Annotated in this window: 118 protein-coding genes, 2 tRNA genes and 4 pseudogenes (2 of these 124 only partly in view); 64 read left to right on the plus strand and 60 right to left on the minus strand. The window is 58.3% G+C overall.

Features of this window, described 5'->3' with window-relative positions; translation table 11 throughout:
• The 3 genes and pseudogenes from ACR3ES_RS13510 to ACR3ES_RS13520 all read right to left on the minus strand — a co-directional run.
• Positions 1–658: the 5' portion of an HD domain-containing protein gene (locus ACR3ES_RS13510; protein WP_170430611.1), read on the minus strand. Its footprint begins 506 nt before the window's first position; only the first 658 of its 1,164 coding nucleotides appear in the window; the start codon lies at positions 656–658; its stop codon lies off the left edge, out of view.
• A complete protein-coding gene (locus ACR3ES_RS13515; RefSeq protein ID WP_170430609.1) occupies positions 655–900 on the minus strand; it encodes a hypothetical protein in 246 nt (81 codons plus the stop codon). The genes ACR3ES_RS13510 and ACR3ES_RS13515 overlap by 4 nt, the downstream gene beginning before the upstream one ends.
• A pseudogene (locus tag ACR3ES_RS13520) lies at positions 900–1,552 on the minus strand (alpha/beta hydrolase). The gene ACR3ES_RS13515 and the pseudogene ACR3ES_RS13520 overlap by 1 nt, the downstream one beginning before the upstream one ends.
• Positions 1,553–1,732: 180 nt before the next feature.
• Between ACR3ES_RS13520 and iscR the strand changes: the two are divergent.
• The 10 genes from iscR to ACR3ES_RS13570 all read left to right on the plus strand — a co-directional run bounded on the left by iscR (position 1,733) and on the right by ACR3ES_RS13570 (position 9,560).
• On the plus strand, positions 1,733–2,191 hold the full coding sequence (gene iscR, locus ACR3ES_RS13525) for a Fe-S cluster assembly transcriptional regulator IscR (protein ID WP_170430605.1): 459 nt from the start codon (positions 1,733–1,735) through the stop codon (positions 2,189–2,191).
• Between the two features lie 51 nt (positions 2,192–2,242).
• A complete protein-coding gene (locus ACR3ES_RS13530) occupies positions 2,243–3,286 on the plus strand; it encodes a cysteine desulfurase family protein (RefSeq protein WP_170430602.1) in 1,044 nt (347 codons plus the stop codon).
• A 19-nt stretch (positions 3,287–3,305) separates the two neighbouring features.
• Positions 3,306–4,826, plus strand: coding sequence for a Fe-S cluster assembly protein SufB (gene sufB / locus ACR3ES_RS13535; protein ID WP_170430600.1), 1,521 nt, complete (start codon positions 3,306–3,308; stop codon positions 4,824–4,826).
• Positions 4,826–5,029 (plus strand): hypothetical protein, encoded by a 204-nt coding sequence (locus tag ACR3ES_RS13540; protein ID WP_170430598.1) that lies wholly within the window; start codon positions 4,826–4,828, stop codon positions 5,027–5,029. Before sufB ends, ACR3ES_RS13540 begins: the two co-directional genes overlap by 1 nt.
• Before the next feature lie 48 nt (positions 5,030–5,077).
• Positions 5,078–5,833 (plus strand): Fe-S cluster assembly ATPase SufC, encoded by a 756-nt coding sequence (gene sufC / locus ACR3ES_RS13545; RefSeq protein WP_170430596.1) that lies wholly within the window; start codon positions 5,078–5,080, stop codon positions 5,831–5,833.
• Entirely contained in the window at positions 5,833–7,113 is a 1,281-nt protein-coding gene (locus ACR3ES_RS13550; protein ID WP_480425483.1) for a SufB/SufD family protein, read from the plus strand. Before sufC ends, ACR3ES_RS13550 begins: the two co-directional genes overlap by 1 nt.
• Positions 7,113–7,598, plus strand: coding sequence for a YIP1 family protein (locus ACR3ES_RS13555; RefSeq protein ID WP_170430592.1), 486 nt, complete (start codon positions 7,113–7,115; stop codon positions 7,596–7,598). The genes ACR3ES_RS13550 and ACR3ES_RS13555 overlap by 1 nt, the downstream gene beginning before the upstream one ends.
• Positions 7,595–8,161 (plus strand): YIP1 family protein, encoded by a 567-nt coding sequence (locus tag ACR3ES_RS13560; RefSeq protein ID WP_170430590.1) that lies wholly within the window; start codon positions 7,595–7,597, stop codon positions 8,159–8,161. Before ACR3ES_RS13555 ends, ACR3ES_RS13560 begins: the two co-directional genes overlap by 4 nt.
• A 12-nt stretch (positions 8,162–8,173) precedes the next feature.
• Positions 8,174–9,394, plus strand: a complete 1,221-nt coding sequence (locus tag ACR3ES_RS13565; RefSeq protein ID WP_170430588.1) for a cysteine desulfurase — start codon at positions 8,174–8,176, stop codon at positions 9,392–9,394.
• Positions 9,395–9,483: 89 nt separating this feature from the next.
• Positions 9,484–9,560: transfer RNA gene (locus tag ACR3ES_RS13570), tRNA-Arg, on the plus strand.
• Between the two features lie 243 nt (positions 9,561–9,803).
• Here the strand turns inward: ACR3ES_RS13570 and mepK are convergent.
• Complete coding sequence (mepK, locus tag ACR3ES_RS13575; RefSeq protein ID WP_480425484.1) at positions 9,804–10,373, minus strand: peptidoglycan L,D-endopeptidase MepK; 570 nt, start codon at positions 10,371–10,373, stop codon at positions 9,804–9,806.
• Between the two features lie 354 nt (positions 10,374–10,727).
• On the opposite strand from mepK, the gene ACR3ES_RS13580 reads away from it, so the two are divergent.
• The 4 genes from ACR3ES_RS13580 to ACR3ES_RS13595 are packed head-to-tail and all read left to right on the plus strand — an operon-like array spanning position 10,728 to position 14,973.
• Positions 10,728–12,338: a L,D-transpeptidase scaffold domain-containing protein gene (locus ACR3ES_RS13580; protein ID WP_170430584.1), complete on the plus strand. Its 1,611-nt coding sequence runs from the start codon at positions 10,728–10,730 to the stop codon at positions 12,336–12,338.
• A 35-nt stretch (positions 12,339–12,373) separates the two neighbouring features.
• Entirely contained in the window at positions 12,374–13,465 is a 1,092-nt protein-coding gene (gene lpxD / locus ACR3ES_RS13585; RefSeq protein WP_170430582.1) for a UDP-3-O-(3-hydroxymyristoyl)glucosamine N-acyltransferase, read from the plus strand.
• Positions 13,466–13,497: 32 nt separating this feature from the next.
• On the plus strand, positions 13,498–13,755 hold the full coding sequence (locus tag ACR3ES_RS13590) for an acyl carrier protein (RefSeq protein ID WP_170430580.1): 258 nt from the start codon (positions 13,498–13,500) through the stop codon (positions 13,753–13,755).
• Positions 13,756–13,764: 9 nt separating this feature from the next.
• A complete protein-coding gene (locus ACR3ES_RS13595; protein ID WP_170430578.1) occupies positions 13,765–14,973 on the plus strand; it encodes a beta-ketoacyl-[acyl-carrier-protein] synthase family protein in 1,209 nt (402 codons plus the stop codon).
• 57 nt (positions 14,974–15,030) lie between these two features.
• On the opposite strand, the gene ACR3ES_RS13600 is transcribed toward ACR3ES_RS13595, so the two are convergent.
• Positions 15,031–15,609, minus strand: coding sequence for an invasion associated locus B family protein (locus ACR3ES_RS13600; protein WP_170430575.1), 579 nt, complete (start codon positions 15,607–15,609; stop codon positions 15,031–15,033).
• A gap of 446 nt (positions 15,610–16,055) precedes the next feature.
• On the opposite strand from ACR3ES_RS13600, the gene ACR3ES_RS13605 reads away from it, so the two are divergent.
• The gene (locus tag ACR3ES_RS13605) at positions 16,056–17,603 is read left to right on the plus strand and encodes a helicase HerA-like domain-containing protein (protein ID WP_170430573.1); all 1,548 of its coding nucleotides are present in this window, start codon (positions 16,056–16,058) and stop codon (positions 17,601–17,603) included.
• Between the two features lie 17 nt (positions 17,604–17,620).
• On the opposite strand, the gene ACR3ES_RS13610 is transcribed toward ACR3ES_RS13605, so the two are convergent.
• The 4 genes and pseudogenes from ACR3ES_RS13610 to ACR3ES_RS13625 form a co-directional block, all read right to left on the minus strand.
• Positions 17,621–17,872, minus strand: coding sequence for a hypothetical protein (locus tag ACR3ES_RS13610; RefSeq protein ID WP_170430571.1), 252 nt, complete (start codon positions 17,870–17,872; stop codon positions 17,621–17,623).
• 191 nt (positions 17,873–18,063) lie between these two features.
• A complete protein-coding gene (locus ACR3ES_RS13615; protein ID WP_170430569.1) occupies positions 18,064–19,377 on the minus strand; it encodes a branched-chain amino acid ABC transporter permease in 1,314 nt (437 codons plus the stop codon).
• Positions 19,374–20,383, minus strand: a pseudogene (locus ACR3ES_RS13620) (branched-chain amino acid ABC transporter permease). The gene ACR3ES_RS13615 and the pseudogene ACR3ES_RS13620 overlap by 4 nt, the downstream one beginning before the upstream one ends.
• A gap of 186 nt (positions 20,384–20,569) precedes the next feature.
• Positions 20,570–20,899, minus strand: a complete 330-nt coding sequence (locus ACR3ES_RS13625; protein WP_170430565.1) for a hypothetical protein — start codon at positions 20,897–20,899, stop codon at positions 20,570–20,572.
• Positions 20,900–21,225: 326 nt separating this feature from the next.
• Between ACR3ES_RS13625 and ACR3ES_RS13630 the strand changes: the two genes are divergently transcribed.
• Positions 21,226–21,348, plus strand: coding sequence for a hypothetical protein (locus ACR3ES_RS13630; protein ID WP_480425486.1), 123 nt, complete (start codon positions 21,226–21,228; stop codon positions 21,346–21,348).
• Positions 21,349–21,449: 101 nt separating this feature from the next.
• Positions 21,450–22,237 (plus strand): IS5 family transposase gene (locus tag ACR3ES_RS13635; protein ID WP_480425487.1). Its coding sequence is split into 2 segments (ribosomal slippage): positions 21,450–21,789 and positions 21,789–22,237, totalling 789 coding nucleotides; the frame shifts between segments, so codons are not numbered across the junction.
• A gap of 250 nt (positions 22,238–22,487) precedes the next feature.
• On the opposite strand, the gene ACR3ES_RS13640 is transcribed toward ACR3ES_RS13635, so the two are convergent.
• The 3 genes from ACR3ES_RS13640 to ACR3ES_RS13650 all read right to left on the minus strand — a co-directional run bounded on the left by ACR3ES_RS13640 (position 22,488) and on the right by ACR3ES_RS13650 (position 25,390).
• Positions 22,488–23,318, minus strand: a complete 831-nt coding sequence (locus ACR3ES_RS13640) for an ABC transporter ATP-binding protein (protein WP_170430563.1) — start codon at positions 23,316–23,318, stop codon at positions 22,488–22,490.
• Positions 23,315–24,103 carry an ABC transporter ATP-binding protein gene (locus ACR3ES_RS13645; RefSeq protein WP_170430561.1) on the minus strand — a complete coding sequence of 263 codons (789 nt, stop codon included), beginning with the start codon at positions 24,101–24,103 and terminating at the stop codon, positions 23,315–23,317. The genes ACR3ES_RS13640 and ACR3ES_RS13645 overlap by 4 nt, the downstream gene beginning before the upstream one ends.
• 105 nt (positions 24,104–24,208) lie before the next feature.
• Complete coding sequence (locus tag ACR3ES_RS13650) at positions 24,209–25,390, minus strand: ABC transporter substrate-binding protein (RefSeq protein WP_170430559.1); 1,182 nt, start codon at positions 25,388–25,390, stop codon at positions 24,209–24,211.
• Positions 25,391–25,555: 165 nt separating this feature from the next.
• On the opposite strand from ACR3ES_RS13650, the gene ACR3ES_RS13655 reads away from it, so the two are divergent.
• Entirely contained in the window at positions 25,556–26,650 is a 1,095-nt protein-coding gene (locus ACR3ES_RS13655; RefSeq protein ID WP_170430557.1) for a PQQ-dependent sugar dehydrogenase, read from the plus strand.
• A 7-nt stretch (positions 26,651–26,657) separates the two neighbouring features.
• Here the strand turns inward: ACR3ES_RS13655 and ACR3ES_RS13660 are convergent, their stop codons facing one another.
• Positions 26,658–27,662 (minus strand): GlxA family transcriptional regulator, encoded by a 1,005-nt coding sequence (locus tag ACR3ES_RS13660; RefSeq protein ID WP_170430555.1) that lies wholly within the window; start codon positions 27,660–27,662, stop codon positions 26,658–26,660.
• A gap of 168 nt (positions 27,663–27,830) precedes the next feature.
• On the opposite strand from ACR3ES_RS13660, the gene ACR3ES_RS13665 reads away from it, so the two are divergent.
• Positions 27,831–29,201, plus strand: coding sequence for a class II 3-deoxy-7-phosphoheptulonate synthase (locus ACR3ES_RS13665; RefSeq protein ID WP_170430553.1), 1,371 nt, complete (start codon positions 27,831–27,833; stop codon positions 29,199–29,201).
• Positions 29,202–29,255: 54 nt separating this feature from the next.
• On the opposite strand, the gene ACR3ES_RS13670 is transcribed toward ACR3ES_RS13665, so the two are convergent.
• Entirely contained in the window at positions 29,256–29,876 is a 621-nt protein-coding gene (locus ACR3ES_RS13670; RefSeq protein WP_480493352.1) for a PAS domain-containing protein, read from the minus strand.
• Positions 29,877–30,174: 298 nt separating this feature from the next.
• Between ACR3ES_RS13670 and ACR3ES_RS13675 the strand changes: the two genes are divergently transcribed.
• From ACR3ES_RS13675 to ACR3ES_RS13730, 12 genes are all read left to right on the plus strand, one after another.
• Positions 30,175–31,065 carry a YicC/YloC family endoribonuclease gene (locus tag ACR3ES_RS13675; RefSeq protein WP_170430549.1) on the plus strand — a complete coding sequence of 297 codons (891 nt, stop codon included), beginning with the start codon at positions 30,175–30,177 and terminating at the stop codon, positions 31,063–31,065.
• Positions 31,066–31,082: 17 nt separating this feature from the next.
• Positions 31,083–31,724 (plus strand): guanylate kinase, encoded by a 642-nt coding sequence (gene gmk, locus ACR3ES_RS13680; protein WP_170430547.1) that lies wholly within the window; start codon positions 31,083–31,085, stop codon positions 31,722–31,724.
• Positions 31,721–32,245, plus strand: a complete 525-nt coding sequence (locus tag ACR3ES_RS13685; protein WP_170430545.1) for a gamma carbonic anhydrase family protein — start codon at positions 31,721–31,723, stop codon at positions 32,243–32,245. Before gmk ends, ACR3ES_RS13685 begins: the two co-directional genes overlap by 4 nt.
• A 28-nt stretch (positions 32,246–32,273) precedes the next feature.
• Positions 32,274–33,320 (plus strand): ATP-binding protein, encoded by a 1,047-nt coding sequence (locus tag ACR3ES_RS13690; protein WP_170430543.1) that lies wholly within the window; start codon positions 32,274–32,276, stop codon positions 33,318–33,320.
• 194 nt (positions 33,321–33,514) lie between these two features.
• Positions 33,515–34,555: a substrate-binding domain-containing protein gene (locus ACR3ES_RS13695; RefSeq protein ID WP_170430541.1), complete on the plus strand. Its 1,041-nt coding sequence runs from the start codon at positions 33,515–33,517 to the stop codon at positions 34,553–34,555.
• Positions 34,556–34,647: 92 nt separating this feature from the next.
• Positions 34,648–36,120, plus strand: a complete 1,473-nt coding sequence (gene pstC / locus ACR3ES_RS13700; RefSeq protein ID WP_170430539.1) for a phosphate ABC transporter permease subunit PstC — start codon at positions 34,648–34,650, stop codon at positions 36,118–36,120.
• On the plus strand, positions 36,117–37,448 hold the full coding sequence (gene pstA, locus ACR3ES_RS13705) for a phosphate ABC transporter permease PstA (protein ID WP_480425489.1): 1,332 nt from the start codon (positions 36,117–36,119) through the stop codon (positions 37,446–37,448). The genes pstC and pstA overlap by 4 nt, the downstream gene beginning before the upstream one ends.
• A gap of 15 nt (positions 37,449–37,463) precedes the next feature.
• On the plus strand, positions 37,464–38,261 hold the full coding sequence (gene pstB / locus ACR3ES_RS13710) for a phosphate ABC transporter ATP-binding protein PstB (protein WP_170430536.1): 798 nt from the start codon (positions 37,464–37,466) through the stop codon (positions 38,259–38,261).
• A gap of 25 nt (positions 38,262–38,286) precedes the next feature.
• Complete coding sequence (phoU, locus tag ACR3ES_RS13715) at positions 38,287–38,988, plus strand: phosphate signaling complex protein PhoU (protein WP_170430635.1); 702 nt, start codon at positions 38,287–38,289, stop codon at positions 38,986–38,988.
• A gap of 12 nt (positions 38,989–39,000) precedes the next feature.
• Positions 39,001–39,690 (plus strand): phosphate regulon transcriptional regulator PhoB, encoded by a 690-nt coding sequence (gene phoB, locus ACR3ES_RS13720; RefSeq protein WP_170430534.1) that lies wholly within the window; start codon positions 39,001–39,003, stop codon positions 39,688–39,690.
• A gap of 134 nt (positions 39,691–39,824) precedes the next feature.
• Positions 39,825–41,054: an acyl-CoA dehydrogenase gene (locus ACR3ES_RS13725; RefSeq protein ID WP_170430532.1), complete on the plus strand. Its 1,230-nt coding sequence runs from the start codon at positions 39,825–39,827 to the stop codon at positions 41,052–41,054.
• 105 nt (positions 41,055–41,159) lie between these two features.
• Positions 41,160–41,927, plus strand: coding sequence for an SDR family oxidoreductase (locus tag ACR3ES_RS13730; RefSeq protein ID WP_170430530.1), 768 nt, complete (start codon positions 41,160–41,162; stop codon positions 41,925–41,927).
• Here the strand turns inward: ACR3ES_RS13730 and ACR3ES_RS13735 are convergent.
• Together ACR3ES_RS13735 and ACR3ES_RS13740 are read right to left on the minus strand one after the other, a co-directional pair.
• Positions 41,924–42,793 (minus strand): acyl-CoA thioesterase, encoded by an 870-nt coding sequence (locus tag ACR3ES_RS13735; RefSeq protein WP_170430528.1) that lies wholly within the window; start codon positions 42,791–42,793, stop codon positions 41,924–41,926. The two genes, ACR3ES_RS13730 and ACR3ES_RS13735, sit on opposite strands and share 4 nt — an antisense overlap.
• Before the next feature lie 49 nt (positions 42,794–42,842).
• Positions 42,843–44,075 (minus strand): serine hydrolase domain-containing protein, encoded by a 1,233-nt coding sequence (locus ACR3ES_RS13740; protein WP_170430526.1) that lies wholly within the window; start codon positions 44,073–44,075, stop codon positions 42,843–42,845.
• A 203-nt stretch (positions 44,076–44,278) separates the two neighbouring features.
• On the opposite strand from ACR3ES_RS13740, the gene ACR3ES_RS13745 reads away from it, so the two are divergent.
• Entirely contained in the window at positions 44,279–44,884 is a 606-nt protein-coding gene (locus ACR3ES_RS13745) for a 2-hydroxychromene-2-carboxylate isomerase (RefSeq protein WP_170430524.1), read from the plus strand.
• A 45-nt stretch (positions 44,885–44,929) separates the two neighbouring features.
• Here the strand turns inward: ACR3ES_RS13745 and ACR3ES_RS13750 are convergent, their stop codons facing one another.
• Together ACR3ES_RS13750 and ACR3ES_RS13755 are read right to left on the minus strand one after the other, a co-directional pair.
• Positions 44,930–45,955 (minus strand): phosphotransferase family protein, encoded by a 1,026-nt coding sequence (locus tag ACR3ES_RS13750; protein ID WP_170430523.1) that lies wholly within the window; start codon positions 45,953–45,955, stop codon positions 44,930–44,932.
• A 14-nt stretch (positions 45,956–45,969) separates the two neighbouring features.
• Complete coding sequence (locus tag ACR3ES_RS13755; RefSeq protein WP_170430521.1) at positions 45,970–46,788, minus strand: SDR family oxidoreductase; 819 nt, start codon at positions 46,786–46,788, stop codon at positions 45,970–45,972.
• Positions 46,789–46,955: 167 nt separating this feature from the next.
• On the opposite strand from ACR3ES_RS13755, the gene ACR3ES_RS13760 reads away from it, so the two are divergent.
• The 3 genes from ACR3ES_RS13760 (at position 46,956) to ACR3ES_RS13770 (ending at position 49,283) form a co-directional block, all read left to right on the plus strand.
• Complete coding sequence (locus tag ACR3ES_RS13760) at positions 46,956–47,957, plus strand: NADPH:quinone oxidoreductase family protein (RefSeq protein ID WP_170430519.1); 1,002 nt, start codon at positions 46,956–46,958, stop codon at positions 47,955–47,957.
• A 127-nt stretch (positions 47,958–48,084) separates the two neighbouring features.
• Entirely contained in the window at positions 48,085–48,534 is a 450-nt protein-coding gene (aroQ, locus tag ACR3ES_RS13765; RefSeq protein WP_170430517.1) for a type II 3-dehydroquinate dehydratase, read from the plus strand.
• Positions 48,531–49,283, plus strand: a complete 753-nt coding sequence (locus ACR3ES_RS13770) for a LuxR family transcriptional regulator (RefSeq protein ID WP_170430515.1) — start codon at positions 48,531–48,533, stop codon at positions 49,281–49,283. Before aroQ ends, ACR3ES_RS13770 begins: the two co-directional genes overlap by 4 nt.
• 348 nt (positions 49,284–49,631) lie before the next feature.
• On the opposite strand, the gene tsf is transcribed toward ACR3ES_RS13770, so the two are convergent.
• Both tsf and rpsB read right to left on the minus strand, forming a co-directional pair.
• Complete coding sequence (gene tsf, locus ACR3ES_RS13775) at positions 49,632–50,507, minus strand: translation elongation factor Ts (protein WP_170430513.1); 876 nt, start codon at positions 50,505–50,507, stop codon at positions 49,632–49,634.
• Positions 50,508–50,582: 75 nt separating this feature from the next.
• Positions 50,583–51,401: a 30S ribosomal protein S2 gene (gene rpsB, locus ACR3ES_RS13780; protein ID WP_170430511.1), complete on the minus strand. Its 819-nt coding sequence runs from the start codon at positions 51,399–51,401 to the stop codon at positions 50,583–50,585.
• Here rpsB and ACR3ES_RS13785 point away from each other — a divergent pair.
• Entirely contained in the window at positions 51,400–51,549 is a 150-nt protein-coding gene (locus ACR3ES_RS13785; protein WP_170430509.1) for a hypothetical protein, read from the plus strand. The genes rpsB and ACR3ES_RS13785 overlap by 2 nt on opposite strands.
• Positions 51,550–51,594: 45 nt before the next feature.
• On the opposite strand, the gene olsA is transcribed toward ACR3ES_RS13785, so the two are convergent.
• The 3 genes from olsA to ACR3ES_RS13800 all read right to left on the minus strand — a co-directional run bounded on the left by olsA (position 51,595) and on the right by ACR3ES_RS13800 (position 53,480).
• Positions 51,595–52,428 (minus strand): lyso-ornithine lipid O-acyltransferase, encoded by an 834-nt coding sequence (gene olsA, locus ACR3ES_RS13790; RefSeq protein ID WP_170430508.1) that lies wholly within the window; start codon positions 52,426–52,428, stop codon positions 51,595–51,597.
• A 4-nt stretch (positions 52,429–52,432) separates the two neighbouring features.
• Positions 52,433–53,188: an L-ornithine N(alpha)-acyltransferase gene (olsB, locus tag ACR3ES_RS13795; RefSeq protein WP_170430506.1), complete on the minus strand. Its 756-nt coding sequence runs from the start codon at positions 53,186–53,188 to the stop codon at positions 52,433–52,435.
• Positions 53,189–53,297: 109 nt separating this feature from the next.
• A complete protein-coding gene (locus ACR3ES_RS13800; protein WP_170430504.1) occupies positions 53,298–53,480 on the minus strand; it encodes a DUF3553 domain-containing protein in 183 nt (60 codons plus the stop codon).
• A 47-nt stretch (positions 53,481–53,527) separates the two neighbouring features.
• Here ACR3ES_RS13800 and ACR3ES_RS13805 point away from each other — a divergent pair, with 47 nt between their 5' ends.
• On the plus strand, positions 53,528–54,124 hold the full coding sequence (locus ACR3ES_RS13805; RefSeq protein WP_480425492.1) for a histidine phosphotransferase family protein: 597 nt from the start codon (positions 53,528–53,530) through the stop codon (positions 54,122–54,124).
• Here the strand turns inward: ACR3ES_RS13805 and ACR3ES_RS13810 are convergent.
• The 9 genes from ACR3ES_RS13810 to ACR3ES_RS13850 form a co-directional block, all read right to left on the minus strand.
• Positions 54,121–55,383, minus strand: a complete 1,263-nt coding sequence (locus tag ACR3ES_RS13810) for a glutamate-5-semialdehyde dehydrogenase (RefSeq protein ID WP_170430500.1) — start codon at positions 55,381–55,383, stop codon at positions 54,121–54,123. The genes ACR3ES_RS13805 and ACR3ES_RS13810 overlap by 4 nt on opposite strands.
• A gap of 21 nt (positions 55,384–55,404) precedes the next feature.
• The gene (gene proB, locus ACR3ES_RS13815) at positions 55,405–56,511 is read right to left on the minus strand and encodes a glutamate 5-kinase (protein ID WP_170430498.1); all 1,107 of its coding nucleotides are present in this window, start codon (positions 56,509–56,511) and stop codon (positions 55,405–55,407) included.
• A complete protein-coding gene (obgE, locus tag ACR3ES_RS13820; protein WP_170430496.1) occupies positions 56,499–57,533 on the minus strand; it encodes a GTPase ObgE in 1,035 nt (344 codons plus the stop codon). The genes proB and obgE overlap by 13 nt, the downstream gene beginning before the upstream one ends.
• Before the next feature lie 37 nt (positions 57,534–57,570).
• Entirely contained in the window at positions 57,571–58,107 is a 537-nt protein-coding gene (locus ACR3ES_RS13825) for a GNAT family N-acetyltransferase (RefSeq protein WP_170430495.1), read from the minus strand.
• Positions 58,104–58,712, minus strand: a complete 609-nt coding sequence (locus tag ACR3ES_RS13830; RefSeq protein WP_170430493.1) for a LysE family translocator — start codon at positions 58,710–58,712, stop codon at positions 58,104–58,106. Before ACR3ES_RS13830 ends, ACR3ES_RS13825 begins: the two co-directional genes overlap by 4 nt.
• Positions 58,713–58,808: 96 nt before the next feature.
• On the minus strand, positions 58,809–59,078 hold the full coding sequence (gene rpmA / locus ACR3ES_RS13835; protein WP_039535512.1) for a 50S ribosomal protein L27: 270 nt from the start codon (positions 59,076–59,078) through the stop codon (positions 58,809–58,811).
• Between the two features lie 11 nt (positions 59,079–59,089).
• A complete protein-coding gene (locus ACR3ES_RS13840) occupies positions 59,090–59,725 on the minus strand; it encodes a 50S ribosomal protein L21 (RefSeq protein ID WP_170430491.1) in 636 nt (211 codons plus the stop codon).
• Positions 59,726–59,945: 220 nt separating this feature from the next.
• Complete coding sequence (locus ACR3ES_RS13845; RefSeq protein WP_170430489.1) at positions 59,946–60,746, minus strand: DUF2059 domain-containing protein; 801 nt, start codon at positions 60,744–60,746, stop codon at positions 59,946–59,948.
• Positions 60,746–61,588, minus strand: a complete 843-nt coding sequence (locus ACR3ES_RS13850; RefSeq protein WP_170430487.1) for a DUF2059 domain-containing protein — start codon at positions 61,586–61,588, stop codon at positions 60,746–60,748. Before ACR3ES_RS13850 ends, ACR3ES_RS13845 begins: the two co-directional genes overlap by 1 nt.
• 123 nt (positions 61,589–61,711) lie before the next feature.
• Between ACR3ES_RS13850 and ACR3ES_RS13855 the strand changes: the two genes are divergently transcribed.
• The 13 genes from ACR3ES_RS13855 (at position 61,712) to ACR3ES_RS13915 (ending at position 74,829) form a co-directional block, all read left to right on the plus strand.
• A tRNA-Ser gene (locus ACR3ES_RS13855) sits at positions 61,712–61,801 on the plus strand.
• A gap of 299 nt (positions 61,802–62,100) precedes the next feature.
• Positions 62,101–62,625, plus strand: coding sequence for a hypothetical protein (locus ACR3ES_RS13860; RefSeq protein WP_170430485.1), 525 nt, complete (start codon positions 62,101–62,103; stop codon positions 62,623–62,625).
• Positions 62,626–62,838: 213 nt separating this feature from the next.
• The gene (locus ACR3ES_RS13865; protein WP_170430483.1) at positions 62,839–63,867 is read left to right on the plus strand and encodes an alcohol dehydrogenase catalytic domain-containing protein; all 1,029 of its coding nucleotides are present in this window, start codon (positions 62,839–62,841) and stop codon (positions 63,865–63,867) included.
• A 75-nt stretch (positions 63,868–63,942) separates the two neighbouring features.
• Positions 63,943–64,818, plus strand: coding sequence for a branched-chain amino acid ABC transporter permease (locus tag ACR3ES_RS13870; protein ID WP_170430481.1), 876 nt, complete (start codon positions 63,943–63,945; stop codon positions 64,816–64,818).
• Positions 64,819–64,821: 3 nt separating this feature from the next.
• A complete protein-coding gene (locus ACR3ES_RS13875; protein ID WP_170430479.1) occupies positions 64,822–65,919 on the plus strand; it encodes a branched-chain amino acid ABC transporter permease in 1,098 nt (365 codons plus the stop codon).
• Complete coding sequence (locus ACR3ES_RS13880) at positions 65,916–66,680, plus strand: ABC transporter ATP-binding protein (protein WP_480425496.1); 765 nt, start codon at positions 65,916–65,918, stop codon at positions 66,678–66,680. Before ACR3ES_RS13875 ends, ACR3ES_RS13880 begins: the two co-directional genes overlap by 4 nt.
• Positions 66,677–67,450 carry an ABC transporter ATP-binding protein gene (locus ACR3ES_RS13885; protein WP_170430475.1) on the plus strand — a complete coding sequence of 258 codons (774 nt, stop codon included), beginning with the start codon at positions 66,677–66,679 and terminating at the stop codon, positions 67,448–67,450. The genes ACR3ES_RS13880 and ACR3ES_RS13885 overlap by 4 nt, the downstream gene beginning before the upstream one ends.
• A 5-nt stretch (positions 67,451–67,455) precedes the next feature.
• Complete coding sequence (locus tag ACR3ES_RS13890; protein ID WP_170430473.1) at positions 67,456–69,342, plus strand: AMP-dependent synthetase/ligase; 1,887 nt, start codon at positions 67,456–67,458, stop codon at positions 69,340–69,342.
• 25 nt (positions 69,343–69,367) lie between these two features.
• A complete protein-coding gene (locus tag ACR3ES_RS13895) occupies positions 69,368–70,528 on the plus strand; it encodes an ABC transporter substrate-binding protein (RefSeq protein ID WP_170430471.1) in 1,161 nt (386 codons plus the stop codon).
• 272 nt (positions 70,529–70,800) lie between these two features.
• Positions 70,801–71,736 carry a metal ABC transporter solute-binding protein, Zn/Mn family gene (locus ACR3ES_RS13900; RefSeq protein WP_170430633.1) on the plus strand — a complete coding sequence of 312 codons (936 nt, stop codon included), beginning with the start codon at positions 70,801–70,803 and terminating at the stop codon, positions 71,734–71,736.
• On the plus strand, positions 71,729–72,565 hold the full coding sequence (locus ACR3ES_RS13905; protein ID WP_170430469.1) for a metal ABC transporter ATP-binding protein: 837 nt from the start codon (positions 71,729–71,731) through the stop codon (positions 72,563–72,565). Before ACR3ES_RS13900 ends, ACR3ES_RS13905 begins: the two co-directional genes overlap by 8 nt.
• Positions 72,562–73,767: a metal ABC transporter permease gene (locus ACR3ES_RS13910; protein ID WP_170430467.1), complete on the plus strand. Its 1,206-nt coding sequence runs from the start codon at positions 72,562–72,564 to the stop codon at positions 73,765–73,767. The genes ACR3ES_RS13905 and ACR3ES_RS13910 overlap by 4 nt, the downstream gene beginning before the upstream one ends.
• A gap of 129 nt (positions 73,768–73,896) precedes the next feature.
• The gene (locus ACR3ES_RS13915) at positions 73,897–74,829 is read left to right on the plus strand and encodes a metal ABC transporter permease (protein WP_170430464.1); all 933 of its coding nucleotides are present in this window, start codon (positions 73,897–73,899) and stop codon (positions 74,827–74,829) included.
• A gap of 114 nt (positions 74,830–74,943) precedes the next feature.
• On the opposite strand, the gene rpsI is transcribed toward ACR3ES_RS13915, so the two are convergent.
• The gene (rpsI, locus tag ACR3ES_RS13920; RefSeq protein WP_170430462.1) at positions 74,944–75,429 is read right to left on the minus strand and encodes a 30S ribosomal protein S9; all 486 of its coding nucleotides are present in this window, start codon (positions 75,427–75,429) and stop codon (positions 74,944–74,946) included.
• 3 nt (positions 75,430–75,432) lie between these two features.
• Positions 75,433–75,894, minus strand: a complete 462-nt coding sequence (gene rplM, locus ACR3ES_RS13925; RefSeq protein ID WP_170430460.1) for a 50S ribosomal protein L13 — start codon at positions 75,892–75,894, stop codon at positions 75,433–75,435.
• 242 nt (positions 75,895–76,136) lie between these two features.
• On the opposite strand from rplM, the gene ACR3ES_RS13930 reads away from it, so the two are divergent.
• Positions 76,137–76,502: a nuclear transport factor 2 family protein gene (locus ACR3ES_RS13930; RefSeq protein ID WP_170430458.1), complete on the plus strand. Its 366-nt coding sequence runs from the start codon at positions 76,137–76,139 to the stop codon at positions 76,500–76,502.
• A gap of 4 nt (positions 76,503–76,506) precedes the next feature.
• Here ACR3ES_RS13930 and ACR3ES_RS13935 read toward each other — a convergent pair whose 3' ends face one another.
• Entirely contained in the window at positions 76,507–77,910 is a 1,404-nt protein-coding gene (locus ACR3ES_RS13935; RefSeq protein ID WP_170430456.1) for an aminotransferase-like domain-containing protein, read from the minus strand.
• Positions 77,911–78,009: 99 nt separating this feature from the next.
• On the opposite strand from ACR3ES_RS13935, the gene ACR3ES_RS13940 reads away from it, so the two are divergent.
• Positions 78,010–78,237, plus strand: a complete 228-nt coding sequence (locus ACR3ES_RS13940) for a YjiS-like domain-containing protein (protein ID WP_170430454.1) — start codon at positions 78,010–78,012, stop codon at positions 78,235–78,237.
• Positions 78,238–78,296: 59 nt separating this feature from the next.
• Here ACR3ES_RS13940 and ACR3ES_RS13945 read toward each other — a convergent pair whose 3' ends face one another.
• Positions 78,297–78,740, minus strand: coding sequence for a PaaI family thioesterase (locus ACR3ES_RS13945; RefSeq protein WP_170430452.1), 444 nt, complete (start codon positions 78,738–78,740; stop codon positions 78,297–78,299).
• A 49-nt stretch (positions 78,741–78,789) separates the two neighbouring features.
• Between ACR3ES_RS13945 and ACR3ES_RS13950 the strand changes: the two are divergent.
• The 4 genes and pseudogenes from ACR3ES_RS13950 to gluQRS all read left to right on the plus strand — a co-directional run.
• Positions 78,790–79,584: pseudogene (locus ACR3ES_RS13950) on the plus strand (enoyl-CoA hydratase); the annotation flags it as partial.
• Between the two features lie 262 nt (positions 79,585–79,846).
• The gene (gene trmFO, locus ACR3ES_RS13955; RefSeq protein WP_170430448.1) at positions 79,847–81,187 is read left to right on the plus strand and encodes a methylenetetrahydrofolate--tRNA-(uracil(54)-C(5))-methyltransferase (FADH(2)-oxidizing) TrmFO; all 1,341 of its coding nucleotides are present in this window, start codon (positions 79,847–79,849) and stop codon (positions 81,185–81,187) included.
• A 36-nt stretch (positions 81,188–81,223) separates the two neighbouring features.
• Entirely contained in the window at positions 81,224–81,838 is a 615-nt protein-coding gene (locus ACR3ES_RS13960; RefSeq protein WP_170430446.1) for a methyltransferase domain-containing protein, read from the plus strand.
• Positions 81,835–82,722 carry a tRNA glutamyl-Q(34) synthetase GluQRS gene (gene gluQRS, locus ACR3ES_RS13965; RefSeq protein ID WP_170430444.1) on the plus strand — a complete coding sequence of 296 codons (888 nt, stop codon included), beginning with the start codon at positions 81,835–81,837 and terminating at the stop codon, positions 82,720–82,722. Before ACR3ES_RS13960 ends, gluQRS begins: the two co-directional genes overlap by 4 nt.
• A gap of 9 nt (positions 82,723–82,731) precedes the next feature.
• On the opposite strand, the gene hisI is transcribed toward gluQRS, so the two are convergent.
• Complete coding sequence (gene hisI, locus ACR3ES_RS13970) at positions 82,732–83,121, minus strand: phosphoribosyl-AMP cyclohydrolase (protein ID WP_170430442.1); 390 nt, start codon at positions 83,119–83,121, stop codon at positions 82,732–82,734.
• A gap of 48 nt (positions 83,122–83,169) precedes the next feature.
• On the opposite strand from hisI, the gene ACR3ES_RS13975 reads away from it, so the two are divergent.
• Both ACR3ES_RS13975 and ACR3ES_RS13980 read left to right on the plus strand, forming a co-directional pair.
• Positions 83,170–83,622: an iron-sulfur cluster assembly scaffold protein gene (locus tag ACR3ES_RS13975; protein WP_170430439.1), complete on the plus strand. Its 453-nt coding sequence runs from the start codon at positions 83,170–83,172 to the stop codon at positions 83,620–83,622.
• Positions 83,623–83,680: 58 nt separating this feature from the next.
• The gene (locus tag ACR3ES_RS13980; protein WP_170430437.1) at positions 83,681–84,319 is read left to right on the plus strand and encodes a MarC family protein; all 639 of its coding nucleotides are present in this window, start codon (positions 83,681–83,683) and stop codon (positions 84,317–84,319) included.
• A gap of 188 nt (positions 84,320–84,507) precedes the next feature.
• On the opposite strand, the gene ACR3ES_RS13985 is transcribed toward ACR3ES_RS13980, so the two are convergent.
• From ACR3ES_RS13985 to sciP, 5 genes are all read right to left on the minus strand, one after another.
• Entirely contained in the window at positions 84,508–84,630 is a 123-nt protein-coding gene (locus tag ACR3ES_RS13985; RefSeq protein WP_480423755.1) for a hypothetical protein, read from the minus strand.
• A gap of 110 nt (positions 84,631–84,740) precedes the next feature.
• Positions 84,741–86,831, minus strand: a complete 2,091-nt coding sequence (gene recG, locus ACR3ES_RS13990; protein ID WP_480423757.1) for an ATP-dependent DNA helicase RecG — start codon at positions 86,829–86,831, stop codon at positions 84,741–84,743.
• Entirely contained in the window at positions 86,828–88,954 is a 2,127-nt protein-coding gene (gene ligA, locus ACR3ES_RS13995) for an NAD-dependent DNA ligase LigA (RefSeq protein ID WP_170430433.1), read from the minus strand. Before ligA ends, recG begins: the two co-directional genes overlap by 4 nt.
• 118 nt (positions 88,955–89,072) lie before the next feature.
• Positions 89,073–89,789, minus strand: coding sequence for a response regulator transcription factor CtrA (gene ctrA, locus ACR3ES_RS14000; protein WP_170430431.1), 717 nt, complete (start codon positions 89,787–89,789; stop codon positions 89,073–89,075).
• Between the two features lie 84 nt (positions 89,790–89,873).
• A complete protein-coding gene (sciP, locus tag ACR3ES_RS14005) occupies positions 89,874–90,167 on the minus strand; it encodes a CtrA inhibitor SciP (protein ID WP_170430429.1) in 294 nt (97 codons plus the stop codon).
• 130 nt (positions 90,168–90,297) lie between these two features.
• Here sciP and mnmA point away from each other — a divergent pair, with 130 nt between their 5' ends.
• The gene (mnmA, locus tag ACR3ES_RS14010) at positions 90,298–91,443 is read left to right on the plus strand and encodes a tRNA 2-thiouridine(34) synthase MnmA (RefSeq protein ID WP_170430427.1); all 1,146 of its coding nucleotides are present in this window, start codon (positions 90,298–90,300) and stop codon (positions 91,441–91,443) included.
• Here mnmA and ACR3ES_RS14015 read toward each other — a convergent pair.
• From ACR3ES_RS14015 to ACR3ES_RS14100, 18 genes and pseudogenes are all read right to left on the minus strand, one after another.
• Positions 91,440–92,021, minus strand: a complete 582-nt coding sequence (locus ACR3ES_RS14015) for a hypothetical protein (protein ID WP_170430425.1) — start codon at positions 92,019–92,021, stop codon at positions 91,440–91,442. The genes mnmA and ACR3ES_RS14015 overlap by 4 nt on opposite strands.
• On the minus strand, positions 92,021–93,178 hold the full coding sequence (lpxB, locus tag ACR3ES_RS14020; RefSeq protein WP_170430424.1) for a lipid-A-disaccharide synthase: 1,158 nt from the start codon (positions 93,176–93,178) through the stop codon (positions 92,021–92,023). Before lpxB ends, ACR3ES_RS14015 begins: the two co-directional genes overlap by 1 nt.
• The gene (locus ACR3ES_RS14025; RefSeq protein ID WP_170430422.1) at positions 93,178–93,972 is read right to left on the minus strand and encodes a UDP-2,3-diacylglucosamine diphosphatase LpxI domain-containing protein; all 795 of its coding nucleotides are present in this window, start codon (positions 93,970–93,972) and stop codon (positions 93,178–93,180) included. Before ACR3ES_RS14025 ends, lpxB begins: the two co-directional genes overlap by 1 nt.
• 4 nt (positions 93,973–93,976) lie before the next feature.
• A complete protein-coding gene (gene lpxA, locus ACR3ES_RS14030) occupies positions 93,977–94,765 on the minus strand; it encodes an acyl-ACP--UDP-N-acetylglucosamine O-acyltransferase (RefSeq protein ID WP_170430420.1) in 789 nt (262 codons plus the stop codon).
• Positions 94,762–95,235 (minus strand): 3-hydroxyacyl-ACP dehydratase FabZ, encoded by a 474-nt coding sequence (fabZ, locus tag ACR3ES_RS14035; RefSeq protein WP_170430417.1) that lies wholly within the window; start codon positions 95,233–95,235, stop codon positions 94,762–94,764. Before fabZ ends, lpxA begins: the two co-directional genes overlap by 4 nt.
• A gap of 73 nt (positions 95,236–95,308) precedes the next feature.
• Positions 95,309–95,812 (minus strand): OmpH/Skp family outer membrane protein, encoded by a 504-nt coding sequence (locus tag ACR3ES_RS14040; protein WP_480423760.1) that lies wholly within the window; start codon positions 95,810–95,812, stop codon positions 95,309–95,311.
• 87 nt (positions 95,813–95,899) lie between these two features.
• Positions 95,900–98,260, minus strand: a complete 2,361-nt coding sequence (gene bamA, locus ACR3ES_RS14045) for an outer membrane protein assembly factor BamA (RefSeq protein ID WP_170430413.1) — start codon at positions 98,258–98,260, stop codon at positions 95,900–95,902.
• Between the two features lie 127 nt (positions 98,261–98,387).
• Positions 98,388–98,516, minus strand: a complete 129-nt coding sequence (locus ACR3ES_RS14050) for a hypothetical protein (RefSeq protein ID WP_480423763.1) — start codon at positions 98,514–98,516, stop codon at positions 98,388–98,390.
• A gap of 82 nt (positions 98,517–98,598) precedes the next feature.
• Positions 98,599–99,950: pseudogene (rseP, locus tag ACR3ES_RS14055) on the minus strand (RIP metalloprotease RseP).
• Between the two features lie 4 nt (positions 99,951–99,954).
• A complete protein-coding gene (dxr, locus tag ACR3ES_RS14060) occupies positions 99,955–101,127 on the minus strand; it encodes a 1-deoxy-D-xylulose-5-phosphate reductoisomerase (RefSeq protein ID WP_170430409.1) in 1,173 nt (390 codons plus the stop codon).
• A complete protein-coding gene (locus ACR3ES_RS14065) occupies positions 101,127–101,909 on the minus strand; it encodes a phosphatidate cytidylyltransferase (RefSeq protein ID WP_170430407.1) in 783 nt (260 codons plus the stop codon). The genes dxr and ACR3ES_RS14065 overlap by 1 nt, the downstream gene beginning before the upstream one ends.
• A complete protein-coding gene (locus ACR3ES_RS14070) occupies positions 101,906–102,637 on the minus strand; it encodes an isoprenyl transferase (protein WP_170430405.1) in 732 nt (243 codons plus the stop codon). The genes ACR3ES_RS14065 and ACR3ES_RS14070 overlap by 4 nt, the downstream gene beginning before the upstream one ends.
• A gap of 9 nt (positions 102,638–102,646) precedes the next feature.
• A complete protein-coding gene (frr, locus tag ACR3ES_RS14075; protein ID WP_170430403.1) occupies positions 102,647–103,210 on the minus strand; it encodes a ribosome recycling factor in 564 nt (187 codons plus the stop codon).
• 188 nt (positions 103,211–103,398) lie between these two features.
• On the minus strand, positions 103,399–104,394 hold the full coding sequence (gene acuI / locus ACR3ES_RS14080; RefSeq protein ID WP_170430401.1) for an acryloyl-CoA reductase: 996 nt from the start codon (positions 104,392–104,394) through the stop codon (positions 103,399–103,401).
• Positions 104,395–104,478: 84 nt separating this feature from the next.
• Entirely contained in the window at positions 104,479–105,582 is a 1,104-nt protein-coding gene (locus ACR3ES_RS14085) for a dimethylsulfoniopropionate demethylase (RefSeq protein ID WP_170430399.1), read from the minus strand.
• Positions 105,583–106,107 carry a DinB family protein gene (locus tag ACR3ES_RS14090; RefSeq protein WP_170430397.1) on the minus strand — a complete coding sequence of 175 codons (525 nt, stop codon included), beginning with the start codon at positions 106,105–106,107 and terminating at the stop codon, positions 105,583–105,585.
• Complete coding sequence (locus tag ACR3ES_RS14095; RefSeq protein WP_170430395.1) at positions 106,107–106,811, minus strand: DUF1326 domain-containing protein; 705 nt, start codon at positions 106,809–106,811, stop codon at positions 106,107–106,109. The genes ACR3ES_RS14090 and ACR3ES_RS14095 overlap by 1 nt, the downstream gene beginning before the upstream one ends.
• 4 nt (positions 106,812–106,815) lie before the next feature.
• A complete protein-coding gene (locus tag ACR3ES_RS14100; protein ID WP_480423767.1) occupies positions 106,816–107,607 on the minus strand; it encodes a DUF2182 domain-containing protein in 792 nt (263 codons plus the stop codon).
• An 87-nt stretch (positions 107,608–107,694) separates the two neighbouring features.
• Here ACR3ES_RS14100 and ACR3ES_RS14105 point away from each other — a divergent pair, with 87 nt between their 5' ends.
• From ACR3ES_RS14105 to ACR3ES_RS14125, 5 genes are all read left to right on the plus strand, one after another.
• Positions 107,695–108,426 carry a FadR/GntR family transcriptional regulator gene (locus tag ACR3ES_RS14105; RefSeq protein WP_170430391.1) on the plus strand — a complete coding sequence of 244 codons (732 nt, stop codon included), beginning with the start codon at positions 107,695–107,697 and terminating at the stop codon, positions 108,424–108,426.
• Between the two features lie 128 nt (positions 108,427–108,554).
• On the plus strand, positions 108,555–109,955 hold the full coding sequence (locus tag ACR3ES_RS14110) for a selenium-binding protein SBP56-related protein (protein ID WP_170430389.1): 1,401 nt from the start codon (positions 108,555–108,557) through the stop codon (positions 109,953–109,955).
• A gap of 13 nt (positions 109,956–109,968) precedes the next feature.
• The gene (locus tag ACR3ES_RS14115; RefSeq protein WP_170430387.1) at positions 109,969–110,622 is read left to right on the plus strand and encodes a hypothetical protein; all 654 of its coding nucleotides are present in this window, start codon (positions 109,969–109,971) and stop codon (positions 110,620–110,622) included.
• A gap of 59 nt (positions 110,623–110,681) precedes the next feature.
• Entirely contained in the window at positions 110,682–111,332 is a 651-nt protein-coding gene (locus tag ACR3ES_RS14120) for a TenA family protein (protein WP_170430384.1), read from the plus strand.
• Between the two features lie 18 nt (positions 111,333–111,350).
• On the plus strand, positions 111,351–111,425 hold the start of the coding sequence (locus ACR3ES_RS14125) for a DUF4345 family protein (RefSeq protein WP_170430382.1). Its footprint extends 288 nt past the window's final position; the window shows 75 of its 363 coding nt (coding positions 1–75); its start codon is at positions 111,351–111,353; its stop codon lies beyond the right edge, outside the window.

The raw sequence follows: 111,425 nt of genomic DNA on the forward strand, positions 1-111,425 counted from the left end.
CGCCAATCAATCGCGACGCGCGCATGACCGATTTCAGCTGATCCGCCTCGGTCAGGAACGGCAGCCGATCCGTGAACGAGTTCTTGTCTGTCTTGCCGCCACTTTGCAGGGCGCGCGCATGGTCATAGGCTTGCGGAAAGGCTTGAGCCAGATAGGCGGCGCGCCCGTCTTGCAGATTGTCCCGCACAACAGCCAAATGATCCGGGCGGGGCTGATCTGCACACAGAACCTGAAACAAGGGCTGGCATCGATCCAGGATCTTGGCAAACCGGGCATCCGGTGTCTCGTCAGCCTCAAACTCGTGCCACAGCACCAGAAACTGGTCGTACTGATCCTTGGGCAAGAGCCCAAACAGCTCCCGCGCGGCCAATTGCTCGGCCTGCGCAACGGCGGCCCAATCGGTTTTCAGATGGATAGGGTGATCGCCGACGATGATCTCGACCAGATCATGCAACAACAGCATGCGGATCACCCGGTCGATGGACACCTCTGAATCGGCTAGCGGGGCCATCACCAGCGCCCACAACGCCAGGTGCCAGCTGTGTTCGGCTGCATTCTCGGCGCGGCTCTGGTCGAGCAGGACATTGGCGCGCTCAACCGTTTTCAACCTGTCTGCCTGTTTCAGGAATGCGATCTGTGCCGCCAGGCGGTCGGTCATTGCTTTTCGATGGCCTTGAGTTTCGACCTGTGTTCCGAGAGCCGTTTGATCACGAATTGGCGGGCCTTGCGCTCGGCCAGACGAACCCGGATCTCGGTCAGATAGGCTTCTTCCAGTGACTGCGAGGCCGCGCCCAGAACCTCGCCGACCTCGACAAAAAAGCGATCCTCTCCCGTCTCATCCATAACCTTCATCGTGTCTTCGGCCAGTTTGGCCGCAAGAGTGGTGATGGTGTCGGACATCAGCGCGTGGTCTCGGTCAGGCGGCGTTTCACATAGTCGCTGACATTGGTGATCAGCGTGTCCATGTGGCGGTCCTGAAAAAATGATCCGCGCTCTCGACTTCGGTATGGGTAATGGTAATGCCTTTTTGCTCGTGCAGTTTGCTGACCAGCGCGGTTGTGTCGGTCGGTGGCGCAACGCGGTCTGCGGAACCGTTTATGATCAGACCCGAAGACGGGCAGGGCGCCAGGAACGAAAAGTCGTACATATTCGCGGGCGGCGACACGCTGATAAAGCCGGTGATTTCGGGACGGCGCATCAACAGTTGCATGCCAATCCACGCCCCGAACGAGAATCCGGCAACCCAGCAGTGTTTCGAATTGTTGTTCATCGACTGCAGGTAATCGAGCGCCGAGGCCGCATCGCTCAGCTCACCCACGCCCTGATCGTATTCGCCCTGACTGCGCCCCACACCACGGAAATTGAACCGCAACACAGTAAAGCCCATGTTGTAGAACGCGTAGTGCAGGTTGTAGACGACCTTATTGTTCATGGTCCCGCCGAATTGCGGGTGCGGGTGCAGCACGATGGCGATCGGTGCGTCTTTTTCCTTTTGCGGGTGGTAGCGGCCTTCCAGGCGGCCTTCGGGTCCGGGAAAAATCACCTCGGGCATGTGTGCTTTGGTCCTGTCTTTTTTCTCTGCTGGCCCAGGGGGTATACTTGACGATATCCGCTTGGCACCTTAGAATGGTTCTAATTATTTCACATCGCGCAATGACGTTGCTCGTCGGAGATACGCACTGGCTGCGGCGGCGTCAATGTTTTCGCGCGGGCTTGTCGCGAGGGACAGATTATGAAGCTGTCGACCAAGGGTCGTTACGCCATGGTGGCCTTGGCCGACATCGCGCTGCAATCCCCCGATGCACTTGTTACTCTTGGCGAGATTTCCGAACGTCAGGACATCTCTCTTCCCTACCTTGAGCAGCTGTTTGTCAAGTTGAGACGGGCAGAGCTGGTCGCCTCGGTTCGGGGTCCCGGTGGGGGATATCGCCTGGCCCGACCTGCGTCAGAGATTCGCGTGGTCGAGGTGCTTTCTGCGGTGGATGAAACCGTGGATGCGATGCATAAGGGGGCGGGTGCGTCTGGCGGCTCTTCGGGCAGTCGGGCGCAATCCATGACCAACCGTCTGTGGGAAGGGCTGAGCGCGCATGTCTACGTGTTCCTGCACCAGACTCGCTTGTCCGATGTCATCCAGAATGGTCTCGCGCCCTGTCCGGCCGTCCCCAACCTGTTTGCTGTTGTGGATGACTGAGTCATTGAACCTCGACCAGCAGACAAGCTGTGAGCGGGGAAAGACGTGTCCATGAAACGCGTATACCTGGATCACAATGCCACCACGCCCCTGCGGCCCGAAGCGCGCGAGGCGATGACCGCGGCCATGGATGTCTGCGGGAATCCCTCGTCGGTCCATGCAGAGGGCCGCGCGGCCAAGGCCGTCATCGAGCGGGCGCGCGCACAGATCGCGACGGCGTTTGGTGCGGATGGGGCGGATATCGTGTTCACCTCGGGTTCGACCGAAGGCGCGGCCCTGACATTGGCTGGGCGCGATCTGCATGGCGCTGCCATTGAACATGACGCGGTACGGGCCTGGTCGGTTGAGGATCTGAACGTGTCCGGCAAGGGGGGGGTCGCTGTTCAGGATCCTGCGCGGTCCACTCTGCAATTGGCCAATTCGGAAACCGGGCTGGTCCAGGACCTGCCGGACGGCTTGGCTGTTACGGATGCGACCCAGGCGTTTGGCAAGCTTCCGATTGCGTTCAACTGGCTGGGGGCGCAAGTGGCGCTGGCCTCCGCGCATAAACTGGGCGGGCCCAAGGGTGTCGGGGCCGTTATCATGAAACGCGGGACCGATCTGGCGGCGCAGATCCGGGGCGGTGGGCAAGAGATGGGGCGGCGCTCGGGGACGGAAAATGTCATTGGAATAGCGGGCTTCGGGGCCGCCGCCGAAGCCGCGGCGCGCGATCTGAGCGACGGTGTTTGGGATCGAATCGCAGAACTTAGAAATATTCTAGAAAGTGCTCTTGAGGCTGGAACTAAATCACCTATTTTTGTCGGGAAAGGCCAGACGCGCCTTTCAAATACCTCGTGTTTTGCAAGTCCCGGTTGGAAGGGTGAGACGCAGGTGATGCAGATGGACTTGTCGGGTTTTGCGATCAGCGCCGGCTCGGCCTGTTCCAGCGGCAAGGTACGCGCAAGTGCGGTGCTGACCGCGATGGGATACGATGAGGTGACAGCAGCCAGCGCGATCCGCGTGTCGCTGGGTCCCCAGACAACGGAAGAAGACGTGCTGCGTTTCGCCGAGACGTGGATTGAAAAAGAGAAAAAGCATCGCGCGCGAGCAGCGTGATCTGACGGAGGGTTAAGATATGGCCGCTTTGGACCAGACCCAGGTGAAAGAGGGTGTCGATCAGGAAACCGTGGATGCGGTGCGTGAGGTCGGGACCTACAAGTACGGCTGGGATACAGATATCGAAATGGAATATGCGCCAAAAGGCGTGAATCCGGATATCGTGCGGCTGATTTCAGAAAAGAACGAAGAGCCGGAGTGGATGACCGAGTGGCGCCTGTCGGCCTTTGAGCGTTGGACAAAGATGGACGAACCCAAATGGGCCATGGTTCATTATCCGCCCATCGATTTTCAGGACCAGTATTACTATGCGCGTCCGAAATCGATGGAGGAAAAGCCCAAGTCTCTGGACGAGGTTGATCCGAAACTGCTGGCCACTTACGAAAAGCTCGGTATCCCTTTGAAAGAACAGATGATTCTTGCAGGTGTCGAGGGCGCTGAGGCGGCGCCGGCCGAAGGCCGCAAGGTTGCGGTGGATGCTGTGTTCGATTCGGTTTCCGTTGGGACAACCTTTCAGGATGAATTAAAGAAACATGGGGTGATCTTCTGCTCGATCTCCGAAGCGATCCGTGAACATCCCGAACTGGTGAAAAAGTATCTTGGGACGGTTGTGCCGGTCTCGGACAATTTTTATGCGACACTGAATTCGGCGGTCTTTTCAGACGGATCTTTTGTCTACATTCCACCCGGCGTGCGCTGCCCGATGGAGTTGAGCACCTATTTCCGCATCAACGCCGAAAACACCGGCCAGTTTGAACGCACGCTGATCATCGCCGACAAAGGCTCGTATGTGTCCTATCTGGAAGGGTGCACCGCACCGCAGCGCGATACGGCCCAGTTGCACGCCGCGATCGTCGAAATCATCGTCGAAGAAGACGCCGAAGTGAAATATGCCACCGTTCAGAACTGGTTCCCCGGGGACGAAGAAGGCAAGGGTGGCATCTACAACTTTGTGACCAAGCGTGCCGATTGCCGGGGCGACCGCTCCAAAGTCATGTGGACGCAGGTCGAAACCGGCTCGGCCGTGACGTGGAAATACCCGTCCTGCATCCTGCGGGGCGACGAAAGTCAGGGTGAATTCTACTCGATCGCGATTACCAACAACTATCAGCAGGCCGATACCGGCACCAAGATGGTGCATCTTGGGAAGAACACCAAATCCCGGATTGTGTCCAAGGGGATCAGCGCGGGTAAGGCGCAGAACACCTATCGTGGTCTGGTCTCGATGCACCCAAAGGCAAAAGACAGCCGCAACTATACGCAGTGCGACAGCCTGCTGATCGGCGACAAATGCGGGGCGCATACGGTTCCGTATATCGAGGTCAAGAACAACTCGTCTCGCGTGGAACACGAAGCGACGACGTCCAAGGTGGACGATGATCAGCTGTTCTACTGCCGCCAGCGCGGCATGGACGAGGAAGAGGCCGTGGCATTGGTGGTTAACGGGTTCTGCAAGGATGTGTTGCAGGCCCTGCCGATGGAGTTTGCGATGGAAGCGCAGCAGCTTGTCGCGATTTCGCTGGAAGGCTCGGTCGGTTGATGACCCGCTCACCCCGGAACGGCAACCGTAAGGACGATGTGTTGACCGTGCTTGGATATGCTCTTCCGGTTCTGGGCGGGTTGCTGGGCATGGTCTATGTCAACACCAACTATATGGACTTTATCAACCCGGTATGGGCCGTGGGCGGCGGGGCGATCCTAGGTTGGATCGCGGCCCGGCTGATCCGCCGGCTGCTGGGGTAGGAAACGATTGGGGCCACACAGCCCTTGCGATACGCAAAAGGACGAAAAATGCTGGAAATTAAGAACCTGCACGTGAAACTTGAGGAAGAAGACAAGCAAATCCTCAGCGGTGTCGACCTGACGGTTGAGGCTGGCAAGGTGCATGCAATCATGGGCCCGAACGGGTCAGGCAAGTCGACCCTAAGCTACGTGCTGTCGGGCCGCGACGGGTACGAAGTGACCGAAGGATCCGCCACGCTTGAAGGCGAAGATCTGCTGGAGATGGAACCCGAAGAACGCGCAGCCGCCGGTGTGTTTCTGGCGTTCCAGTATCCGGTGGAAATTCCGGGTGTCGGCAATATGACTTTCCTGCGCACTGCCGTGAATGCGCAGCGCAAGGCGCGCGGAGAAGAGGAATTGTCGGCCGCAGACTTTCTGAAAGAGATTCGCGCTAAAGCCAAAGCGCTGAAGATCGATGCGGATATGCTGAAACGGTCGGTCAATGTCGGCTTTTCGGGCGGTGAGAAAAAACGCAACGAAATTCTGCAGATGGCCATGCTAGAGCCAAAAATGTGCATTCTGGACGAAACCGATTCCGGTCTGGATGTCGATGCCATGAAACTGGTGGCCGAAGGTGTGAACGCGCTACGCGACGCAGGACGCGGCTTTTTGGTGATCACGCATTACCAACGCCTGCTGGATCACATCAAACCGGATGTCGTGCACATCATGGCCGACGGGCGCATCGTGAAATCCGGTGGCCCTGAGCTGGCGCTTGAGGTCGAACACAACGGCTATGCCGATATTCTGGCCGAGGTGAACTGATGGCGTTACCGGAATTCAAACAGACAGAGACCGAGGCGCGGCTGGCCGCGCTGACCATGCCGGATGCCGGCTGCACCCGCGCTGCACGCGAGGATGCTCTGGCCCGTGTTTTAGAGACCGGCTTGCCGGGGCGTCGTGACGAATACTGGAAATACACCAGACCCGACACGCTGGTGGCGCCGGTTGCACCGCAAGCGGCCGTGATTCAGGATCCCGAGGCTCTGGTCTTCGACGATATGGATTGCCTGAAAATCGTGTTTGTCGATGGTGTCTTCAGTGCCGCGGACTCGGACGAATTGGCCCTCGAAGGTGTTAGCATTGATCGCCTGGAAGACATCTGTTGCAAAGACATTCACTGGGCCCGGGACCTTTATGGTGTGCTCGAAACGCGGGGGCAGACCCCTGTTCAACGTCCTCTGGCGGCCTTGAACACCGCGTTCGCCTCGGATGGTGTGGCGATCCACGTCAGCGGCAAGCCGTCCAAGCCCATCAACTTTGTCTATCGGCATGCCTCGGAAACCTCGGATGCGATCTTGCATCACGTCATCCGTGTCGAAAGCCACGCTCAGGTGACGATTCTGGAAACCGGCCCGGCGGCCTCGCGGTTCAACAAATGTATGGAGATCGATATCGTCGACAGCGGCACGCTTCATCACGTGCGGGCCCAGGGTCCGGATCACGAGCGCCGCGCAGCGACGCATATGTTTACGCGTTTGGGAACAGAGTCCGTCTACAAATCCTTCACTCTGACCGTGAACGGTGTCCTGACACGGAACGAACAGGTGATCGAGTTGACCGGTGACGACGCTGTTGCGCATGTGGCGGGGGCTTGCGTCGGGGATGGCGATTTCCATCACGACGATACTGTTTTCGTGACGCATGATGCGGTGAACTGCGAAAGCCGCCAGGTGTTCAAAAAAGTTCTGCGCAACGGGGCAACCGGCGTTTTCCAGGGCAAAATCCTTGTCAAGGAAGGGGCACAGAAAACGGACGGCTATCAGATCAGTCAGTCCTTGCTTTTGGACGGGGACAGTCAGTTTCTCGCCAAGCCGGAACTTGAGATTTATGCGGATGACGTGGCCTGTTCGCACGGCTCCACATCCGGAGCAATCGACGAAGAGGCTCTTTTCTATCTCCGGTCCCGCGGTGTGCCGACCAAGGATGCCACCAATATGCTGACCCTGGCCTTTCTGGCCGAAGCGGTTGACGAAATCGAAGATGCCGATCTGGCCGAAGCCATTGTAGACCGTCTGGAGGGGTGGTTGGCACGGCGCAGCTGATGTCCGTTTCGACAGACATTGTGGCGACGTACCGGGGGCCGGGGCGTGTTGTGCGCCGTTTGCTGGACATGGGCCCGCGCGAAGACCGCGCGCTGGCCTTTTTGATGGCGTTTTGTGTGGTCGCTTTCATTTCGCAAATGCCCGGTCTTGCCCGGCGTGCCCATTTGGAAAGTCTGGAACTGAACATGCTGCTTGGTGGGGCGTTGATGGGCTCGGTGTTCATCTTGCCGCTGTTCTTTTACGCGCTGGCCCTGGTTTCGTATTGGGCAGCCCGTCTGGCAGGAGGGCGCGGAACGGCCTACGGTGCCCGACTGGCCCTGTTCTGGGCTTTGTTGTCTTCGGCTCCACTGGTGTTACTTAATGGTCTTGTGGCCGGGTTTATCGGTCCGGGACCAACTTTGACTTTTGTAGGTATTGTTTGGGTTGCTGTTTTCGTCTGGTTCTGGTTATCCGGTCTGAGACAAGTGCAAAGGTCTGAGGCATGAACACGGTTTTCCTGAGCAATCTGGCGGTCTTGACGCTGACCAAACCGGCCGAGGCTGCCCGCCGTCTGATGGACATGAAACCCGGGCGCGAAGTCTTGTGGCTCGCGTTCTTTCTGGCGGTTGTGCTCAATTGCATGGTCCAGTTGGGCATCGACACTCTTGTTCAGGTTTCCGACGCGGATGGGTTGACGGAACCCGACCCGGTTCCATTGATATTGTTGAAATCCGCAGGCGCCATGATGCTGAGCATCCTGGCTTTTTTGTATGTTGGGCGTCTGTTTGGCGGCACCGCCAGCTTCGACGATATGATGGTGCTGACAATCTGGCTGCAGTTCCTGCAGGTTGCGGCCTTGTTGGTCTCGCTGCTGGTTGGCCTTGCGCTGCCGTTCTTCGTGCTGCCACTGACGCTGGCCATTGCGTTGTTGAGCCTCTACATCACGCTACATTTCCTGAATGAGGCGCACCAGCTTGGGTCGCTCGGCAAATCATTTGTGGTGATCCTTCTGTCCGGCCTCATCGCGGTTCCTTTTGTCCTCATGTTGACCCCATCCGGGCCCGCCTAGGAAGACACGACTATGTATGATGTGCAGAAAATTCGTTCAGACTTTCCGATCCTGTCGCGTCAGGTGAATGGCAAACCGCTGACCTATCTGGACAATGGCGCATCGGCGCAAAAGCCGCAGGTGGTGATCGACACGGTGACCCGTGCCTATGCCGAAGAATACGCAAACGTGCATCGCGGCCTGCATTACCTGTCCAATCTGGCCACCGAGAAATACGAGGCTGTGCGCGGAACGATTGCGCGGTTTCTAGGTGTCTCGAACGAGGATGAGATCGTTCTGAACTCCGGCACGACCGAGGGGATCAACCTCGTCGCCTATGGCTGGGCCATGCCACGTCTGGAGGCCGGGGATGAGATTTTGCTCAGTGTCATGGAGCATCACGCCAACATCGTGCCCTGGCACTTTCTGCGCGAACGTCAGGGCGTTGTGTTGAAATGGATCGATGTGGACGCGGATGGCGGGCTCGACCCGCAGGCGGTGATTGATGCCATCGGACCAAAAACCAAACTGGTTGCATTGACGCATTGTTCGAACGTTCTGGGCACAGTTGTTGACATCAAGGCCATCACCGAAGGCGCCCACGCCAAGGGCGTTCCCGTTCTGGTGGATGGAAGTCAGAGCGCCGTGCACATGCCGGTCAATGTTGACGATATCGGATGTGATTTCTACGCCATCACAGGGCACAAGCTCTACGGCCCCTCAAGCTCGGGCGCGATTTTTATCAAGTCCGAACGCATGGCCGAGATGCGCCCCTTTATCGGCGGCGGTGATATGATCAAAGAGGTCAGCAAGGACCAGGTCATCTACAACGACCCGCCGATGAAATTCGAAGCCGGAACGCCCGGTATCGTGCAGATCATCGGATTGGGGGCTGCCCTCGACTACATGATGGATCTGGGGATGGAGAATATCGCAGCCCATGAGTCCGGGTTGCGAGATTACGCGATGCAGCGCCTGACTGGCCTGAACTGGCTGCAGGTGCAGGGCACCCGGCCGGACAAGGCCGCGATTTTCAGTTTCACGCTGGACGGGGCCGGGCACGCGCATGACGTATCCACCATTCTCGACAAGAAAGGTGTCGCTGTGCGCGCAGGTCATCATTGCGCGGGACCGTTAATGGATCATCTGGGCGTGACGGCAACATGTCGTGCGAGCTTTGGCCTCTATAACACCACGGATGAGGTCGACACCCTGATCGACGCCCTGGAACTGGCCCATGATTTGTTTGCCTGAGGCGGCCTGTTTGGGATGACCTCACCCTGCGGCGTGCTCGCGGATTTGCAGTTGCACACGGATCGGAACGAGGTTAGCTAACGGCCTAGGCACCTGTAGCTCAGCTGGATAGAGCGCTGCCCTCCGAAGGCAGAGGCCAGAGGTTCGAATCCTCTCAGGTGCGCCACGCCTTTTCCGTGAATCTTGTCCCCCGCTTCGTGCTGCAGGCAGTTACTTGGTGTTACCTAAGCCTGTGAGTAAAGGACTTTGAGCTGCGACTGGAGAGCGAAATCAGGGAGAGCCTGAAGCACGGGATTTTGGGGCTGTCTGTGTTAAATTAGAACGCTCAAGAGACCAAGCGCAAATCAAATACGGTCCCAAGCAATTTCAGGACCTAAAGGCAAGGGCAGTTCGGGTTAACGAGCGCTACTCAGCCGCGCCAGGTGCGGATGACACCGCAATCCATGTGGACAAAGTTCGAGCGGTAATATTGACCGACGCCGCCCGCGCGGCAGGCCATGGCCGCCTTGGCCACCTGAGACACTGATCGGGAAGACAGACGCAGGTCCGCTGCCTGACCCTGCATGTGCAGCGAGTTCCGCGCCACCCGGCGGGACTTTGACCGCAGCATGGCATTTGTCTGCGGCGACCGATAGCCCGACAACAGCATGTAAGGCTCGGTTACATCCAGCATGTTGTGTGCCGCTGCCATGATGTCCACAGCGCGCAGGTCCATCGACTTGACCTGATCCGTGCGCCAGTCCCGCATGAAGTGGTTCACTTCCTTGACGGCGTCCTTGATGTACTTGCCATCGACCCAGTAGATCATATCAATCCGCTCGCCGGTACGACCGGAATACATCCGAATACGACGGATGTCGCCGCCGCCGCGAAGAAAACCTGCTGCCTTGGAATAGGTGGGTGCCGCTGTAACCACTGTTGCCGCAAATGCGCCCAATAGGGCACGCCGGGTCAACCCCGAAGTACTGCTCTTGGTCATTTTGTGTTTCGTCCCGTACTGTTCCTGCCTGCACACGATGTTACGTGCACTGTCTTAATTTTTTCCCATCCCAGATGGCGAATTTATGGCACAAACGGATTCGGCGGCCAAGAAGTCTTTCATATTCATGTTTTCAAGGGGGAATTTTCGGCAGTTTTTTGCGCAACTGATGCAGCATTGCATGTTTTTCCGAAATTGCGGTTTTTGTGTCACCGCGTCGATGCAATCGCGCATCAGGCAGAGAATTTAGCTTTCAGGTAAGGAATTTGTGAATAGACAAGGGCATAGCGTCAAACCCATAGTTGTCGGACGCAATCCCATCTGCGCAAGTCATTGATTAACCAAGGTCATCGCATGCTATCTGTTTTTCGGACCAGCACATCCATTTTGCTTGCGGCGTGTTTCGCTGCAACCGCAGCCCTCGCGAACACAACGTCGGAGCCGTCCCCCAGCACAGCCTTTCAGATGGCTGTTGCGGAAACCATTCCGGCCTCGTCTGAAATCGCTGACTTCTACCGAACAAACGGATTTTCGCCGATCTGGGTGGGCTCGTCGCCCGAGCACGCGCACCGTCGCGCCGCTCTGATCTCGGCGCTGTCCAACGCGCACCGTCACGGTCTGCCGGAGACGCGCTATGATGTGCAGGCGCTTGTCGATCAGATGCAGCAGGCGCGCTCTGTTCGGGATTTGGGTGCGGTTGAGGCCGAGTTGAGCCGCGTTTTTGTGGACTACGCCGGTGATCTGTATTCGGGGACACTAAAACCGTCGAGCATCGACAAGGGGCTGGTGCGGTCGGTGGAGCGTCGCAGTGACGCTGAACACTTACGCGCGCTGATGACGTCCGAAGGGGCCACGTATCTCGATCAGATTGCCCCTCAGACCCGACAGTATCGTGCGTTGATGAAGCAAAAGCTGGCGCTGGAAGCTTTGGTTGCGCAAGGCGGGTGGGGCCAAACGGTGCCTGTGGCCAAGCTGGAATACGGAGATTCCGGGCCAACTGTTATCAAACTGCGCGACAGACTTGTTGCCATGGGGTACCTGAGGCCAACGGCCAGCCCCGATTTTGACGCGACTTTGCTGGCGGCGGTGCAGGAGTTCCAAACAGATCATGGTCTGGAGCCAGACGGCGTAGCCGGGCAGGGGACTATTACTGAGCTCAATCGACCGGCCTCCGATCGGCTCAAGGCCGTCTATGTCGCGCTCGAGCGCGAAAGGTGGCTGCCACGCGAGCGTGGCACGCGTCATGTTCTGGTCAATCAGGCCGATTTTTCGGCCAAGATAGTCGATGACGGTCTGGTAACCTTTGAAACGCGTGCGGTGATCGGGAAAAACACGCATGATCGCCGCAGTCCGGAGTTTTCGGACGAGATGGAGCATATGGTGATCAACCCCAGCTGGTATGTTCCACGCTCGATCATCACCAAAGAGTATCTGCCCAAGCTGCAGTCAAATCCAAATGCCGTTGGGCATATCCACATCACGGATCGCAGTGGTCGCCAGGTCAACCGCGGGGCCGTGGATTTCACCCAGTTCACTGCGCGCAACTTCCCGTTTTCGATGCGGCAGCCTCCTAGCAAAAGCAATGCGCTGGGGCTGGTGAAGTTCATGTTCCCTAACAAGTACAATATCTATCTACATGATACGCCTCAGAAATCTCTGTTCGCGCGTGAGGTGCGGGCGTTCTCGCATGGCTGTATCCGGCTTGCGGATCCGTTCGATTTTGCCTATGCGTTGCTGTCGAAACAGGAAGAAGACCCCAAGGCGTTTTTTCACCGCGTTCTCAAGACCGGCAAGGAAACCAAGGTGGATCTGGATCAGCCGGTTCCGGTGCACCTGATCTACCGGACGGCGTATGTCGGACCCAAAGGCGATGTGCAGTATCGCCGCGACGTTTATGACCGGGACCGCAAGATTTGGGAGGCCCTGCAAAAGGCAGGGGTGGTCCTGCCCGACGTTCAGGGGTAATCACGGGGGCAAATCCTGCCAAAAGGAAGCCCGCCATGCAGTATACCGTTCAGCAGATCGCCGATGCTCTGGGCGCTGATTGTCAGGGCGAGACCGACCTGACAATTGTACGGGCGGCCGAACCCGGCACTGCTGGGCCTACGGATTTGGCTATGGCGATGTCTCCGAAATACGCGGATGCCTTGTCGGCGGGTGACGCCCGTTCAGCCGTCGTGTGGGATGGGGCGGACTGGCAGGCACTGGGCCTGCGTGCTGCCATTTTTGTTCAGCGTCCGCGCATGGCTATGGCCGGCATAACCGCGATGCTGGATCGCGGGCAGGGCGTTGAACCCGGCATCCATCCGTCCGCCATCATCGATCCAACCGCTGAGATTGGGGCTGATGTCTCAGTCGGTCCGTTAACTGTCATTGGAGCGCGGGTCCGCGTCGGGGCCGGGTCCATAATCGGCGCGCATTGCGTGATCGGCATGGATGCGGTTCTGGGAGACCAAGCTCTCCTGCGCGAGATGGTGAGTATCGGCGCGCGCGCCTTGATCGGAGATCGTTTTATCGCGCAGCCGGGCGCGCGGATCGGCGGAGACGGATTCAGCTATGTCACACCCGAGGTGTCCGGAGCGGAAAACGCCCGCAAGACGTTGGGCGACCAAGGAGACGCCAAGGCGCAAAGCTGGCTGCGTATTCACTCTCTGGGCGCCGTCGAAATCGGCGACGATGTCGAGGTCGGTTCGAATTGCACGGTCGACAACGGCACCATCCGCAATACCTATATCGGTGACGGGTCCAAGTTGGACAACCTTGTCCATGTTGGGCACAATACCCGTGTTGGGCGGGATTGCTTGCTGTGCGGGCAGACCGGCGTGTCGGGATCTGTCGAAATTGGCAACAACGTCGTGCTGGGTGGCCAGACCGGGGTGGTGGACAATATCTTTATCGGTGATGGTGTGATTTCAGGTGGCGGAACCAAGATTCTGTCCAATGTGCCTGCTGGTCGCGTCATCATGGGCTATCCTGGCATCAAGATGGAAAGCCACACGGACATCTATAAGGCACAACGCCGTCTGCCGCGGTTGGCGCGTGACGTCGAGGCGTTGAAAAAGGCTGTTTTCAAACAGCCCCCGAGCGATTAAATCATCCTCAAACTGTCAATCAGGGGACCAAAATGAGCATCAGCGACCGTGTCATCGCAATTATTGCAGAGCAGGCCGTGCTGGAGCCATCGGATGTGACGCCGGAAAGCACTCTGGAGGAGCTGGGCATTGACAGTCTGGGTCTGGTCGAGAGCATTTTTGCAATCGAAGAAGAGTTCGATATCACAATCCCTTTTAATGCAAACGAACCCCAGGCCAGTGATTTCGACATTAGCAATGTGGCGGCGATCATCGCCGGGATTGAAAAGCTTGTTTCGGAAAAGGTCTGACAGACGCTCATGAAACGTGTTGTCATTACCGGGGCCGGCACCATCAATGCGCTGGGGCATTCCGTCCCTGACACGCTTGAGGCGATGCGCGAAGGGCGTTGCGGGATATCTGAACTGGAGTTTCGCGATGTCGACCGTTTGACGATCAAAATCGGTGGGCAGGTTCGCGGGTTCGAGGCGGAGGGCCGGTTCAACCGCCAGCAGATGACGCTCTATGATCGGTTTACACAGTTTACCCTGACCGCCGCGAAAGAAGCGATCGAACAATCCGGCATTGAGTTTCACGGTGATCTGGCCGCGCGCTCAGGCGTTGTTTTAGGCACAGCGGGCGGCGGTGTGTCCACTTGGGACGACAATTACCGTTCGGTTTATGAGGACGGCAAGAACCGGGTGCATCCTTTTGTCGTTCCAAAGCTGATGAACAATGCCGCGGCCAGCCACGTGTCGATGGAGCACAATCTCAAGGGCCCCAGTTTCACGGTGTCCACCGCATGCGCGTCGTCAAACCACGCCATGGCGCTGGCTTTTCAGATGGTGCGCAGCGGCGCAGCGCCGGCCATGATCACCGGTGGGTCGGAGTCCATGCTGTGTTTCGGCGGCGTCAAAGCCTGGGAAGGCCTGCGGGTGATGTCCAAGGATGCGTGCCGGCCGTTCAGCGCCAACCGCAACGGGATGGTGCAGGGCGAAGGTGCAGGAATCTTTGTCTTTGAAGAATATGAACATGCCCGGGCCCGTGGCGCCGAGATTCTCTGTGAGATGGTTGGGTTTGCCATGTCATCGGATGCGGCGGATATCGTTATGCCCAGCAAACAAGGGGCCGCGCGGGCGATGGCCGGGGCGCTGGCCGATGCCCGATTGGATGCAAGCGACGTGTGTTACATCAACGCCCACGGCACCGGTACAACGGCCAATGACAAGACCGAATGTGCTGCGGTCGCGGATGTCTTTGGGCCGCATGCGGATGATCTGATGATTTCCTCGACCAAATCCATGCACGGTCACCTGATCGGCGGCACAGGAGCGGTCGAACTGCTGGCCTGCCTCATGGCCCTGAAAGACGGGGTCATAGCACCGACTATTGGCTATGAAGAACCCGATCCCGAATGTGCGCTGGATGTTGTCCCGAACGAAGCCCGCGAAGCCAAGGTAGACGTTGCCATCAGCAATGCGTTTGCTTTTGGCGGCTTGAATGCCGTTGTGGCGCTGAGGAAGGTCTAGACCCAAAAGCATACGCCGCCGAGAGGTCACGGCGGCGTTCAAGCACTTTGGGATCGGTCAGTTCACGTTGACGTCCAGCGAGTCAAATCCGTTGGTGAATCCCGAAAGCGACATCTCCATCTCCAGAACCTGATCGGGAAACCTGGCGGGCACCAGCGAGAAGGTTGCCTTGGTGCCGCCTTTCATCGCGTCGATGTCGCCCTGGCTCAAACCGAGTTGAGCAACGCAGCCGACCTGTACGCAGTGATGATAGTTGTACAGTTTGCGCGGTGCGCCATCGATAGACAGGGCAAGTTGCGCCTGCAAGAGCGTTTCCAACGGCACGATAACGTTTGCCCAAGCGACGGCTACGCCGCCGGCCGGTAGTTTGCCAATCGAGACTTCGGCAATCGGTTCGCCTTGCTGTCCGTTTAAGATCTGAACAATCGCGCAAGGGTCGGCGCCCTCTTCGGCCTTGATGCAGGACACTTCCCAATCGCCGGATGTCTCTTTTACGAATTGCTCTCCGACCCGGGGGCCGGTTTCTCCCAGGTCCAGCCCGCTGTCGGCGTCGGGTGTCTGAGTTTCTTGGGCGCTGACGGCGCCGCATATCAGTACAGCCGCCAGCGTGTGTAACGAGAGAAGTTTCTTGATCATGTATGCCTCGGTATGTGAGTGATCTTTTTGCTTCCTCTACCACCCTTCTGATCTGGTGTCAGGTGATAAGAGGCAGGCCGCGTCGAAAGTGAGCGGTTTTTGTCGTCGGCGCACAATTCACCGGGCTAGAGATAAGAAAAAGGGAGCTGGTGGAGCAGCTCCCTTTCCCAAATTTTTCTCCCCGTCGGACCGGCCGACTTATTTGTGCGCAAACGTTACGAGAGGGGCGCGCAGGGGTCAACTGCTAACCTGCATAATTAATGTTCCCGTTAGGTGGTTTTTATACGCAGAAGTCGCAAAAAAGCCGTGCCCGAAGGCACGGCCAGTCGACAGGGAGGAAGTCAGCTCCTTCACGGCCCGAGCCGCGACGAAGCGAATAGACTATCGCAATCAAAGGTTAACTTTGTATGCTTGCTGCGGATCGGTGAAAAAAGGGCAGGTCACAGATGAGTAACGGTGTTTTCCTGGGCGGCGGCGGTGAGGATTACGGTCAGCCCCAGTCTTTGAGCCTGAAATATGCAAACCGCCACGGTCTTATTGCCGGTGCCACGGGAACGGGAAAAACCGTGACGTTACAGATTCTTGCGGAGGGATTTTCCAAGGCCGGCGTTCCGGTGTTTTTGTCGGATGTCAAAGGGGATCTGTCTGGCTTGGCGCTGCCGGGCAGCGAAACGCACAAACTGCACAGTGCGTTTTTGGACAGGGCAAACCGCATCGGGTTTTCCGATTTCGCCTACGCGGCCGCGCCGGTCACCTTCTGGGATCTGTTCGGCGAGCAAGGGCATCCGGTGCGCACCACCGTGACCGAGATGGGCCCCTTGCTGCTATCGCGGTTGATGGAGCTGAGCGAAGCGCAGGAGGGCATTCTGAACATCGCCTTCCGGGTCGCCGATGAAGAGGGGATGCCGCTACTGGATCTCAAGGATCTTCAAGCGCTGCTGGTCTGGATCGGCGAGAACCGGGCACAGCTGTCCCTGCGATACGGCAACGTGTCCACGGCATCGATCGGCGCCATTCAGAGGCGGTTGCTGGTTCTGGAAAATCAGGGCGGCACCAAACTGTTCGGAGAACCGGCGCTGGATCTGGGCGATCTGATGCGAACCGACGCGGCCGGGCAGGGCATGGTCAACATACTTGCATCGGACCGGCTGATGGGGTCGCCGCGTCTCTACGCCACGTTTCTGTTGTGGTTGCTCAGCGAGCTGTTCGAAGAACTGCCCGAGGTTGGTGATCCGGAAAAGCCCAAGCTCGTGTTCTTTTTTGACGAGGCGCACCTGCTGTTCGAAGACGCGCCCAAGGTGCTGATCGATAAGGTCGAGCAGGTTGCCCGGTTGATCCGGTCAAAAGGTGTCGGAGTTTACTTCATCACCCAGAACCCGGCGGATATTCCCGAGGATATTCTCGGCCAGTTGGGCAATCGTGTTCAGCATGCCCTGCGCGCCTTCACCGCTCGGGACCGCAAGAACCTGCGTCTGGCGGCAGAAACCTATCGCGAAAACCCTGCCTTCGACACCGAGGTCGCGATCCGTGAGGTTGGCGTCGGCGAGGCCGTCACCTCGATGCTTCAGAAAAAGGGGGTGCCGGGCATCGTCGAACGGACGTTGATCAGGCCACCGGGGTCTCAGTTGGGGCCAATCACCGACCAAGAACGGCAGGCGGTTCTGAGCGCGTCGGCGATGGCTGCGAAATACGACACATTGACGGACCGGAAATCAGCCTTCGAGATCCTGCAGTCTCGTGCCGCGGCTGCCGCCAAGGAGGCCGAAGCCGCCGAGGCGGAAGACGTGGTGGAACAACAAACGCCGATAGAGCGCGAGTATGCGTCTGCCCGCAGGTATTCCGGCGGTCGGGTCGGGCGGTCTTCCTCTCGCGTGACGCGCAAAAAGGACACGTTTGCCACCGCGATGAGCGAGGCCGTCATCAAAGAGCTGAAAGGAACCACGGGGCGTCGTATCGTACGCGGTATTCTCGGCGGACTGTTCCGCGCCCGCTAGACAAGCACCCCATCCGGTTACTTGAGACGGCGTCGGCCTTCTTCCTGACAATACCGGTCGGCCTGCGGCACTGACATCTTGGTGGCCGGGAAATCGATGGCGCGGTCCCAGCTGACGCGATCCTGTCGGTAGAGCTGGCACGTGACGATCCCTTGGGGTGTCTGAACCTTGACGGGTGTGGTTTCCAGCTCTTCCGGTGTCGGAATACACGCTGATAATGCGGCAAACGCTGGCAGCATGATGATGGCTTTGGCGAGTGGTGTTTTCATGGTTTTTACAGGTACTCTCACTGGTGAGTGCAAAAAATCGTTACGGATCGGTCGTGGGATTGGTGAAACACGGCCGACAACAGACCGCCCGACACAAAAGGGCGGTGAATCCGTGTATTCAGAATGCACCTTTTAATCAAGAAACCACGCCACGCCACGGCCGTGGTTCCGGGATTTGAGAAGATTTCTGCCTATTTCTCCGGGATTAGCCCTCTTGGGCTGAATCTGAGGACAATCAACAGGATCAGACCCATCGTGAACAAGCGCATATGCGCAGCGCTGTCGATCAGATGCGCCTTGAGCGCGCTGCCGTCCGGCATTCCTATGGTAATCAGGTTCATCAGCCACAGGCCGATGGGCTCGACTTGGACCCACAAGAACCAGATTACAAAGGCACCCAGAACCGCCCCAAAGTTGTTACCGGACCCGCCAACAATCACCATGACCCAGACAAGGAAGGTAAAGCGCAGAGGCTGATAGGCGCTGGGGGTCAGTTGCCCGTCCAGCGTGGTCATCATCGCGCCCGCAATGCCGCAGATGGCGGAGCCCAGCACGAAAATTTGCAGATGCCGGCGGGTGACGTCCTTGCCCATGGCTTCAGCGGCCACCTCGTTGTCGCGAATAGCGCGCATCATGCGGCCCCATGGGCTTTTCAGCGCTTTTTGCGCCATCCACAGCAGGATCAGCAGAACGGCAAGGAAAAGCACCGAATAGCCCAGTTTGACCGATAGCGTCGAGGCGGTGATCGGATCAAGGCCCAGCCAGTCCGCGCGGGCGATAAAGCCCGGATCGTTCTGCAACTCGATCTCATACCCAACCACCGGGGCAGGGCGCGGAATGCCATAGACATTCTTGACGCCGCGGGCAAGCCAGTCCTCGTTCTTGAGCACGGCGATAATGATCTCTGCAATGCCTAGTGTGGCAATGGCCAGATAGTCTGAACGCAGACCCAAAGCGGTCTTGCCGATCAGCCAGGCCGCACCTGCCGCCAGCAAGCCGCCTGCTGGCCACGCCACCAAGACAGGCAGGTTCAGGCCGCCAAGGTTGCCCTCGACCGCAGGGTTGATCGCCTCGACCGCGGCCACGCTGGGATCGAAAACCGCGCGGTAGACGAAGAACCCGGCGATCAGGACTCCAATCGTGGAAAAGGTACGAAGGCGTCCTTTGGGCATCTTTTGCGTGACCAGCACTGCCGCTACCACGGTTGCCGCGCCCAGCAACAGCGCCAGGACAACACCATATCCGCCGGCGGCCCAGGCACCCTGCGTCGGCGGTGTGGACACCAGAACAACTGCAAGGCCGCCCAGCGCGACAAATCCCATCACACCAACGTTAAACAGACCCGCAAAGCCCCATTGCAGGTTGACGCCAATGGCCATGATGGCTGAAATCAGCCCCATGTTGAGGATCAGGATGGCGGCGTTCCAGCTTTGCGTGAAACCTGTCAGAAGGATCAGGCAAGCAACAACGACAAAGAGCAGTGTGTTCTTGACGGGCTCGCTCATATCACTTTCCCTTTGAACAATCCCGTGGGCTTAAACAGAAGCACAATCAGCAGAATGACAAAGCTGACGGCAAATTTGTAATCGGTCGACAGGAGCTGAACCAGCCCCGAGGGCGCCAGGCTTTCGGGCGCGATATAGGTCAGAACTTTCTTCCACGCATAGGTGATCGTGACTTCGGAAAAGGCGATGATGAAGCCGCCCGCAATCGCGCCTATCGGGTTCCCAAGCCCCCCACAATGGCCGAGGCAAAAATGGGCAGCAAAAGCTGGAAATAGACAAAGGGTTTAAAGCTCTTATCCAACCCGTAGAGCATACCCGCGGTGGTCGCCAGGGCCGCAACGATGATCCAGGTGATCATCACCACGCGTTCCGGGTTGATCCCGGAGAGCAGCGCAAGATCCTCATTGTCGGAATAGGCCCGCATGGATTTTCCCGTGCGGGTCTTGTTCAGAAACCAGAACAACAGCGCGACCGCGACGACCGCAACAACCACGGTGATGACCTGCGATGTCCGAATGGCGAGCCCTTCGCTCAAACCCGTCAAGGTCCTGAAATCACGCGCAGAGATTAGAAACCGCGCGCCATCCGAAAACCTCTGATCGTCCGGCCCGATGATAAAACGCACCAGCCCGTTCATGATGAACATCACGCCCATCGACACGATCACCAGAATGACCGGTTTTGCCTTTTGCTCGCGGTAGAACCGATAGACGAACCGGTCGGTGATCAGAACCAGGATGATGCACCCCAGGATCGCAAAAGGCAGGGCCAGCAGGGCGGTGGGCAATGGGCCAAATCCGATCCCGGCGGCTTGCAGCGCCCAGGTGACCAGCACCGCGATCATCGCTCCAAAGGCCATCGTGTCGCCATGGGCAAAGTTGGAAAACCGCAGGATGCCGTAGATCAGCGTGACACCCAGCGCCCCCAGGGCCAACTGACTGCCATAGGCCACCGCAGGCACGATCACAAAGTTCGCAAGCGCAACAAGCGCGTTCAGTAGGTCCATCAATTCTTCTCACTGTCCGGGTGCGGCTTTATGGCATAGCGGCGTGAGAAGACACAACATTTTGCGCTGTCTTTTTTGGGTCATTTAGGCAGAAAAACAGGGGTTTTGCGGTCCGGTCCGTTTGTCGTGCTATTCAACGAGAGGTGAATGGTGTCCGGCGGGCAAATCCGCCGGACAGGCGGTCGATCAAGCGTCAACTTCTGTGCATTTTCCGCGATCCGTTCCGGCATGCGGGCCCTTGATCGACAGGTTGTAGGTCATGTCTTCGATATGAACGACAAAAGTCATGACATCCTGATCTTCGATATGCACAAAGGTCATGTTCCCCAGGCCGTTGAGAACAATCGCGTCGCCCGAGACATCCTTTGTTTCGATGCTTCCGGTGTCGCCGACCGGCGCACTATTGAGGCGCACCTCGCTGCCGTCCAGATCCGAGATGCAGACGAAGTGGCGTTCTTCTGCAACTGCTGCCGAAGCGCATAGGGTGGCAACCGCCACGCACATCCATTTTTTCATTGGTTATGTCCTGAATAGAGGTTTGTATTCAGAAGGTTCGCTGATTTCGTGGACCTAGACTTGCTTGTCCCGGAATCGTTTCCTTCACAGCGCACGGCGGTAAATGCACATTGTGACCGGATTGCAGCCGACGCGTGAAAATCTTGGGATGGTTGTCGCGGTTCAAGGTCTTCCAGACGCCCAGTTCAATGAGAGTGTCCTTCTGAACAGGTCGGGTCAGTTGATTGCGGGAACAAGGACGAAGTTGGAGAACGCGAAAAGGGCGTTGCGGACGTGTACTAGTTTTCTTCTCCGCAAAAGCCGTACGCCACCTCAACGAAATGAGAATGCGGAAGCCGCTGTATGGTCAAAGCGATCCCTATTGGCGCACCGTCGGTCCACAACTCGACGACTGCATTGGTCAGGGTGCTCTCAACGACACTGTTCGCGACAATTGCGCGATCATTTGAGAGTCTATTATCAACCTGAAAATCTCCGAAATGAATTCTAGGCCGTGTTGACAAAAGGGCTTCCCATGGCGCGATGGGCGTGATTCAAGCTGGTATCTGCGATGGAGACCAGCTTGGCACGAGACCTGATGTCGGACGGGGAATGGGCGTTCTTTGAGCGGTTCATCCTGACAGTCCGCGCTCCGAACGGGCGCAAACCTACCAACCACCGCCTTGTTCTTGATGGGATTTTCTGGATCGCCCGCACAGGCGCACCATGGCGCGATCTGCCGGAAGAGTTTGGCAAGTGGTCGAGTGTGTACCGTCAGTTTCGGCGCTGGACGCTGGCGGGGCTCTGGGAGGAGATCATGGATGCCCTGAACCAGAGTGGGGCCGTGCCAGACGCCCTGCAAATGATTGACAGCACAATCGTTCGTGCGCACCATCAGGCAGCGGGCGCTAAAGGGGGACTCCGCGACAGGGTTTTGGCCGTTCGCGCGGTGGTTTCACGACCAAGATCCACCTTCTCGTCAACGCGCACGGGCTGCCCATGAGGACGGAGATCACGCCAGGTCAGACATCGGACTACCTCGGCTTTGATCTCGTGATGGCTGAAAATCTGCCCGAACCAAGCGTTCTGCTGGCTGACAGAGGCTATGACGCTGACAGCATTCGCAAAGCAATGGACAAGCGTGACGTCCTGCCAGTCATCCCGATGCGTAAATCCCGCAAAATGCGCGTCGGTGTGGATCGGTCGCTGTATCGCATGCGAAACCTCGTCGAGCGCTGTTTCAACAAGCTCAAGAACGCAAGGCGCGTCGCAACTCGCTACGACAAGACCGCCGAAAGCTTTCTCGGCTTCATCGACATCACGTCCATCCGCCTATGGATGCGCCATTTGTCAACATGACCTAGAGTCCCTAGTCGAACCAACCGCGTAAGATGTTAGTTTTCCATGGTCCATCGAGATTTCCAGCAAAAAGCTTCCTTCTGGACAGTCCGCGGCAGGGCAATCTGCTCCCATACACATCGCTCTAACTTCGCACATTCTTATTTCGCAGCTGACCTTAGAAAAGGAGGCGGCTTGCGCAGGGCTTTGCAACATCAGATTCAGCAAAAATACGAACGTGAGGATTGATCCCAAAAAGGTCGCTTTCAAGTTATCCCCCCAAGAAACTCTTGCGCACTTCGGGATCGGCCAGCAATTCCTTACCCGTCCCACTATACGCGTTCCGTCCCTGAACCAGCACATACCCCTTGTCCGCAATCTCCAGCGCCTGACGGGCGTTCTGTTCGACCATCAGGATCGGCAGGCCGGTGCGGGACACCTCGATGATCCGGTCGAACAGCTCGTCCATCACAATGGGTGAGACCCCCGCGGTTGGTTCATCCAGCATCAGCACCTTAGGCTGGGTCATCAGCGCACGGCCCACGGCAACCTGTTGGCGCTGACCGCCCGATAATTCTCCCGCCGCCTGGCTGCGTTTGTCGCGCAGGATCGGGAACAGCTCAAAGACCTGCTCCATCGTCTCCGAGATGTCATCGCGACGGATAAAGGCGCCCATCTCGAGGTTCTCCTCGACGGTCATTGAGGTAAAGATGTTCTGATTCTGCGGCACAAACCCCATGCCTTTGATGACCCGGTCCTGCGGGCTGAGGTTGGTGATGTCCTCACCATCCAGCCGCACCGACCCGGCGCGGACGTCCAGCATGCCGAACACGGCCTTCATCGCAGTGGACTTTCCTGCACCGTTGGGGCCGACGATGACTGCGATCTCGCCCTTATCCACGGCGATGGTGCAATCATGCAGGATGTCCGGCCCCTTGCCGTAGCCGCCTGTCATCGTGTCGCCAATCAGAAAGGGGCCACCGTCCACTTTGTGAGTTTCACCGCTCACCCGGTGAGCCGGGGTCATGGTGCCGACACCATGCGTGTTGGTGATCGAGGCGTCCTTGTTGCCCTTGTCGTCCTGATAAGGATTGTCACTCATGCCCCGGCCTCCAGCTTGTCCTTGTTCTTCAAGCCGGTGCCCAGATAGGCCTCGATCACGTGTTCATTAGCCTTGATCTCGTCCAGTGTGCCTTGGGCCAGCACCTTGCCTTCGGCCATACAGATAACCGGATCGCAAATCTTGCCGATGAAATCCATGTCGTGTTCGATGACGACGAAAGTATAGCCACGCTCCTTGTTCAGACGCAGGATGGTTTCTGCAATCGTCATCAGCAGGGTGCGGTTCACGCCTGCGCCCACCTCGTCCAGAAACACGATCTTGGCGTCGACCATCATGGTGCGACCGAGCTCCAGCAGTTTCTTTTGTCCGCCCGACACCTGTCCGGCCTTGTGGTCGGCCAGATGTTCGATGGTCAGGAACTCCAGAACCTCATCGGCCTTGGCCTTGAGCGCACGTTCCTCATCCGCAATGCGTTTGCGCCCGAACCACGTGTTCCACAGAGACTCGCCGGATTGCGCGCCAGGCACCATCATCAGGTTCTCGCGGCAGGTCATCGAGGAAAACTCATGCGCAATTTGAAAGGTGCGCAACAGGCCTTTGTGGAACAAATCATGTGGAGGCAGACCGGTGATATCCTCGCCGTCCATGAAGACGCGCCCGGATGTGGGCGGAAGAACCCCGGCGATCACATTGAACAGAGTGGTTTTTCCGGCCCCGTTGGGTCCGATCAGGCCCGTGATCGACCCTTGTTCGATTTCCAGCGACGCCCCATCCACCGCGTGAAAACCGCCGAAATGCTTGTGCACGTCTTCGACGACGATCATGTTTTCCCCTTGCCTTACCCCCGAAAACGAGGTGCAGCCTTTTGTCATTGAAACAGCCCGGACACAAGGCCCGGGCTGTTCGGTATCGTAGTCTGTGACGTCAGATCAGCGGAAGTTGACGGTCTTGTTTTCGCCGTCTGTCACTTCGATCTCGCGGTAGGATCCGGCGCTTTCGCCCGGACCGATCAGTTCAACGCCCGACGCGCCGACATAGTCGATGTCCTGACCTGCGGCCAGCAGTTCCAGACCCTTGGCCAACTCACCCGGGTAGATTTTTTCACCCGGTGCATTTGCCACATCCATGACCTTGGAACTGTAGTCTGCAGGGTTGCTGGACCCAGCAGCCTGCATCGCAAACATCAGCAGCGCGGCGGCGTCATAGGATTCAGGCGAGTAGGGGGATGACCCGTCGAAGCCAGCGGCTTCGGCCATGGCAAAGTACTTTTCAGCACCTTCGCCACCGGACCCTGCGATCTGGCCGAAAGATCCGTTCAGGTCGGGACCGACATTCGCGGGCAGAGAGTCACCGATCATGCCACCGGGCAGACCGAACGTGTCGAACGCGCCGCTGTCCAGCGAAGACTGGATGATGCCCAGACCACCCTGATCCAGATAGCCTGCTACAACCAGAATGTCGCCACCGGCCGACGCCAGCGCGCCGACTTCGGCCGAGTAGTCGCCCTTGCCGTCTTCGTGCGCGGTGACGATGGTTACTTCACCCCCTGCGGCTTCGAAGGAGGACTGGATCGCATCTGCCAGACCCTTGCCGTAGTCGTTGTTGGTGTAGGTCAGCGCAATCGAGTTGATACCACGATCTTTCAGGATATCGGCCATCACCTGACCTTCGCGCGCATCCGAGGGTGCAGTGCGGAAGAACAGGCCATTATCTTCCATGGTCGACAGGCCGGGTGACGTTGCCGAAGGCGAGATCATGACCATACCGTTCGGGATCGCAACGTTTTGCAGAATGGCGCCAGTCACGCCCGAGCAGTCGCCGCCAATGATTCCGTTGACGCCGTCCGCGATCATGCGCTCGCCATTCGACGTGGCCAGACCATTGTCGATACATCCGGTATCTGCGCGCATGCCGGAGACTGTTGCTCCGTCCAGCAGTTTGCCGGATTCCGTGACTTCGGCAATTGCCATCTCGGCGCCGGATCCCATGGCGGGGGCCAGCGATTCAATCGGGCCGGTAAAGCCGAACAGGATGCCAAGTTTGACGTCTTCTGCCATGGCAGTGCCGGCCAGCAGAGCGGTTGCTGCAGTAGCAGTAAGCAGCTTTTTCATATGGTTACTCCCTTATTGGAACGTATTCGTTCTGCGCACGACCCTAGGCAAGCTGTTCAGAAAAGAAAAGTCCAATCGGAAAAGTGCCTTTGCCGTCCGCAATCCTATTTGTTCTGATAGATTTACAGGGTTGCGGTGACACCGTGCCGATGGATGGAGGACTGGATGATCCGGGTTTTTATGATTCTCATATTGTCTTGGGCAGGTACGGCTGTTTCAGCGGATACATTGCAAACCGCTGACGGTCCGGTGCGCGTCACGCAGATGCTGGGGGGGCTCGACACGCCTTGGGCGGTTGGTCTTCTGCCGGATGGTAGCTTTTTGGTCACCGAACGAGACGGCGACGTGGTCTATGTCAAGGATGGCGCCGCGCAACGCATTTCCGGTGCGCCAAAGGTTGCCGCAAACGGGCAGGGCGGATTGCTGGATATCACAGTCGCCCGCGACTTTGATCGCTCGCGCGAAGTGTTCTTGACCTTTTCCAAACCTCAACAGGGTGGTGCAGGCACGGCGGTGGCGGTCGCGCGTCTTTCAGAAGCCGGGGACCAGTTGACCGATCTGCGGGTGATCTTTGAAGCCGTACCCGGAGGATCGGGAGGGCGGCACTTTGGGTCGCGTGTCGTCGAGGCAGAGGATGGGACGCTGTTCATAACCATCGGTGATCGGGGCGACAGGCCGTCCGCGCAGGACAGATCAAACCACATGGGATCGGTGATCCGGATTGCGCGGGACGGCTCTGTTCCGTCAGACAACCCGTTTGTCGGTTACTCAGAGGTGCGCCCGGAAATCTGGTCCTACGGTCACAGAAACCCGCAGGGCGCTGGGTTTGACTCGCGCGGCAGGCTGTGGGTGTCGGAACATGGCGCCAGAGGAGGGGATGAGGTCAACCTTGCGCGCGCAGGGTTAAACTACGGCTGGCCCGTGATCTCTTATGGAACCCACTATTCGGGCCAGAAGATCGGTGAAGGGACTTCGAGGCCCGGGATGGAACAGCCCGAATTCTACTGGGATCCGTCCATCGCCCCGTCAGGATTGCTGGTGTATTCTGGTAAGCTCTGGCCGCAATGGCGGGGTGATATCTTTGTCGGATCGCTGAAGTTCAATTACATTGCCCGGCTGGCCGGATCACCGCTGCGCGAGGTTGAACAGATCAAGGGACCGGAAACAGAGCGGGTTCACGACATCGTCGAAGCCCCAGACGGATCGATCTGGTTCATTTCGGTCGGGCAGGGCGCGGTCTACAGGATGACGCCCGGCTAGCGCAGGGTCAGATTGACAGCCGTCCGCCTTGGGCGCCACGCTCCCGGTATGGTGTGGTGTTGTAGTGCGCGCGATAGCATTTCGAGAAATGCGAGGGGCTGGCAAAACCGCAGGCCAGCGCCACGTTGATGACGCTCATATCCGTCTGCATCAGCAGATTGCGCGCTTTGTGCAGGCGCAACTCCATATAATACCGCTTGGGCGATCGGCTGAGGTACCGGCGGAACAGGCGTTCCAGCTGCCGGGTGGACATGCCAACATCTTTGGCAAGGATCGAGGGGGAAATCGGCTCTTCGATGTTCTTTTCCATCATCAGGATCACCTGACTCAGCTTGGGATGACGCACGCCGATCCGTGTCGGCGTCGACAGGCGTTGCGTGTCCTGATCCGTTCTGATGGAGGAATAGATCATCTGATCGGCAACCGCATTGGCGAGGTCTTCGTCAAAATCGTCGGCAATCAGTTTCAGCATCAGGTCGATAGAGGACGTGCCGCCTGCTGTCGTCATCCGGTTTCCGTCGATCAGAAACACCGATTTGGTCAGCTCGACACTGTCAAACTCCTCGGCAAAACTATCGGAGTTTTCCCAATGAATCGTAGCGCGCTTGCCATCCAGCAGACCGGCCTTGGCCAGTGTATAAGCTGCAGTGCACAACCCGCCGATCCGCAACCCCTTGCGTGCCTCGCGGCGCAACCAGTTCAGGACCCTTTTGGTGGTGGCCGTCTGCACGTCAACGCCGCCGCACACCATGATGACCTCGTCGCGTTGTAGCTCGCGCAGGTCGCAATCCAGCTTGAACGTGGTGCCGGACGAACAGGACACAACCTCGCCGCCTTCGCCCGCCAGCGTCCAGGAATAAATCGGTCGGCCGGCCATGCGATTGGCAATGCGCAGACTGTCCAGCGCCGACGCAAAAGACAGCAAAGAGAACTTGTCCAGCAGGACAAAAACGAAGTTAACCGGCTTGGTCGTGCCGCCGTCCACTGTGACAACTTTGCGTTGCTCTTGCATGGCTGTTTGTCCTTGATTCGGCGACGGCTGCACATACGTCGCGGCTGATTTGGCCGACACCATGCTCAAAGCTTGTTTGTGGCGTCAAGAGGCGCAAATCGGATATGGTCCTTCATCCACGCATTTTGTATAGAGACCACCTGAAATACATCAGCGGAGATCAAGGCTATGACCGAATGGCAGAAAACGAACTGGCGCAGCAAGCCCCGGGTTCAGATGCCAGACTATACCGACGCGGCCGCGCTGGCCAAAGTCGAGGCGCAGCTTTCGCAGTATCCTCCGCTGGTCTTTGCCGGTGAGGCGCGGCGTCTCAAGCAACATCTGGGTGCCGCCGGTCGCGGCGAGGCCTTCTTGTTGCAGGGCGGGGATTGTGCTGAAAGCTTTGAACAATTCAGCGCGGATGCAATTCGAGACACCTTCAAGGTAATGTTGCAGATGGCGATGGTGCTGACCTATGGCGCCAAGGTGCCCGTGGTCAAAGTGGGCCGTATGGCGGGCCAGTTTGCCAAACCGCGCAGCGCCCCGACCGAGGTGATCGATGGCGTGGAACTGCCCAGCTATCGCGGGGATATCATCAACGAGCTGGATTTCACCCCCGAGGCGCGTATTCCGAATCCCGACAAGATGTTGCAGGCCTATACGCAGGCGGCGGCCACGCTGAACCTGCTACGGGCGTTTTCGACAGGTGGTTTTGCAGATATGAGCCATGTTCATTCCTGGACCTTGGGCTTTGCCGACGGTCAGGATGTTCAGAAATATTCAGAAATTGCCGACCGTATTCAGGATTCGATTGATTTCATGGGTGCGGCAGGCATCACTGCAGATACAACCCATGAATTCTCGTCGGTTGAATTCTACACCAGCCATGAAGGTTTGCTGCTGGAATACGAAGAGGCGTTGACCCGTCTGGATTCGACCTCCGGCAACTGGCTTGCCGGGTCGGGCCATATGGTCTGGATTGGCGACCGGACGCGTCAGCCTGATGGCGCGCATGTCGAGTTCTGCCGAGGGGTGCTGAATCCGATCGGTCTGAAATGCGGTCCGACAACGACGGCAGAAGACCTCAAGGTGCTGATGTCCAAGCTGAACCCGGACAACGAAGAAGGTCGTTTGACGTTGATTGCCCGTTTTGGCGCCGGAAAAGCCGGTGAACACCTGCCGCGTCTGGTCAAGGCGGTGAAAGACGAAGGCGCGATAGTGACCTGGGTCTGCGATCCGATGCACGGCAACACCATCAAATCGGCGACCGGGTACAAGACACGCCCCTTCGAGTCTGTCCTGCGTGAAGTGCGCGACTTCTTTGGCGTGCATCAGGCCGAGGGAACCATCCCCGGCGGCGTGCATTTCGAGATGACCGGTCTGGACGTGACCGAATGCACCGGCGGTGTGCGGGCCGTGACCGAAGAGGATTTGTCCGATCGCTACCACACCGCCTGCGATCCCCGTCTGAATGCCTCGCAGGCACTGGAACTGGCGTTTTTGGTTGCCGAAGAACTGACCAATCTGCGCCGCGACCGGACCAAGCGCGTCGCAAGCTGAAGCCTTTCAAGAGAATCATGAACGGCGGGTCATTGGCCCGCCGTTTTTGCTTGGTCATTCGTCTCGGGACACAACAAGGCGCAAATGACGGGCAGGTCGCGTGAACTCGCTTTGGTCCTCGGCAAATCCCGCGTTTTCCTGCGGGGCGGATCGCGCTGGGGCCTGAATATCAGACACAGCTCGCACACGCTGATCGGCCAGCGCAAACCGGCGTGGCGTTGCGCCTATGGCGCCATCACTGACCATCACCCCCAGAATCCGGCTCACATCCCCCAGGTCGCTTTTCAGCGGCAGCAGGATCATCCGGGCCTGTAGACGCGCGCGGCTCAGATTACCTCCGGAGATCAAACCCAATTCGGCGATGGCCGGTGTGGCAAAAACCTGTTCCAGAACGTCCTTGAGACCCGAGCGCGAACTTGGATCGAAAAAGGCGGTCACCGGCATGCCCCGAACTTCCATCCCCGCCAGTTTGTTCAGATGACTACCGGCCAGCCGAAACCGGGCAAGGCCGGGGGCGATGCGTTCCAGAATAAACGTGTATTCCAGAACATTCTCCAGACCGCGCGGGTCGACCTGCGACCGTGACGGGACCCCGTCACCTTTCAACAAAGCGGTCCAATACGCCTCAGCCTGACGGATCGGAGTGAGGCTGCGCCCACTGTCAAAGCGATCCATTGCAACGATCTTTCCAAATCCTGACCCGGAACCAGTCCCGAAAAAGGTCTTCATCTCCATCACCCTACCGTCAATCAATCGCGATTTTCCTAAAATGCGATCTATCAAGACCACCCACGGCCCGATCCCCTTTACTGGCGCCAGATTGACACGGGTTAACACAATTTTGGAGTAATTCTTTAACGAATGGTTAACTTCTGCGGAACAATCGCGGTGTCAGCTAAGTCTTGCCCTGCACTGGTCAATGGCATTAGGTGCGGCAGGCGGGCAGCAAAAAGGCAAGGAAGAGAGGGCAGTCATGATCAGATCCATGACCGGGTTCGCCTCGGGGAAGGGGGCGTTTGGGCCGCACAGCTGGGCATGGGAATTGCGCAGCGTGAACGGCAAGGGCCTCGACATGCGTCTGCGGGTTCCGGAATGGCTGACCGGGTTGGAGGCCGCCCTCAGGGGCACGCTGTCAAAGTCTCTGAGCCGGGGCAACGTGACCCTGTCGCTGCGCCTGAGTCGCGAGGAAACAGCCCCCGCGTTGGACCTGAACGAACCTGCGATGGCCGCTGCCCTGGACGCCTTGGTCCGGACGCAGGATATGGCTGCAGCGCGCGGTGTGACCCTTGCGCCGTCTCGCGCAACCGATCTGCTGGCCATGAAGGGCATGATGGATGCAGGTACCGACGCGGATGATCCGGCGCCGCTGGTTGCGCATCTGACGACCGAATTCGATGGGCTGTTGAGCGCGTTTATAGACATGCGCCAATCCGAAGGCGCGGCTCTGGCCGGGGTGCTGGAGGCCCAACTGGATCAGGTTGCAGGGCTGACCGCGCAAGCCGCCGATCTGGCGGAACAGCGCAAGGACAACATGGCCGAGGCGTTGCGCGTCAACCTTGCGCGCGTTCTGGACAATGCGCAAGGCGCCGATCCGGACAGGGTGGCGCAGGAACTGGCACTGATCGCTGTCAAGGCTGACATCACCGAAGAGATCGATCGTCTGATCGCCCATGTTGCAGCTGCGCGCGAATTGCTGACACAGGACGGGGCGGTGGGCCGCAAGCTTGATTTTCTGATGCAGGAGTTCAATCGCGAAACCAACACCTTGTGTTCAAAGGCGCAAAGCCCGGATCTGACCTCAATCGGGCTGGAGCTGAAAGCGGTGATCGATCAGATGCGCGAGCAGGTGCAAAACGTTGAATAGATATGGGAACAACTGAAATGGCGGATCGCCGGGGCCTACTTATCATCCTGTCATCGCCGTCCGGGGCGGGCAAATCCACGCTGGCCCGACGGCTGATGGACTGGGATACCGATCTGGAGTTTTCGGTGTCGGCCACGACCCGCGCGCCGCGACCGGGCGAGGAAGAGGGGCGCGAATACTACTTTTTGACGGAAGATGCGTTCAAACAGCAGGTGACTGACGGGCAGATGCTGGAACATGCCCATGTTTTCGGTAACTTCTACGGGTCGCCCATCGCGCCAGTGCGCGAGTCGATCAACGACGGTCGGGATGTTCTGTTCGATGTAGACTGGCAGGGTGATCTGCAAATCCGTAACTCGGACCTTGGCAAACATGCTTTGTCGATCTTTATTCTGCCGCCCTCGATCCCGGAACTGCGCCGCCGGTTGGAAACTCGTGGTCAGGACAGCGAAGATGTGATCGCCAAGCGCATGCTCAAAAGCTGGGACGAGATCAGTCACTGGGGATACTATGATTATGTTCTGGTCAACGATGATCTGGATGCGACCGAGGAAAAGCTGAAAACAATCGTCAGCGCCGAGCGGATGCGCCGGATTCAGCAGCCAACGCTGCAGGATCATGTCCGAAAGCTGCAGAATGAATTTGAGGGATTGTCATGACGATTTACGCCCTGGGTAACCATACGCCCCAGATCCACGAAGACACCTGGGTTGCGCCGGATGCCAATCTGATCGGTCAGGTCGTGCTGGAGAAGGGGGCCTCGGTCTGGTTCGGCTGCACAATCCGGGCCGATCACGAAGAAATTCGCGTGGGCGCGGGTAGCAACGTGCAGGAAAACTGCGTAATGCATATCGATCTGGGCTTTCCGCTCACCATTGGCGCCAATTGCACCATCGGTCACAAGGTCATGCTGCACGGCTGCACGATTGGCGAAAACTCTCTGATTGGGATGGGCGCCATTGTCCTGAACGGCGCAAAGATCGGGAAAAACTGTCTGATCGGGGCAGGGGCGCTGATCACAGAAGGCAAGGAAATCCCTGACAATTCGCTGGTCATGGGGGCGCCGGGCAAGACTGTCCGGCAACTGGACGCGGCGGCGGCGCAAAAAATCACCTTCAGCGCGTTGCACTACCAAGAGAACATGCGCAAGTTTCGCGAGACTTTGACGCCGGTTTCCTGACACACCCGGGCCAACAGGGTACAAGACCATGTCTGAAGATCTGCTCGCTGAATTTGTTTCAGCCGTTCCCATGCCCGCGCTGATGGTGGATCAGACCGAGCGGATCATTTCCGCCAACACCGACGCGAAAACGCTGTTGGGTCAAAACATCCAGGGCCGTCATTTCGCAACCATATTGCGGCAACCGCAGGTGATTGAGGCGCTGGAACAAAGTCTGCGCACCAAAGGACCGGCAAAAACCCGGCACTTGTCGAATGACGGCGCGCAGGACACGACCTTTGAAGTGCATTGCCGCTATATGACCGGGGTCGGTGCCGTGTCCGGCGGTGCTGTGATCGTGATCTTTCAGGACGTGACGCAACTGGAACAGGCCGGTCAAATGCGCCGGGACTTCGTGGCCAATGTCAGCCACGAATTGCGCACGCCCCTGACCGCCTTGATGGGCTTCATTGAAACCTTGCGCGGCCCGGCGCGCGATGACGCCCCCGCGCGGGAACGGTTTCTGCAGATCATGACCGAAGAGGCCAACCGGATGAATCGTCTGGTCGGCGATCTTCTGTCTCTGAACCGGGTCGAAAGTGAAGAGCGTGTGCGCCCCAAGGAACAGCTGGAGTTGACGGGGCTGTTGCAATCCACCCTGACCTCGCTGCGCCCATTGGCCGAAGACGCACATGTGACCCTGTCTATGGATGCGCCTCAAGGGCCTGTGTCGTTGACAGGTGACAGTGATCAATTGCGTCAGGTCTTTACCAATCTGATAGAAAACGCGATCAAATACGGCGGCAGCGGCGGCAGCGTCGAGGTGCGCGTAACCTCGTCCGAGCGCGATACCGCGATGCGCGGCCCTGCTGTTCGCGTTCAGATCATCGACAAGGGTCCGGGCATTGATGCGGTTCATCTGCCACGCCTGACAGAGCGATTCTATCGGGCCGACAGTCATCGCTCGCACGAGTTGGGTGGGACCGGGCTGGGTCTGGCCATTGTCAAACACATCGTCAACCGACACCGCGGGCGGCTGCGCGTCGAAAGCGACCTGGGCAAAGGGTCAGTTTTCACTGTGATTTTGCCCCGATAACCGCGCGGGACGCGACAGAAGAAACGCACACGCCAGTCCGACGGGTCGAGGCTGACGGCTGGTCAGCCAACCTAATTCTTCGGTTGTCATAATACTGTTACACAGGTGTCACAAAAGACTTACGCGCAATCCATAGGGGTGCGCGCAGGATCATCATGGGGGTGATCAGAGTGTACTTCTTCAGGGAGACTGAAATGTCCTTTGTAAAACTGTCGGCTTCGGCTCTTGCCATCGCTGCCGTTTCGGCCACAACCGCTGCTGCGCGTGATCAGGTTCAAGTTGCCGGTTCTTCGACTGTGCTGCCTTATGCTTCGATCGTTGCGGAACTGTTTGGTGAAAACACCGACTTCCCGACACCTGTTGTTGAATCCGGTGGATCGTCTGCCGGTCTGAAGCGTTTCTGCGAAGGCGTTGGCGAAAACACCATCGACGTCGCAAACGCGTCGCGCGCCATTCGTGAAAAAGAAATCAAGGCCTGTGCCGACAACGGCGTGACAGACATTATGGAAGTCCGCATCGGCTATGACGGCATTGTCTTTGCCAGCCAGCAGACCGGCCCGGCGTTCACCGCATTCGAGCCGGCAGACATCTACAATGCAATCGGCGCCAAGGTCATGAAAGACGGTGCTTTGGCCGACAACAGCTACAACACCTGGGCCGAGTTCAACGGCGACCTGCCGGATGTTGAAATCGCGATGTTCATCCCGGGCACCAAGCACGGTACCCGCGAAGTCTTCGAAGACAAGGTTCTGTTGGCCGGTTGCGAAACCACTGGTGCCATGGAAGCCATGATCGCCGGCGGCATGAGCGAAGATGACGCCGAAGATGCCTGCCTCGACGTTCGTACAGACGGCAAGTCGGTCGACATCGACGGTGACTACACCGAAACTCTGGCCCGTATCGACACCAACCCGAACGGTATCGGCGTGTTTGGTCTGGCATTCTACGAGAACAACACCGACAAGCTGAAAGTGGCGACAATGGGTGGCATCGCGCCTTCGACCGAGACCATCGCGTCCGGTGAGTACCCTGTGTCGCGCCCGCTGTTCTTCTACGTCAAGAAAGCGCATATCGGCGTGATCCCCGGCCTGAAAGAGTACGCTCAGTTCTTCGTCGCTGACGAAATCGCTGGCGGTTCGGGCCCGCTGGCCAACTATGGCCTGGTTGCCGACCCCGAGCTGGCGTCGACCCAAGACGCGATTGCCAACGAAAAAACCATGGGCTCGGGCAGCTAAACCCGACCTTGGTTTGAAATGCCGGGGGCGGCCTGAATTGTCGCCCCCACGCCCGCCTTCTTGAATTCCCATATCAGACCAGTGAGGGCGACATGCCGACACTTTGGCTAGTCTTGATCGTCATTGCGATCGCAGCAATCGGTTATGTGCTGGGCCGGTCTCGCGCACTTCAAAGCGCCGGAGGCGAAAGCCGGGACCTGCATTCCTTGCCGAATTTCTACGGTGCAAACGTGGCACTTAAGACGGTGGTGCCCGCGATTGGTCTGCTGATCCTGTGGCTCCTGGTGCAGCCGCTTTACGTAAATTCTCAGATTTCGGACATGATCCCAGAGTCTTCGGTCCAAGAAGGCTCGTCCCTCAGCCTTGTCATGGCGGAAGTGCGTCGTACCGCATCGGGGTTGGACAATGCCGTGGCACAGGGAAGTATTCCTGAGGAGCTTGCGCGGAGCGCCCGCGCCGACGTGACCGACATGACCCAGCGCCTCAAGGATGCGGGGCAGGTCGTCACCTCAAGTATTACCCAGCCGGTGCTGCGCGCTGCGCAGAGCTATCGGATCATGACCGCGACCGGTTATTCGTTCATGACGATTGCCGTGATTGTGGTGGCTCTGGCCGGTGTCGCGTTCAGTTGGTTCCAAACGCATGCGGATTACCGGGCGCGAAACGTCGTTGAACAGGGGGTGCGCATCATTCTTCTGGGTGCCGCGTCAATTGCCATCCTCACAACTGTTGGAATTATTCTGTCCCTGGTCTTCAACACGTGGGAATTCTTCAAGCTTTATCCCGCGGCGGATTTCTTCTTTGGTCTGACATGGTCACCCAGTTTCTCGGGTCGCGGCGGCTCGTCCGCTCTTGGCATCATCCCGTTGCTGTGGGGGACGCTTTACATCTCCATTGTCGCCCTTTTGGTGGCCGTACCTATCGGTCTGTTCGCCGCGATCTATCTCAGCGAATATGCGTCTCCGCGCGTGCGGTCCTTCGCCAAGCCGTTGCTGGAGGTTTTGGCTGGTATCCCAACCATCGTTTACGGTCTGTTTGCCTTGCTGACCGTCGGGCCGCTGTTGCTGGACGTGTTTGGCGATGACGGGCTGGGCTGGATGAAAGCCGGCACTGCCGTGATGACGGCGGGGCTGGTCATGGGTATCATGCTTATTCCCTTCGTGTCCTCGTTGTCGGACGACATCATCAATGCAGTTCCACAGGCGATGCGCGACGGCTCTTATGGCCTTGGCGCGACGCAATCGGAGACCATTCGACAGGTCGTCTTGCCTGCGGCTTTGCCGGGGATCGTTGGTGCAGTCCTGCTGGCGGCCTCGCGAGCCATCGGGGAAACCATGATCGTGGTTCTGGGGGCGGGCGCCGCGGCGCGCCTCAGCCTCAACCCGTTCGAAGCCATGACAACCGTCACCGCAAAGATTGTCAGCCAGCTGACAGGTGACGCGGACTTTGCCTCGCCCGAGGCGTTGGTCGCCTTCGCGCTCGGCATGACCTTGTTCATCGTCACGCTGGGCCTCAACATCTTCGCCCTCTACATTGTGCGCAAATACCGGGAGCAGTACGAATGACCGACGCAAGTATGCAAGGCCCGGAATCGGGACGGCAAACTGTCTCTCTCACGGCAGCGGACGCCCGCACACGCAAACGCGCCAATGCCGAAAAACGGTTTCGTGCCTATGGTGTTGTCGCGATTGCGACCGGGCTGTTCTTTCTGATCGTTCTCTTTGCGTCGATCCTGTCCGAAGGCATTCCCGCCTTTACCCGAACAGTGGTCAGCGTTGAATTCACCCTGACGGAACAGCAACAGGAAGAAGCCGAAGGTCAATTGTTCAAGACGCAGGCATACTCGGATATGTTTGTCACCCAGCTCAAGCAGGAGCTGGGCGAACGGGGGCTGAGTGTTGAGTTTGATGAGGCCGCGATCGAGCGCCTGTTGGGCAAGGTCGGCGGCACTATCCGGACCTTTTATAGTCAGAACCCGGACATGCTGGGGCAGCCTGTGGAGTTTGATCTGGCGGCCTCCAGCCGGGTCGATGGTTACTTCAAAGGCCGCGTCTCGCGGGAAACTATTCAGGACAGCAGATTTCTGCAAAAAAGCGATCTGGACATTGTAGACGCGCTTAAAGAATCCGGCGTGATCAAGCAGGAGTTCAACTGGCCCTTTATCACCGGAGCGGATTCGGGCGTTGATAATCCTGGCGGTGCAGGCATCGGTGCCTCGGTCGTCGGCTCGTTTTTTATGATGCTGGTTGTCCTCGGCCTGTCACTGCCAATCGGCGTGGCGGCCTCGATCTACCTTGAGGAGTTTGCACCGCAGAACCGGTTTACCGACCTGATTGAGGTGAACATTTCGAACCTGGCGGCCGTGCCGTCCATCGTGTTTGGTATCCTTGGCCTGGCGGTTTTCATCCAGTTCATGCACCTGCCGCAATCGGCACCGCTGGTCGGGGGCTTGGTACTTACACTGATGACACTACCGACAATCATTATCTCGACCCGTGCCTCGCTCAAGGCGGTTCCGCCGTCGATCCGTGACGCCGCGTTGGGGGTAGGGGCCTCGAAAATGCAGGCGGTGTTCCATCATGTCCTGCCACTGGCTGCGCCCGGCATTCTGACCGGCACGATCATCGGTCTGGCCCAGGCATTGGGCGAAACAGCACCGCTGCTGCTGATCGGCATGGTGGGTTTTGTTGCCCGAGGCTACCCGGACGGGTTCGTGGCGGGCTTTACAGAGCCCAACTCGGCGATGCCGGCTCAGATTTACACATGGGCGTCGCGTGCCGATGTCGGGTTTTATGAGAAAGCCTGGGGCGGGATCATCATTCTTTTGATCTTCCTGCTGACCATGAACATTATCGCAATCATCCTACGCCGCCGCTTTGAGCGCCGCTGGTAACAGGAGGGCATACCAATGAACGTCATGTCGCGAGTGGAGAAAGAAGTGGACACCAAAGAAATCAAGCTGGAGTGCCGTGACTGCCAAGTCTACTACGGCGACACTCACGCCATCAAAGATGTGAATGTCGACATCGAAGATAAGACCGTCACCGCATTTATCGGTCCGTCCGGTTGCGGCAAGTCCACATTTTTGCGCTGCCTGAACCGCATGAACGACACGATTGACGTCGCTCGTGTGGAGGGCTCGTTCAAACTGGATGGTGAAAACATCTACGATAAACGGGTCGACCCTGTACAGTTGCGCGCCAAGGTCGGCATGGTGTTTCAGAAACCCAACCCGTTCCCGAAATCGATCTATGACAACGTAGCCTATGGTCCGCGCATTCACGGTCTGGCACGGAACAAGGCAGAGCTGGATGAAATCGTCGAAAGATCCCTGCGGCGCGGGGCCATCTGGGATGAGGTCAAAGACCGTTTGGACGCGCCGGGCACCGGTCTTTCCGGCGGACAACAGCAGCGTCTGTGCATCGCGCGCGCGGTTGCAACCGAGCCTGAGGTTCTGTTGATGGATGAACCCTGTTCGGCCTTGGATCCAATTGCAACGGCACAGGTCGAAGAACTGATTGACGAACTGCGCGCTCAGTATTCCGTCGTGATTGTCACGCACTCAATGCAGCAGGCTGCGCGTGTCAGCCAGAAAACCGCGTTCTTTCACCTCGGCAATCTTGTCGAGTTTGGTGAGACCGGTCAGATTTTTACCAACCCCGTAGACCCCCGCACGGAAAGCTACATCACTGGCCGGATCGGCTGAGCACAGGTATTCAGATATGACCGATATAAGCGAACAGCATATTGCATCCGTTTTCGACCGCGACCTGGAAGCGATTCAGGCCCATATCATGAAGATGGGCGGCCTGGTCGAGGCGGCAATCATGTCTGCGGCGCGTTCGCTGGAAACACGCGACGAAGAATTGGCCAAAGAAGTGCGGGAAGGCGACAAGGCCATCGATGCGCTGGAAGACGTCATCAACGAGGACACGGCGCGGCTGATCGCGCTGCGCGCGCCTACGGCAAGCGACCTGCGCCTGGTTTTGTCTGTTCTCAAGGTTTCGGCCAATTTGGAACGCATCGGCGATTACTCCAAAAACATCGCCAAACGGACGACCGTTCTCGTTGAATCCGGCGAAATCAACGGTAGCGCCGCCGCCCTGCGTCGTATGGCGCGTGAGGTTGAGGTCATGCTGCGCGACGCTCTGGACGCGTATATCCAGCGCGATGCAGAATTGGCCGCTGATGTGATCCAACGCGACGAAGACGTCGATCAGATGTACAACGGTTTGTTCCGCGAGTTCCTGACCTACATGGCAGAGGATCCGCGCAATATCACATCCTGTATGCATCTGCATTTCATCGCCAAGAATATCGAACGCATGGGCGACCACGTGACGGCCATCGCCGAACAGGTGGTATACCTGGTGACAGGCGAACGGCCGACTGAGCCCAGGCCCAAAGCCGACAGCACGTCACAAACCGTCTAGGAGACCAAGACCATGTCCGCAGATCAACCGACTGTTCTGGTTGTCGAGGATGAACTGGCCCAACGCGAAGTGCTGGCCTACAATCTCGAGGCAGAAGGGTTTCGCGTCTCCAAGGCTGGCAGCGGCGACGAAGCCATGTTGCTGGTGGACGAAGACAGCCCCGACATCATCGTTCTGGACTGGATGATGCCCAATCTCAGCGGTATCGAGGTGTGCCGGCGGCTCAAGACCCGTCCCGACACCCGGTCGATTCCGATCATCATGTTGTCTGCCCGCTCCGAAGAGGTCGACAAGGTGCGCGGGCTGGAAACCGGGGCGGATGACTATGTGGTCAAGCCGTATTCGGTCGTTGAGTTGATGGCGCGGGTGCGGACACAGCTGCGCCGCGTGCGCCCGGCAACGGTGGGTCTGCGTCTGGAGTTCGATGACATCATCCTGGATTCTGAAACACACAAGGTCAGCCGCGACAGCAAACCCTTGAAACTGGGACCAACCGAGTTTCGCCTGCTGAGTACATTTATGGAAAAGCCCGGTCGGGTCTGGAGCCGCGAGCAATTGCTGGATCGCGTCTGGGGCCGCGATATCTATGTCGACACGCGCACCGTTGACGTGCATATCGGGCGTCTGCGCAAGGCTTTGACACAGCATGGCGGCGAAGACCCGGTGCGCACCGTTCGCGGCGCAGGCTACGCGCTGGGATAACAGCCAAGGGGCAGGGGGCTTGGTGGCAGGTCTCAAACTATGAGCTTTACTCATAGCCCGCTGCCAAACTCTTGCTGTTCATCGCGGGCGGCCCACATTAGGTTGCAGCAACGCTGACAGCCCGGAGAAGCCCCATGAATGCCCCCGAAACCAAGCCGACCTTGCGCGCCAAGGATGCCCCTGATCTGGGCAAGTTCGCATGGGAAGATCCGTTCCGTCTGTCCGACCAGTTGAGCGAAGACGAACGCATGATCGCCGACAGCGCGCGCGCCTATGCTCAGGAAAAACTGCAGCCGCGCGTCACCGAGGCGTTTGAGAACGAGGAAACCGACCCGAACATCTTTCGTGAGATGGGAGACATGGGGCTGCTGGGTACGACCATCCCAGAGGCCTACGGAGGTATCGGCGCGGGCTATGTCGCTTATGGTCTCGTCGCCCGCGAGGTTGAGCGCGTGGATTCCGGCTATCGGTCGATGATGTCGGTTCAAAGCTCTCTGGTCATGTATCCGATCTATGCCTATGGCAGCGAAGAGCAGCGCCGAAAGTACCTGCCGAAACTGGCCGGCGGCGAATGGATCGGATGTTTTGGCCTGACCGAACCGGATGCGGGCTCGGACCCGGCTGGTATGAAAACCCGGGCCGAAAAGATCGACGGTGGGTATCGCCTGACCGGCAGCAAAATGTGGATCTCGAATGCACCGATTGCCGATGTCTTTGTGGTTTGGGCAAAATCCGATGCCCATGACGGCAAAATTCGCGGCTTTGTCCTCGATAAAGGCCTGAAGGGTCTGAGCGCTCCGAAAATCGAGAACAAGCTGAGCCTGCGCGCTTCGATCACGGGTGAGATCGTGCTGGATGGAGTCGAGGTGGGTGAGGGCGCATTGCTGCCCCATGTACAGGGCCTAAAGGGGCCGTTCGGGTGTCTGAACCGTGCACGGTACGGGATCAGCTGGGGTGTTATGGGCGCAGCGGAATGCTGCTGGCATGCGTCACGCCAGTATGGGCTGGACCGCAAGCAGTTTGATCGACCGCTGGCGCAAACACAGCTGTTTCAACGCAAACTGGCAGATATGCAGACCGAGATCGCTCTGGGTCTGCAAGCCAGCCTAAGGGTTGGTCGGCTGATGGATCAGGCAGAGGCCGCGCCGGAAATGGTCTCCATCGTCAAGCGCAACAATTGTGGCAAGGCGCTGGATATTGCGCGCCTGGCCCGTGACATGCATGGCGGCAATGGTATCTCGCTCGAATTTCAGGTGATCCGTCATATGGTTAATCTGGAGACCGTCAACACCTATGAAGGCACACATGACGTACACGCATTGATCCTGGGGCGGGCGCAAACGGGACTGCAGGCGTTCTACTAGAGTGCGCGTAATTTGTATTATGGTAAATAAATTATGCTACCGGGCATTTTAAATTTAAAGTTAAGGACTTACCATGCGTTGCTGGGATTCCGAATTGGAACTTAGATGAACCTGAAAGACAAGACTGTCGTCGTCACCGGTGCTGCCCAAGGTATTGGCCAGGGATTGGCGGAACGTTTTGCGCGTGAAGGTGCATGTGTCGTATGTGCGGATATTGATGACGCCCGCGCGTCCGCAGTGGCCAATGCGATTGGCGGACACGCCATGCATTGTGATGTGTCCAGTGAAGATGACATCAAGGCCCTGATTGATCACATCGAAGACTCTGTCGGCCCTATTGACCTGTTTTGCGCAAATGCCGGAATTCTCACGCTGGGTGGCCTGGATGTGCCAGACTCGGACTGGGATCGTATCTGGAAAATCAACGTGATGTCGCATGTCTGGACTGCGCGGCACCTTGTGCCCCGCATGATTGCACGCGGCGGTGGCTATATCCTGACAACTGCGTCGGCTGCCGGTTTGCTGAACCAACCAGGCGCAGCACCTTATGGCGTGACCAAGCATGCCGCCGTTGGATTTGCCGAGTGGCTGTCCCTGACATACGGGCATCACGGGCTGCGCGTTTCGGTTTTGTGCCCGCAAGCGGTGCGCTCGGAAATGACCCGCGGGCATGAGGATTCCGTTGCCGCAATTGACGGAATGCTGGAGCCCGAAGACGTGGCACAAGCCTGTGTGGATGCGATCCGCGAGGAACGATTCCTTGTATTGCCGCATCCTCAGGTCTTGGACTACATGCGGTTGAAATCCGATGATTATGATCGCTGGCTGGGCGGAATGCGCAAGCTAAATCAAATGTTTATCGAAGAAAACTAAGATCGTTTCTGCACCTTTCGCATCAGACCTTCCTGCGCAACCGAGGCAACCAGAACGCCGTCTTGGGTATAGATCGATCCGCGATTGAAATTGCGTCCCTGCCCCGTCCACGGTGAATCCATCGCATAGAGATGCCAGTTCTCGAAATGGACCGGCGCATGAAACCAGATTGTGTGGTCCAAACTGGCACCGTTGACCTGACCGGTAAACCAGCTCAGTCCATGCGGACGCATCCCGGAACTCATGAGATTCATATCCGAGGCATAGGCCAGCAGTAAGTGCTGGGTTTTTGCGTCGGCGGACTTAGCGGCCCCCATCCGAAACCAGATTTGGTTGCGATCATCAGAAATAGCCGGGTTGAACGGGTCGAGGTGATCGACCTCGCGCACTTCGATGGGGCGTTCGCGGATCAGTTCGGGGCGTAATTTTTCGGGAACACGTTCCAGATATTTCTTTCTCAGCTCCGCACGTGCCGGATAGTGTTCCGGTGCTTTCAATTCCGGCATCGGATGCTGGTGGTCCCAACCTTCGTCCTGAATGTGAAAAGACGCGGACATGTTCAGGATCTGCTTGCCGTGCTGGATGGCAACCACGCGGCGGGTTGTGAATGAACCTCCATCCCGCGCTCTATCAACCTGATAAATAACAGGAATAGTTGGATCTCCCGGGCGAATGAAATAAGCGTGCAGAGAATGGCACAGCCTGTCGTCCACGGTTCTGTAGGCGGCAGCCAGCGCCTGTGCAATGACCTGCCCGCCAAAGATACGCGTGGGCGTTTCGCCCCCCGATCCTGTGCCTCGAAACAAGTCGACCTCAAGCCGTTCAATGTTCAGAAGATCAAGAAGAATGCGTTCAGCGTCAGTCATAGGTCGCTCTCCGGATGGGCTCACATACGGGGTATCAGCGGCGCCGGGATCATTCAATCAGTGCTCCAAGGACAAGCGCCTTGAGTTCGGCCCGCGACGGATAGGAACTGGACGGCGACAACTGGGTAAAGAACACGGCGCTCAGGTCGTTTTCGCGGTCGATCCAGAAAAAGGTCGAGGCCATTCCGCCCCAACTAAAGTCTCCGATCGATCCGGGAACGCGCACCCTGCCCGGGTTCAACACGACCGAGCCGCCCAGTCCAAAACCCACACCTTCCATCGGTTGTTCCGCAAAGCTTTGCGGTCCCATTGATGCAATGTCGCCCGGTAAGTGATTGATCATCATGAAGTCTACGGTTTTGGTACCCAGCAAACGCTGGCCATTTCCAATGCCGCGATTGCGCAGCATCTCGGCGAATCCAGCGTAATCGTCGATTGTGCTGATCAGGCCTCCACCACCCGAAAACGTCGTGGTGGTTTCAAACGGAGAGTCACCGGCATGATCCACAAGGCGCAATGTGTCGGATCCCAATTGCGCTGAATTCAAATCCATCGCGTCGCCGGCAAGTGGCGTATACAGAGAGGCAAACCGATCCCCTGCCCCGGCTGGAACCCTGAACCCGGTTTCCTGCAAGCCCAGCGGCGCAAAGATTTCGTGCTGAAAAAACTGGTCCAGTGTTTGCCCGGACACAACTTCGATCACGCGCCCTAAAACATCAGTGCTGACCGAGTATTCCCAGCGGGTTCCCGGCTGGAAGGCCAGAGGCAGTTGAGCCAAATCCGCGACACGATCCGCAAGAACCCCCTGATTGGGCTTGAATAATAGGTCTCGCCCGTCCATCGCCTCGGGCAGAAGGCCCGGGTTGAATGGGTAGCTGAAGCCGCTGGTATGGGTCAGCAGCTGGTGCAACGTCGGCGACGGGGCGTTTTCGGTCTGCTCCAGATGTTCGGCATCCGGGATCAGGGCCTGCATATTCTGAAACGCAGGCAGAAACTCTGACAGAGGCGCATCGAGATGAAACAGGCCGCGTTCGGCCAGCATCATCAGGGCAACAGATGTGACTGGTTTCGTCATCGAATAGATCCGCACAAGCGTATCCCGCTCGAACGGCAGGTTGTTTTCGACGCTGCGCTGGCCGCAGGCGTAGAAAAAGGGTTCTTTGCCTTTGTGTTTCACCAACAGGGCGCTGCCCGCATACTTCCGTTGGTTCACATACCCGTCCATCCAGGGGCGGATACGATCCAGCCGTGCGCGTTCAAGTGTCAGCTCACTTTGAAACATTGCCTCTCAGACCTCCTGTGATCTTTATCAATTCTGATGTCCTGATCCCTGAAACAAAAGAGAAAACTGTGTCTTTTGGCGCGTATTTTTCGCACCATGATTACCGTCAGCACGGACGTCTTCAGGCTGTTAGACTGTGTGTGGTACAGATTCGCTGAGTGCCAGTTACTGCACACCCAATCGCATCCCGCCCGGAGGACCCCATGGCGCAAAGCATCGATTTCGTTTACGACTTTTGCAGCCCGAATGCCTTTCTGGCCTACAAGGTTTTGCCCGACCTGGCCGCGCGTCACAAGGCGACGATCAATTTTGTGCCGGTCCTTCTGTCAGTGGTGTTCAAAGCCACCAACAACCAAAGCCCGTTTCAGGCGTTTTCCGAAAACCGGCAGAAGACGGCGTATCTGACCCATGATCTACACCGTTTTGCACGCAGGCGCGGCGTGAGCTTTCACATGAGCCCGCATTTCCCGATCAATACGAAATTTGCCATGCGGGGGGCCTTATTTGCGTCAGGAAAACCGTGGGAAAGCAAATATATAAATGCCGTATTTGATGCGATTTGGGTGCATGGTCAAAAGGTGGACGAGCTGAGTGTTCTGTCCGATATCTTGCAGGAAAACGAGTTGCCGGTGCGAAAAATACGCGAAGCGATTGGCAGCGCGGACACAAAACAAAAGCTCAAAGAACAAACCAAGGCCGCTGTGCGACGTGGTGTTTTTGGCGTTCCGAGCCTGTTTCTGGGCAACGAAATGTTCTTTGGCAAGAACAGCATGGCGAACCTGGAGCTTGAACTGGCAAGCGCGACATGATCGCAAAAAGTATTCTAATACAATGACCTACAGCCAGTATCTGAACTATCCTTTCAACGCTGCCAACCCGTATTGCGCGAAGATGGGAACATAGGCGCCGAAGGCCTGTGCCCGTTTGGGGTCGGATGCATTGCCGTCCAGAGCGCGCTTGTAAACGCCTTGCAAAATCCCGGCCATCCGAAAGAAGTTGAACGCCAGATAGAACCCGAAATTGTCGATCCCTGACAGACCGCGACGATCACAATACTGATTGATGAAGCTCTGATCGCTCGGCAGGCCAAGGCTTTGTCGATCCACTCCCGCCAGTCCCCGGCCCTCTTTTCCCGGGGGCATTTGCCATTGCATGATCACGGCAGCTAAATCTGCATAAGGATGCCCGATGGTGGACAATTCCCAGTCCAACACTCCGATGCAGTTGGTTCCGTTCAGCTCGAACATCAGGTTGTCGATACGGTAATCGCCATGCACCAGCGTTCTCTGCCCGTCATCTGCGGGAACCGAGGTCTCGAGCTCTGCGATCAACGCATCCATATCCGCGATTTTCGCGGTTTCGGATGCCCTGTATTGCTTGGTCCAGCGTGATATCTGGCGTTCAAAATAGTTTCCCGTCGGCCCGTAATCCGACAGGCCAACTGCGTCGATGTCCACCATGTGCAGTTCGGCCAATACCCGGCTCATCTCGTCCAGAATGGCAGTGCGGACCGCGTTGCTCTCGCCTTTCATGGTGGGTTCCATAAAGACCCGACCACTCAGGTGCTCCATCACATAAAAGGCGGAGCCGATGACCGCGTCATCCTCGCACAGCAACAGCATCTCCGGAACCGGGACACTACTGCCCGCAAGCGCGCGCTGCACGCGAAACTCACGGTCGACCGCATGGGCTGATTTTAACAGCACGCCGGCGGGTTTGCGGCGCAGGACGTATGACTTGTTTGGCGTGCGCAACTCGAATGTCGGGTTGGATTGGCCGATTGCGAACTTGGTCGCCTCCAGCGGGCCCTGATAGCCGCTGAGATGTGTGCTGAGATAAGCATCCACGGCTGCCACATCCAAAGAGGTCGTGTCGGTCATCTGCGCGGCTCCGTTCAAAAGGCCTCGGCAAAGATATTGCCCGCTGTCACCACATTGATACCGCCGGAAACCGGGATCACAGCTCCGGTCACATAGGCCCCGCCCTGCCCGCACAAAAACAGCATGCACCCGGCGATATCCTCGTCTCGCCCGACACGGCCCAATGGCACCGATTTCCCGACCTTCTCGCGTGTCTCCTCATCTGCTGTGGCAAACGCCGTCATCCGCGAGACAAACGGCCCCGGGGCCAGCGCATTGACCGTGACATGGTAGGGCGCCATCTCTTTGGCCATGATCTTGGTCAGGTGCAGAACCGCCGCTTTGGAGGCGGAATAGCTGTAGGCTCCGTCGCCCATTGGAACCTCGCCCATGACCGAGCCGACATTGACCACGCGCGCGGGGTCTTCCAGCGTGCCGGATTTCATCAGCAATGGCAGCAGTCGCTGCGTCAGCTCGAAAATCCCGGCAACGTTAACGGACATCACTTTTTCCCAGGCTTCATATGGAAACTGTCCCATCGGTGCGCCCCAGGTAACGCCCGAGTTGTTCATGAGAATATCCAGCCGCTCGGTCCGTGCGTTGATCTCGGCGACCAGCTCGTAGATGCCGTCTTTGTTGCCGATATCGCCCGCAAACCCGTCGGCGCGCCCCGGTGCGTCCAGAGCGTTCAGGTCAGCAGCAACAGCGGCGCAGGCGTCCCCTTTGCGCGACGCGATCAGAACATGCGCTCCGGCCCGGACCAAAGCCTCAGCCGCCATCCGGCCGATCCCTGTGGCGCCACCCGTCACCAGTGCGGTTTTTCCCTTAAGCGAAAAGAGAGTTTCGGGTGTCATGATCTGCTCCTAATATGTTTTCCGGGCTCCGGTGCGACTGATCGGTCAGGATCGCCTGTACGATCTGTAAGCTGCCGTTGCGGGACTTGCCGGTCCCTGCCGTTGACATCCCACGATCCTGCACCAAGAGTTCCTCCTTACCGAATAACAGGGACAACAGGCTCAACATGCAAGCATTACTCAGCGTCGCCCCGGGCGGACCTGAAACACTGGAACTGACCACCCTGCCCGATCCCGAACCGGGCAAGGGTGAACTGCTAATTGGCGTTAAGGCGGCGGGCGTCAATTTCCCTGACACGTTGATCATCCGGGACCTGTATCAGATGAAACCGCCCCGACCCTTTGCGCCCGGCGGCGAAATCGCCGGAGAAGTCCTGGCCCTGGGCGAAGTTGTCAGTGGCTTTGACATCGGCGATCGCGTTTTGGCTCTGACAGGCTCCGGCGGGTTCGCAACCCATCTCAAGATCCCCGCCGCGACAGCGATCAAGTTTCCTGACACGATGCCGTTCGAGGACGCGGCGTGTTTCCTGTTCACCTATGGGACATCCTACCACGCGCTCAAAGACCGCGCGGCCCTTCAACCGGGCGAGACCCTGCTGGTTTTGGGCGCAGCCGGTGGTGTGGGGTCTGCTGCCATCGAATTGGGCAAAGCCATGGGCGCACGTGTGATTGCCGCAGTCTCTTCGACCGAAAAGGCCGAGTTTTGCCGCCAGATCGGTGCGGATGACAGCATCATCTATCCACGGGAGTTGGACAAGGATGCGCAAAAGGCTTTTGCCAGCGAAATCAAGGGCATCGCAGGCCCAAATGGTGTAGACGTGGTCTATGATGCCGTTGGTGGTCCCTGCGCGGAACCCGCCCTGCGCAGTATGGCATGGCAGGGTCGGTATCTGGTCGTCGGGTTTCCGGCGGGCATTCCCGATATCCCGCTCAACCTGCCTCTCCTCAAAGGCTGTCAGATTGTTGGCGTTTTCTGGGGCGCCTCGGTCTTCAAAAATCCGAATGGCCATGCCGAAAACGTCAGCGAATTGTTCGGGTTGTACGGAAAGGAGCAGATCAAATCGCGTATTTCCGCGCGCTTTCCGTTGGAGCGGGCACCCGAGGCGCTTGAGCTTTTATCCCAACGCTCTGCTCTCGGTAAGGTTGTATTGATCGTGGAAGAGCAATAAACAGCCTGTCGAGGCGCCGGGCGAGGTTCAGAATTGCACGGGAAACGCCCCCAACGTTTAGTGGCAATGTTCGGTGGACAGAGCAACCGAATCGCGTCTATGAACCTGTAGTGGGGATAGTGAAGATATGCGCAACGTTCTGGTATTGAATGGACCGAACCTGAATCTGCTGGGTACGCGTCAGCCTGAGGTTTACGGCGCCACCACGTTGCAGATGATCGAATCCATGTGCGTTGACCATGGCGCATCAATCGGGCTGCAGGTTTCACATCTCCAGTCCAATCACGAGGGTGTGTTGGTGGATGCGATACACGCGGCGCGCGGCGCACAGGATGGCCTGATTTTGAATGCGGGTGCCTTCACCCATACTTCCGTGGCGTTGATGGACGCCATCGCCTCGGTGGAACTGCCGGTGGTCGAGGTTCACTTGTCCAACATCCATGCACGAGAGGAATTCCGCCACAAATCCTTTGTCGCTCCGGTTGCGCTTGGCCAGATTTGTGGGTTCGGCGCGCAGGGCTATGTTCTGGCGCTGGATGCTTTGGCCGCTCACTTCTCGGCAGGAGCTGCGGTATGAAGCTGAAGGAATATCTGGACTTTGTGAGTTACGCGAAATCTCTGGAAGAGCTTTGGGATGCGCATTGCCGCCAGATGGCAACATTCGGCTTTGACCGGTTACTCTATGGCTACACACGGTACCGGACCGCCACCTCGCTGGGTGATCCCGAGGATTTCGTGATTCTGACCAATCATTGCCGCGCTTACATGGACGGGTTTCTTGGGGATGGTCTGTATTTTCACGCGCCGATGCTGAAATGGGCGCTGGAACATGACGGCGCCGCCAGTTGGAGCATGATACGGGACATGAGGGCGAGCGGCACGCTGACCGCTCAGGAGCAAAGGGTTTGCGATTTCAACGAATCCAAGGGCGTTGTGGCGGGCTACACGGTCAGCTTTAACTCCGTTTCCATGCGGTCCAAGGGCGCGATCTCTCTTTCGGCCAAGAATAAGCGTCAGGTTGACGTCGACGCCATCTGGGACAGGCACGGCGACGACATCCTGCTGATGAACAATGTCGCGCATCTCAAAATTCTGACCCTGCCCTACCATCCGCCCAACCGTGCCCTGACGAAACGGCAGCGCGAGGCGCTGGAATGGGTCGGAGACGGTAAGACCACGCAGGATATCGCGTTGCTGATGGGGCTGACCTCTGCGACTGTTGAAAAGCATCTCAGGCTGGCGCGTGAGGCCTTGTCGGTTGAGACGACGGCGCAGGCCGTTCTGAAGGCATCCTTACAAAACCAGATGTTCGTCATGGAGGCCTGAGGTTGGCTCTTTCAAGCCAATCTGTGTCTCTTTACCTAGGGTAAGGAATACATGACTTTCCGAATCCGGGCGCAAAATTGCAGAGTGGTAACGTTCCGTGAGTGGTGGCTTTAGCCAGGGAACATTCGGTTGGATCTTTGCAATACCAAAGCTCTCCAATCAGTCTGACACAGGGGCGCCTATTCGTCCGCGTCTCTTGGTCAGAAATTTGGGGGGCCTCGACCATCCCCATCATGCGGGGCCCTCCATTCAACTCATTTTTTGAGTTTGAGATAAAAAAACCGGTCACGCGGGGCGTAACCGGCTTGTCTTGCTTTGGAAGGGTCCGTGCCCGATCCGATCAGGGGTTCAGCCCTGAGCAGCTTTGGCAACTTCGGCTGCGAAGTCTTCTTTTTCGACCACGATGCCTTCGCCCACTTCAAGGCGAACAAAACCAGTGATGGTTGCGCCCGCTTCTTTGGCAGCTACTTCCACGGTCAGGTCTGGGTTCACGACAAAAGGCTGGTTCAGAAGGGTCGATTCGGCGACGAATTTCTTCATACGGCCTTCGATCATCTTCTCGATCACCTGCTCGGGCTTGCCGGATTCGCGGGCGATGTCCATCTGAACCTGCTTTTCCTTTTCGACAACCGACGGGTCCATGTCCGCCTCGGACAGGGCCGCCGGGTTCACAGCTGCGATATGCATCGCAACCTGCTTGCCGATGGCTTCGTCACCGCCCGACAGAGCAACCAAAACGCCGATTTTACCCATGCCGTTGGTGGCGGCGTTGTGGACGTAGGATACAACGGTATCGCCCGAGATTTTCGACATGCGGCGCACCGACATGTTCTCGCCAATCGTGGCGATCTTGTCGGTCAACGTATCTGCAACGTTTTTGCCGCCCAGATCAGCAGCCAGCAACGCATCGACGTCGTCCACGCCCTCGGCTGCATACGCGATCTTGCCGACCATTTCCTGGAACTCGGCGTTTTTCGCAACAAAGTCGGTTTCCGAGTTCACTTCGACAGCAACACCATTGCCGCCGTCGACGTGGACTGCAACCAGCCCTTCGGCTGCGGTACGGCCCGATTTCTTGGCCGCTTTGGCCAGACCTTTGGTGCGCAGCCAGTCAACGGCTTCGTCCATATTGCCGCCGGTTTCGGTCAGCGCTTTTTTTGCGTCCATCATGCCTGCGCCGGTTGTGTCGCGCAGTTCTTTCACCATTGCTGCTGTGATTGCCATTTTTGGCTCTCCTCAATTCAAACGGATTTGGGGCAGGTCTACCCTGCCCCATATGTCAGTAACGTGACGGGCAGCTTACGCTTCGGCTTTGGCTTCCGGCGCAGCTTCGGCTTCTGGCGCGGCGTCTTCTGCGGGCGCTTCTTCGGCAACGGCTTCTTCAACCGGAGCTTCTTCGAACGCACCCAGGTCTACGCCTGCAGCACCCATCTGAGCGGTCATACCGTCCAGAGCGGCACGTGCGGCCAGATCGCAGTACAGAGCGATGGCGCGCGCTGCGTCGTCGTTGCCAGGGATGATGTAATCCACACCATCGGGCGAGCAGTTGGTGTCGACAACGGCCACAACCGGGATACCCAGCTTGTTGGCTTCGGCGATGGCCAGTGCTTCTTTCTTGACGTCGATGACGAACAGCAGATCAGGAACGCCGCCCATTTCGCGGATACCGCCCAGCGAAGCTTGCAGCTTGGCCTGGTCACGTTCCATGCCCAGACGCTCTTTCTTGGTCAGGCCTTCGGCGCCCGATTCCATGGCTTCGTCGATCTGGTTCAGACGGTTGATCGACTGCGAAACGGTTTTCCAGTTGGTCAGCGTGCCACCCAGCCAGCGGTGGTTCATGTAATACTGCGCCGACTTTTCAGCCGCTTCAGCGATCGGCTGAGCGGCTTGACGCTTGGTGCCAACGAACAGAACGCGGCCGCCTTTTGCAACGGTGTCACGCACAGCCTGCAGCGCCTGATCCAGCATCGGAACGGTCTGGGTCAGGTCCATGATGTGGATGCCATTGCGCGAGCCGTAGATGAACGGGCCCATGCGGGGATTCCAACGCTGTGTCTGGTGACCAAAGTGAACGCCAGCTTCCAGCAGCTGACGCATGGAGAACTCGGGAAGAGCCATGCTAAGTTTTCCTTTTCCGGTTTACGCCTCGGCGGGGGTGAAAGAAGCGGATGCTCCAACCGGTGGGCCTGATAAGGATGTCTCCCCCAAAAAGCCCAAACCCCGCCTGCGGGTTTTAATGGCGCGCGGATACTACAGCGTTGATTGAGCTACAAGGGAAAAATCGTAAAAGTTTATGATCTTCCGCATATCTTTATGACAAATGTGCCAAGTTGTGTGCATGGCGCACAGCCTGCTCACAATGCTCTGCCAGCGCCTTGCGGCTGTCAAAATCGCTGACCTTGGCGGGTTCGTGATAAATCAGTTCAACCGACCCTTGCCGGGTCGCACCGAGTGTCTTGAGCAAATGCGGCCCAAAGTCCATGTCGCCCCACCAGCCGTAGAACCTGTCCGGCTGCCCTTTTGGAGCGTGAAAGACCACCGAGACGGGCTGGACGTACATAAATTCGCGCAGCTCATCCGCGAAGAATGCGGCAAAGAGTGTTGTTTTAAAAGGCAAAACACGCAGGCCGTCGGTCGAGGTGCCCTCGGGAAAGAACAGTAGCTTATGGCCCGCCTTCAGGCGTTCTTCAAAGACCAGTGTCTGTTCCTTGGCCTTTTTCCGATCACGCTCGATGAACACGGTTCCGGTAGCCCGCGCCAGCCAGCCGATACCAGGCCAGCCTGCGACCTCGGCTTTGGAGACAAAATAGATCCGTTTGCGGGCATTCAGCGCAAAGATATCCAACCAGGAGGAGTGATTGGCAACAACAGCGCCACGTTCGCGCATCAATGTGCCCGAGGTGCGATACCCCATTCCCAGTATTCTGAATGCATTGCGGCAGACAAATTGCGTGATGAAGGGCGTGACCGGCCTGCGCACACCAAAAATCGGTAGTTCAATCAACCGAACTGCCAGCAACACTATCAGACCGCCAAAAACCAGAAGGGCCAGTGGCAGGCCGCGCAGAGCAGCCAGGGCCCAGCCCCAAACGCCCAACTCAAGCGGGTCGGGCGCATCCTCGCTGTTCCAAAGCGGCTCACTCACGGGATCAGGCCCCACTGTAAATTCGTTTCTGCCGCTCGGTCATGCGCGCCGTGTCCAGGATCAGGCAGACATCCGTTGTGTTAAAGGCATGATCGATAAAGGCCCCCTCGCCCACGAAACCGCCCAAACGCAGATACGCCTTGATCAATGCAGGCACCTGCACCATTGCCGCGCGGCGATCCAACGCGTCCGGGGCAACGAGGTTCATCGACTGAAACACGTCGGGTTGTGCCGTGACCCTTAGGTCCGGCGGCGCCAGATGATTGTGGTGCAGCATCGACAAGGGCTGCGCCAGCGCCTGCACATCTGTGCCGTGAAAACTGGCGACACCGAACAGCACTTCGATGTCGCGTTCTGCAACGTAAGCCGCCAGACCATTCCAGAGATGGTACATCGCCATGCCGCCGCGATAGTCGCGGTGCAGACAGGACCGCCCAAGTTCCAATAGCTTGCGACCGCTGGTTTTGAGAACGGTCAGATCGTACTCGTCCTCGGAATAAAACTGGCCGAGTTCAGCAGCACGATCACCGGGCAACAATCTGTAAACACCCACAGCTTCGCCAGTTGTATCATCGTAGGCCAGCATGTGATCGAAATACGGATCAAACTTGTCCCGTTCCAGACCGGCTTCATGATCCACCATATCGCCGCCGCCGCCCAACTCTTTAACGAACACCTCATACCGCAGCCGCTGGGCGGCGCGCAGGTCATCCTCGGTTTCGGCGAGTCGGATTGTGAACGAGGGGCCAGCGTCAGCCATGTCCGGAATGTCGTTCCTTTTGTGTTGTGAGGGGCAGATATCGCAGTTCTGCGGGCATTGGCAACATGATCTCCCGAGGCCGGATCCGTTAACCTTTCCTAAACCAGTTTCACGGATCAAAGACCGGCATCAGGGCGATGCGCGTTCCGTCGATCACCACTTTTCCCTGTTCGCGAAAGTTCACGGTGATTTTGCCTGCGATGTTGGACTGAACCTGTCCGACGCCCCAATCGGGGAAATCCGGGTGGCGGACAAACATCCCCGGTGCAAGAATGGCATTCAGGTCTGTCATGCTGTGGCTCCGGTCCCTACATTTGGCAGATACATCAGGAGGTACGCATGGGCGCATCGGACGTCAACCTGGCCGAGTTGATCGGTTCCCGGATCTGCCATGATCTGATCAGCCCGATCGGCGCCATTACCAACGGGCTGGAGCTGCTGGACATGGTTGGTGCCGTTCAGGGCCCCGAGATGGAACTGATCTCGGGCAGCGTCGGCAGCGCCGGGGCGCGCATACGCTTTTTCCGCGTCGCATTCGGGTCCTCTAGCGACCAGCCTTTGGGGCGGTCCGAGGTGGCGGATTTGCTCAAGGATATCGAGCGTGCGGGCCGTGTGCGTGTCCACTGGAAGGTGGCCGAGCCCATACCGCGCAGCCAGGTCAAGCTGGCCTTTCTAGCGCTGATGTGCTGCGAAAGTGCGATGCCTCTGGGTGGTGATGTCGAGATTGCGCAACTGAATGGCAAATGGGTGGTCACAGGCACGGCCGACAAGATGAATTTGGACAGTGATCTTTGGAAGCACGTCGCCACGGGACGTTTTCCCAACAAGATTTCGCCAGCACAGGTACAATTTGCACTCTTGCCTGCAACCGCCACTGCACTGGGGCGGCGGGTTGTGGTGGAGACCAACTCAACCCGCGTCACCCTTCGGTTCTAGGCGCGGATCGTACCGTTCCCGCGGACGAGATACTTGAAACTGGTCAATTGTGCTGCACCCACCGGGCCGCGGGCATGCATTTTACCCGTCGCGATCCCGATTTCGGCGCCCATGCCAAATTCTCCGCCATCCGCGAACTGGGTTGAGGCGTTGTGCATCAGAATGGCGCTGTCCAACCGTTCAAAGAACCGGGCTGCGGCTGTCGCGTCTTCGGTCATGATGCAATCGGTATGGTTCGATCCGTAGCGCTGAATATGTGCAATGGCCGCATCGATATCGGCGACCGGTTTTGCCGCTATGATGCTGTCGAGGAATTCCTTCCCCCAGTCATCACCGCCGGCAGCAACCGTGCCGTCGATCGCCAGGGCGCCGTCGGCATGCACCTCGACACCAGCCGCCAGCAAGGCTGAGATCACGTCTCGCCCGAGCGTGTCTACCACATCCTGATGAACCAAAAGGCACTCGGCGGCGCCGCAGATGCCGGTGCGACGGGTCTTGGCGTTTAGTACGACGTCCAGCGTTTTCTGCGGATCGGCCGCTTTGTCGATGTAGATGTGAACGATGCCTTCGAGATGGGCAAAGACCGGCACGCGCGCCTCGCGCTGTACCAGACCCACCAACCCTTTGCCGCCGCGCGGAACGATCACGTCGACCGAATCCGTCATGGTCAGCAACTCCTGTACAGCGGCCCGATCACGGGTCGGCACAAGCTGAATGGCGTCTTCGGGCAGGTTTGCTGCTTTCAGGCCATCGACCAGGCAGGCGTGAATGGCAATTGAAGAGTGAAACCCTTCGGACCCGCCCCGTAGGATCACGGCGTTGCCGGATTTCAGGCATAACGCACCTGCATCGGCTGTCACGTTGGGGCGACTTTCATAGATCACCCCGATCACGCCCAAGGGTGTGCGGACCCGCTGGATACTCAGGCCAGAGGGCATGTCCCATTCGCTGATCACTTCACCAACGGGATCGGATTGCTCGGCGACAGTGCGCAGCCCGTCGACCATACCCTGAATGCGCGCCTCGTCCAGCATCAGACGGTCCATCATCGCGGGGCTCAGGCCCTTGTTGTGCCCGAACTCCAGATCCTTTTTGTTGGCCTCAATGATCTGGGCGCGATTTGCCCAAACGGCATCAGCGGCGGCGATCAGGGCCGCATGTTTGCGTTCGGCACTGGCAAAGGCCAACTCGCGCGCAGCCTCTTTGGCGCGTTTACCAAGATCGGCCATCAGGGCGGGTATGTTGTCAAAGTGCTTCATATCATATGCCTTTCTGCACCGTCACAGCGCCAAGTCGTCCCTGTGGATCAACACGGCGCGGCCAGGATACCCCAGCGTTGCCTCGATTTCCGAGGATTTGCGCCCTTTGATCGCATCCGCCTCCTGTGCCGTATAGCGGCTGATCCCCTGCGCCAGTCGGCGGGCCTGAGGATCCAGGACCGCAACAGGATCGCCACGCCCAAAATCACCGGTCACCTCCACGATACCCGCAGGCAACAGGCTTTTACCATTGTGCAAAGCGTGGGCCGCACCATCATCAATAGTAATCTCGCCCCGGGGTTTCATCGCCGAGATCCAACGTTTGCGCGCCGCATGAGGGTCGAGCGTTGCGGTGAACCACGTGCAGTTCGCGCCATTTTCCAGCGATTGCAGCGGGTTAAGCGTCGAACCTTCTGTGATCGCCATATCACACCCGGCCGCTGTGGCCATCTTGGCGGCCAGAAGTTTGGTCTTCATTCCACCTTTGGACAAACCAGAGCCGGCATCACCCGCCATCGCCTCGATCTCGGGAGTGATGCGGTCAATGGCGTCATACCGCGTGGCCGACGGGTTGTCATTTGGATTGCCGGAATAAAAGCCATCTACATCCGACAAAAGGACCAACTGATCAGCCCCAACCGTGACGGCGATCTGGGCGGCCAGCCTGTCATTGTCTCCGTAGCGGATTTCATCGGTGGCAACGGTATCGTTTTCATTGACGATGGGCACAACACCCAAGCCCAGCAACGTTTCCAGCGTTGCGCGCGAGTTCAGATAGCGTCGGCGATCTTCGCTGTCTTCCAGCGTGACAAGAACCTGAGCGGTTGTGATGGTATGCGGCGTCAACGCTTCTTCATAGGCACGCGCCAGTCGGATTTGCCCCACAGCCGCAGCGGCCTGAGACTGCTCTAACGGCAAGGTCGCAACGGGCAGACCCAGAACGCCCCGACCCAGCGCGATGGAACCGGAGGACACGAGAATCACATCTGTGCCCTGGCCTTTCAACCAGGCCACATCTTTCGCCAGCGACTTTAACCACTCCGACCGCAACAACCCCGAATGACGGTCCACCAGCAAGGCAGACCCGATCTTGACAACCAGACGGCGCGCTGTGGTCAGGGTTGCCACAGCTGAGCCTCCTCGGCAGGTTTCTGGCGCAAACGGTTTTCGTCAATCTGAGCCCTCAGCGCCCGAAGCACCTCCGTCACGCCCAGACGCGCGACACCTGACATGGTCATGACCGGGCCACCAACAGCCTGTTCCAATTCGGATTTAATGAGGTCACGCTCGTCATCGTCCAGTGCATCGATCTTGTTCAGAACAGTGATGCGGGGCTTGTCCGCCAGTTCCCCGCCATAAGCTTCGAGTTCGGTTATGATCGTGCGATAATCCTCGACCACAGTTTCCAAGGTGCCATCAACCAGATGCAGCAGAACCGCGCAGCGTTCCACATGGCCCAGAAACCGGTCGCCGATCCCCCGGCCTTCGTGGGCGCCCTCGATCAGGCCGGGGATGTCGGCCACGACGAATTCGACACTGTCGACCCCGACAACACCCAGATTGGGATGTAGGGTGGTAAACGGATAGTCCGCAATCTTGGGGCGTGCATTTGATGTGGCTGCCAGAAAGGTGGACTTGCCCGCATTAGGCATGCCCAGCAGACCGACATCCGCAATCAGCTTGAGCCGCAGCCAGATGGTTCGGTCAATCCCCGCCTGCCCCGGATTGGCCCGGCGCGGGGCCTGATTGGTAGCCGATTTGAAGTGCAGGTTGCCGAATCCACCATTTCCACCCTTGGCCAGCAGCACGCGCTCACCGACCTGCGTCAGGTCGGCAATCACCGTCTCTTCGTCTTCGTCCAGGATTTCCGTGCCCACCGGTACGCGCAGGATGATATCATCCCCATCCTTGCCGGTCCGTTGCTGTCCGCGCCCGGGCTGGCCGTTTTTGGCAAAGAAATGCTGCTGATAGCGAAAGTCGATCAGGGTGTTCAGCCCGTCCACAACCTCGGCCCAGACCGACCCGCCCTTGCCGCCATCGCCACCGTCGGGGCCGCCATACTCAATGTATTTTTCGCGCCGAAAACTGACGCAGCCACTGCCTCCGGCCCCGGACCGGATGTAGACCTTTGCAAGATCGAGAAATTTCATGTCTGTCCCCTACTGCAAAGGTCCCACCGGCCACAAGTCAGAGTTTTTTGCTGTATGTCCAGGTGGGCACATTCGCATCGCGCGCCACCGAATAGCTTTCGGCGTCCCCCAGATATTCAAACCCGCAATGGGTCAGCACCCGGGCCGAGGCCGGGTTGTCCTGAAACACACTTGCAAACATGGTCGCGTTTTCCAGCGGGTTCGCCTTGACCAGTATTTCCACAGCCAACGACGCGATCCCGGTATTCCAGTAAATCGGAGCGACCCAATAGCCGACCTCGGACTGGTTGCGATCCAGCCGTTTGAGAGAGATCAGGCCAATCAGTTCCGGGCCACCGTCCTTGGTGGCGTCCATGACCCAGACGTCCTCATCCCGCTCGTCCGCCATCGACCGGGTGACAAACGCCTCGGTCGAACCCGGTGGCAGGGGGTGCGCGATACTGGTTGTCATACGCGCAACGCGCTCATCACCTGCATAATGTTCGATGAGACCCAAATCCGACCGGCGCAACGGGCGCAGGTCGAACCGCTCGGTTTCAATGACCGGCTGGTTTATTATTGTCTCAAGTTTCATGAATGCGTTCCTCCTCCGAACAACACAAAAAGTACGGATGCAACAGTGAGACTCGCTAACGTCCACATCAGATATTTTTCCACCGGTCGTCCTTCAACCGCGTGGGCTATTCTGTCCCCTGCAAATGTCCAGATGGGGTGCAAGACGATCTGGCAAAGTAGTAGGCACAGAGCAATCGTTAACGTCGCCTGAACACTGGGCGTTCCTGCCGCGACAAACCCGGTAAATCCGGCAATGATCATCGCCCAAGCCTTGGGATTCAACGGGTGCACAATCAGCCCCGACCAAAACCCGGGCACGTCTGCATCGCCCTGACTGCGCGACAGGCGCAGGTTGGCGATTTTCCAGGCAAGCCAGCAAATATAAGCAGCCGAAGCATATTTCAGCACCGAAAACACCATCGGCGCCTGTTCGGCCATCTGCATCAAGCCAAAACCGACGGGCCAGATGATCAATTGCTTGCCCAGGATCACACCCGCGACAAACGGCAACGCCGCCCGAAAGCCGTAACGCGCGCCGGTTCCAAGCAGGACCATGTTGGCCGGTCCCGGCGTGCCGACCTGAGAGGCGGCAAAAATGAGGAAACTGGTCGTTGCGACTGCCATCTGAACGTTCGATCAAAACTGCGTTAAAACGAGAAAGGGGACCGGCACTTTCTGCCGGTCCCCCATGAATTTTTCTTAAACCTTCTGGGTTTCGGCTTACTCTGCGGCCTCCGCCACTGGCAGGACCGAAATAAAGGTGCGGTTTTTAAGTCCCTTGTGGAACTTCACGGCGCCATCGGTGGTTGCAAAGATGGTATGATCTTTGCCCATGCCTACGCCTTCGCCCGGCCAGAACTTGGTGCCGCGCTGACGCACGATGATGTTGCCTGCGATGGCGGCCTGGCCACCATAGAGTTTCACGCCAAGGCGGCGACCAGCTGAGTCGCGACCGTTACGGGAGGAACCGCCAGCTTTTTTATGTGCCATTCTCTCTCTCCTTAGCCTTTGGCCAGATCTTTGGCCTGCTCAACCCATTCGGGTTTCACTTTGATGGTGTCGATAGCAGCAATCTGCTCGTCCGACAAGGCGGCCAGAGCGGCAAAGCTCTCGATACCGGCCGCGACCAGCTTTTTGGCGGCGGCGGGGCCGACACCGGTCAGCGCGGTCAGATCGTCCGCAGCAGCCGCAGCGGCAGGCGCTTCTGCTTTGACTTCGGCTTTTGCTTTGGGCTCAGCTTTCTTGGCGGGCTTTTTCGCCGCCGGAGCAGCTTCGCCAGCCGGAGCAGACCCGGTAGCCGCTTTGATGCCCGACTTGTCAGCGCCCGACGACAGGATGTCGGTTATCTTGACCAATGTCAGTTTCTGACGGTGGCCAACGGTGCGTTTCGAGCTGTGCTTACGACGGCGCTTGACGAACTTGATGACCTTGTCACCTTTGATCTGTTCGATCACTTCGGCCTGAACGCCGGCGCCTTCGACGAACGGTGCGCCAATAACCGGAGCGTCACCGCCCAGCATCAGAACATCGTTGAATTGAACTTTTTCACCTGCGTCGGCAGCCAGTTTTTCAACGCGGAGCATATCGCCCGCCTGAACCTTGTACTGCTTGCCGCCAGTCTTGAGGACCGCAAACATGCGTCTTTCCTTTTCTAACCCGCGTTCTGTGGTCCCCTTACGGGTGTTTTGGCCCCAATAGAAACTGAAGCCACCTCGAACAGCGCGCCCTTTTCGGGCTGTGTGATTGACCCTTTGACGATGTCGCATGGGTCAAATAATAACGAGACCCGGCGCGGTAAACCGGCCGGGATGGGCGCTTATCCATAGATTGCGTCGGAAAGTCAACAGCAAAGCCGCGCTAAAGTTCAGACCCGTTCAGAACCATTGCAACAGCTTCGCCCAGCCGGAACGAAATGCCATCAAGCATCCGGTCAAACCCGTCAAACAGGGCCTCGTTCAGCGCCCTGCCCGTCTCGGTGCGCGAAAACGCGATGTTCTCGCGTATCTGCGCCTCATCCAGAGGGCGATAAGCCATCAACAGAAAGGCATACAGCCATGAGGTTGTCTCGGCGGTCATGTCATCCTTGCGCGACAACAGATCGGCCAGCAGCGCGGCCTCATCGGTCATCGCCTCGTGATCCAAGCCTCGAAAGAAGTTGTAATCCGCGCTCAGCGCACCCTGCACATTCTGTTCGATCAGGTTGTTGACCTGAATGTACTCGTCCACCAGTTCATAAAAAACGGAATCGCGCGCGACCTCATTGTAGGCGTCCCGCGCCATCGCTTCGATGGCCTCATCCGAAATGGCCTGACGTGCCGAATTCTCCAACTCGATAATCGTCTGGCCCAAATCACTCTCAAAAAACAGGATCGCCTGGTCCAGCTGCGTGTCCGTCAGCCCCTGTTCGAATGCGTCCGTGACCCGTTCGCGCATCCAGACTGTGTCATAGATATCCCCCACCTGCGCCTCAAAGAAGGCACCGCCGGTGTTGCCCAACATGGTTTCATCCAGTTCGCGGCGCTGATCGTCGCCCTCATTTGCCAGAATATCCATGACTTCGGAGAGGCGCATCGCCTGCGCCAATTTCTCCACCTTGTCATTGGCAAAAAGCGGCGTACCACAAACCAGAAACGCAGACAAAAACGCGATCAGACGCATCAGATATCCTGCGCCGGGTGCAGTTCGGCCATTCGGGCCGCCAGAACCTCGAACCGCATCGCCATGATCTCGTACTGAATGGCGTTCAGCAATTCGTACACTTCCTGCATCAGCGGTTGTTCAAGGGCGACGACATAGGCATCCACATCTGCATCCGAAAAGTCCTGATAGGTATAAGCGGCGCCAGCAAGCGCCGACAGTTGCAGCGACTGGCGCATTGCGGCTTCGTTGCGCTTCATCATCATGCGTATCTCGTCCGCCCCGAGTTGCAGATCGATCACCCCCGACGCGCTGGCGGCCAGCAGAAAGCGCAGCTGGATTTCCTGTAGCGCGCGCAGCGTCGTGCCGCTGGAATCGATGGCACGGTTCATCCGTTTAAAACTTTCGACCCGCTGCGATCCGTCTTGTATCAGGTCGGCGATGATCTCCTTACCTTCCCGCTGCTTGGCTTCATCGTCTTCGATCATGTGAGAGGCGTTTTCCGCCACGACCAGCCGCTGACCCAGATCCGAGGCATAAAAATCCACCGCGTGGGCCAGCGCTTCATCACTCAGCGTCTGCTCCAGAATGGAAACGGCGGTTTCATGCATGCCTTCAGTATCGAACACCTCCGCGGTCAGGCGCGTCCAGTCGGACCCGAACCCGTCCGGATCAATACCCAGCATCTGCGGGGCCGAGCCGGAGGCAAGCGCGATGCTTTCCAGGGCAACGTCAAAACCGGTGGTTGTCAAAAACGCCTCGATCCGGTCGCGGTTGGCCGCGGCAGACTGTGACGGGATAAGGACAAGCGCCAAAAGCGGCACCAGGCATGAAAGAGCGATACGCTGAGCGAAATGGGTCATACCTATCAGCCTAGGTGTTTTATCCCCGCAGGCAATGGAAAATCCTGGCTTTGCGCCATTCCGGTATTTTCTGCTTGCGCCCCTGCTCGTTCCTCACTAAATCCCGCCTGCACAGACCCCCGCGGAGAGGTGCCGGAGTGGTCGAACGGGGCGGTCTCGAAAACCGTTGTGGGTGCAAGCCCACCCAGGGTTCGAATCCCTGTCTCTCCGCCACTTGCCTGAAATGACTGCTTCGCCGGCCCGCCGGATACATCTGTTGCGACCTGGTTCTGCGCATGAACGCTGCGCCGCGCCCCGCCAGCCCGTTGTTTTGCCAATGTGACGTATGCAAGTGACCTGCGTCAAAAAACCTGTTCTGTGCCGTTACGTTGGCGTGTTCCCGCCATAGGGCACCTACGGGATCAGCATACCATGGCTCATGGGCCGAAACTGAAAAGATTTTCTGCGAATTCCCCTTTGGGAACAGATAGTTTTGAACCATCTCGGCGGCACATTTTTCAAAGGAGTCTCTCATGTCGCGCACACTTATTCTTGCCATCGTCATCGTCGTCATTGGCGTTGGCGGCTATTTTTATCTCAACCAACCCGAAGCCACGTCATCCGAACAACTGGACACCGCAGCACAAGACGCCACGGACGCTGTTGACGAAGCGGCATCGGCTGCGGAAGAGGCGACCTCGGATGCGGTAGACCAAGCAACTGAACAGGCCAGCGAAGCGGCCTCGTCGGTAGCGGATCAGGCCTCTGACGCCGTTGAACAGGCGGGCGAAACAGCTGCTGATCTGGCCAATCAGGCGGGTGATCAGGTGGCCGCACTGGCAAACCAAGGCCAGGACCTTTTCAACTCGTGGGTTCAGGACGGCATGCTGACGGCACAGCAGTTTAACTATGACGCCATGGTGGCGTCTGTTCAGGACAGTGAGTTGACGCAAGAGCTGAAGACACAGGCGATCCAGATCATCGATGAGATTCAGGCGGCGCCCGATACGATTGTCGAAAAGGTTCAGGAACTGCGCACCCTGCTGACACAGCAATAAAGGCGTCTGGGGTTGATCCAAAAGATTGGCCCCGGCCTCCGATAACGACCGGGCTGTCGTTACGTTAGAGCCGAGTTCAATTGACGACCTGTGTGACATTTGCTTGGCTGGGGTCACTACCACAGCCCGCTCCGCCACAGACCTCGCCTGACCTTGGTAGATGTGTTTCTGTCGCGGTTCGCGCTCCTTCAGAATTGAACCAAGGATGCCAATATGACCGCCCTGCCCCAAACGATGTTTGCCACGATCCTGAAACATGACGGGTATTCCGGTACCATGACTGGTCCGGTGATTGAGGATGCGGGCGAGTGGCTGGCCGAAGCGGAATTGCCGGTCCCCGAACCTGGTCCGGGGCAGGTTCTGATCCGCTTACGCACCGCGTCGGTCAACCCGTCCGATCTGCATTTCATCAAGGGAGAATACGGGCAGCCACGCACCAAGGGCGCGCCCGCCGGATTTGAGGGTTGCGGCGATGTCGTGGCAACCGGCAAGGGTGCCGAAGCCTTGCAGGATCAGCGCGTTGCTTTTGTCGCCGCAGGCTCTGGTGCCTGGGCGGAATATGTGGTGACGCAGATGCAGATGTGCATCCCTTTGCGCCCCGATATCTCGGACGACGACGGGGCGGCCCAGATCGTCAATCCGCTGACGGCCGTGGCCATGGTCGACGTGGCCAAAGCGGATGGCGAGGCCTTTGTGATCTCTGCCGCGACCAGCCAGTTGGGCAAGCTGATGTGCAGCCTCGGGCGGGATCTGGGGTTGAAACCCATCGCTCTGGTCCGCAGGGCCGAGACGGCAGGCACACTAAAGGATCTGGGCGCCGCCGAAGTGCTGGTCACCACGGATGAAGATGTTGTCACGCAATTCGCCGAATTGAGCACAACGATGAAACCGCGCGTGTTTCTGGATGCCGTGATGGACCAACTCTCCGAGCAGATCTTCTGTGCGATGCCCAATCGGGCGCGGTGGGTCTGTTATGGGAAGTTGGGCAGTGACTCGCCCACTCTGACACAGACCGGACAACTGATCTTTATGGGCAAGCGGATCGAAGGCTTCTGGCTGACGCAGTGGATGATGTCCACGCCTCCGGCCGACCAGATGCGGGTCGTGGCCGAAGTTCAGGCACGGTTTGCGGATGGCCGATGGAAAACCGATGTGTCAGAGCGGCTTACGCTCAGAAATCTGATCCCGGATCTGGCAGGTGCGCTGAAAAAGAGTGACGGAAAGGTGATTATCGCGCCATAGTAGAACCAACCCCGCGCACCGGATGAAAGCCGCGGGTCATTCAAAACGCCGGACAACCGGCATGGGGAGGTGAGTTTGGATAACGCGCAGCTGCTGATCAGCGGGCTGGCGAACGGGTGTGTCTATGGCCTGATCGCACTGGGTTTTGTACTGATCTACAAGGCGACCGAGGCGGTGAATTTCGCACAGGGCGATTTCATGATGCTGGGCGCTTTTGTGACCATCGGTCTGACCAATACCGAATACATGGGATTGCCCTTTTGGCTGGCGCTGCCGATCTCGCTGGGGATCATGGGGGCGCTGGGGTATCTGCTGGACCGTCTGATCATCCGCCGCATGTTCGGTCAAAGCCAGACTGCCGTTGTCATCCTTACGATTGCTTTGGGGTTCGTCATCCGGTTCGTCGCTGGACTGATCTGGGGGCACGAGCCGCAGACGCTGCAAAACCCGCTGGCGGGGAAAGAGGTACGGTTCGGCGGTCTCGTTCTGGGGATGGAGGATGTGGCGGTCATTGTCGTCACCGTGCTGCTGACCTGGGGTCTCTATGTGTTTTTCAGCCGAACTAAACTGGGACTGGCCATGCAGGGCGCATCGCAAAACCAGCTGGCCGCGTATTACATGGGAGTCCCGGTCAAGCGCGTGCAGGGCTTTATCTGGGCGCTGGCCGGCGTCGTTGCAGGCATCGCCGGAATTCTGTTCGCGGCCAAAGGGTCGGTGGATCCCGCCACCGGGCTGTTGGGGATCAAGGCGTTTGCCGCCGCCGTCATCGGTGGTTTTGGCAGCCTGCCCGGTGCGTTGGCGGGTGGTTTGATCGTCGGTGTCATTGAACCTTTTGCCAGCCGCTACATCGCTGCCGGGTACAGCCAGATCGCCCCATATGCTCTGTTGCTGGCAGTGCTGATCTTCCGGCCAAACGGGCTGTTCAGTCAGGTCCGGGTCAAGAAGGTCTGACGCATGCGGATCGTATTCAAAACTGACTACATGCAAGACATCCGCCCGTGGAAAGATCGGTATCAGTTGAGCCTGTATCTGATCCTGTTGGGGGTTGCCGCCGCCGCCCCTTGGTGGCTGGACGCGTTCTATCTGGGCGAGTTGACCAATGTGCTGATCTGGGCGATCGCCGGTATGGGCCTGATGATCCTGACCGGGCACACGGGTCAGGTTAGTCTGGGCCACGCTGCCTTTCTTGCCTTTGGCTGCTATGCCAATGTGATCCTGATCGAGGCCGGGGTGCCGTTTCTGATTGCGTTTCCACTGGCCGGTATCTTGACCGGGATCGCGGGTGTAACGGTGGCCATCCCTGCCCTGCGCCTGCACGGCATTTACCTCGCAATCTTCACCATGGCCCTGTCCATTCTGATGGACGACGTCATCGTGTTGGCCGAGCCGCTGACCGGTGGCGTGTCCGGCAAATATCTTGGCGGTGTCGAAATCTTCGGCCACCTGGTTGACCGTTGGGCAACACCGGTTGAGTTCTTCTGGCTGGTACTGGCTGTCGCGGTCCTGGTGACGTTTGGCTACATCAACCTGCTGCGCGCGCCGCTGGGCCGCAGTTTCATCGCCGTGCGCGATTCCGAGGTCTCAGCGCAGGCCATGGGCGTCGATATCGCCAAAGCCAAGACAGTCTCCTTCGCACTGTCCTGCGCCGTGACCGGCTGGGCCGGTGCCCTGATGGGTATGTATGCCGGGGCTTTCAACAACGAAACGTTCAGTGTTCTGATTTCGATCCAGTTGCTGATGATGATCGTGATCGGTGGGCTGGGGTCGATCCATGGCGCGTTCCTTGGCGCCATCGTGATCGGATTTCTGCCGCAGTTCCTGTCGATCTCCAAGGAGTATGTCGGTGCCATTTTCGGTGGGAACACGGTCGCCATTCCCGGCCTCGAGTTCGGTATCTTCGGCATGATCCTGATCGGCTTTATCCTGTTCGAACCGATGGGCATGTATGGCCGCTGGCTGAAAATTCGCACCTGGTTCGAACTGTTCCCGTTCTACCGCAAAGACATGTTCAAACGGCAGAAATCCTATCTCAAGACGGAGCGCCTGAGATGAGCCTGCTGGAGTTCGAGAACGTCACGCTCAAATTCGGCGGCCTGATGGCGGTGGATGATCTGTCCTTTGAGGTCGAGAAAGGCGAAGTCTTTGCCATCGTTGGTCCCAATGGCGCCGGAAAATCGACGGTCTTCAACCTGATCTCGCGATTCTACGACCCACACGCGGGATCGATCCGGTTTGACGGGCACGACCTTCTGCAGGTGAAACCGTCGGGCGTTGCGGCCTATGGCGTGGCGCGGACGTTCCAGAATATCGAGCTGTTCGAACATGCCACCGTCCTGCAAAATCTGCTGGTCGGGCGGCATCGGCACCGAAAAACCAATCTTGTGTCGGAAATCCTGTTCACCCCGTCCGCGCGAAAGCAGGAGTTGCAGCACCGCGAAAAAGTTGAAGAAATCATCGACTTTCTCGATCTGCAGGCGTTTCGTGACAAGATGATCTCGGGTCTGCCCTATGGTGTGCGCAAGGTGGTCGAGGTCGCCCGGGCGCTGGCCACAGACCCGCAGCTGTTGCTGCTGGACGAGCCCGCGTCTGGCTTGTCTGTCGAAGAAACCACGGATATGCGGTGGTGGATCGACGATATCCGGCGGCAGATGGGGATCACGGTTCTGATGGTCGAACATGATATGGGGCTTGTCTCCGGCGTATCCGACCGGGTTCTGGCCATGGCCGATGGGGCCAAGCTGGCATTGGGCACCCCGGCCGAGGTTCAATCTCACCCCGCCGTTGTCGAGGCGTATTTGGGGAAAGCCTCATGAGCGCGCCGATCCTGACCATCCGCAATGTCGAGAGCTTTTATGGACCGATCATGGCCATTCGGGGTGTCTCGCTGGATGTGTATCCCGGTCAGATTGTTTCGATCCTGGGTGCCAATGGGGCGGGCAAGACGACGCTGATGAAAACGGTGTCGGGCGTGATGGACCCGGAAAAGGGCAAGATCACCTTTGAGGGGCAGGAGATTCAGGGCTCGGAACCTCATAAAGTTGTGCAAAAAGGGATCGTGCATGTCCCTGAAGGGCGCGAGGTCTTTCCCCTGCTGACGGTGAACGAAAACCTGAGCCTTGGGGCCTACACGTTGACAGACAAGGCGCAGATTGAACGCGACCGCGATCTCGTTTTTTCCTATTTCCCGGTTCTCAAGGAGCGGCGGTCGCAAGAGGCCGGGACGTTATCCGGAGGGCAGCAACAGATGCTTGCCATCGGGCGCGGGCTTATGGCGAACCCCAAGATCATGTTGCTCGACGAACCGTCGCTTGGGCTGTCGCCGCTGCTGGTGCAGGAGATTTTTGGCATCCTCAAGCGTCTGAACGATGAACAGAACATGACAATGATGCTGGTCGAACAAAACGCGCATGCAGCCCTGGAATTGGCCCATCATGGCTATGTGATGGAGGTCGGGCGTATCGTCATGGACGGGGCCGCTGATGTCTTGCTGCAATCCGAGGACATCCAGAACTTCTATCTTGGCGTTCAGGAAGAAGGTGCCCGCGAAAACCGCCGCTGGAAGCGGAAAAAGACGTGGAGGTGAGCCGGATGGATAGCAGCCCCCTGCCCCCGCAGATCACCCTGAACGGTGTCCGGTTTAACGCGACGCCTGGACAGCGCCCGTTGCGCGTGGACGGATGTCTGACGATCTGCGAACTGTTCCAGAGCCGCTGCGCGGAACTGGGGAACCGCACAGCGCATCGCGAAAAAGACCTGGGTATTTGGAAATCCTATTCCTGGACGGATTACTGGCAGCATGCCAAATGGATCGGTCTGGCCCTGCGCAAACTGGGGATGGAGCGGGGCGATGTGGTATCGATTCTGTCTGAGGACCGCAAGGAATGGGCTTGGTTCGACATGGGTATTCAGGGCGCGGGCGGGATCGCTTCGGGGGTCTACACCACCGACTCGGCCAGCCAGTTGCAATATCTGATCGACAACAGCGGCAGCCGGTTTCTGGTGGTTGAGGACGAAGAGCATCTGGACAAGTTTCTCGAAATCGAGAGCGAGGTTCCCAACCTGCTCAAGGTCATTATTCTCGAAGACGAAGGCCTGCACGATCTGAATCATCCCAGATGCATGATGATCGACGAACTCTATGCATTGGGCAAACAGGCCGAGGCGGAAAACCCGGGTTGGTTCGAAGAGGAGATTGCCCTTGCGAAACCGCAGGATACCGCGCTTCTGGTCTATACATCCGGAACAACCGGGCAGCCCAAAGGCGCAATGCTGAGTCATGAAAACATCCTTGCGGCCATGGAATCCGGCGCGCGCTCGCTGCCGGTTTTCGCCAGTGACGAGCAACTGTGCTTCCTGCCGCTCTGTCATATTCTAGAACGCGATGTGTCGGTCTATTTCCCGCTTGCGGCCAGATGTACCGTGAACTTTGCGGAAAGCCCCGAAACCGTGTTTGCGAACCTGCAAGAGGTCTCTCCTACCACCTTTACCGCCGTGCCCCGTGTTTGGGAAAAGATCTACGCGCAGGTGCAAATCCTGTCGCAGGATGCGACGCCGCTGGGGCGTCTGGCCTTTGGCCTGGCACTCAAAGCCGGGTTTGCCCGCGCGGGTTACCTGAATGCGGGAAAACCGGTCCCGGTGGGTGTTGCCGCCTGGTATTGGGTCTGGGACCACTTGGTTCTGAAAAACCTGCGGCGCATGCTGGGGATGGACAGAATGCGTCGGGGTGGCACCGGCGCGGCGCCGATTTCGACGGACCTGCTGCGGTGGTACTGGGCCATCGGGGTGCCTCTGGTCGAAGGGTTCGGTATGACCGAAACCGCAGGTCTGGCCTGTCTCAACACAACCGACGACAACCGGATCGGGACAATTGGCCGGGCCGTCGCCGGAAATGATATCCGCATATCCGAAGACGGCGAAATCCAGCTGAAGGGTATGAACATCTTTCAGGGCTACTGGCGCAACAATGCCAAAACGGCGGACACCTTTACCTCGGATGGCTGGCTGCGCACCGGGGATATGGGTTTTATTGATGACGAGGGCTATGTCACCATCACCGGTCGCCTGAAGGACATCATTATAACTGCGGGCGGCAAGAATATCACCCCGATTGAAATCGAAAGCCGTTTGAAATTCAGCCACTACATCTCGGACGCGGTGGTTATAGGTGATCGGCGCAAGTACCTGACGGCCCTGATCATGATCGATCAGGAGAATGTCGAGAAACTGGCGCAGGACAGAAAGATACCGTTTTCAGATTTTGCCTCACTCTGCGCGGCATCGGATGTCAAGGATCTGATCGCGGCCGAGGTCGACGCAGTGAATGCCGAGTTTGCGCGGGTCGAACAGATCAAGGATTTCCGGCTGATCGACGTGCTGCTGACCGCCGAAGATGACGAGTTGACCGCGACGATGAAACTGAAACGCGGTCTGGTGGAAAAGAAACACGGTCATCTTATTGAAGACATGTACACTTAGATTCGGGATTAATGGGAGGAAAATGATGAACAACGCATTCAAACGGATGGCCGTGGCCACCGCTTTGACCGCAACGGCAACACTGGGCTGGGCTGAAACCCAAGGCGTCACCGAGGATGAGATCGTCATCGGTTCGGTCAATGACCTCAGCGGGATTTTTGCCGCGGTCGGCGTTCCAGCCACCAAGGGCGCCAACGTGGTGTTTGACCGCGTAAATGCTGCTGGTGGTGTGCATGGGCGCACCATCCGTTTTGTTGTCGAAGACAATGGCTATCAGATGCCGCGCGCGATGCAGGGCTACAACAAGCTTCTGAACCGCGACAAGGTCTTTGCCATGATGCAGTCTCTGGGCACGCCGATGAACCTGGCCGGGTTCAAGCTGCTGGACCCCAAGGGCATTCCGAATGTCGCGCCTCTGACCGCAGCCCGTCAGATGCTGCAGGAGCCGATGAAAAACAAGTTCACCTCTTTTTCGACCTACTACGACCAGGCGCGTGTTGGCGTGAAGTATTTGGCCGGTGAATTTGGATCGCAATCTGTGTGCACCATGTACCTGCCCACTGACTTCGGCGCCGAGATCGTCGAAGGCAGTAAGACCGGCGCGGAAGAGGCCGGGATCGCCTTTGTTGCCGAGACCACGCACAAACCGGATGAGACGGATTTCGTTGGGTCACTGAGCAAGCTCAAGGAAGAAGGTTGTGACATCGTCACGATCGCTCTGGGTGTGCGTCAGGCCATCACGGTTGTTGGTACAGCCAAGAAAATGGGCCTTGACGATATGAAGTTCCTGGGCACGTCCGCCAGTTTCCTTACCGTGGTCGCGCAGGTTCCGGGTGGCGTGACCGATGGTTTCTACGCCGCTGCGTCCTGGCAGGACCTGTGGGCCCGTGCTGAAGACCCGGTTCCGGCTGCGTTTATCGAAGAGTACAAGGCCGCAACCGGCGAAGACCCGGTCGGGTTTTCGATGCTGGGCTATTCTGCCGCCGAGATGATGGTCAAAGCGCTCGACGCCGCAGGCCCTGACCTGACGCATGAGAGCTTTATCGCGGCGATGGAATCTCTGGATTATCAGGACGAGTTGGTCGGCAACCACATCACCTATGGTCCCGATGATCACCAAGGCGCCGATACTGTGTTCGTCAACGTCGTCGAAAACGGCGCTTGGAACCTGGTCTACGAAGAATAAGCGGGCCCCTATCCCACCAGAAAGGGGTTACGGCCCCTTTCGCATTTTTAAGATTTTCAACGGCCCATTCAATCACCGCAGTGATCGCACGCCTCGATTTTACTTCGAGCGGTCATCTGTCCTCCACTCTGTGCTCAATCTTATTTGCGAATGCTTCGCAATTGCATTGACCTTGAGATTGCTTCGCACTATCACTGAGGTAACGCGATGGCCCACAAGCAGGGTCGATTCTAATCAGGAGTGGGAATGTGCCTCTGACCAAACGGACTTTCATGGCGGCCGCCGCGGCGCTGGCCATGGCGCTGCCAGCCAATTCGGCCCTTGCAGAGAAACTCAACGTCATCGCCACGACCGGCATGATCGCCGACGCTGCTGCCAATGTGGGCGGTGATCTTGTGGAGGTGGAATCGCTGATGGGTGAAGGCGTTGACCCCCACGGCTATCGTCAGACCCGCACAGACATCGTCAAGCTGGCCAATGCCGATCTCGTGCTCTGGAACGGCCTCTATCTCGAAGCGCAGATGGAAGATTTCATGCTCGGTCTGTCAGAAGGCGGCACGGTCGTGGCAGTGGCCGAGACGATCCCGGACAGCCTGTTGCTGAACTCGCAGGACTATGAAGGTCGGGCCGACCCGCATGTTTGGATGAACGTCAACTTGTGGAGCAACGTCGTCGTTGCGGTCCGCGACGCAATGATCGAGGCGGACCCTGACAATGCCGCAGCTTATGAAGCAAATGCGGACGCCTATCTGGGCGAGTTGTCCGAGCTGGCACAATATGTGGTTCGGGTTTTGTCCACGGTTCCCGCGGAAAGCCGCGTGGTCGTATCCGCCCATGATGCGTTCAATTACTTCGGGTCTGCCTATGGTTTTGAGCCGGTGGGCATTCAAGGCATCTCCACCGAATCCGAGGCCGGATTGCAGCAGATCGGGGCCATGGTTGACATGCTGACAGAGCGCAATATTGGCGCTGTCTTCGTGGAATCCTCGGTTTCGGACCGTAACATTCAGGCGGTGATCGAAGGAGCAGCCGCAAAGGGCCATGAGGTCGTTGTCGGCGGCGAGATCTTCTCGGACGCCATGGGCGAGCCGGGCACCTATCGCGGGACGTATATCGGCATGTTGGATCACAACGCGACGACCATTGCCGAAGCATTGGGTGGCGAAGCGCCCGAGGGCGGCATGCACGGTATGCTCGTGGATGGCTAATCCTGTCACACATAAGCGGCCCACCGTGGTTGCGGAAGACGGCCGGAGCGCACGCCCGGCCGCCTTGCTTGCCGATGCCGCGCTGGCCACGCGGGGACTGACAGTGTCCTACGGTGACAAGCCGGCTGTCTTTTCGGTCGATGCCACCTTCCCGGCGGGCTCCATCTCGGCCATCATCGGGCCGAACGGGGCGGGAAAATCGACGATGCTCAAATCCGCGCTTGGCGTGATCCCGCGCCTGTCGGGTGAGGTCCTTATCTTCGGTCAGCCTATCGACAAAGCCCGCGCCCGCGTTGCCTATGTGCCGCAACGTGCGAGTGTGGACTGGGATTTCCCAACAACCGTCAAGGACGTTGTGGAAATGGGGCATTACCGAAAGGTCGGGTTGCTTGGGCGGCTGTCGGGCGCACTGGCGCAGCGCACGCTGGACAGCCTTGACCGTGTTGGCATGGCAGATTTCGCGCACCGCCAGATCGGGCAGCTGTCGGGCGGACAGCAGCAGAGGGTCTTCATCGCGCGCGCGCTGGCGCAGAATGCCGACCTTTATGTTCTGGACGAGCCGCTCGCAGGTGTCGACGCCGCAACCGAACGGGCGATTATCGATGTGCTGAGACTGCTGAAAGAAGAAGGCAAGGCAGTGATCGCCGTGCATCACGATCTGTCGACGGTGCGCGAGTATTTTGACCATGTCTTCATGATCAATGTACGGCGCATTGCCGAGGGCCCTGTCGCAACCGCTTTCAACACGGAAACCCTGCAGGCCGCTTATGGAGGGCGGCTGGCGGCCACACATCTCGACGAATTGGCGGTGGCCGAGGCCGTGCAATGAATCAGTTTGTTGACGCGCTCTTGCTGCAAGCAGGATACAATGCGTCACTTGTGGCCATCGGGGCCGGGCTTCTGGGCTTTGCGGCCGGGGCGTCCGGCACGTTTATGTTCCTGCGCAAGCGCGCGTTGGTTTCTGATGCGGTCGCCACATCGACTCTGCCGGGCGTGGCCATCGCCTTTATGATCATGGTCGAGCTGGGGAGCGATGGGCGCAATCTTGCGGGGCTGCTTTTTGGGGCAGCCGTTACCGCCGCGATCGGCCTGCTTTTGATCGAGTGGATTCCACGTCGCACGCGGCTTGCAGAGGATGCGGCGATTGGGTCGGTGCTGGGCGTGACCTATGGCATCGGCATCGTGCTTCTAACTGTCGTGCAGACCATGAGTTCCGGTCGCCAAGCGGGGTTGGAAAGCTTCCTGCTCGGCTCGACCGCCGGTATGCTTTTCAATGATGCCGTCATTATCGCCATAGGCGGATCGCTTGCGGTGCTGGCCACATGGGTGATGCGCCGACCGATGACATTGGTTGCCTTCGATCAGGAATACGCCGCCTCGGTCGGTTACAACGTGCGCCATATCGACCTGGTCATGATGGGTCTGGTGCTGGCGATCACGGTGACGGGGCTCAAGCTTGTGGGCCTGATCCTGATCGTCGCCATTCTGATTATCCCGCCCGTAACAGCGCGGTTTTGGACCGAACGTGCCCAGAATGTGATCTGGATCGCGGGCGGATTCGGCGGGGTGTCGGGCTATCTCGGCGCGGCTATCTCCGCCTCGGCCCCGGCCTTGCCCACGGGCCCGATCATCGTTCTTGTGGCCACCGCGATCTTTGTGTTTTCCCTTTTCTTTGCCCCAGGCCGCGGCGTGCTTGCGGCACTCATCCGGCACCGCCGGTTTCAGGCGCGGGTACACCGCCGTCAGGGCCTGCTGGCACTCGCCGCGCAGCAACCGATACTCGAGGGATACACGCTGCGTCTTTTGGCGCGCGAGGGGCTGGTGCGCCGCGACGGCGTCCCTACCGACGCTGGCAAGGCGCAAGCCGCCAAGGTCTCGCGCGATGAACGCCGCTGGGACGTGGCGCGGGAAATCCATCAGGATGTGGCGCTGACAGGCCGCTACGATGGTCTGACCCCCATCGAAGAGGTCTTTACCGCCGACGAAATCTCGGAGTTTGATCGCCGACTCGGTCCCCCGGTTCCGATGTAGGGATGGGATCGATGGGCAACCGAGGTATTTGGCATCGAATAAGAGACCTGCGCACGGCGCACCACGGGCTTTGTCTCACACAGTCCCGGGCCGAGCCCGGCAACACAGTTTGAAACGAGGAGCCGCTCGATGGGAGCCGATTTCGTCCAGTTTTCCCTGACCCCCATACTCATCGGCGTGATGGCTTCCATCTCATGCGCATTGCCGGGAAACTTCCTGATCCTGCGTAAACAGGCGCTGATCGGCGATGCGATCAGCCACGTGGTTTTACCCGGCATCGTGGTCGCGTTCCTGCTGACGGGTCTTGCCACCGCTTACACCATGATGGCCGGGGCCGCTGCCGCCGCGATCGTCTCGGTTGTCCTGATCGAAGCCGTCAAGCGGCTCGGCAATATCGAGCCGGGCGCAGCCATGGGTGTGGTGTTTACCGCGATGTTCGCGGCGGGCGTCCTGACCTTGGAACAGGCGGATTTGAGCAATATGCACCTGAGCGTCAACCATGCACTGATGGGAAACCTTGAAACGCTGGTCTGGTTGCGCGCCGAGGGCTGGCATTCGCTTCTGGACCCGGTGGCGCTGGCGGGCCTGCCGCACGAGCTGGAACGGATTGCCTATATCTTTGTTTTGGTCGTGATCCTGACGCTTGTATTTTGGCGCTGGCTTAAGATTTCCACCTTCGACGAGGGTTTTGCCCAGGCGCTTGGTATCCCCGCCACCGCCCTTGGCCTTGGTCTTGTAGTGGTTGCCGCCGTGGCTGCGGTTGCGGCCTTTGATGCTGTCGGGTCGATTATCGTGATCGCCATGTTCATCTGCCCCCCGGCCGCGGCGCGTCTGATGACCAACAGGTTGGAGCATCAGGTCTGGTGGTCGGTTGCGTTTGCCACCTTGTCGGCCATCCTTGGCTACGTCTTTGCCGGTTACGGCCCGCTCTGGTTCGGTGCCGAGAATGCGGTCAGCGCCGCTGGTATGATTGCTGCCGTCTCGGGTGTGATCCTTGCGCTCGCCTGCCTCTTTGGACCGCATCGGAAGCGGATAGGCGCGGGCAAAGAGGCAGTTGCCTGATCCGCAGGCCGGGTAACACGATACCAAGATCCCTGCCCGCAATCTGCTCAAACAAAAAACGCCCGCTTGGTACAGCGGGCGTTTATTTTTGTTGAATTTTTCGTCTGTTTTGCGTTAGCGCTTCGAGAACTGGAACGAACGACGCGCTTTGCGCTTACCGTATTTCTTACGTTCCACAACGCGGCTGTCGCGGGTCAGGAAGCCGGCGGCTTTCAGCGCGCCACGCAGCGACGGATCGTACAGTTGCAGCGCTTTCGAGATGCCGTGTTTGACCGCACCAGCCTGGCCGGTGAGGCCGCCGCCTTTGACGGTTGCGACAACGTCGAACTCGCCTTCGACACCGGCAACCTGGAAAGGCTGGCGCAGGATCAGCTGCAGAACGGGGCGCGCAAAATACGTGTCCTGATCCTTGCCGTTCACGGTGACCTTGCCGGAACCAGGCTTGATCCAGACACGGGCAACCGCGTCTTTACGCTTGCCGGTGGCATAGGAGCGGCCCAGCTCGTCGCGCACGGGTTCCCGCGCGATGACTTCTTCGGCCACGGTTTCAACGCCTGCAACGGCGCTCAGCTCTTCGAGAGTATTGATCTGATCAGCCATCGGTTATTCGCTCCGGGTGTTTTTCTTGTTCATGGACTTCACGTCCAGAACTTCGGGCGCTTGCGCCTCATGAGGATGCTCGCCACCGGCGTAAACGCGCAGGTTGGTCATCTGCTTGCGTGCCAGACGGTTGCCCGGCAGCATGCGCTTGACCGCCTGAGTCACCACGCGCTCGGGGTGTGCACCCTCGAGGATCTGCTGCTTGGTGCGCGACTTGATGCCACCCGGATGGCCGGTATGCCAGTAGAAGTTTTCGTCGCGCTTCTTGCCGGTCATCTGGATTTTGTCAGCGTTGATCACGATGACATTGTCGCCCATGTCCATGTTAGGGGTGAACGACGCTTTGTGCTTGCCACGCAGACGCATGGCGACGATCGAGGCAAGACGGCCCAGAACAACGCCCTCGGCGTCGATCAGGATCCATTTCTTGTCGATGTCTGCAGGTGTTGCAGAAAAGGTTTTCATGGCAGGATAGTCCTGTTTGATGTGAAAGACCGCCCCCTTGGCGGAGCGGCCCGAATTCGATGGTGCGTATCTAGAGGGGCTGGAATGACACGTCAAGAACGCAGAGTGTAAAATAGTTGAGCCTTATCAGTGTATTATGAAATAGGTATTATTTTACCCCATAAAGTACACCCTTATTCGCCGATTGCGAAACAGCCTGTTAGACTGCACTATCGCTTGTTCAATAGTCGAGGGAGGTTCCAGTGCCACATCTAACCCAACTGATAGCCGATTATGGGTCTGCCTGGCAGGAAAGGGACGCGAGCAAACGGTCTGAATTTCTGAACCGGTGTTTTTCGGAACATGGCCGTTACGTCGACCCAACCGCAGCCGTGACCGGGCGCGAAAATCTGTCCGCGCATATCGGTGAGGTTTTGGATGGGTCAGGTGGGCGTGTCGAAATCACCAGCGCCCCGGCTTCACACCATGATGTGGTTCATTTCACCTGGCATATGGTGCGTGCAGACGGCACGACGATGGTCGAGGGGCACGACTTTGCGCAACTGGATACTGACGGAAAGATTGAATCTCTGGCCGGTTTCTTTGGCAGTCCCGAGCCTCTGACCTGATGGGTCAAACGCTGATCTGCTCGGGCGGGTTGTCCAGCAGCGCTCGCAATCTCAGCATCGCGTTTTCGAACCGGTTAAGCGATACATGCCCGTTCATGGCAATCCGCACGGCGTTTGGGGCCCGCCCGTCCCGCAGCGCAAACTCATCTGCCGACCGTAATTGAATCCCCTCGCGTTCCGCCGCGCGGCTGAACGCTGCTGAGCGCCAGCCGGAAGGCAGGTTGAGCCAGACAAACGGTACTTCTGACGCCCAGTTCAGGTCGAACCCACCCAGCGCATTGACCGTGACCCGGACATACTCGCCCATCCGGGACCGCACATCCTTGGCAATCTGGCGTGTACGGGGATCGGACAGCAATAGACGGGTGAGTTCTGCCAGCGGCTGCGCCAGACCGAAATACCCGTATTCGGCCGAACGCCGCAGATCCACGCTGCGCTCTCTGGGCGCAATCGCAAAGCCAACCCTTAAGGCGGGCGTCAGGGTTTTGGAAATCGAGGACACATGCCACCCCCGCTCTGGCGCCAGTGCGCGATAGCTGGGTTCACGGGCGTCACCCATCCGGTAGCAGTCGTCTTCGACAATCTGCACATCGTACCGCCTCGCGACGTCGACAATCTCTTTTCGACGCTCAAGCGGTGTGTGGAACCCGGTTGGGTTCTGCACTTCTGGTGAGACACAGACGGCCTGTGCCGGGGTCTGACGCAGTACATGGTCCATCGCCCCCGGATCGATACCCCATTTGTCCATTTTGATTCCTACGACGTCGGCGCGCATAAGCTCCCCTGCCCGTCTAAAGCCCGCGTAAGACAGGTCCTCGACCAAGACTACCGGTTTGGCACCCTGCAGAATTGTCTGGAATACAAGGCACAGGCCGTTCTGACCGCCGTGGGTAAGAACAATATCGTCATGTGTCAGCGGGCCCAGCGGCAGGTCGGACAGCCAGTCGACAACGGCGCTGCGCATCGGTTTATAGGCGTCCCGGGTCGGGTAATTCATGAACAGGCGCGGGTCGGATTTCGCGACCTTCTGCAAACACTCCCGGATCAGGGCCACCTGCCCCACGTCTGGCAACCGAGGGCTAAAGAGACTGACGTTTTTGTCGTTCTTTGCTTCGGCCAGATGCAATTGTCTGGACCAGACATCATCCAGAATTGGAGATTTTGGAGGGGCGACAAATGTACCACGCCCGACCTCGGCTTGTAGCAACCCTTCGTCGGTGAGAATCGTATAGGCCCGCGCAACCGTGCCCGGTGTAATTTGTAACCGATACGCAAGATCGCGCACCGGCGGAAGTTTTGCGCCGATCTTTAGAGACTTGTTTTCAATAGATTTTCGTATTGTGTCAGCGACCAGTGTGTATTTCGGCCCTTTGGACTTCGGCAGTGTTTCCGGCCAAATTGTATCCATTACAATTCTTCCTTTGCTTTTGACACAATTTCGAATGTATCAAGCAAATATACCGAACAATAATACTTTGTGTCAATACAATTTGAAAGGACTACTGAGATGACACGCGCAATGCACAACCCCGCCCTCATGCTGCTGAACGACAGTCCCCGACTGCCGCTGATCGCCGCGCTGGCCGTGCGGTTTGCGGCGGCTGTCACACAATGGGAACGCCGTCGTCGCAGTCGCATCAATCTAGGAAAGCTGGATGACAGATTGCTCGAGGATGTGGGTTTGACCTCGCATCAAGCCCAACGCGAAGTCAAACGTTATTTCTGGCTGAGTTAAGACATCCCCAGTCCCATTTCGGGACCTCTTCCCTGGCCGGGGCTTGTCCCCGGCCTTTTTCATCCAAACTTTGCAGCAGCGGATCCTTCGGGCGGAATGGAGTAGGTCATACTCGCCCGCGCGACAGGCTCATCCGCGCCTTCGGAATACAAAAGCACATCCCCAACGGCCAACGTTCTGCCAAGTTTCAGCAATCGACATTTTGCCAGCATATCGGCTGCGCCCTTGGGTTTTCGCAGGAAATCCAACGAACTGCTGGTTGTGACAGCCAGCGACTGTCGCCCTTTGCGGGCCAGGACCATGGCGTAGACGCACACATCCGCCAGCCCGAACATTGAGGGGCCGGACACGGTTCCGCCAGGTCTGAGATGACGGTCTTCGACGACCAGACGTACGGTTATGGTGTCATCGGTCAGGTCCTCAACGACAAAATCCTTGTGCACCTGTGGAAATACCTCAGTCAGGTATTGTGACAGTTCGTCCTTGCTCATCGCCAAAGCCATGCTTCCCCTCCTTCACGTCCCGGCCTAGAGTTGGCCCAACAGCCGGCAGGAGGGCAAGATGGCAATTCTAGAACGTAACGACACAGGCGCCGTCGCGCAGCTGAAATTGAACGCGCCGGATCGGTTGAATGCCCTCAGCGATGAGATGCTGGCTGCGTTGCAGACAGAGCTGGATGCGCTGCGTGAGGACGGCACGATTCGCGCAGTTATACTGTCGGGATCGGGCAAAGCCTTTTGCGCAGGTCACGATCTCAAGCAGATGACTGCGGGTCGACAGTCCGAGGATGGCGGACAAGCGTATTTTCAGGATCTGTTCGCCCGCTGCGCCAAAATGATGATTTCCATTCAGTCCCTGCCCCAGCCGGTCATCGCACAAGTCCACGGCATTGCCACCGCCGCCGGGTGCCAATTGGTTGCCACATGTGATCTGGTCGTCGCCGCTGAGGGCACCCGGTTTGGGGTCAACGGTGTGAATATCGGCCTGTTCTGCTCGACCCCGATGGTCGCACTCAGCCGGAATATCCCGCGAAAACATGCCTTTGAGATGCTGACGACAGGTGATTTCATCTCGGCAGAGCGGGCTGCGGAACTGGGTCTGATCAACCGCGTTGTGCCGGAAACACTGCTGGAGCACGAAACGATCTCGCTGGCGGAACAGCTCGCAACAAAACTTGGGACTGCGGTCAAGATTGGGAAAAAGGCGTTTTATCAACAGCTTGAGATGCCATTGGGGCAGGCCTATGACTATACCGGCGAGGTAATGGCACAGAATATGCTGCATCGGGACACCGAAGAAGGAATTTCCGCCTTTATCGAAAAACGCCCGCCAAATTGGACCCAATAACGCAATTGTCAGCTACGATTTTCGTCACTGTTCGCATTTTAGCACTTTTCAAAAGGGCTACACTGTGGCAATGGTGGGATGAGGCTGAGGCCTCGGATACACTTTTGGGTCGCCGTGGGCGGAAGGTCCCTCCAAGCTGGTCTCTCTCACCGGCGCAGACATTCCCGCAGCGGCGACCCCAAGACTCCCTCCCTGAAAAAGCGGAAAATGGCCTTACTCACTTGAGTTGCGTCAGCCCGTACTCTGCCCTATGTGGCAGCGCATGACACAAGTTTTGCATATCGTCGGCGGCGGCATGGCCGGCTCCGAGGCCGCCTGGCAGGCCGCTGAAATGGGCGTGAATGTTGTGATTCACGAAATGCGACCCAAAGTTGGCACATTTGCGCACCAGACCGGCAATCTGGCTGAAATGGTGTGTTCGAACTCCTTCCGTTCGGATGATGATGAACAGAACGCCGTCGGCCTGCTGCATTGGGAGATGCGCGCCGCCAACGGTCTGATCATGACGACGGCCGACGCCCATCGTCTGCCTGCCGGTGGCGCACTTGCCGTCGACCGGGATCCGTTTGCCGAAGATGTCACCGCCAAACTGCGTGCACATCCCCGGATCACGGTCACGGATGAAGAGGTCACCGCCCTGCCCGATCAAGGCCACTGGATATTTGCGACAGGTCCCCTGACCTCCCCAGCACTCGGGGATGCGATCCGGGCCGAAACCGGTTCGGACGCACTGGCGTTTTTCGACGCCATCGCACCTATTGTCTATGCAGACAGCATCGATATGAGCCAGGCGTGGATGCAGTCGCGCTATGACAAAGGCGAGACCGAGGAAGAGCGGACGGCCTATCTGAACTGCCCGATGAATCGCGATCAATATGAGGCGTTCATCGATGCCCTTCTGGCGGCGGACAAGACCGAATTCCACGAAGGGGAGACAGCCGGGTATTTTGATGGCTGCCTGCCGATCGAGGTCATGTCTGAACGCGGGCGTGAAACCCTGCGCCATGGGCCGATGAAACCGGTCGGGCTGACCAATCCGCACCAGCCGGATGTCAAACCACACGCGGTGGTCCAGTTGCGCCGGGATAATGCCCTAGGCACACTGTTCAACATCGTGGGGTTTCAAACCAAGATGAAATACGGCGCACAGACTGAGGTGTTTCGCATGATCCCCGGTCTGGAAAACGCCAGCTTTGCGCGATTGGGGGGCATTCACCGCAACACCTTCATCAACTCCCCAACTCTGCTGGACGCGCAGATGCGTCTGAAATCAAAGCCCAATATCCGGTTTGCCGGTCAGATCACCGGTGTCGAAGGCTATGTCGAAAGCGCGGCCATGGGGTTGTTGGCCGGACGTCTCGCGGCAGCCGAGATATTGGGTGTCTCATTACCGGGCGTCCCACAAGACAGTGCCATGGGCGCCCTGATCCACCACATTACCGGCGGCGCCGAGGCAAAAACCTTTCAGCCGATGAATGTGAATTTTGGCCTGTTCCGCCCGGTGGACGGTCTGAAAGGCGGGCGTCGCGGTCGCAAGGACCGCTACAAGGCGTACACAGATCGCGCCAAGGCGGAATGGACCGGCTGGCTCGCGGCAAGCTGACTGGACGTGAAGGGCTGCCTCGGCCTACCATGCGCCATGAGCGAGAAGTTTCTGAAAAGCACTTACACCCTTGAAACGCCTGAGGATACTCAGGATCACTACCAGAAATGGGCGGCCACCTACGAGGATGAGGTCGCGGCGCAGGGCTATGCCACACCGGGCCGCGTTGCAGAGGCGCTGTGGTTGCAAATGCCGCAAGCCCAGACGCCTATTCTGGACTATGGCTGTGGCACGGGACTGTCCGGACGGGCCCTGCAGGCCGCCGGCTTCCAGGTGATCGACGGGATGGATCCGACACCCAACATGCTGAAGGTCGCAGCGGCCAAGGGCGTGTACCGCACCCTGTCCGGGTTTGACATCGCCGATCCCAATCCGCTGACCCAGGATGCCTATGCCGCGATCACCGCGATTGGGGTGATCGGTATCGGGGCGGCGCCACCAGAAACCGTTGATCTGTTGATGAAGGCGTTGCCGAAGGGGGGCCTTCTTGCATTTTCCCTGAACGATCAGACGCTTGCAGATCATAGCTATACCTGTCGTCTCAATGACTGGATCGACATGGGCGCCGCGCGCCTGCTGTTTCGTGAACATGGTCCGCATCTGCCCGGACTGGACCTCGAGTCCGACGTATATGTCCTGGAAAAGTCGTGACATTCACCACACGTTTTGCCCCGTCGCCGACCGGGCCGCTACATCTAGGGCATGCGTTTTCGGCGCTGATTGCCCACGATATGGCCCAAACGGAAGGCAGTGTGTTTCTGCTGCGGATCGAGGATATCGACCAATCCCGGTCGCGGGCGCATTGGGAAACCCAGATCTACGAGGATCTGACATGGCTGGGTCTGACCTGGCCCGAGCCGGTTCTGCGCCAATCGGAACGTCAGAGCGTCTACGATCAGGCGCTCGATGACCTTTGGGCCCGTGGTCTGCTCTACCCCTGCACCTGCAATCGAAAGGACATCGCAGCGGCGGCCAGCGCGCCACAGGAAGGTGCGCCTTTGCTGGGCCCCGACGGGATTATCTATCCCGGCACCTGCCGTGTTCGATGGGAAAACGAGGACTTAAGCCAGCATATTCGCCCCAAAGACGTGGCGCTGAGGTTGAACATGGCCAAGGCGGCCGATCTGGTTTTTGGCGGTACCCAATCAACTGCATGTTTTGAAGAGCTGGGTTTTGGTCCCGATAATGAGACGGGCCGCATTGCGTTTACGTCCGATGAGTTGCGCGACACCATTGGGGATGTTGTGTTGTCGCGTCGCGATATGGGCACCAGCTATCATTTGTCGGTGGTTCTGGACGACGCCGCGCAAGAGATCACCCATGTGGTGCGCGGCGCAGACCTGTTCGAGGCGACGCGCATCCACGTGGTGTTACAGCGCATGCTGGATCTTCCAACACCGAAGTATTTTCACCATCGCCTGATCCGGGATGAAGCGGGAAAACGCCTCGCAAAGCGCGACGACGCCCGGGCAATTTCTAAGTTCCGGGCCGAGGGCGCGACCGCGCAAGATATTCGCAGGATGGTTGGTCTCTGAGACGCAAACTTAAAGCATAGGCGCCATCAGTTCGATTTCTTCACCCTCCCGCACGGCGGTGTAAAAGCAGGACCTGCGATTGGTGTGACAGGCCGGCCCGGTCTGACGAACTAGAACCAACAGGCAATCCCGGTCACAATCGACCCGAAAGTCGACCAGTTCCTGCACATGGCCCGAGGTCTCCCCCTTGATCCAGAACGCCTGACGCGAGCGCGACCAATAGGTGACCCGGCCTGTCTCCAACGTACGCTCCACCGCCTGCGCATTCATCCAAGCCATCATCAGAACCTCGCCCGTCTCTTCATCCTGGGCGACAGCAGGCACCAATCCGGCCTCGTTGAATTTCAGGGTCGACGGATCAAAAACGATGGGGTCAGACATGACAAAAACCTTTTGCATCCCGAGGGCTGGCCACTATGTATGGGGAACACGCAACGAGGGAAAGCCATGTCCGGCGAGAACGACCTGATAAAGCTCTATTCCGGCCGAATTCTGGAACTGGCAGCCGACATTCCGCATCTGGACCGGCTGAGCAATCCCGATGCCACGGTGAAAAAGCGCTCGCCCCTGTGCGGCTCGACCGTGACGGTTGACGTGAAACTTCGGGATGGGCGTATCACCGATTTTGGTCAGGATGTGAAAGCCTGCGCCTTGGGTCAGGCCTCGGCCTCGGTTGTGGGCTCTGCGGTTATCGGTGCGACGCGGGCGCAGGTTGAAACCGCGCGCAATCAGTTGGCCGCCATGCTCAAAAAGGATGGCCCTGCCCCGGATGCACCGTTTGACGGGCTCGAAGTGCTGATGCCGGCGCGGGATTACAAGAACCGTCACGCCTCGATCCTGTTGGCGTTGGACGCGACGGCTGAAGCGATGGAACAGGCCGAACAGGCCAACTGCGCGTGAGCGTGGTCTTTTAGCGCAAACCTGTCTAACCTCGGGCAAAATTCGGGGAAGGCTGGGTATGAATAATCTGCTCGAACACTTTGTGACGCTTTGGGTGGTTATTGACCCGATTGGCACAATCCCGGTTTTCATTGCCGTGACCGCAGGCCTTGAGGCCTCGGCCCGGCGAAAGACAGCCCTGCTGGCCTCATTGATCAGCGCCGGGGTTCTGGTGTTCTTTCTCGTGTTCGGTCAACTGTTGATCGAGGCGCTGGATATCGGCCTGAACTCATTTCAGGTGGCGGGCGGTATCATCCTGTTCCTGTTCGCCCTGACGATGATTTTTGGCGAGAGCAAACAGGAGATGGAGCAGCGCCAAGCCGAAGACGACAAAGAAGACAAAATTCACAGGCACAATCCGGCGATCTTTCCGCTGGCGGTTCCATCGCTGGCCTCGCCCGGCGCGATGCTGGCCATTGTGATCCTGACCGACAATCATCGTTACAGCGCCGTGGATCAGGGGATCACGGCCCTGGTTATGCTGTCCGTGTTGGTATTTGCGTTCATCCTGATGTTGCTGGCCGAGCCGATTATCCGCCTGATCGGCCATTCCGGTGCGGCGATCATCAGCCGGGTGATGGGCATGATTCTTGCCTCGGTTGCGGTCAATTCGGTGTTGTCCGCGATGCTAGAAATCATAAAAACCGGGCAACTCTGAGAAAAAAGCCGCCGCTCCTTCCGGGCGGAAAGGGCGGCGGCAGGCAATGCGTTTCTCGTGTGGGGTCCGGATATCCGCGCGGGGCCGAGGCATGGCCCCTCAAGGGGTTTGGGACAGGCAGGTCACCCTTGACCGTAATGGGAATGACAAGCGCGGGTCAGTCGGCACGAGAGCGCAGGCAGAAAGGCCTAAAATCCAACCGGAAGATGAAGGGCAACCATCAGCATAACAGCCAGAGACGCCACACCTGCTGCATCCTGCAAAATCGTGGATTGCGAACGGGAAAAGACGGTCTTGATCTGGGCCAGCATGAGTTCCACTCCGGTCAGGTTTAATCCTTTGTTGACCTTTTGTTCTCATATTTCCCCGGATCAGTAAAGAACTTTTTGAGAACATTTGCGAACTTATTGGCTACTTTTGGCTAACCCACTGAAATCAAACGGATCGCCTGATCCTGTTTCATCAGCCAGAGCAGTACGCGCGCCGCTTGCCCCCGGTCAGAGGTCAATTTCGGGTCTGCAGCCAGCAATGCGCGGGCATCGGATTGGGCCACAGCCATCAGCCCGGCCTGCCGTTCCAGGTCCGCGATGCGGAACTTTGGCAAACCGGATTGCGCGGTACCGATCAGATCGCCCGCCCCGCGCATCTCAAGATCGGTTTCAGATATGCGAAACCCGTCTTCGGTTTCCCGCAGGACTTCCAGCCGTTTGCGCCCGCCCTCGCTCAATGGCGGCTGATACATCAGCAGACAGGTCGAGTCGGCATCTCCGCGCCCCACCCGTCCCCGCAACTGGTGCAACTGGGCAAGGCCGAAGATCTCGGCGCGCTCAATGACCATGATCGAGGCGTTGGGAACGTCCACGCCGACTTCGATGACGGTGGTCGCCACCAGCACCTTGGTCTGACCGGTCTGAAACGCCGCCATGGCTGCGTCTTTGTCCGCAGGCGGCATCTGACCGTGCACGAGGCCGACGGTATCGTCCCCGAGAATCGCGCGCAGTCGCTTGAACCGTTCCTCGGCGGCGGTCAGGTCGGACACTTCGGATTCGTCAACCAGAGGACAAACCCAATAACACTGCCGGCCCTCGTCAATCGCGCGCCTGAGATGGGCGATAACCTCGTCCATGCGTTGCGTGCTCACAATTGCGGTCTTGATCGGTTTGCGTCCGGGTGGCTTTTCATCCAGCACCGACACGTCCATGTCCCCGTATTGTGCCAGCGCCAGACTGCGTGGGATCGGTGTGGCTGTCATCACCAGAACATCCGCGCCCTGCCCCTTGTCGGACAGCTCCATCCGTTGGCGCACGCCAAAGCGGTGCTGTTCATCGACAATGGCAAGGCGCAGGTTGTGAAACGCGACATCGCTTTGAAATACAGCATGCGTGCCGACCAATATCTGAATGTCGCCCTGTTTCAACGCGGCCAGTTTCGCCCGCCGTTCTGGGCCCTTGTCGCGTCCGGTGAGAATCTCGAGAACGACGCCAGCCTCTTCCGCCAGTGGCCGCAATCCTTCCAGATGTTGCCGTGCCAGAATCTCGGTCGGAGCCATCATGACGCCCTGCCCGCCCGCTTCGACCGCAACCAGCAATGCCATGAACGCAACAAGCGTCTTGCCCGCGCCGACATCGCCCTGAAGCAAGCGGTTCATACGCAGGTCAGACGCCATATCTGCCGAGATTTCCTCGATGGCGCGGCTTTGCGCCCCGGTTGGACGATACGGCAGGTTTCCCAGAACCTTGGATTGTAATGTCCCAGTTCCAACGCTGACGATCCCGCGTGATTTGCGCTCCCTCTGCCGGGCCAAAGCCAGCGTCAGTTGGTGGGCCAGAAACTCATCATAGGCCAGCCGCGTACGCGCCGGGGCATGCAGGGCCACGTCGTCAGCCCCTTTCGGATGATGCGCGGCATGAATAGCTTCAGCCCAGTTTGGCCAGCCCTGCTGAGTAACCTGTGCCGGGTCGATCCATTCCGCCAATTCGGGTGCCCGCGCCAGCGCACTTCGCGCCGCTTTGAACGCCGTCTTTTGTGTCAGCCCCTGGGTCAGATGATACACCGGTTCAAACTCCGGGATCTCGCCAGACTCCTCGACCGGCAGCATGTGATCGGGGTGCACCATCTGGGCCATGCCGTCGAACAGTTCCAGCTTGCCTGAAATCACTCGGCGCGATCCCTGCGGAAGCACCTTTTTTAGGTAGTCCCCGCGCGCGTGGAAAAAGACCAGCTGGAAATCCGCCTGACGGTCTTCGACATGCACGCGGTACGCCCCGCCTTTGTTGCGCGATGGGGTATGGGCGCCGACTGTAACCTCGACGGTCAGTGTCGTTGGCAGATCCGCCCCTTGAATCGTGTCGCGCCGACGCCGGTCGACAACCGCATATGGCAGGCCAAACAGAACGTCGCGCGGGCTTTCAATCCCGGTTTGTGCCAGCACCTGCGCGGTCTTTGGGCCAATGCCGTCCAGGGTCTCGAGGCTGGCAAATAGGGGGAAGAGCTGTTCCGGCCGCCCGCTCATGCGCCATCGATCAGCTGCAGCCAGCCATCCTCATCCAGGGTTTCGATACCCAGTTCCGCCGCCTTTTTGGCTTTTGATCCGGCGCCCGGCCCGGCCACAAGCAAATCTGTTTTCTTGCTGACCGACCCCGACACCTTGGCGCCCAGAGCTTCGGCGCGCGCCTTGGCTTCGGCGCGGGTCATCTTTTCCAGCGTGCCGGTGAAAACAATGGTCTTTCCAGCAACCGGACTGCCCGTCACATCCGGGCGTTTCGCCTCTTGCACCTGCAACTGAGCGACCAGCGCGTCGATGCTTGCCCGCTCGGCAGACTGGGCAAAAGCGGATACTAATGCGCGGGCCATGACCTCTCCGACACCGTCAATGCCCAGCAAATCCTCCCATTCGTGGCCTTCAAATGTAGACGCCGTTGTGATGGCACGCTCAAACTCAGTCCAGGTCCCATAGTGGGTCGCAATCAGGTTGGACGCGGCCTCGCCCACATGCCGAATTCCCAGGGCGAACAGCAGCCGTCCGAACGGGATTGACCGCTTTTCCTCAATCGCGGCCCAGAGATTGCCGGCGCTTTGCGCGCCCCAGCCCTTTCTGTTGGCCAACTTGTTCAGGTTCCCGGTATCGCGATCCTGAAGCGTGAAGATATCGACGGGCGTTTTGATCGGCAGATCAGGATCGTCATAAAACATCTCAATCTGCTTGGCCCCCAGCCCTTCGATGTCAAAAGCCTTGCGCGACACAAAGTGTTTCAGTTTCTCAACGGCCTGAGCCGGGCAAATCAAGCCACCGGTGCACCGCCGCACTGCGTCGCCCTCCTCGCGGATCGCATCGCTGTTGCATTCTGGGCATCGGGTTGGAAACACAAAAGGCGCGGCGCCATCTGAGCGCTTCGACAGGTCCACATCCGCAATTTTTGGGATCACGTCGCCAGCCCGATACACCTGAACCCAGTCGCCCACGCGGATGTCTTTGCCGTCGCGAATGGAGCCGCCCTTTGCGTCGCGACCGGCAATATAGTCTTCGTTGTGCAGAGTTGCGTTTGACACCACGACGCCGCCCACGGTCACCGGGTGCAGACGGGCCACGGGGCTGAGTGCGCCGGTGCGTCCGACCTGGATGTCGATCGCTTCGAGCCGGGTCCAGGCCAGCTCGGCCGGAAATTTGTGCGCAATCGCCCAGCGTGGGGTGGTTGAGCGGAACCCCAGCCGCGCCTGCAACGCCAGATCGTTCACCTTATAAACGACGCCGTCGATGTCGTACCCAAGGGTCGCGCGCTGCGTCTCGATTTGCCGGTAGTGGGCAAGCATATCTCGTGTGGTGTTACAGACCCTGGTCAGGGTGTTGGTTGAAAACCCAAACCCGGCGAGGCGTTCAAGAGCGCCCATCTGTGTCTCAGCAAGGGGTTCGGACAGCTCGCCCCACGCATATGCGAAAAACCGCAGTGGGCGAGATTTGGTGATGGCGGCGTCCAGCTGGCGCAAGGACCCGGCGGCGGCGTTCCGGGGATTAGCAAACGGCTTTCCGCCGGTCGTGGCCTGATGCGCATTCAACGCGTCGAAATCCGCGTGGGAGATATAGACCTCGCCCCGGACCTCCAGAATCTCTGGAGCGTTGGCGATCTGTTTGGGAATGTCCGAAACGGTTAAGGCATTGGCGGTGACATTCTCACCAACCTCCCCATCGCCTCGCGTCGCGGCCTGAACCAGATGCCCCTGTTCATACCGCAACGACAGCGAAAGCCCATCGATCTTGGGCTCTGCGGTGAACGCCAGAGGTGTATCTTCGGCCAGACCAAGATACTTTCGGATGGATCGGTCGAAATCCGCCACATCCTCATCATCGAACGCATTGCCCAGTGACATCATGCGCAGCGCATGGGTCACTTTTGCAAACCCGTCCGCGGCACGGGCGCCGACCTCATCGGATGGGCTGTCTGGGCGCTTGAGCTGCGGGAACCGTGTCTCGATATCCGCGTTTCGACGCTTTAGCGAATCGTACTCCGCGTCCGAGATCTCGGGCGCGTCCTCGGCGTGATACAGCCTGTTGGCCCGATGCAATATGTCAGACAGACGCGCCAGTTCCTGTTGCGCCTGGTCTTCCGTCAGGTCTTGCACCGAAACAAACTCAGCCATGGCCCCGCCCAATCAAATAGTCTGGACTTCCAGTGATAGGGCGAGGTCATGGCAAGGTCCAGTCGTGCTGATCCGCGAGTATGCGTACTGCCCTGGACCGGCGGCAGCACGGATGCCGTCAGGCGCCGACCGCGATCCGGGTTTCGTCAACGGTGTCTGTCTGGGGGTCCCGCAACACATAGCCACGGCCCCACACGGTTTCGATGTAATTGTCCCCACCGGTTGCATTGCTAAGCTTTTTACGAAGCTTGCAGATAAACACGTCAATGATTTTTAATTCGGGCTCATCCATTCCGCCGTAAAGATGGTTCAGAAACATCTCTTTGGTCAGGGTTGTGCCCTTTCGCAGGCTCAACAGCTCCAGCATCTGATATTCTTTCCCGGTCAGGTGTACGGTTTGTCCGTCAACCTCGACGGTTTTGGCATCCAGATTCACGGCAACCCGGCCGGTATGAATAATGGACTGAGAATGCCCTTTCGAGCGCCGGATAATAGCGTGAATGCGCGCGACCAGTTCTTCACGGTGAAACGGCTTGGTGAGGTAATCATCCGCGCCGAAGCCAAACCCTTTGATTTTGCTTTCGGTATCGTCTGCCCCGGACAGGATCAAAATCGGTGTTTCAACGCGTGCGATGCGCAATTGGCGCAACACCTCATGCCCGTTCATGTCCGGCAGATTGAGGTCCAACAATATAAGATCGTAATCATATAGTTTCGCAAGATCGATACCTTCTTCGCCAAGGTCCGTCGCATACACATTCAGGTTTGCATGCGTCAGCATCAATTCGATGCTTTTGGACGTTGTTGGATCATCCTCGACAAGAAGTATTCGCATTTCACTGCTCCAATTCGGGTCAAACATTCTGTTCTGGAACGACCTTGACCAACAATGGTTAATCTGACGTTACCTATAATTCATTTATTCGCTTTCTACTCTGGGTTGTCTATATTTTTTTAATGACGTCACTTTTAAAGCGTCGACACCAAATTCCGCAACGGCTGCAACCCAGGTGTTGAACTCTTCATCGCTGATGCCATAGCGTTTTTTTGCGTCCGACAATGTGATCAGCCCATACAGCACGCCGCGTACGACAACCGCCTTTCGGGACGCGACCCACCGTCGGGTGTCTGCCGGTGGAAGATCGGCGCGGGACAAAACCGTTCCGTCCGGCAAGGTGACGGACCTGGGGCCCTCGACTTTGTGCAAATACATCTTTCTACCCTTTTCCTGCTGCGACAAAGCTGTCATCAGCCTACTTAATTCCCGGTGAAACCGCCTCTTGAGAGTGCTTAGAATTTTCCTATATTCTGCCGGTCTTCTTTAACCCGCACTGGAATCACGAATGGCCCTCGATGCCGAGACACCGCTGAACTCGCTTGGCTTTGCCAAACCGCCCTCGGAAACGCGGGTGGTTGTGGCCATGTCCGGGGGGGTCGACAGTTCCGTGGTCGCGGCGCATCTTGCCGATCAGGGCTATGATGTCGTGGGTGTCACTCTGCAACTCTATGACCACGGTGCGGCGCTCGCCAAGAAAGGGGCCTGCTGTGCCGGGATCGATATCCATGACGCGCGCCGCGTAGCCGAGGAACGCGGGTTTCCTCATTACGTTCTGGACTACGAGAACATCTTTAAGGATGCGGTGATCGACGAGTTTGCCGACAGCTATCTGGCGGGCGCGACACCGGTGCCCTGCATTCGTTGTAATGAACGTGTGAAATTCAAGGACCTGTTGGAAACGGCCAAGGACCTCGAAGCCGATTGCATGGCCACCGGTCATTATATTCAGCGCAAGATCGGTACTCGCGGTCCCGAGCTGCACAGCGCCGAGGATGCCAATCGGGATCAGTCGTACTTTCTGTTTTCGACGACGCCCGAGCAGTTGTCGTTTTTGCGTTTCCCGCTGGGACATCTGCCGTCAAAAGACGCAACGCGCGAGATGGCGGCGCAGTACGGCCTGTCTGTGGCGGACAAGCCGGACAGTCAGGACATCTGCTTTGTGCCCAACGGCAACTATGCCAGCGTGATCGAGAAACTGCGTCCGGGCGCGGCGGAACCGGGTGAGATTGTTCATGCTGACGGGCGCGTTCTGGCACAGCACGATGGCGTGATCCACTACACCATCGGTCAGCGGCGCGGTCTGGGTATCGGCGGGCTGAGCGAGCCGCTCTATGTGGTCAAGCTGGATGTCGACAAGAAACAGGTCGTCGTCGGACCCAAAGAGATGCTGGCCACCCGGACCATTCCCGTGCGCGAGATCAACTGGCTGGGGGATGACCCCTTCACCTCGCAATCCGAATGGCACCTGTCGGTGAAAGTCCGCTCGACCCGCCCCCCGCGCGAGGCGATTGTTCGGCCCCTGTCGGACACCACGGCAGAGGTCGAGTTGCTGACGCCCGAGGAAGGGATTTCACCCGGTCAGGCCTGCGTGTTTTATGAAAGCACTGGCAGTCGCATTTTCGGCGGCGGCTGGATCTGGCGCGGTTACTAAACCGCGTCGGTCCAGGAATTGCTGAGAATGTACAGCCCGGCGCAGATCATCACATAGGGCACTAGGCGTTCCAGCCTGTGCGCCAGCGCCCCGGTCATGAACGGCGCCCTGGATCCCAGCAACGCCACGAACGCCAGCCCCAGCGCAGCGGCCCCGGCCCCGATCAGCCCGGCCATCCGGAACCCGGGGACCGAGTCGGCCAGCAGCGGCGCAAGAACCGCGAATGTGTCCATCGACAGGCTGACAAACAGCATCGAGATCACGATGGCCGACGCACCGGTTTCAATCCTGGGCTCGGTGTCCACTGCGGTTCCGCGAAGCTGTTTGATCACCCCGAATAGCCCAAGGGACAATGGAACAAGTCCCAGGTACCCAGCCCAGCTGGGAATGACATCGTCAACACCGATGGCGACGAAGTAGGCGGCGGCGATGATCAGGATCTGCGCCAGAAGAAAGCCGAGAACCGACCGTCTTGGTCCTGATACAAGCATCAGGGCCAGCAACGCGGCCAGATTGTCCAGGTTCGTCAGAACCTGCGCCATGAAGGCGGACAACGCAAAGACCGCGTAGTCCAGCATCACTGCGGCATCCGCGCCAGAACCGCCCTAGCGGCCCGCAGGCCCGGAGCCTCCCCGCCCCGCCCCAATCGCTCCATCGTCAGGTCCATCGCCTGACGTTGCGCATCCGGGTCGTTTGCCACCTGTTTCAGGGCAGAGGCGATCTTGTCGGGCTGGCAGTCATCCAAAAGGCATTCCGGAACCGCCCGGGTTTCGGACACCAGATTGACCAGCGTCACGGTGTCCAGCTTGACCAGTCGCTCAGCCATTTTTTGGGTCAGCCAATTCAGCTTGTAGGCAATCACCATCGGTGTGTTCTGCGCCGCAAGTTCCAAGGACACGGTTCCCGAGGCTGCAAGAGCCAGATCAGCGGCACCAAACGCGGCCCGTTTGTACGCGTTGGCCTGAACCTCCCCGATATGGCGTGGGTCCAAGACCAGCGGGTCGCCGGGCCATCCCGGCACGATGGCGTTGATCAGATCGGTCACCGCACCAACGGTGGGAACAATGACCCGGACCTCGGGCCGCTCTGCGCAAAATCGGTGCAGCGCTTGGCCAAAACACTCCGACAGGCGCTCAATTTCGCCCCGCCGCGACCCCGGCAAGGCCAGCAGGATCGGCGCGTCCCCCAGATCGAACATTGTCCGGAATGTCGCGATTTCCTGCGGTGTTGCGACGGGTTCGCTGGCAACCGGATGGCCCACGAAATCACACTCCATCCCGGCGCGTTCCATATAGGGGGGCTCAAACGGCAGCAATGCGAGAACGTGATCGATGACCTTGGCCATCTTATCCGCGCGCCCCGGCCGCCAGGCCCAGACGCTTGGGGCGACATAGTGAACGGTGCGAATATCGCTGTTCGCTTTGACCTGTTTCGCCACGCGCAGAGAAAAATCCGGGCTGTCGATGGTGATCAGTACATCCGGTTTGGTGTCCAGGACAGCCTGCGCCGTTTCAGAAATCCGGCGTTTGAGGTGAAAGAACTTGGGCAGGACCTCGACCAAACCCATGACACTGAGTTCGGACATCGGAAATCGGCTCGTCAGTCCTTGCGCCTGCATCGCGGTGCCGCCAACCCCATCAAAGGTGATATCTGGAACCAGGGTCTTTAAACCCGCCATCAGCGCGCCACCCAGCCGATCCCCCGAGGGTTCCCCGGCGACCAGAAACACGCGCATCAGACGACCCGCTCGCGAACGTAGAGGAACAGGCCAAGACGGTTGCAGTCGGCAACAACGCGGTCGCGCTGCAGAACAATCACACCATCCTTTTCGATCACGATACCGGACAATCCGGCAGCAACCGCTCCGGTCACGGTGTCGGGCCCAATGGCTGGCAAATCTGCGCGTCGGTCCTGATCAGTTTTTGGCGCCTTGAACAGAATTCCGCCGCCGGCATCGGGTCGCTGCGTGAGCGACTGAAGCATCCACGCGGTGCCAAAGATCCCTTCGATGGCCACGGCCTGGCCTTTGGACACCGCGCAGGCCTGCCCAACATCTGCGGCACCCATCGCGCGCAGAATCCCGGCGGCCCGGTCCGCATCTGACAGGTCCGTTTCAGACGGCTGTGCCTCGGTCGGACATCCCAGTGGCGGCAGCAGACCCGGCGCGATTTCATGCGCGGCCCGCACCTGCAGACCAGCGTCTTCGAAAATCTGGATCACCGCGCGCAATGCGCCATCATCCCCGGCCTGGATGGCCTTTTGCAAAATCGGGACCAAGGGCATGGTGGCGGCATCGATGCGGCTGGGATTAATCGGCGGACGCTGCACCGCGCCTGCCAGACAGATTTCGGTGACCCCACGCTCGCGCATATCCGCGACAAAACTGCCCAGTTGCTCGATGGGAAACACCACATCCGCTGTCAGATCGTCGGGCAAAAATCCTTCCATCGCGCAGATCACCGGACGTTCGGACAATTCCGCAGCCACTTGGGTCGGCAGCGCGCCGGTTCCTGCAATCAGCGCCAGCATGGTCTTACTTCCCCGGTGTCAGGAACGAACGATCGCTGTGTCCGGTGACAAAGTCCACGATCCGTTGCACGTATTCGCTCTCGTTGGACTCACCGACCCTGGCGGCCCGGTCCATGAACGTACCCTCGCCGTCCGATAACTCGCGGAAGGCCGCCCGCAGCGCTGCAATATCCTCGCGCGGGACGCCCTTGCGTTTCAGGCCGACAAGATTCAGCCCGTCCAACTCTCCGCGCGGGGCTTGCACAAGACCATAGGGGATCACGTCATTCGGTACCATGGTCAGGGCACCGATGATCGCGCCACGGCCTACCCGCACAAACTGATGCAGGCCGGAGATGCCGCCAATAATCGCGTCGTCTTCGATGACACAATGCCCGGCCGCGCCGGCGTGGTTCACCATGATCACCCGGTCACCGATCTGAACGTCATGCGCCACATGCACCCCGGCCATCAACAGACAATCATCCCCGATCCGGGTCACGCCGCCGCCGCCATCCGTGCCGGTATTGACGGTCACATGCTCGCGGATACGATTGCGCTTGCCGATCTCAAGCCGGGTGTCTTCACCGCCAAACTTGAGATCCTGAGGAATTTCTCCGATGACCGAGAAATTGAAGATGACGGTGTCCTCGCCAACCGACGTATCCCCGGTCACGACAACATGCGATTTCAGTTCGACCCGGTCCCCAAGTCTGACCTGCGCGCCGACGTAGCAGAATGGCCCTATCGCACAATCCTGGCCGATCTGCGCACCGTCTTCGATGATTGCGCTGGGGTGAACAACGCCGCTCATGCCGTCTTTTCCATCTCCCAGTCGACATAGGCCGAGAACTCTGCTTCGGCTGCCACCTCGCCTTCAACGGTTGCGCGACCGCCAAACTTAAACAGTTTGCCGCCTTTTTTACCCCTTAGAGTTTCGACATGCATCTCCAGCACATCGCCGGGCACCACCTTGCGGCGGAATTTACATTTGTCGATGCTCATGAAGTAGATCAGCAACTCGGTGTCGATGACATCCATGCCAACGCCCAGCATCACACCTGCGGTCTGCGCCATTGCCTCGACAATGGTGACGCCCGGCATGATCGGAGTGCCTGGAAAATGCCCCTGAAAATGCGGCTCGTTCATGGTGACATTCTTGATGCCGACAGCCGATTGATAGCCCGAGATATCCACGACCTTGTCGACCAGCAGGAACGGATAGCGGTGCGGCAATATCCGCTGGATCAGCTGAATGTCGGCGCTTTTTGTGTCCGTTGTCATAGTGTGGATGTCCCGTTTTGGATTTCTCTTTTTCAGCGTGGTTAGCAACACCCGAACCCGAGGGCAAGCGAAGCTATTCGCCCCGTCCGTCCTGCAATCCGCTGCCGTCTCCAATTGCCGCGTTGATGCGGGCGATCGCAAGGTCGGTCACATCCGAGGTGTCCGAGCTGAGAAACACGTTGGACCGTTCCAGGATTATCGAGGCACCGGTTTCCCGCAACAGGTCAATCAGCACCGGGCGAGCAAGCTCGTAGAATGTCTGCCGGGCCTCATCGCTGCGTCGGGACAAAGCGTCAAGCTTTGCCCGCTGCCCCTCGCGATGAGACTGGACCTTTCTGTCGAACGCTTCGGCCAAAGGCCGGAACTGTTCGGGCTCAAGCTCGGCCCGTCGTTCGGTGATATCTTTTTCCTCTTTGCTCAGTTCCGCGACGATCCGTTCGTTTTCTTCGGCCAAAAGAATGCTCTCTTTTTCGATTTCACGCAAAAGCCTCTGTCCAAAGGCAGAGTCTGCAAACAGCCTTTCGGTGGACACCGTGATAACCCCGGACTGAGTAACGCCCAGTTGTTGCGCTGACACCGATTGTGCGATGACCATACAGAACAAGAAACACAGGGCCCGGATCGGGCCCTGTGTCTTTGACCTAAAAACGCTCGGCATCGCTGGTCAGAACCGGGCCTGAACGGTCAGGTCAAAGTTCTGTTCCTTGTCGAAGTCTTCCTTTTTCAACGCCTTGGAGAAGTTAAACCGCAAGGGGCCAAAGGGTGTTTCCCACAGAACGGAAACGCCAACGACGTGTCGAATTGAACCGCCCGCGCCGACGATATCGGCACCGGCTGTATTCACGTTGTCGATGTTGTACAGGTTACCCACGTCGTAGAACAAACCACCCCGCAAACCCAGTTCCTCGGGTAGGCCCAGTGGGAAGTCGGTTTCAAATCTCGCGACCCAGTAATAGTTGCCGCCGATTGCGTCGTCCTGACCGTTGGAAAGATCGCGCGGGCCAAGACCTGCTGGTTCAAACCCGCGGAACGTGTTCGGACCCAGAACAAAGCGATCCAGGGTCCTGCTGAAGTCACTGCCGCTCCAGTGCAATGCGCCCATTTCCAGAGTGGCACGCAGAATAACTTCCTCATTCCAGACACGGGTTTGGGCAATGCCGCGTGCTGTCGTTTTGACGAACTCGTTGTCGCCACCCAATCCGGCGGCATCGACGCCAACCTCGAACAACACACCGGCATTTGGATTCAGACCACCCAAGCGGCTGTCATAGACGTAGGACAGACCCAACGTGCTGCTGACCCGTTCGCCCTGGGCAATTTCCGAAGCGATAACGGCGCCGTTCACCTCGTTATCCTGTTGTTTCATCTCGCTGCGGTTCCAACCGTACCGAAGCCGAACGGACGACAGTTCGCCAATCGCGTAAGTCAACTGAGGATTGAAGAAAATGCTTTCGGTGTCATAGCTCGCGAAGCTTGAGTTTGTGTTTGCCAGACCTAACCCTAAGTCAAACCGAAGCTTCCGCCCAAGCAGATAAGGCTCGGTGAAATTGATCGTGTACTGCTCGGAATCCTGCGAAGTATTTAGCGACACACCCAGATTCTGGCCACGTCCCAGGAAGTTGGATTCGTTCAAACCAATAGCGATTCCAAAGCCGTCGGATACAGAATAGCTACCACCAAGTTGGAGCGATCCCGTGGGTTGTTCTTCGACATCCACATCCAGAATAACCTGGCTGGGTGTTGATCCTTCTCTCGGCTCGACATCCGCAACGGCAAAAAATCCAAGCGCGTTAATCCGTTCGGCCGCCTGACGTATTTCGCGTGGGTTGAACGGGTCGCCCTCGACGGTATCGAACTGGCGACGGATCACGCGATCCAGCGTTGTCGTGTTCCCTTCGATATCGATACGTTCCACGAAAATTCGCGGGCCTTTCGTCAAGACAAACTCAACATCCAGGGTTAGATTACGTGGGTTTCTGGTGACGCGAGGCTCTACCCGCAAGAAGTCCACACCCTGCCTCAACCCCAGCCGCTCCTGGCGGGCGATAGAGTTCTCGATCAGCGTCGGAGAGTACGTAACGCCGGGTTTGATCTTGAGCGCTTGTTGGTAAGGGGCCGCATCTACGCCGGGAATCTCACTCACGGTGGTGATATTGCCGAATGAGTATTTTTGCCCCTCGGTGACATTCATCACCAGAAAAAAGGCATCCCTTTCGCGGGTGAATTCCACATTGGCGCTGTTGACCCGGAAATCGATGTATCCACGGGACAGATAGAAATCGCGAATGACCTGTTTGTCGAACTCGATCCGGTCCCCGATAAATGTATCGTTGCGGAAGAATGTGCGCAGAAACGTGGCCTGCTTCGTTTCCAATACCCGACGCAGACGCCGGTCGGAATAGGCCCGGTTGCCGACAAAGCTGACCCGCTCAACCTCGATGGTCGTGCCTTCGGCAACTTCAAACACCAGATCCACGCGATTCTCGCTGCGGCGAATAATACGGGGGATGACGGTAGCCGACACGCGGCCCTGTGCCGAATACACCTCCGCGATCAGATCGGCGTCTGCTTCGGCCACCTGCGGAGTGAACACGCGCCGGGGCTGGGACTGGATCACTTCGATCAGTACATCGTCTTTGACGCGGCGATTGCCTTCGATGCTGATCTGATTGATCGTCGGGTATTCCTGAACTTCAATGACCAGCGTGCTGCCGCGCGGTGTCAGTTCGACTGTTTCAAAAACACCACTGTCAAGCAAACGCTGATATGCGTCATTCAATTGCCCGGCGGTGACCGTCTGCCCAGGTTCTATGCCTGTCCGTGCAATGATGGTTCCGGTTTCAATGCGCCGGTTGCCGTCGACTTCGAACGAATTGATGGTGAAGTTTTGCGCCTGTGCGGCATGTGGCAGTGCCACTAAGCTCACGACAGCAAAAAGGAAAAGAAACGTCAGCGTCCGCCACAAAATCTTGTTTGTCGACTTTTGCCCCCCGCAGGATGTGCCCGCGCCTCGCCGGTCAGTCATTTTGTTCTCTACCTAGAATTTAGAACTTTTATGCTGAGTAGCGGGATTGGATGGGCTTGTCAAAAGGCCAAAAGGCACACCCCGAACACGGGTGAGCCGATGTCTTATCGTACGTCGATTTTGAGAATCAGAATCCGGCCAGATAGGCGCCAAGCCCAAGCGCCAGGGCTGTGACCGCAAAACTCAACAGAAGATCCCAGTTCAACATGAACAGGAAGCTGAAACTGCGGTAAGATTTCTCAAGCGCTTTGGTCATGATTTGCCCCTAGAGACTATGGCAAATCCATACCTCCAGAATGCGGCGACATTGCGGCCTTAATGTGCTGCGCGCGTCACAATCAGCAGAACAGATCGTTGGTCACGGAAAACAGCATCAGGCCCAGAATGATCGTCAAACCTGCTCCCATGAGAACCCGGAGCGCCATGTCGCTGGGTGGTTTGCCAGCTACGGCTTCATAGGCATAAAACACAAGATGGCCGCCGTCCAAGGCCGGGATCGGGAACAGATTGAGCAGGCCGATAGCGGTCGACAGAACCGCAATGAAAAAGATGAAGCTTTGCGCGCCCTGGCTGGCCATCGCACCCGACGTTTCGGCAATCCCGATGGGACCCGAGATATTGCAGGTGCTGATCGCGCCCGTGATCATATGCCAAAGGCCGGAAAGCGATCCTTCGATAATGCGCATCGTCTGCTGTACGCCGCCCCACAACGAGTCCAAAATCCCCGCGGGAACGGTCGCGGGTTCCAGCATCATCCCCCCCACAATGCCGATCCGCCAATGGGTCACAAACCCCCGTCCGGCTGCGGTTCGTCCGTGCGGCGCGGTGCCAAGGCAAACTCCAGATCGGCGCCGTTCCGCCAGACATTCAACAGCAGTACGCGGCCGTCAGATCCTTCGACAAACTCCTTGAGTTGCTCAAATGCAAAAATCGGCTCGCCATTGACCGATGTAATCACGTCGCCCGACGCCAGTTGGATATCCATCGCAGCACTGCGCGGAGCAACCTGCTGTATCAACGGCGGAAACAGCCAAGGCGCAGACACATCCATGGTGACGCCGTCGCGGATCACCGTGTAATCCAGAACCGGCTCCACCGGCAGAGAGTCGGTGAAATCGCTCCAGGCGCCTTCCTGATCGAAGTCCGGCGTCGGGATCCCGGCAATGGCCACGATCTCATCACCGTCCTGCAACTCTTGCACAGTGCCGGGCAGAGGATGCAGCTTGCCGACCGTCAGTGGCTCCCGAGACACGCCTTGGGACCAAAAGATCAGGCCAAAGACCAGGATCGACATGATAAAATTGAACGCGGGTCCCGCGGCAACCGTTGCCGTTCTGGCCCACAAGGGCGCGCCATGCATGGTTCGGCGCAACGCTTCCTGGCTTTGCTGAACAATTTCGGCCATTGCGTCTTCGTCCTTGCCGGACGCGGCATTGGCATCGCCGAGGAATTTGACATATCCGCCAATGGGAAGCAGGGCGATCTGCCATTTGGTCCCGTGCTTGTCCATCCGGCTCCACAGCACCGGTCCAAAACCGATCGAAAACACCTCGGCATCAATGCCGGACCAGCGGCCGACGATGTAATGACCATACTCATGCACCGCCACAATGACGGACAGTGCGATCACAAAGGCCACAATCGTGTAAAGCAAGTTGCCGAATTGTGGAATCAGAGAAAGTAAATCCAAGTGCCTATCCTGCTCGCTCAACCACGGCTTCATCCACCCACTGACGTGCCAGATGGTCCGTTTGCTGGACGTTATCAAGTGTCAACGGGGCGTCAATAAGGCCATCCGTGGCATCGAACCGATCAAGAACTGCTGCCACACTGTCGGCCATGTTCAGAAATCCGATCCGCCGTCCGATAAAATGATCCAGCGCGCGTTCCTTTGCAGCGTTGAACACCGCCCCCGATAAACCCCCGCGCGCCATGACCTCGCGCGCCAGTTTCAGGGCCGGATAGCGTACCCCATTTGGTTTGTGAAACCGCAACTGACCAAGCTCTGCTAGATCCAGTCGCGGGACCGGCAGTTCGCGCCGTTCGGGCCAATGCAGCGCATACCCAATGGCGTGGCGCATATCGGGCGCGCCCATATGGGCCATCACCGCACCGTCGCGAAACCCAACCATCGCATGTACAATGGATTCCGGGTGGATCAGAACTTCGATCTGATCCGGGTTAATGCAAAAGTATTCTTTAGTTTCAATGATCTCTAGTGCCTTATTAAACATGGACGCACTGTCGATTGTGATACGCTGACCCATGTTCCAATTGGGGTGACTCGACGCCTGTTCAACCGTGGCGGCCGCCAGTTCATCCAGCGGCCAATCGCGGAACGCGCCGCCACTGGCGGTAATGGTCACGCGTTCGACCGTGCGCATATCCTCGCCCGCCAGGGCCTGGAACACCGCCGAATGCTCACTGTCGACGGGCAACAGCTGTGCGCCATGTGCTCGCGCCGTATCCAGCACCAAAGCGCCCGCGCACACCAGCGTTTCCTTGTTTGCGAGGGCCAGCGTGGTCCCTTGCTTCAAGGCCTCCAGCCCCGGCGCCAGCCCGGCTGCGCCGACGATGGCCGACATGATCCAGTCCGCAGGTCGTGCGGCGGCTTCGATCAAAGCATTGTGACCGGCGGCGGCCTCAACATCGCTGCCTGCGAGCGCGTCGCGCAGCTCCGGCAGCCGATCTTCTCTGGCCGTAACCGCCAGATCAGCCCCAAGACGTTTGGCATCTTTGGCGAGTTGCGCGATATTGGTGCCACCGGTCAGCGCAACGACGTCATAGTCCGACAGGTTTCGCGCAATCAGATCGATCGTGTTCTGCCCGATTGAACCGGTTGCCCCGAGGATCGACACTTTGCGCATCACATGGCTCCCGGCGAATAAAACAGCCCCGCGATCAGCACAAACAAAGCGGCGCCCATCATGCCGTCAAAACGATCCAGAAAACCGCCATGACCCGGGATCAGGTTCGAACTGTCCTTGACCCCGAATCTCCGTTTGACGGCGCTTTCAACGATATCTCCGGCCTGACTGGCCATCGATGCCAGAACCGAGATCAGGACAAACGCGACGCCAAAACCGCCATGAATGGCGAAAACGATTCCGACGCCTGCTGCGGCCACCCAGCCTCCCACCGTGCCCGACCAGGTCTTCTTGGGGCTCACCTTGGGCCAGAACTTAGGCCCGCCAAAGGCCTTGCCAACAAAGTACCCCGCAATATCAGTCGCCACCACCACGGCAATCAGCCAGACCATCCAGTCAAAGCCCATATTCTCTCGGATCGAGATAAATCCTAGCCCGGCGGCCGCAATCCAAAGTGCAAACACAGCATACAAGCCCCGATCACGACCGACCTGCCCTGCCCCGACCAGCGCCGGTGCCAGCAAAACCGGCACCGTATAAAAGGGCGGCAGATGATAACTCAGGATCACAGCCGCGCCTGTCAGAAGACCCAATTGTACTGCAACGCCGATGCGCTGCGGTTCGATCATCCGAACCAGTTCCCAGGCCATCAGGCCACAGGCGACGGCAATAAAGGTTTCAAACCAGATCCCGCCCAGCCAGACCTCGACCGAGCCAATAGCCACCAGGACCATCGCCGACAGAACCCGGGTGGTCAGATCAGACCATCGACCGTCGCTCATGCCAGAACCGCTCCGAACCGCCTTTCGCGTGCGCCGTAGCTGCGGCACAGCTTTTCCAGTTCGGATGCGGTGAAATCCGGCCAAAGGGTGTCGATGAACTCGTATTCCGAATACGCCGATTGCCACAGCAAAAAGTTCGAAATCCGAGCTTCGCCGCTGGTGCGGATAACCAGATCCGGATCCGGCAAGACGCGGGTATCTAAATATTTGGGCAGGGTCTCCTGATCCACGTCTTCGGGCCGCAAACGTCCCTCGGCCACATCGCGGGCCAGTCTTTTGGTGGCGCGGGCCACCTCGTCGCGGCCGCCGTAGTTGAGCGCAACGGTCAGATGGACAGTGTCGTTGTCGCTTGTGGCCTCTTCCAGCGTATCCATAAGGTCGGTCAGTTTGGAATCGAGCCGGTCGCGGTCACCGATGAACCGGACCCGAATGCCGTTTTCAACCAGTGTTTTAGTCTCTCTGACAATGTAGCGGCGAAACAGATTCATCAACCCGGCCACCTCGACCTGTGTCCGCTTCCAGTTCTCGGTCGAAAAGGCAAATACGGTCAGGTACTTGATCCCGAGATCGGGACACGCCTCGACAACCTCACGCACGCGGCGCGCGCCCGCGTGATGACCAAAAAGCCTGGGCCGTCCACGGGCCTGCGCCCAGCGGCCGTTTCCATCCATGATAATGGCGACGTGGCGCGGACCGGACACCGGGGCGGTTTGGGGATCATCTGGCATATTGACCGCTCAGACCTGCATGATTTCAGCCTGCTTGGTCTCAAGCGCGGCGTCTACGGATTTGATCATCTCATCCGTCAGGTCCTGGACTTCACTTTCCCAGAAATGCTGATCGTCTTCGGACATTCCGTCCGATTTGGCTTTCTTGATCTGGTCCATGCCATCGCGGCGCACATTCCGGATCGAAACACGGGCGCTTTCGGCATATTGCCCGGCCACCTTGCCCAGCTCGCGGCGGCGTTCCTCATTCAGTTCCGGGATCGGCAGCATGATGATCGTGCCGTTCAGCTGCGGGTTGATTCCCAACCCGCTTTCCCGGATCGCCTTCTCAACCTTTCCAACCAATCCCTTGTCCCAGACATTTACAGTCACCATTCGGGGTTCGGGAACATTGACGGTACCCACCTGATTGATCGGGGTCATGGCACCATAGGCGTCGACCATCACAGGCTCCAGCATCGAGGCCGAGGCCCGTCCGGTCCGCAGAGAGGCAAACTCGGTTCTGAGGTTGGCCATCGCGCCGTCCATGCGGCGTTTCAGATCATCGGTGTCGAGTTCGAAATCGTCAGACATGCTGCTCACTCCCCGTATTCAAGTGATGTTTGGATGGGTCATAAGCCATCACAAATGGGATGTATAGCAATCTTGGTCAGGAATTGTGGCAATCGCCACGGTTGTTTCGGCCATTTTGTGCCATCTTAAAAATGCAAAAGCCGACCGATGCGCAGCCCCGGTCGGCCCTTTCAAATCCTGTTGCGCTGTCAGCCGTTTACGTCGACAACAACCCGACCTTTGACGTGCCCTTGCAGGATATCGGCGCCCAACTGCGGCAGATCCGAAAGCGTGGCGGGCTGCACCATGGCCTCCAGCTTGTCCATGGGCAGATCGGTGGCGATCCTTTGCCACGCGCGCACGCGGTTGTCATAGGGCTGCATGACACTGTCGATCCCCAACAGGTTCACACCGCGCAACAGGAACGGAATGACCGTCGCCGGCAACGCCGCGCCGCCAGCCAGACCAACGGCGGCTACCGAACAACCATATTTCATCTGTCCCAGAACACGGGCCAGCATTGCGCCGCCAACCGCATCGACGCAGCCGGCCCAGCTTTCGCTTTCCAGCGGACGCTTTGTCGTTTCGTTCAGCTCCTCGCGCGGAACGATTGTGGTTGCACCCAGCGATTTCAGATAGTCGCCGGTGTCCGGGCGCCCGGTGACGGCGGCCACCTCATATCCCAGATGGCCCAGAATGGCCGTGGCAACCGATCCAACACCACCCGCAGCACCGGTGACCAGCGTCGGGCCATGATCGGGTGTCAGACCATGGTCCTCAAGCGCCATAACGGCCAGCATCGCAGTAAATCCGGCGGTGCCGACGGCCATGGCCTGACGGGCATCCAATCCGTCAGGCAACGGGACCAGCCAGTCCGCCAGCGCGTTGGCCTTTTGCGAATACCCACCCCAATGCGCCTCGCCCACGCGCCAGCCGGTCAGAACAACCTTGTCCCCGGGCTTGTACCGATCGTCCGAGGATGCCTCGACCGTTCCGGCATAGTCGATACCCGGCACATGGGGGTAAGAGCGGACCAAACCGCCGCCTTTGGGCGACAGGCACAGGCCGTCCTTGTAGTTCACCGTGGAGTATTCGACAGCCACAGTCACTTCACCGTGCGGCAGCGCATCCAGCGACAGCTGTTTTACCGAGGCGCTCGCCAGCCCGCTCTCTTCGTCTTTATCCATCACCAATGCGTTGAACATATTCACTTTCCTTTCGTTCCTGAGCGGCCAGATCAGGACGTGTCTGGCCACAAATCTCATAGCTGCGAGTGCTCCCGCCGCCGATTAAATCCAAAACGTCTCCTGCACCGTCGCAGAGCGCATGCCATCCGGCGTTTCGATCTCCAAAGCCGTGCCCGCATCCCAGTGGCTCAGGCGCAACATGCCGATCGAGACATTGGTTTCAAAGTCCGGCGACCAGGCCGCCGAGGTCACCTGTCCGACACGTTTGCCGCAAGCGTACACGGGCCATGGCCGGTCACAAGGCGGCACCGGGTCGCCCTGGATTGAGATTGGGCGGATTTGCTGCACCGGACCTTCCTTGGCGACGCGCAGCAACGCGTCCCGACCGACGCAGCCGATAGCGGTGTGTGTGTTGCAGAACTTGCCCAAACCGCATTCATGCGGCGTGTTGTCATCCGTCATGTCATTGCCATAAGACAGCAGCCCGCCTTCGATCCGCTCGATCAGGTTTGGACATCCGGCACGCACCTGCAGGTCCTCGCCAGCATCGAACAGCGCATTCCACAGCGGCATCCCGATGTCGCTGCCTTCGACGTAAATTTCAAACCCGCCCTGTTTGGAGTATCCCGACCGGGCAACCGCCAGATCACGGCCTTCAAACTCGAACATATCGAACTTGAAAAAACGAATGTCGCGCACCCGATCCCCGAACACGCGTGACATCAGCTCATCGGCCTTTGGGCCCTGTACCGCAAGGGGTGACACATCCGGCTCATCGACCAGAACATCCAGGCGATAACCATTGGCGAGACCCTTGACCCACAGGAGCAGATCACTGTCAGCGATGGACACCCACCAGCGGTCCTCAGAGAGTTTCACGGCCACCGGGTCATTCAGCATGCCGCCGGTTTCATCGACAATCGGCACATAATAGCATTGGCCGGGCAGCATACCTCGCAAGTCGCGCGGAGTCAGCATCTGCATCAGGCGCACGGCATCCGGACCACGCAGTTCGACCTGCCGCTCGCAAGACACGTCCCACACCTGAACGTGGGATTTCAGATGCCGGTAGTCGGCCTCGACATTTTCGAAAACCGTGGGCAACAACATACGGTTGTAGACCGTATATGCCTTGACACCTGCGGCCTCGACCCCGTCGGAAAAAGGGGTGCGCCGCAGGCGGCGCGACAAGGAAATCTGCGGCATTCAATCCCCCTTTGGCATAAAGACAAGATCGCTGACCGGCGCTTCTGACCCGGTTTCGGTCAGCATCTTGTGCAGCTGTCCCCGATGGTGCGTTTGGTGGTTGAAAAAGTGGATGATGCACTGCGCATAAGGCAATGTAACATCTGCCTTCTTCACGCCTGAATACCACGTGAGCGTGTCGGTCAGAAGATCGTCGCCCAGTGTCTCGGCCCAGGCCTCAATGCGTGTGTCGATCATCTCGCGCAGCGGTAACCACTCGGTCAGATCAGCGCAGACGTGAACACTTTCGTGAATGCCGCCGGACTTGTTCGAATTGCTTTCCGGCCCGGCCCCGTTGTCAAAGCGCGACATCCAGATCCAGTCACCCCACAGCAGATGGTTTGCGGTACCGAGAATTGAGCCAAAGAACGCACCTCGTTCGCGTGTCAGTTCTTCGGCGGTCAACGCTTGAAAAAACTCTGCCAACTGGCTGTTTTGCCAGCGGTTGTAGCGCGCCATTTCGCGAGCATAAGCGTCGGTGATCATCACTTTGGCCCGTGCCAGTCGATGGGGCAGATTTCTGCTGATTTGCCGCCAAAGTCCCAGACTCGGCCATAGTCGCGCACCTTGGACTTGGTGCCGCGTGCCACGATGATGTCAGGACCCATCCAGTATTTCGAGTTGGACACCATCACCGGGTGTTCCGGGTCCTTGCCCGCCAGCATTTCAATCTCACCTTGAATTTTGCGCCCGATCATGATGCGGCGTTTGGTGCCGTCGCGCTCGATCTCGACGGGTGCGCGTTCGGCGCCGATGATGTCGCTGACCAGCATGGTGAATAGGCCGGTGGTTCCGCCGGCCTGACCGCTGAAGATCTGCAGCAGACCGTTATAGGCCTTGCCGCTGGCCCGTTCATCGACATAGGCCGCGACTTTCCACTGCCCCTCGCCCATGCGCCCGGGGATGTCGACCAGCAAGCCGACATTCAGCCCGGATAGATCCTCACCTTCGAAGTGGCCCTCGTCGATGATCACGCCCATCCAGGCATGGCAATGCCCCTCGGTCGGAGGATGCGCGCCCAGCGACACCACGCAGGGACAGAAGACATCGCAGGAACAGTTCAGGATCAACTCGCCTTTGATAGACCAGTCCGTCGGGCTCATCTCACGCCGTTTGGGGTTGGGCATGCGGCTGTCGATCCGCTGACTGATGGGCAACCGGTCGGCTTCTGGTTTTCTGTTCTTGGCCATAGGCTTATCCTCCGAATGCAATAGGATAGATCAGCAGGGCGATGCCGCCCGCAATCAATACGAACCCCATGGGACGAGTCACAAGATGACCGACCTGGGGAAGCTTTTCCAATACCATGAACAGGGTCGCAAGGCCCATCCACAGCAGGCTCATGACGCCGCCGACAAAGCCAAGCGCCATAAAGCCCCAGCAACAGACGACGCAGAACGCGCCCAGCCCAAGACCCATACGCAGACCACCGGCAAATCCGGTTTTCCAGTAGCCCAGAAAATAGGTCATCGGGGCATGGCAGACGCCGTGGCACACTTCCTTCACGCGGGTGAACTGAAAGGCACCCACAGCAATCAGCAATCCACCTGCAACCAGCGGGGATTTCGCAATGCCCAGCATGTCGACGACGCCACCGAACAGCAATGCAAGTTGCACGCCGGTGATCAGCGCGGCAAACCCCACCCAGACAATGAAGTATCCGGTCAGAACACCCAGCCACCCGGCCCGCGTGCCATTGGCGCTGTGAATCAGGTCGTCATAGCTGCGCAGGGTCGGCACCAGTGTTGGCAGCATCATAGCTGCCATCATGATCGCCCACATCCAGAACAGCGGGCCAAACTCGGCCATCGGCATATACATGTCCATGCGGGGATCCATGGCCGCCATGGCCTGTCCCATCGGGCCCGGCCGACCGATCCAGTCGAGGTCCATGTCGCGGCTCATCGAGAACATGACCCACCACGCCCACAGGATCAGGACATAAAAGCCCAGCCATAAACCGCTGCGTAGAATGGCGCGACTCACGTGATCCTCCCGACTCATCTCTTGCTTTTCAAATGTCAGACTTTTAAATGTCAGACAAATAAAATCGTAATCGAAGGCCTCCGGCAGATGAAGATAGACCCGCAGAAGCCTGCTGACCTGTCTGCACAAATTGCGCAGGCCATTCGGGATGCGATTGTGTCAGGTGAGCTGATCGTGGATGCGCGCCTGCCATCCGAGGCGGAACTGTCCGATCAGTTTCAGGTGTCTCGCCCCACGGTGCGCGAGGCGCTGAAACGTTTGGCCGCGCAATCTCTGATCCGAACACAGCGCGGTGCCTCTGGCGGCGCGTTTGTCAATCGGCTGAACTTTGAAGATGCGTATTCTCAGCAGATCACCACCTCGACACTCTTGTTGTCGATGAACGCGGTCAGTTTCGATACGGCGTGCGAGGCGCGCTATGCGCTGGAACGCTCTTGCGCAGCGCTGTCGGCAGAGCGGCGCACACCCGATCAGCTGGCCACGATGCGGGCCGAGATCTTTCGACAGGCGCAGCCCGGGTTAACGGATGAGGCTTTCTGTGCTTCCGATGTAGCGTTTCACCGGGCCTTGGTAGATGGCGCAGGCAACCCGGTTCTGTCCTATCAATTGGCCGGAGCGGTCGAAGCGATGCAGCCGCTGATGAATATGATCACCTTCACCGCACGCTCGCGCGAGGAAATCATCGCCTTTCACACCAAGATCGCCGATGCGCTGGAAGCCCGAGACGCAAAAACCGTGGACGACGCCCTGGTGGCGCTCGAAACCTATACACGACAACTTGTCCATGACGTGGCGCAGCGACGACGCAAACCCGCCTAGGCGCCAGGTTCAAACAGTTTGACGCAGACCAACAGGCAGAAGGAAACAAGAGCAGGCAGCATGACATCCGGCATCAAGACCGGAACTCTCACGACAAGTGGACTATCAAATACTTACGGGAGGACGTTATGAACAAAAGACCGGACCCTACCTTTTATCCATCGGCCAAGCTGGCCATGGAGGGCCCGACTGAGACGCTTGCTTTCACGCTGATGCTCAGTCCTGACTTTTCGCAACCTGACGGGCTGGCGGTTGTGAATGTCGATCCAACATCGGATGACTTCGGCAAAATCGTACATCAGGTGATCATGCCGGAAAAAGGCGATGAGTTTCACCACTTCGGATGGAACGCCTGTTCCTCGTCGCTTTCGCCGCTCAGTGGGCATGCGTTTCTGGAACGCCGGTATCTGATCGTCCCCGGAATACGGTCCAGCCGGATTTACATCATCGACGTGAAAAATCCGCTGGAAGCGAAGATTCACAAGATCATCGAGCCTGAGGAAGTCTTTGCAAAAACGGGATATTCCCGTCCCCACACTATCCATTGCGGCCCCGAAGGCATCTATGTCAGCACCCTGGGCGGTGGCGGTGAAGATGGCACTGACGGACCTCCGGGCATTTTCATCATGGACTGTGAGAGCTTTGAGATCATCGGACGGTATGAGATCGAGCGCGGTGTGCAGGACAAGCATTATGATTTCTGGTGGAACCTGCCGCGCGACTATATGGTCAGTTCCGAATGGGGGCTGCCGCCCCAGTTCGAAAACGGGATTGTGCCAGAGGACCTGTTATCCAACAAATACGGGCACTCCATCCATTTCTGGAATCTGCGCAACCGGACCAATATCCAGACCATCGATCTCGGCGCAAACCATCAGATGGCGCTGGAAATCCGCCCGGCGCACGATCCGGTCAAGCAGTACGGGTTTTGTGGCGTCGTTGTGGACACGACAAACCTGCAAGGTGCGATTTTCACATGGTGGCGCAATGACGACGGCACCTTCGAGGCCAAGAAAACCATCACCATCGATCCGCAGCCCGCTGACCCGGATGACCTGCCAGACTTGCTGAAAGGCTTCTCAGCCGTTCCACCGCTGGTGACGGATATCGACCTGAGCCTGGACGATAAATACCTCTACGTGGCCTGCTGGGGTACTGGAGAGATGCATCAGTATGATGTTTCCGATCCGATGAACCCGACGCTGGCGGGCAAGGTCGAGATTGGCGGCATCGTCAAAAAGACCAAGCATCCGAACGGTCAGGATTTTGGATACGGCCCGCAGATGGTCGAGATCAGCCGCGATGGCAAGCGGGTCTACTGGACCAACTCGCTCTATTCGACATGGGATGATCAGTTCTATCCCGGCGAACGCGGAGCGGCGATGGTCAAGGCCGATGTCGGCGAGAATGGCGGCCTGACGCTGGACCCGAACTTCTGGGTCGACTTCCCGGATGGGTATCGCGCGCACCAGATCCGTCTGGAGGGCGGCGATTGTTCGACGGACAGCTTCTGCTACCCGTCCGTCTGACTTGGAATGGCTGATGACATCGACGGCCGGCCTCTGGCTGGCCGTTGTGCTCAGCGGAGCATATCACGGGCTGAACCCCGGCATGGGTTGGCCCCTGGCAGTGTCGTCCGCGTTGATGGAGCAACGGCAATCAGCCTTGTGGCGGGCGCTCGCCGCACTGGCAGGCGGGCATTTTGTGGCCATGCTGGGGGTGTTGCTGCCTTTTGCGCTGATGGCCGTGCTGGTGGATTATCAAAGGGAAATCCGCATCGGTGCTGCGCTGATCGTCATCGCCATGGGGCTCTACATTGCGATCACGCGCCGCCATCCGCGCGTATTGTCGCGCATCCCCCCCAGCAAGCTGGCCTTGTGGTCGTTTCTGGTCGCCCTCGCCCATGGTGCCGCCCTGATGCTGGTGCCGATCTATCTGGGCCTGTGTGGGCTGGATGAGCTGGACGCCGGGCACCGCGCCGTGTCCGAGATTATGACCACCAATGGGCTGCTGGTTCTGGCGGTTGCGGCCATCCACACAGCGGCGATGATTCTGGGTGGCGGCATTCTGGCTTACGCAGTCTACCGCTGGCTGGGTCTACAGTTCCTGTCACGCAGCTGGTTCAATCTGGAACTGGTCTGGGCGCTCAGTCTGATCTTTGTCGGTGTTCTGGGGCTCATGTCGGCGTTTGGGTGATCTTGAACTTGGGTGCGAAAGACGCTTTGTCTGCTGCAAACGCCCCATGGAGTTTCCAGATGCCCGACAGCCCACGCCCCACGGACCTGCTTCGCGATGGCAAATCCGCCGATTGGCAGGCCGCGACCACCCATACGTTTACGCGCGAACTGGCCGATGGAACCCTGCCCGAGCACAAAATGCGCTGGTATCTGGAACAGGATTACCAGTTTGTCGACGGGTTCGTGCGGTTGCTGGCCAGTGCCATCGCCCATGCCCCAAGCCTGGCGGACAGTGTTCCGGCGGCACAGTTTCTGGCGGTGATCACCGGCCCCGAAAACACCTATTTCCTGCGCGCGATGGAGGCGTTGGGCACGCAGCCCAGCAGCGACCCGGCGCCCGCAACCAAGGCGTTTCAGGACCTCATGGCCGAAGCCGCGGCATCCGGCCGGTACGAAAACATGCTGGCCGTTCTTGTTGTCGCGGAATGGGTCTACCTTAGCTGGGCCAGCCCGGAACATCCGCCCAAAGCCGATTTGCCCTTCTGGTTTGCCGAATGGATCACGCTACATGCCGGTGACGGTTTCGAAAGTGTGGTGGAATATCTGCGCGGCCAGCTCGACAAAACCTGGCCGACGCTGACGGTAGAGGATCAGGCCCAGGTGACACGTCTGTTCCATCGCGCGGTTGAACTGGAAAAAGACTTTTTTGACGCCGCTTACAGGGCGTGAGCGGCCAGAGGCACGGATATGATACAGATTGTCAACATTATTGCAGCGCTACTGACCATAGGCTTTGGGTCGTTTGGATTTCTGGCGCCCGCC

It is taken from the genome of Ruegeria sp. B1 (assembly GCF_056535885.1).

Bases quoted from the DNA above. Each gene is read 5' to 3' on its own strand.
- ACR3ES_RS13750 (WP_170430523.1), bottom strand. From the start codon at position 45,955: ATGACCGACACGACCTCTTTGGATGTGGCAGCCGTGGATGCTTATCTC.
- ACR3ES_RS13540 (WP_170430598.1), top strand. From the start codon at position 4,826: ATGACCCGCTCACCCCGGAACGGCAACCGTAAGGACGATGTGTTGACC.
- ACR3ES_RS13740 (WP_170430526.1), bottom strand. From the start codon at position 44,075: ATGTTTCAAAGTGAGCTGACACTTGAACGCGCACGGCTGGATCGTATC.
- ACR3ES_RS13945 (WP_170430452.1), bottom strand. From the start codon at position 78,740: ATGGCTTTGGCGATGAGCAAGGACGAACTGTCACAATACCTGACTGAG.
- ACR3ES_RS13660 (WP_170430555.1), bottom strand. From the start codon at position 27,662: ATGCAAGAGCAACGCAAAGTTGTCACAGTGGACGGCGGCACGACCAAG.
- ACR3ES_RS13670 (WP_480493352.1), bottom strand. From the start codon at position 29,876: ATGGATCGCTTTGACAGTGGGCGCAGCCTCACTCCGATCCGTCAGGCT.
- ACR3ES_RS13590 (WP_170430580.1), top strand. From the start codon at position 13,498: ATGAGCATCAGCGACCGTGTCATCGCAATTATTGCAGAGCAGGCCGTG.
- ACR3ES_RS13800 (WP_170430504.1), bottom strand. From the start codon at position 53,480: ATGACAGACCTGAATGCCATTCTTGCACCGGGGATGTTTGTCCGCCAC.
- ACR3ES_RS14120 (WP_170430384.1), top strand. From the start codon at position 110,682: ATGCCCGACAGCCCACGCCCCACGGACCTGCTTCGCGATGGCAAATCC.
- ACR3ES_RS13605 (WP_170430573.1), top strand. From the start codon at position 16,056: ATGAGTAACGGTGTTTTCCTGGGCGGCGGCGGTGAGGATTACGGTCAG.
- ACR3ES_RS13985 (WP_480423755.1), bottom strand. From the start codon at position 84,630: ATGCTGGCCCAGATCAAGACCGTCTTTTCCCGTTCGCAATCCACGATT.
- ACR3ES_RS13555 (WP_170430592.1), top strand. From the start codon at position 7,113: ATGTCCGTTTCGACAGACATTGTGGCGACGTACCGGGGGCCGGGGCGT.
- rpsI (WP_170430462.1), bottom strand. From the start codon at position 75,429: ATGGCTGATCAGATCAATACTCTCGAAGAGCTGAGCGCCGTTGCAGGC.
- ACR3ES_RS14110 (WP_170430389.1), top strand. From the start codon at position 108,555: ATGAACAAAAGACCGGACCCTACCTTTTATCCATCGGCCAAGCTGGCC.
- ACR3ES_RS13615 (WP_170430569.1), bottom strand. From the start codon at position 19,377: ATGAGCGAGCCCGTCAAGAACACACTGCTCTTTGTCGTTGTTGCTTGC.
- recG (WP_480423757.1), bottom strand. From the start codon at position 86,831: ATGAGCGGGCGGCCGGAACAGCTCTTCCCCCTATTTGCCAGCCTCGAG.
- ACR3ES_RS13610 (WP_170430571.1), bottom strand. From the start codon at position 17,872: ATGAAAACACCACTCGCCAAAGCCATCATCATGCTGCCAGCGTTTGCC.
- ACR3ES_RS13905 (WP_170430469.1), top strand. From the start codon at position 71,729: ATGGCTAATCCTGTCACACATAAGCGGCCCACCGTGGTTGCGGAAGAC.
- ACR3ES_RS14070 (WP_170430405.1), bottom strand. From the start codon at position 102,637: ATGCCAGATGATCCCCAAACCGCCCCGGTGTCCGGTCCGCGCCACGTC.
- lpxB (WP_170430424.1), bottom strand. From the start codon at position 93,178: ATGCGCGTGTTTCTGGTCGCCGGGGAACCCTCGGGGGATCGGCTGGGT.
- lpxD (WP_170430582.1), top strand. From the start codon at position 12,374: ATGCAGTATACCGTTCAGCAGATCGCCGATGCTCTGGGCGCTGATTGT.
- pstA (WP_480425489.1), top strand. From the start codon at position 36,117: ATGACCGACGCAAGTATGCAAGGCCCGGAATCGGGACGGCAAACTGTC.
- ACR3ES_RS13530 (WP_170430602.1), top strand. From the start codon at position 2,243: ATGAAACGCGTATACCTGGATCACAATGCCACCACGCCCCTGCGGCCC.
- ACR3ES_RS13675 (WP_170430549.1), top strand. From the start codon at position 30,175: ATGATCAGATCCATGACCGGGTTCGCCTCGGGGAAGGGGGCGTTTGGG.
- mnmA (WP_170430427.1), top strand. From the start codon at position 90,298: ATGGCCCTCGATGCCGAGACACCGCTGAACTCGCTTGGCTTTGCCAAA.
- ACR3ES_RS14095 (WP_170430395.1), bottom strand. From the start codon at position 106,811: ATGGCCAAGAACAGAAAACCAGAAGCCGACCGGTTGCCCATCAGTCAG.
- ACR3ES_RS14115 (WP_170430387.1), top strand. From the start codon at position 109,969: ATGACATCGACGGCCGGCCTCTGGCTGGCCGTTGTGCTCAGCGGAGCA.
- ACR3ES_RS14025 (WP_170430422.1), bottom strand. From the start codon at position 93,972: ATGCTGGCGCTGATTGCAGGAACCGGCGCGCTGCCGACCCAAGTGGCT.
- dxr (WP_170430409.1), bottom strand. From the start codon at position 101,127: ATGCGCAAAGTGTCGATCCTCGGGGCAACCGGTTCAATCGGGCAGAAC.
- ACR3ES_RS13865 (WP_170430483.1), top strand. From the start codon at position 62,839: ATGACCGCCCTGCCCCAAACGATGTTTGCCACGATCCTGAAACATGAC.
- ACR3ES_RS13755 (WP_170430521.1), bottom strand. From the start codon at position 46,788: ATGACACCCGAAACTCTCTTTTCGCTTAAGGGAAAAACCGCACTGGTG.
- ACR3ES_RS13645 (WP_170430561.1), bottom strand. From the start codon at position 24,103: ATGATCGTCGTCGAAGACGTGCACAAGCATTTCGGCGGTTTTCACGCG.
- pstB (WP_170430536.1), top strand. From the start codon at position 37,464: ATGAACGTCATGTCGCGAGTGGAGAAAGAAGTGGACACCAAAGAAATC.
- rpsB (WP_170430511.1), bottom strand. From the start codon at position 51,401: ATGGCTCTTCCCGAGTTCTCCATGCGTCAGCTGCTGGAAGCTGGCGTT.
- ACR3ES_RS14065 (WP_170430407.1), bottom strand. From the start codon at position 101,909: ATGAGCGACGGTCGATGGTCTGATCTGACCACCCGGGTTCTGTCGGCG.
- sciP (WP_170430429.1), bottom strand. From the start codon at position 90,167: ATGTATTTGCACAAAGTCGAGGGCCCCAGGTCCGTCACCTTGCCGGAC.
- pstC (WP_170430539.1), top strand. From the start codon at position 34,648: ATGCCGACACTTTGGCTAGTCTTGATCGTCATTGCGATCGCAGCAATC.
- ACR3ES_RS13895 (WP_170430471.1), top strand. From the start codon at position 69,368: ATGAACAACGCATTCAAACGGATGGCCGTGGCCACCGCTTTGACCGCA.
- bamA (WP_170430413.1), bottom strand. From the start codon at position 98,260: ATGACTGACCGGCGAGGCGCGGGCACATCCTGCGGGGGGCAAAAGTCG.
- ctrA (WP_170430431.1), bottom strand. From the start codon at position 89,789: ATGCGAATACTTCTTGTCGAGGATGATCCAACAACGTCCAAAAGCATC.
- tsf (WP_170430513.1), bottom strand. From the start codon at position 50,507: ATGGCAATCACAGCAGCAATGGTGAAAGAACTGCGCGACACAACCGGC.
- mepK (WP_480425484.1), bottom strand. From the start codon at position 10,373: ATGACCAAGAGCAGTACTTCGGGGTTGACCCGGCGTGCCCTATTGGGC.
- ACR3ES_RS13690 (WP_170430543.1), top strand. From the start codon at position 32,274: ATGTCTGAAGATCTGCTCGCTGAATTTGTTTCAGCCGTTCCCATGCCC.
- ACR3ES_RS13840 (WP_170430491.1), bottom strand. From the start codon at position 59,725: ATGTTTGCGGTCCTCAAGACTGGCGGCAAGCAGTACAAGGTTCAGGCG.
- ACR3ES_RS14090 (WP_170430397.1), bottom strand. From the start codon at position 106,107: ATGATCACCGACGCTTATGCTCGCGAAATGGCGCGCTACAACCGCTGG.
- ACR3ES_RS13665 (WP_170430553.1), top strand. From the start codon at position 27,831: ATGACCGAATGGCAGAAAACGAACTGGCGCAGCAAGCCCCGGGTTCAG.
- ACR3ES_RS13550 (WP_480425483.1), top strand. From the start codon at position 5,833: ATGGCGTTACCGGAATTCAAACAGACAGAGACCGAGGCGCGGCTGGCC.
- ACR3ES_RS13850 (WP_170430487.1), bottom strand. From the start codon at position 61,588: ATGACCCATTTCGCTCAGCGTATCGCTCTTTCATGCCTGGTGCCGCTT.
- ACR3ES_RS13560 (WP_170430590.1), top strand. From the start codon at position 7,595: ATGAACACGGTTTTCCTGAGCAATCTGGCGGTCTTGACGCTGACCAAA.
- ACR3ES_RS13845 (WP_170430489.1), bottom strand. From the start codon at position 60,746: ATGCGTCTGATCGCGTTTTTGTCTGCGTTTCTGGTTTGTGGTACGCCG.
- frr (WP_170430403.1), bottom strand. From the start codon at position 103,210: ATGTCTGACGATTTCGAACTCGACACCGATGATCTGAAACGCCGCATG.
- ACR3ES_RS13880 (WP_480425496.1), top strand. From the start codon at position 65,916: ATGAGCCTGCTGGAGTTCGAGAACGTCACGCTCAAATTCGGCGGCCTG.
- ACR3ES_RS13725 (WP_170430532.1), top strand. From the start codon at position 39,825: ATGAATGCCCCCGAAACCAAGCCGACCTTGCGCGCCAAGGATGCCCCT.
- ACR3ES_RS13760 (WP_170430519.1), top strand. From the start codon at position 46,956: ATGCAAGCATTACTCAGCGTCGCCCCGGGCGGACCTGAAACACTGGAA.
- obgE (WP_170430496.1), bottom strand. From the start codon at position 57,533: ATGAAATTTCTCGATCTTGCAAAGGTCTACATCCGGTCCGGGGCCGGA.
- sufC (WP_170430596.1), top strand. From the start codon at position 5,078: ATGCTGGAAATTAAGAACCTGCACGTGAAACTTGAGGAAGAAGACAAG.
- ACR3ES_RS13640 (WP_170430563.1), bottom strand. From the start codon at position 23,318: ATGAGTGACAATCCTTATCAGGACGACAAGGGCAACAAGGACGCCTCG.
- phoB (WP_170430534.1), top strand. From the start codon at position 39,001: ATGTCCGCAGATCAACCGACTGTTCTGGTTGTCGAGGATGAACTGGCC.
- ACR3ES_RS13960 (WP_170430446.1), top strand. From the start codon at position 81,224: ATGAGCGAGAAGTTTCTGAAAAGCACTTACACCCTTGAAACGCCTGAG.
- ACR3ES_RS13595 (WP_170430578.1), top strand. From the start codon at position 13,765: ATGAAACGTGTTGTCATTACCGGGGCCGGCACCATCAATGCGCTGGGG.
- ACR3ES_RS13655 (WP_170430557.1), top strand. From the start codon at position 25,556: ATGATCCGGGTTTTTATGATTCTCATATTGTCTTGGGCAGGTACGGCT.
- ACR3ES_RS13565 (WP_170430588.1), top strand. From the start codon at position 8,174: ATGTATGATGTGCAGAAAATTCGTTCAGACTTTCCGATCCTGTCGCGT.
- iscR (WP_170430605.1), top strand. From the start codon at position 1,733: ATGAAGCTGTCGACCAAGGGTCGTTACGCCATGGTGGCCTTGGCCGAC.
- lpxA (WP_170430420.1), bottom strand. From the start codon at position 94,765: ATGAGCGGCGTTGTTCACCCCAGCGCAATCATCGAAGACGGTGCGCAG.
- ACR3ES_RS13695 (WP_170430541.1), top strand. From the start codon at position 33,515: ATGTCCTTTGTAAAACTGTCGGCTTCGGCTCTTGCCATCGCTGCCGTT.
- ACR3ES_RS13745 (WP_170430524.1), top strand. From the start codon at position 44,279: ATGGCGCAAAGCATCGATTTCGTTTACGACTTTTGCAGCCCGAATGCC.
- ACR3ES_RS13600 (WP_170430575.1), bottom strand. From the start codon at position 15,609: ATGATCAAGAAACTTCTCTCGTTACACACGCTGGCGGCTGTACTGATA.
- ACR3ES_RS13805 (WP_480425492.1), top strand. From the start codon at position 53,528: ATGGGCGCATCGGACGTCAACCTGGCCGAGTTGATCGGTTCCCGGATC.
- ACR3ES_RS13625 (WP_170430565.1), bottom strand. From the start codon at position 20,899: ATGAAAAAATGGATGTGCGTGGCGGTTGCCACCCTATGCGCTTCGGCA.
- acuI (WP_170430401.1), bottom strand. From the start codon at position 104,394: ATGTTCAACGCATTGGTGATGGATAAAGACGAAGAGAGCGGGCTGGCG.
- olsB (WP_170430506.1), bottom strand. From the start codon at position 53,188: ATGGCTGACGCTGGCCCCTCGTTCACAATCCGACTCGCCGAAACCGAG.
- ACR3ES_RS13915 (WP_170430464.1), top strand. From the start codon at position 73,897: ATGGGAGCCGATTTCGTCCAGTTTTCCCTGACCCCCATACTCATCGGC.
- fabZ (WP_170430417.1), bottom strand. From the start codon at position 95,235: ATGACAACGGACACAAAAAGCGCCGACATTCAGCTGATCCAGCGGATA.
- rplM (WP_170430460.1), bottom strand. From the start codon at position 75,894: ATGAAAACCTTTTCTGCAACACCTGCAGACATCGACAAGAAATGGATC.
- ACR3ES_RS13685 (WP_170430545.1), top strand. From the start codon at position 31,721: ATGACGATTTACGCCCTGGGTAACCATACGCCCCAGATCCACGAAGAC.
- gmk (WP_170430547.1), top strand. From the start codon at position 31,083: ATGGCGGATCGCCGGGGCCTACTTATCATCCTGTCATCGCCGTCCGGG.
- ACR3ES_RS13735 (WP_170430528.1), bottom strand. From the start codon at position 42,793: ATGACTGACGCTGAACGCATTCTTCTTGATCTTCTGAACATTGAACGG.
- ACR3ES_RS13975 (WP_170430439.1), top strand. From the start codon at position 83,170: ATGTCCGGCGAGAACGACCTGATAAAGCTCTATTCCGGCCGAATTCTG.
- ACR3ES_RS13785 (WP_170430509.1), top strand. From the start codon at position 51,400: ATGCTAAGTTTTCCTTTTCCGGTTTACGCCTCGGCGGGGGTGAAAGAA.
- aroQ (WP_170430517.1), top strand. From the start codon at position 48,085: ATGCGCAACGTTCTGGTATTGAATGGACCGAACCTGAATCTGCTGGGT.
- hisI (WP_170430442.1), bottom strand. From the start codon at position 83,121: ATGCAAAAGGTTTTTGTCATGTCTGACCCCATCGTTTTTGATCCGTCG.
- ligA (WP_170430433.1), bottom strand. From the start codon at position 88,954: ATGGCTGAGTTTGTTTCGGTGCAAGACCTGACGGAAGACCAGGCGCAA.
- ACR3ES_RS14085 (WP_170430399.1), bottom strand. From the start codon at position 105,582: ATGCCGCAGATTTCCTTGTCGCGCCGCCTGCGGCGCACCCCTTTTTCC.
- sufB (WP_170430600.1), top strand. From the start codon at position 3,306: ATGGCCGCTTTGGACCAGACCCAGGTGAAAGAGGGTGTCGATCAGGAA.
- ACR3ES_RS13515 (WP_170430609.1), bottom strand. From the start codon at position 900: ATGTCCGACACCATCACCACTCTTGCGGCCAAACTGGCCGAAGACACG.
- ACR3ES_RS13630 (WP_480425486.1), top strand. From the start codon at position 21,226: ATGCGGAAGCCGCTGTATGGTCAAAGCGATCCCTATTGGCGCACCGTC.
- trmFO (WP_170430448.1), top strand. From the start codon at position 79,847: ATGACACAAGTTTTGCATATCGTCGGCGGCGGCATGGCCGGCTCCGAG.
- ACR3ES_RS13730 (WP_170430530.1), top strand. From the start codon at position 41,160: ATGAACCTGAAAGACAAGACTGTCGTCGTCACCGGTGCTGCCCAAGGT.
- ACR3ES_RS13830 (WP_170430493.1), bottom strand. From the start codon at position 58,712: ATGGCAGTCGCAACGACCAGTTTCCTCATTTTTGCCGCCTCTCAGGTC.
- ACR3ES_RS13875 (WP_170430479.1), top strand. From the start codon at position 64,822: ATGCGGATCGTATTCAAAACTGACTACATGCAAGACATCCGCCCGTGG.
- ACR3ES_RS13650 (WP_170430559.1), bottom strand. From the start codon at position 25,390: ATGAAAAAGCTGCTTACTGCTACTGCAGCAACCGCTCTGCTGGCCGGC.
- rpmA (WP_039535512.1), bottom strand. From the start codon at position 59,078: ATGGCACATAAAAAAGCTGGCGGTTCCTCCCGTAACGGTCGCGACTCA.
- ACR3ES_RS13940 (WP_170430454.1), top strand. From the start codon at position 78,010: ATGACACGCGCAATGCACAACCCCGCCCTCATGCTGCTGAACGACAGT.
- ACR3ES_RS13810 (WP_170430500.1), bottom strand. From the start codon at position 55,383: ATGAAGCACTTTGACAACATACCCGCCCTGATGGCCGATCTTGGTAAA.
- ACR3ES_RS13770 (WP_170430515.1), top strand. From the start codon at position 48,531: ATGAAGCTGAAGGAATATCTGGACTTTGTGAGTTACGCGAAATCTCTG.
- ACR3ES_RS14015 (WP_170430425.1), bottom strand. From the start codon at position 92,021: ATGCTGGACTACGCGGTCTTTGCGTTGTCCGCCTTCATGGCGCAGGTT.
- ACR3ES_RS13910 (WP_170430467.1), top strand. From the start codon at position 72,562: ATGAATCAGTTTGTTGACGCGCTCTTGCTGCAAGCAGGATACAATGCG.
- ACR3ES_RS13860 (WP_170430485.1), top strand. From the start codon at position 62,101: ATGTCGCGCACACTTATTCTTGCCATCGTCATCGTCGTCATTGGCGTT.
- ACR3ES_RS14050 (WP_480423763.1), bottom strand. From the start codon at position 98,516: ATGACCAAAGCGCTTGAGAAATCTTACCGCAGTTTCAGCTTCCTGTTC.
- ACR3ES_RS13580 (WP_170430584.1), top strand. From the start codon at position 10,728: ATGCTATCTGTTTTTCGGACCAGCACATCCATTTTGCTTGCGGCGTGT.
- ACR3ES_RS13890 (WP_170430473.1), top strand. From the start codon at position 67,456: ATGGATAGCAGCCCCCTGCCCCCGCAGATCACCCTGAACGGTGTCCGG.
- ACR3ES_RS13980 (WP_170430437.1), top strand. From the start codon at position 83,681: ATGAATAATCTGCTCGAACACTTTGTGACGCTTTGGGTGGTTATTGAC.
- ACR3ES_RS13825 (WP_170430495.1), bottom strand. From the start codon at position 58,107: ATGAAACTTGAGACAATAATAAACCAGCCGGTCATTGAAACCGAGCGG.
- ACR3ES_RS13900 (WP_170430633.1), top strand. From the start codon at position 70,801: ATGGCGGCCGCCGCGGCGCTGGCCATGGCGCTGCCAGCCAATTCGGCC.
- ACR3ES_RS13885 (WP_170430475.1), top strand. From the start codon at position 66,677: ATGAGCGCGCCGATCCTGACCATCCGCAATGTCGAGAGCTTTTATGGA.
- ACR3ES_RS14105 (WP_170430391.1), top strand. From the start codon at position 107,695: ATGAAGATAGACCCGCAGAAGCCTGCTGACCTGTCTGCACAAATTGCG.
- ACR3ES_RS13935 (WP_170430456.1), bottom strand. From the start codon at position 77,910: ATGGATACAATTTGGCCGGAAACACTGCCGAAGTCCAAAGGGCCGAAA.